General features: G+C 34.1%; 102 protein-coding genes and 1 riboswitch (2 of these 103 only partly in view). Of the genes, 51 read left to right on the top strand and 51 right to left on the bottom strand.

The genetic code is table 11. From position 1 onward, the window contains the following. Positions 1–446, bottom strand: partial view of a fructose-6-phosphate aldolase gene (gene fsa, locus AC3WRL_RS12285; protein WP_214824074.1) — the 5' portion only. 208 nt of this gene lie to the left of the window's left edge; only the first 446 of its 654 coding nucleotides appear in the window; its start codon is at positions 444–446; its stop codon lies off the left edge, out of view. A gap of 154 nt (positions 447–600) precedes the next feature. Here fsa and AC3WRL_RS12280 point away from each other — a divergent pair, with 154 nt between their 5' ends. Further along, on the top strand, positions 601–1,089 hold the full coding sequence (locus tag AC3WRL_RS12280) for a YdeI/OmpD-associated family protein (RefSeq protein ID WP_214824077.1): 489 nt from the start codon (positions 601–603) through the stop codon (positions 1,087–1,089). 62 nt (positions 1,090–1,151) lie between these two features. Here AC3WRL_RS12280 and AC3WRL_RS12275 read toward each other — a convergent pair whose 3' ends face one another. Further along, positions 1,152–1,721, bottom strand: coding sequence for a tetratricopeptide repeat protein (locus tag AC3WRL_RS12275; protein ID WP_492330388.1), 570 nt, complete (start codon positions 1,719–1,721; stop codon positions 1,152–1,154). Positions 1,722–1,916: 195 nt separating this feature from the next. Between AC3WRL_RS12275 and pepE the strand changes: the two genes are divergently transcribed. From pepE to AC3WRL_RS12260, 3 genes are all read left to right on the top strand, one after another. Further along, positions 1,917–2,612 carry a dipeptidase PepE gene (gene pepE / locus AC3WRL_RS12270; RefSeq protein WP_261512470.1) on the top strand — a complete coding sequence of 232 codons (696 nt, stop codon included), beginning with the start codon at positions 1,917–1,919 and terminating at the stop codon, positions 2,610–2,612. Between the two features lie 112 nt (positions 2,613–2,724). Then, the gene (gene dacB, locus AC3WRL_RS12265; protein ID WP_492330387.1) at positions 2,725–4,098 is read left to right on the top strand and encodes a D-alanyl-D-alanine carboxypeptidase/D-alanyl-D-alanine endopeptidase; all 1,374 of its coding nucleotides are present in this window, start codon (positions 2,725–2,727) and stop codon (positions 4,096–4,098) included. Between the two features lie 7 nt (positions 4,099–4,105). Then, the gene (locus AC3WRL_RS12260; protein WP_214824100.1) at positions 4,106–5,275 is read left to right on the top strand and encodes a sensor histidine kinase; all 1,170 of its coding nucleotides are present in this window, start codon (positions 4,106–4,108) and stop codon (positions 5,273–5,275) included. An 81-nt stretch (positions 5,276–5,356) separates the two neighbouring features. On the opposite strand, the gene AC3WRL_RS12255 is transcribed toward AC3WRL_RS12260, so the two are convergent. From AC3WRL_RS12255 to AC3WRL_RS12235, 5 genes are all read right to left on the bottom strand, one after another. Continuing rightward, entirely contained in the window at positions 5,357–7,213 is a 1,857-nt protein-coding gene (locus tag AC3WRL_RS12255) for a M61 family metallopeptidase (protein ID WP_214824103.1), read from the bottom strand. Positions 7,214–7,369: 156 nt separating this feature from the next. Continuing rightward, on the bottom strand, positions 7,370–9,001 hold the full coding sequence (locus tag AC3WRL_RS12250; protein ID WP_214824107.1) for a M1 family metallopeptidase: 1,632 nt from the start codon (positions 8,999–9,001) through the stop codon (positions 7,370–7,372). A 158-nt stretch (positions 9,002–9,159) separates the two neighbouring features. Continuing rightward, positions 9,160–12,114 carry a reprolysin-like metallopeptidase gene (locus AC3WRL_RS12245; RefSeq protein WP_492330386.1) on the bottom strand — a complete coding sequence of 985 codons (2,955 nt, stop codon included), beginning with the start codon at positions 12,112–12,114 and terminating at the stop codon, positions 9,160–9,162. A gap of 261 nt (positions 12,115–12,375) precedes the next feature. Then, positions 12,376–13,203 carry a twin-arginine translocase subunit TatC gene (gene tatC / locus AC3WRL_RS12240; protein ID WP_214824112.1) on the bottom strand — a complete coding sequence of 276 codons (828 nt, stop codon included), beginning with the start codon at positions 13,201–13,203 and terminating at the stop codon, positions 12,376–12,378. 105 nt (positions 13,204–13,308) lie between these two features. Further along, entirely contained in the window at positions 13,309–14,268 is a 960-nt protein-coding gene (locus AC3WRL_RS12235; protein ID WP_214824114.1) for a KpsF/GutQ family sugar-phosphate isomerase, read from the bottom strand. 161 nt (positions 14,269–14,429) lie between these two features. On the opposite strand from AC3WRL_RS12235, the gene recQ reads away from it, so the two are divergent. The 8 genes from recQ to AC3WRL_RS12195 all read left to right on the top strand — a co-directional run bounded on the left by recQ (position 14,430) and on the right by AC3WRL_RS12195 (position 23,628). Further along, positions 14,430–16,634, top strand: coding sequence for a DNA helicase RecQ (gene recQ / locus AC3WRL_RS12230; RefSeq protein ID WP_492330385.1), 2,205 nt, complete (start codon positions 14,430–14,432; stop codon positions 16,632–16,634). Between the two features lie 52 nt (positions 16,635–16,686). Beyond that, positions 16,687–17,769 (top strand): glycosyltransferase, encoded by a 1,083-nt coding sequence (locus AC3WRL_RS12225; protein WP_261512465.1) that lies wholly within the window; start codon positions 16,687–16,689, stop codon positions 17,767–17,769. Between the two features lie 10 nt (positions 17,770–17,779). Continuing rightward, positions 17,780–18,889, top strand: a complete 1,110-nt coding sequence (locus tag AC3WRL_RS12220) for a helix-turn-helix domain-containing protein (RefSeq protein ID WP_492330384.1) — start codon at positions 17,780–17,782, stop codon at positions 18,887–18,889. A 64-nt stretch (positions 18,890–18,953) separates the two neighbouring features. Beyond that, positions 18,954–19,625, top strand: coding sequence for a hypothetical protein (locus AC3WRL_RS12215; protein ID WP_492330383.1), 672 nt, complete (start codon positions 18,954–18,956; stop codon positions 19,623–19,625). A 35-nt stretch (positions 19,626–19,660) separates the two neighbouring features. Continuing rightward, complete coding sequence (locus AC3WRL_RS12210) at positions 19,661–20,011, top strand: hypothetical protein (protein WP_492330382.1); 351 nt, start codon at positions 19,661–19,663, stop codon at positions 20,009–20,011. Positions 20,012–20,133: 122 nt separating this feature from the next. Then, on the top strand, positions 20,134–21,537 hold the full coding sequence (lpdA, locus tag AC3WRL_RS12205) for a dihydrolipoyl dehydrogenase (RefSeq protein ID WP_214824126.1): 1,404 nt from the start codon (positions 20,134–20,136) through the stop codon (positions 21,535–21,537). A gap of 113 nt (positions 21,538–21,650) precedes the next feature. Then, positions 21,651–22,511 (top strand): proline and serine-rich protein 1 family protein, encoded by an 861-nt coding sequence (locus tag AC3WRL_RS12200; RefSeq protein ID WP_492330381.1) that lies wholly within the window; start codon positions 21,651–21,653, stop codon positions 22,509–22,511. Between the two features lie 292 nt (positions 22,512–22,803). Continuing rightward, entirely contained in the window at positions 22,804–23,628 is an 825-nt protein-coding gene (locus tag AC3WRL_RS12195) for a CvfB family protein (protein ID WP_214824132.1), read from the top strand. A gap of 37 nt (positions 23,629–23,665) precedes the next feature. Here AC3WRL_RS12195 and AC3WRL_RS12190 read toward each other — a convergent pair whose 3' ends face one another. Next, positions 23,666–27,694 carry a DUF7948 domain-containing protein gene (locus AC3WRL_RS12190; RefSeq protein WP_492330380.1) on the bottom strand — a complete coding sequence of 1,343 codons (4,029 nt, stop codon included), beginning with the start codon at positions 27,692–27,694 and terminating at the stop codon, positions 23,666–23,668. A gap of 181 nt (positions 27,695–27,875) precedes the next feature. On the opposite strand from AC3WRL_RS12190, the gene AC3WRL_RS12185 reads away from it, so the two are divergent. The 4 genes from AC3WRL_RS12185 (at position 27,876) to AC3WRL_RS12170 (ending at position 34,177) form a co-directional block, all read left to right on the top strand. Further along, complete coding sequence (locus AC3WRL_RS12185; protein WP_214824138.1) at positions 27,876–28,469, top strand: TetR/AcrR family transcriptional regulator; 594 nt, start codon at positions 27,876–27,878, stop codon at positions 28,467–28,469. A gap of 96 nt (positions 28,470–28,565) precedes the next feature. After that, positions 28,566–29,918, top strand: a complete 1,353-nt coding sequence (locus tag AC3WRL_RS12180) for a TolC family protein (RefSeq protein WP_214824140.1) — start codon at positions 28,566–28,568, stop codon at positions 29,916–29,918. A 5-nt stretch (positions 29,919–29,923) separates the two neighbouring features. Next, positions 29,924–30,985 (top strand): efflux RND transporter periplasmic adaptor subunit, encoded by a 1,062-nt coding sequence (locus AC3WRL_RS12175; RefSeq protein WP_214824143.1) that lies wholly within the window; start codon positions 29,924–29,926, stop codon positions 30,983–30,985. A gap of 6 nt (positions 30,986–30,991) precedes the next feature. Next, entirely contained in the window at positions 30,992–34,177 is a 3,186-nt protein-coding gene (locus AC3WRL_RS12170; protein WP_214824146.1) for an efflux RND transporter permease subunit, read from the top strand. A 316-nt stretch (positions 34,178–34,493) separates the two neighbouring features. On the opposite strand, the gene AC3WRL_RS12165 is transcribed toward AC3WRL_RS12170, so the two are convergent. Continuing rightward, on the bottom strand, positions 34,494–34,940 hold the full coding sequence (locus AC3WRL_RS12165) for a KTSC domain-containing protein (RefSeq protein WP_214824148.1): 447 nt from the start codon (positions 34,938–34,940) through the stop codon (positions 34,494–34,496). A 288-nt stretch (positions 34,941–35,228) separates the two neighbouring features. On the opposite strand from AC3WRL_RS12165, the gene AC3WRL_RS12160 reads away from it, so the two are divergent. Continuing rightward, a complete protein-coding gene (locus AC3WRL_RS12160) occupies positions 35,229–35,603 on the top strand; it encodes a helix-turn-helix transcriptional regulator (RefSeq protein ID WP_492330379.1) in 375 nt (124 codons plus the stop codon). Between the two features lie 130 nt (positions 35,604–35,733). On the opposite strand, the gene AC3WRL_RS12155 is transcribed toward AC3WRL_RS12160, so the two are convergent. From AC3WRL_RS12155 to metE, 4 genes are all read right to left on the bottom strand, one after another. Further along, positions 35,734–36,543: a hypothetical protein gene (locus AC3WRL_RS12155; protein WP_492330378.1), complete on the bottom strand. Its 810-nt coding sequence runs from the start codon at positions 36,541–36,543 to the stop codon at positions 35,734–35,736. A gap of 12 nt (positions 36,544–36,555) precedes the next feature. Next, positions 36,556–37,554, bottom strand: coding sequence for a kinase (locus tag AC3WRL_RS12150; RefSeq protein ID WP_492330377.1), 999 nt, complete (start codon positions 37,552–37,554; stop codon positions 36,556–36,558). A gap of 303 nt (positions 37,555–37,857) precedes the next feature. Beyond that, positions 37,858–38,610, bottom strand: a complete 753-nt coding sequence (locus AC3WRL_RS12145; protein WP_261512456.1) for a nuclear transport factor 2 family protein — start codon at positions 38,608–38,610, stop codon at positions 37,858–37,860. A gap of 106 nt (positions 38,611–38,716) precedes the next feature. Next, a complete protein-coding gene (metE, locus tag AC3WRL_RS12140; protein WP_492330376.1) occupies positions 38,717–41,026 on the bottom strand; it encodes a 5-methyltetrahydropteroyltriglutamate--homocysteine S-methyltransferase in 2,310 nt (769 codons plus the stop codon). 412 nt (positions 41,027–41,438) lie between these two features. After that, positions 41,439–41,623, bottom strand: a riboswitch (cobalamin riboswitch). A 154-nt stretch (positions 41,624–41,777) separates the two neighbouring features. On the opposite strand from metE, the gene AC3WRL_RS12135 reads away from it, so the two are divergent. Beyond that, positions 41,778–42,239 (top strand): Lrp/AsnC family transcriptional regulator, encoded by a 462-nt coding sequence (locus AC3WRL_RS12135; RefSeq protein ID WP_214824167.1) that lies wholly within the window; start codon positions 41,778–41,780, stop codon positions 42,237–42,239. 18 nt (positions 42,240–42,257) lie between these two features. Here the strand turns inward: AC3WRL_RS12135 and AC3WRL_RS12130 are convergent, their stop codons facing one another. The 11 genes from AC3WRL_RS12130 to AC3WRL_RS12080 all read right to left on the bottom strand — a co-directional run bounded on the left by AC3WRL_RS12130 (position 42,258) and on the right by AC3WRL_RS12080 (position 51,215). Then, positions 42,258–42,788: a Crp/Fnr family transcriptional regulator gene (locus AC3WRL_RS12130; protein WP_492330375.1), complete on the bottom strand. Its 531-nt coding sequence runs from the start codon at positions 42,786–42,788 to the stop codon at positions 42,258–42,260. A gap of 14 nt (positions 42,789–42,802) precedes the next feature. Continuing rightward, positions 42,803–43,183, bottom strand: a complete 381-nt coding sequence (locus tag AC3WRL_RS12125) for a VOC family protein (RefSeq protein ID WP_492330374.1) — start codon at positions 43,181–43,183, stop codon at positions 42,803–42,805. A gap of 481 nt (positions 43,184–43,664) precedes the next feature. Further along, on the bottom strand, positions 43,665–44,246 hold the full coding sequence (locus tag AC3WRL_RS12120; protein WP_492330373.1) for a hypothetical protein: 582 nt from the start codon (positions 44,244–44,246) through the stop codon (positions 43,665–43,667). Positions 44,247–44,384: 138 nt separating this feature from the next. Further along, entirely contained in the window at positions 44,385–44,966 is a 582-nt protein-coding gene (gene nudK / locus AC3WRL_RS12115) for a GDP-mannose pyrophosphatase NudK (RefSeq protein ID WP_492330372.1), read from the bottom strand. Continuing rightward, complete coding sequence (locus AC3WRL_RS12110; protein WP_492330371.1) at positions 44,956–45,312, bottom strand: DUF4406 domain-containing protein; 357 nt, start codon at positions 45,310–45,312, stop codon at positions 44,956–44,958. Before AC3WRL_RS12110 ends, nudK begins: the two co-directional genes overlap by 11 nt. Positions 45,313–45,380: 68 nt before the next feature. After that, positions 45,381–45,950 carry a Crp/Fnr family transcriptional regulator gene (locus AC3WRL_RS12105; protein ID WP_492330370.1) on the bottom strand — a complete coding sequence of 190 codons (570 nt, stop codon included), beginning with the start codon at positions 45,948–45,950 and terminating at the stop codon, positions 45,381–45,383. Between the two features lie 146 nt (positions 45,951–46,096). Next, complete coding sequence (locus AC3WRL_RS12100) at positions 46,097–48,352, bottom strand: ATP-binding cassette domain-containing protein (RefSeq protein WP_214824183.1); 2,256 nt, start codon at positions 48,350–48,352, stop codon at positions 46,097–46,099. Positions 48,353–48,433: 81 nt separating this feature from the next. Beyond that, positions 48,434–49,339 carry a TIGR01777 family oxidoreductase gene (locus AC3WRL_RS12095; RefSeq protein WP_492330369.1) on the bottom strand — a complete coding sequence of 302 codons (906 nt, stop codon included), beginning with the start codon at positions 49,337–49,339 and terminating at the stop codon, positions 48,434–48,436. 23 nt (positions 49,340–49,362) lie between these two features. Continuing rightward, positions 49,363–49,707, bottom strand: coding sequence for a hypothetical protein (locus tag AC3WRL_RS12090; RefSeq protein WP_214824188.1), 345 nt, complete (start codon positions 49,705–49,707; stop codon positions 49,363–49,365). Between the two features lie 4 nt (positions 49,708–49,711). Then, positions 49,712–50,308, bottom strand: coding sequence for an HPP family protein (locus AC3WRL_RS12085; protein WP_214824190.1), 597 nt, complete (start codon positions 50,306–50,308; stop codon positions 49,712–49,714). Positions 50,309–50,318: 10 nt separating this feature from the next. Beyond that, on the bottom strand, positions 50,319–51,215 hold the full coding sequence (locus tag AC3WRL_RS12080) for an arginase family protein (protein ID WP_492330368.1): 897 nt from the start codon (positions 51,213–51,215) through the stop codon (positions 50,319–50,321). 170 nt (positions 51,216–51,385) lie between these two features. Between AC3WRL_RS12080 and AC3WRL_RS12075 the strand changes: the two genes are divergently transcribed. The 3 genes from AC3WRL_RS12075 (at position 51,386) to hisS (ending at position 53,728) form a co-directional block, all read left to right on the top strand. Continuing rightward, positions 51,386–51,724, top strand: a complete 339-nt coding sequence (locus AC3WRL_RS12075) for a single-stranded DNA-binding protein (RefSeq protein WP_214824194.1) — start codon at positions 51,386–51,388, stop codon at positions 51,722–51,724. A 16-nt stretch (positions 51,725–51,740) separates the two neighbouring features. After that, positions 51,741–52,196 carry an HRDC domain-containing protein gene (locus AC3WRL_RS12070; RefSeq protein ID WP_492330367.1) on the top strand — a complete coding sequence of 152 codons (456 nt, stop codon included), beginning with the start codon at positions 51,741–51,743 and terminating at the stop codon, positions 52,194–52,196. 164 nt (positions 52,197–52,360) lie between these two features. Next, positions 52,361–53,728 (top strand): histidine--tRNA ligase, encoded by a 1,368-nt coding sequence (gene hisS, locus AC3WRL_RS12065; RefSeq protein WP_214824196.1) that lies wholly within the window; start codon positions 52,361–52,363, stop codon positions 53,726–53,728. 48 nt (positions 53,729–53,776) lie between these two features. Here the strand turns inward: hisS and AC3WRL_RS12060 are convergent, their stop codons facing one another. Continuing rightward, the gene (locus AC3WRL_RS12060; RefSeq protein WP_492330366.1) at positions 53,777–54,718 is read right to left on the bottom strand and encodes a ketopantoate reductase family protein; all 942 of its coding nucleotides are present in this window, start codon (positions 54,716–54,718) and stop codon (positions 53,777–53,779) included. A 157-nt stretch (positions 54,719–54,875) separates the two neighbouring features. On the opposite strand from AC3WRL_RS12060, the gene AC3WRL_RS12055 reads away from it, so the two are divergent. Together AC3WRL_RS12055 and AC3WRL_RS12050 are read left to right on the top strand one after the other, a co-directional pair. Continuing rightward, positions 54,876–55,538 carry a GNAT family N-acetyltransferase gene (locus AC3WRL_RS12055; protein WP_492330365.1) on the top strand — a complete coding sequence of 221 codons (663 nt, stop codon included), beginning with the start codon at positions 54,876–54,878 and terminating at the stop codon, positions 55,536–55,538. Between the two features lie 59 nt (positions 55,539–55,597). Beyond that, a complete protein-coding gene (locus AC3WRL_RS12050) occupies positions 55,598–56,395 on the top strand; it encodes a class I SAM-dependent methyltransferase (RefSeq protein WP_492330364.1) in 798 nt (265 codons plus the stop codon). A 49-nt stretch (positions 56,396–56,444) separates the two neighbouring features. Here AC3WRL_RS12050 and AC3WRL_RS12045 read toward each other — a convergent pair whose 3' ends face one another. The 3 genes from AC3WRL_RS12045 to AC3WRL_RS12035 form a co-directional block, all read right to left on the bottom strand. After that, entirely contained in the window at positions 56,445–56,681 is a 237-nt protein-coding gene (locus AC3WRL_RS12045) for a YtxH domain-containing protein (protein ID WP_214824208.1), read from the bottom strand. 96 nt (positions 56,682–56,777) lie between these two features. Beyond that, positions 56,778–57,620, bottom strand: a complete 843-nt coding sequence (locus tag AC3WRL_RS12040; protein WP_492330363.1) for an isoaspartyl peptidase/L-asparaginase — start codon at positions 57,618–57,620, stop codon at positions 56,778–56,780. 104 nt (positions 57,621–57,724) lie between these two features. After that, entirely contained in the window at positions 57,725–58,612 is an 888-nt protein-coding gene (locus tag AC3WRL_RS12035; RefSeq protein WP_214826164.1) for a cyanophycinase, read from the bottom strand. A gap of 202 nt (positions 58,613–58,814) precedes the next feature. On the opposite strand from AC3WRL_RS12035, the gene cphA reads away from it, so the two are divergent. After that, positions 58,815–61,442 (top strand): cyanophycin synthetase, encoded by a 2,628-nt coding sequence (cphA, locus tag AC3WRL_RS12030; protein ID WP_214824215.1) that lies wholly within the window; start codon positions 58,815–58,817, stop codon positions 61,440–61,442. A gap of 45 nt (positions 61,443–61,487) precedes the next feature. On the opposite strand, the gene AC3WRL_RS12025 is transcribed toward cphA, so the two are convergent. The 9 genes from AC3WRL_RS12025 to AC3WRL_RS11985 form a co-directional block, all read right to left on the bottom strand. Beyond that, complete coding sequence (locus AC3WRL_RS12025) at positions 61,488–61,946, bottom strand: hypothetical protein (protein WP_492330362.1); 459 nt, start codon at positions 61,944–61,946, stop codon at positions 61,488–61,490. 22 nt (positions 61,947–61,968) lie between these two features. Further along, positions 61,969–63,153 (bottom strand): hypothetical protein, encoded by a 1,185-nt coding sequence (locus AC3WRL_RS12020; protein ID WP_492330361.1) that lies wholly within the window; start codon positions 63,151–63,153, stop codon positions 61,969–61,971. Between the two features lie 73 nt (positions 63,154–63,226). Then, positions 63,227–64,060: a type 1 glutamine amidotransferase gene (locus AC3WRL_RS12015; RefSeq protein ID WP_261512437.1), complete on the bottom strand. Its 834-nt coding sequence runs from the start codon at positions 64,058–64,060 to the stop codon at positions 63,227–63,229. Between the two features lie 31 nt (positions 64,061–64,091). After that, positions 64,092–65,210: a carboxylate-amine ligase gene (locus tag AC3WRL_RS12010; protein WP_214824227.1), complete on the bottom strand. Its 1,119-nt coding sequence runs from the start codon at positions 65,208–65,210 to the stop codon at positions 64,092–64,094. Between the two features lie 33 nt (positions 65,211–65,243). Continuing rightward, on the bottom strand, positions 65,244–66,197 hold the full coding sequence (locus tag AC3WRL_RS12005; protein WP_261512436.1) for an ATP-grasp domain-containing protein: 954 nt from the start codon (positions 66,195–66,197) through the stop codon (positions 65,244–65,246). 50 nt (positions 66,198–66,247) lie between these two features. Beyond that, on the bottom strand, positions 66,248–66,961 hold the full coding sequence (locus AC3WRL_RS12000; RefSeq protein ID WP_214824234.1) for an alpha/beta hydrolase-fold protein: 714 nt from the start codon (positions 66,959–66,961) through the stop codon (positions 66,248–66,250). 32 nt (positions 66,962–66,993) lie between these two features. After that, on the bottom strand, positions 66,994–68,205 hold the full coding sequence (locus tag AC3WRL_RS11995; RefSeq protein ID WP_492330360.1) for an ATP-grasp domain-containing protein: 1,212 nt from the start codon (positions 68,203–68,205) through the stop codon (positions 66,994–66,996). Positions 68,206–68,345: 140 nt separating this feature from the next. After that, a complete protein-coding gene (locus AC3WRL_RS11990) occupies positions 68,346–69,761 on the bottom strand; it encodes a leucyl aminopeptidase family protein (RefSeq protein WP_214824239.1) in 1,416 nt (471 codons plus the stop codon). A 5-nt stretch (positions 69,762–69,766) separates the two neighbouring features. Continuing rightward, on the bottom strand, positions 69,767–70,888 hold the full coding sequence (locus AC3WRL_RS11985) for an alpha/beta hydrolase-fold protein (protein ID WP_492330359.1): 1,122 nt from the start codon (positions 70,886–70,888) through the stop codon (positions 69,767–69,769). 214 nt (positions 70,889–71,102) lie between these two features. Here AC3WRL_RS11985 and glgB point away from each other — a divergent pair, with 214 nt between their 5' ends. The 8 genes from glgB (at position 71,103) to apaG (ending at position 82,092) form a co-directional block, all read left to right on the top strand. Then, on the top strand, positions 71,103–73,052 hold the full coding sequence (gene glgB / locus AC3WRL_RS11980; protein WP_492330358.1) for a 1,4-alpha-glucan branching protein GlgB: 1,950 nt from the start codon (positions 71,103–71,105) through the stop codon (positions 73,050–73,052). Between the two features lies 1 nt (position 73,053). Next, positions 73,054–74,460 carry a glycogen synthase gene (locus tag AC3WRL_RS11975; protein WP_261512430.1) on the top strand — a complete coding sequence of 469 codons (1,407 nt, stop codon included), beginning with the start codon at positions 73,054–73,056 and terminating at the stop codon, positions 74,458–74,460. A 37-nt stretch (positions 74,461–74,497) separates the two neighbouring features. Then, entirely contained in the window at positions 74,498–74,992 is a 495-nt protein-coding gene (locus AC3WRL_RS11970; RefSeq protein ID WP_492330357.1) for an FEKKY domain-containing protein, read from the top strand. 15 nt (positions 74,993–75,007) lie between these two features. Then, positions 75,008–76,276: a glucose-1-phosphate adenylyltransferase gene (locus tag AC3WRL_RS11965; RefSeq protein WP_214824250.1), complete on the top strand. Its 1,269-nt coding sequence runs from the start codon at positions 75,008–75,010 to the stop codon at positions 76,274–76,276. Positions 76,277–76,345: 69 nt separating this feature from the next. After that, entirely contained in the window at positions 76,346–77,386 is a 1,041-nt protein-coding gene (locus AC3WRL_RS11960; protein ID WP_492330356.1) for an SRPBCC domain-containing protein, read from the top strand. A gap of 123 nt (positions 77,387–77,509) precedes the next feature. After that, positions 77,510–80,326: a 2-oxoglutarate dehydrogenase E1 component gene (locus AC3WRL_RS11955; RefSeq protein ID WP_492330355.1), complete on the top strand. Its 2,817-nt coding sequence runs from the start codon at positions 77,510–77,512 to the stop codon at positions 80,324–80,326. 36 nt (positions 80,327–80,362) lie between these two features. Then, entirely contained in the window at positions 80,363–81,622 is a 1,260-nt protein-coding gene (gene odhB, locus AC3WRL_RS11950; protein ID WP_214824259.1) for a 2-oxoglutarate dehydrogenase complex dihydrolipoyllysine-residue succinyltransferase, read from the top strand. Between the two features lie 83 nt (positions 81,623–81,705). Then, positions 81,706–82,092 (top strand): Co2+/Mg2+ efflux protein ApaG, encoded by a 387-nt coding sequence (gene apaG, locus AC3WRL_RS11945; RefSeq protein WP_251040435.1) that lies wholly within the window; start codon positions 81,706–81,708, stop codon positions 82,090–82,092. Here apaG and AC3WRL_RS11940 read toward each other — a convergent pair. The 3 genes from AC3WRL_RS11940 to AC3WRL_RS11930 form a co-directional block, all read right to left on the bottom strand. Then, entirely contained in the window at positions 82,089–82,643 is a 555-nt protein-coding gene (locus AC3WRL_RS11940; RefSeq protein WP_261512424.1) for a 3'-5' exonuclease, read from the bottom strand. The genes apaG and AC3WRL_RS11940 overlap by 4 nt on opposite strands. 68 nt (positions 82,644–82,711) lie before the next feature. Further along, a complete protein-coding gene (locus AC3WRL_RS11935; RefSeq protein WP_492330354.1) occupies positions 82,712–83,680 on the bottom strand; it encodes a glycosyltransferase family 2 protein in 969 nt (322 codons plus the stop codon). A 5-nt stretch (positions 83,681–83,685) separates the two neighbouring features. After that, a complete protein-coding gene (locus tag AC3WRL_RS11930; RefSeq protein ID WP_214824277.1) occupies positions 83,686–84,570 on the bottom strand; it encodes a lysophospholipid acyltransferase family protein in 885 nt (294 codons plus the stop codon). A gap of 79 nt (positions 84,571–84,649) precedes the next feature. Between AC3WRL_RS11930 and AC3WRL_RS11925 the strand changes: the two genes are divergently transcribed. Then, positions 84,650–85,222 (top strand): thioredoxin family protein, encoded by a 573-nt coding sequence (locus AC3WRL_RS11925; protein WP_261512423.1) that lies wholly within the window; start codon positions 84,650–84,652, stop codon positions 85,220–85,222. A gap of 33 nt (positions 85,223–85,255) precedes the next feature. Here AC3WRL_RS11925 and AC3WRL_RS11920 read toward each other — a convergent pair whose 3' ends face one another. The 4 genes from AC3WRL_RS11920 to AC3WRL_RS11905 all read right to left on the bottom strand — a co-directional run bounded on the left by AC3WRL_RS11920 (position 85,256) and on the right by AC3WRL_RS11905 (position 90,804). After that, positions 85,256–86,617 (bottom strand): aldehyde dehydrogenase, encoded by a 1,362-nt coding sequence (locus tag AC3WRL_RS11920; RefSeq protein ID WP_492330353.1) that lies wholly within the window; start codon positions 86,615–86,617, stop codon positions 85,256–85,258. Positions 86,618–86,660: 43 nt separating this feature from the next. Continuing rightward, positions 86,661–88,223 carry an MFS transporter gene (locus AC3WRL_RS11915; RefSeq protein ID WP_492330352.1) on the bottom strand — a complete coding sequence of 521 codons (1,563 nt, stop codon included), beginning with the start codon at positions 88,221–88,223 and terminating at the stop codon, positions 86,661–86,663. A 191-nt stretch (positions 88,224–88,414) separates the two neighbouring features. Further along, positions 88,415–89,461, bottom strand: a complete 1,047-nt coding sequence (locus tag AC3WRL_RS11910) for an HlyD family secretion protein (RefSeq protein ID WP_214824289.1) — start codon at positions 89,459–89,461, stop codon at positions 88,415–88,417. 5 nt (positions 89,462–89,466) lie between these two features. Continuing rightward, complete coding sequence (locus AC3WRL_RS11905) at positions 89,467–90,804, bottom strand: TolC family protein (protein ID WP_492330351.1); 1,338 nt, start codon at positions 90,802–90,804, stop codon at positions 89,467–89,469. 137 nt (positions 90,805–90,941) lie between these two features. Here AC3WRL_RS11905 and AC3WRL_RS11900 point away from each other — a divergent pair, with 137 nt between their 5' ends. Next, on the top strand, positions 90,942–91,754 hold the full coding sequence (locus tag AC3WRL_RS11900) for a helix-turn-helix domain-containing protein (RefSeq protein ID WP_492330350.1): 813 nt from the start codon (positions 90,942–90,944) through the stop codon (positions 91,752–91,754). Positions 91,755–91,856: 102 nt separating this feature from the next. Here the strand turns inward: AC3WRL_RS11900 and rplI are convergent, their stop codons facing one another. The 6 genes from rplI to AC3WRL_RS11870 all read right to left on the bottom strand — a co-directional run bounded on the left by rplI (position 91,857) and on the right by AC3WRL_RS11870 (position 97,500). Beyond that, complete coding sequence (rplI, locus tag AC3WRL_RS11895) at positions 91,857–92,375, bottom strand: 50S ribosomal protein L9 (RefSeq protein WP_214824294.1); 519 nt, start codon at positions 92,373–92,375, stop codon at positions 91,857–91,859. 136 nt (positions 92,376–92,511) lie between these two features. Beyond that, complete coding sequence (gene rpsR, locus AC3WRL_RS11890) at positions 92,512–92,814, bottom strand: 30S ribosomal protein S18 (RefSeq protein WP_007844708.1); 303 nt, start codon at positions 92,812–92,814, stop codon at positions 92,512–92,514. 30 nt (positions 92,815–92,844) lie between these two features. Beyond that, a complete protein-coding gene (rpsF, locus tag AC3WRL_RS11885; RefSeq protein ID WP_172278518.1) occupies positions 92,845–93,186 on the bottom strand; it encodes a 30S ribosomal protein S6 in 342 nt (113 codons plus the stop codon). 143 nt (positions 93,187–93,329) lie between these two features. Continuing rightward, positions 93,330–94,685 (bottom strand): chloride channel protein, encoded by a 1,356-nt coding sequence (locus AC3WRL_RS11880; RefSeq protein ID WP_492330349.1) that lies wholly within the window; start codon positions 94,683–94,685, stop codon positions 93,330–93,332. 616 nt (positions 94,686–95,301) lie between these two features. Continuing rightward, on the bottom strand, positions 95,302–96,609 hold the full coding sequence (locus tag AC3WRL_RS11875) for a dihydrolipoamide acetyltransferase family protein (RefSeq protein WP_214824301.1): 1,308 nt from the start codon (positions 96,607–96,609) through the stop codon (positions 95,302–95,304). Positions 96,610–96,672: 63 nt separating this feature from the next. Next, on the bottom strand, positions 96,673–97,500 hold the full coding sequence (locus AC3WRL_RS11870; RefSeq protein WP_214824303.1) for an SAM hydrolase/SAM-dependent halogenase family protein: 828 nt from the start codon (positions 97,498–97,500) through the stop codon (positions 96,673–96,675). A 380-nt stretch (positions 97,501–97,880) separates the two neighbouring features. Between AC3WRL_RS11870 and AC3WRL_RS11865 the strand changes: the two genes are divergently transcribed. The 4 genes from AC3WRL_RS11865 (at position 97,881) to AC3WRL_RS11850 (ending at position 101,130) form a co-directional block, all read left to right on the top strand. Further along, a complete protein-coding gene (locus AC3WRL_RS11865; protein WP_214824307.1) occupies positions 97,881–98,837 on the top strand; it encodes a PhoH family protein in 957 nt (318 codons plus the stop codon). Positions 98,838–99,019: 182 nt separating this feature from the next. After that, a complete protein-coding gene (locus AC3WRL_RS11860; RefSeq protein ID WP_214824309.1) occupies positions 99,020–99,517 on the top strand; it encodes a hypothetical protein in 498 nt (165 codons plus the stop codon). 211 nt (positions 99,518–99,728) lie between these two features. Then, positions 99,729–100,385 (top strand): outer membrane protein, encoded by a 657-nt coding sequence (locus tag AC3WRL_RS11855; protein ID WP_214824312.1) that lies wholly within the window; start codon positions 99,729–99,731, stop codon positions 100,383–100,385. Positions 100,386–100,473: 88 nt separating this feature from the next. Next, complete coding sequence (locus tag AC3WRL_RS11850; protein ID WP_214824315.1) at positions 100,474–101,130, top strand: porin family protein; 657 nt, start codon at positions 100,474–100,476, stop codon at positions 101,128–101,130. Between the two features lie 57 nt (positions 101,131–101,187). Here the strand turns inward: AC3WRL_RS11850 and ffh are convergent, their stop codons facing one another. Next, positions 101,188–102,549, bottom strand: coding sequence for a signal recognition particle protein (gene ffh, locus AC3WRL_RS11845; RefSeq protein ID WP_214824318.1), 1,362 nt, complete (start codon positions 102,547–102,549; stop codon positions 101,188–101,190). A 460-nt stretch (positions 102,550–103,009) separates the two neighbouring features. On the opposite strand from ffh, the gene atpB reads away from it, so the two are divergent. From atpB to AC3WRL_RS11780, 13 genes are all read left to right on the top strand, one after another. Continuing rightward, positions 103,010–104,137, top strand: coding sequence for a F0F1 ATP synthase subunit A (atpB, locus tag AC3WRL_RS11840; protein WP_214824320.1), 1,128 nt, complete (start codon positions 103,010–103,012; stop codon positions 104,135–104,137). 47 nt (positions 104,138–104,184) lie between these two features. After that, entirely contained in the window at positions 104,185–104,403 is a 219-nt protein-coding gene (locus tag AC3WRL_RS11835) for an ATP synthase F0 subunit C (protein WP_007844726.1), read from the top strand. Between the two features lie 103 nt (positions 104,404–104,506). Continuing rightward, positions 104,507–105,001 carry a F0F1 ATP synthase subunit B gene (locus AC3WRL_RS11830; RefSeq protein WP_214824322.1) on the top strand — a complete coding sequence of 165 codons (495 nt, stop codon included), beginning with the start codon at positions 104,507–104,509 and terminating at the stop codon, positions 104,999–105,001. 2 nt (positions 105,002–105,003) lie between these two features. Further along, positions 105,004–105,543 (top strand): ATP synthase F1 subunit delta, encoded by a 540-nt coding sequence (atpH, locus tag AC3WRL_RS11825; RefSeq protein ID WP_214824325.1) that lies wholly within the window; start codon positions 105,004–105,006, stop codon positions 105,541–105,543. Between the two features lie 18 nt (positions 105,544–105,561). Continuing rightward, the gene (gene atpA / locus AC3WRL_RS11820; protein WP_214824326.1) at positions 105,562–107,139 is read left to right on the top strand and encodes a F0F1 ATP synthase subunit alpha; all 1,578 of its coding nucleotides are present in this window, start codon (positions 105,562–105,564) and stop codon (positions 107,137–107,139) included. A 66-nt stretch (positions 107,140–107,205) separates the two neighbouring features. Continuing rightward, positions 107,206–108,069 (top strand): ATP synthase F1 subunit gamma, encoded by an 864-nt coding sequence (atpG, locus tag AC3WRL_RS11815; protein WP_214824328.1) that lies wholly within the window; start codon positions 107,206–107,208, stop codon positions 108,067–108,069. Between the two features lie 97 nt (positions 108,070–108,166). Beyond that, positions 108,167–109,657, top strand: coding sequence for a carboxylesterase/lipase family protein (locus AC3WRL_RS11810; protein WP_492330348.1), 1,491 nt, complete (start codon positions 108,167–108,169; stop codon positions 109,655–109,657). Between the two features lie 248 nt (positions 109,658–109,905). Next, positions 109,906–111,264 carry a hemolysin family protein gene (locus AC3WRL_RS11805; protein WP_214824333.1) on the top strand — a complete coding sequence of 453 codons (1,359 nt, stop codon included), beginning with the start codon at positions 109,906–109,908 and terminating at the stop codon, positions 111,262–111,264. A gap of 11 nt (positions 111,265–111,275) precedes the next feature. After that, positions 111,276–111,581 (top strand): ATP-dependent Clp protease adaptor ClpS, encoded by a 306-nt coding sequence (locus AC3WRL_RS11800; RefSeq protein WP_214824335.1) that lies wholly within the window; start codon positions 111,276–111,278, stop codon positions 111,579–111,581. 135 nt (positions 111,582–111,716) lie between these two features. Continuing rightward, complete coding sequence (locus AC3WRL_RS11795; protein ID WP_261512408.1) at positions 111,717–113,558, top strand: T9SS type A sorting domain-containing protein; 1,842 nt, start codon at positions 111,717–111,719, stop codon at positions 113,556–113,558. Positions 113,559–113,682: 124 nt separating this feature from the next. Further along, positions 113,683–114,297 carry a uridine kinase gene (gene udk, locus AC3WRL_RS11790; protein ID WP_072406162.1) on the top strand — a complete coding sequence of 205 codons (615 nt, stop codon included), beginning with the start codon at positions 113,683–113,685 and terminating at the stop codon, positions 114,295–114,297. Between the two features lies 1 nt (position 114,298). Then, positions 114,299–114,652, top strand: a complete 354-nt coding sequence (locus AC3WRL_RS11785; RefSeq protein WP_214824346.1) for an FtsB family cell division protein — start codon at positions 114,299–114,301, stop codon at positions 114,650–114,652. Between the two features lie 40 nt (positions 114,653–114,692). Beyond that, on the top strand, positions 114,693–115,343 hold the 5' portion of the coding sequence (locus AC3WRL_RS11780; protein WP_214824348.1) for a methylmalonyl-CoA mutase family protein. Its footprint extends 513 nt past the window's final position; only the first 651 of its 1,164 coding nucleotides appear in the window; the start codon lies at positions 114,693–114,695; the stop codon falls past the right edge of the window.

The raw sequence follows: 115,343 nt of genomic DNA, 5'->3' as shown, positions 1-115,343 counted from the left end.
TGAATAAGATTTAATCCGTCAGTTGAAATATCATCTAATCTTCCTAAGAAAGGAGAAACATACGAAGCCCCTGCTTTCGCTGCCAAAAGAGCTTGTCCTGCAGAGAAAATTAAAGTACAGTTTGTTCTGATTCCTTTATCTGAAAAATATTTTAACGCCTTGATACCATCTTTGATCATTGGGATTTTTACCACAATGTTTGGGTGGATTGCTGCCAATTCATCACCTTCTTTTATCATTTCTTCATAAGTAGTAGAAAGTACTTCTGCAGAAATATCACCATCTACGATCTCGCAAATTGCTTTATAATGGTTTCTGATAGCTTCAGCTCCCTGAATTCCTTCTTTTGCCATTAACGAAGGATTTGTGGTTACACCATCTAAAATCCCAAGGTCTTTTGCTTCTTTAATTTGCTCTAAATTAGCAGTGTCAATAAAAAATTTCATTTTGTTAAATAGATTTATTTATGCAAAGATAATGAATACTTTGTGAGTGGAAAATTAATGGGGAGATACTTGCTGTTTTGTTAGAAGTTGAAAATTAAAGTTATCATTTGTGAAAGAATATAAATAAGAAACAATTTTTTTAAATTTGTTATCCATGAAAAATAATCTGTTTACAGCCCAGCTTGAAATTATCGGGATCAATCCTTTTATTTTTGTTCCAGAAGAGGTTTTAAAAATAATCTTTGAAGCTTCGGAAAGAAATAAAAGTCCAATACCGGTTAAAGGAACTGTGAATGGTGTAGAGTACAAACAGAATTTGATGAAGTATTTAGGGGAATGGAGGTTGTACATTAATCTTATTATGCTGAAAAATTCACCAAAGAGAATTGGAGAAATGTTGGAAGTTTCAATAGAATATGATAGTTCAGACAGAAGTATAAGCATTCATCCGAAACTGGATCAGGCAATTAAAGAAGATCCTGTTACGCTCCGTAACTTTGAAAATTTAATTCCTTCAAGAAGGTTAGAATTGATCAAGTACATCAACAATCTGAAAACTGAAGAAAGTATCCAGCGTAATATTGAAAAAATCATCAGGCATTTAAAAGGGGAAACTGATTTTTTCGGAAAGACAATTAATTAGAAATAAACTATTACAGTAAAGATTAAAAAAAATCCGGGAAATTTTTCCCGGATTTTTTTTAACTATGAATTTAAAGTTTTGCTAAGTTTTACAGCATCCTGATTGCTAGGATCATACTGTATCGATTTAGCGATATGTTCTTTTGCTTTTGCAGGATCACTTTTCTGTTCTGTAAAGGCCAGATAAAAATAGGCGTAAGCTAAGTTCTTCTTATTTTGTTCCACTTCCTCTGGTTTTACAGTAGCGATATACTTTTCATAAGCAATTTTTGCATTGGCATCATCTTTAGCCGCTTGATATGCATAAGCCTGACTATAATAAGATGGAGCCCAGTCTGGTAATAATACAGATATTTTTTTCCAGGTAGCAACTGCGTTGGTCCAGTCTGACGCTTCTTGATATGCTGTAGCCAATTTTCCTAGTGATTCTGTATCCTTTGGATTGGCCTCGATTTGTTTTTTAAGGGCATCTATAGTAGTCGGATTTGACTGAGTTGCAGCAGTAGTAGCTGCTGTATCAGCTGTATTATTTGTACTGTCCGTTTTAGTAGTTTGTGCATTTAAAAAACTGGCACTTCCTACAAATAATAAACCTAAAAATAGATTTTTGATATTAATTTTAATCATTTTCATAATCTTATATTTTAAAATTCTATAGTCTAAAGTTCAATAATAATTCCACAAAGGCTCAAATTTTAGAAGCTTTAAGTTTTTTTAGAAAATATTAACGGATAAGTGTTTTTTTTTAGCTTAATTTTTGATTCGTTGATGTTTGAGTTTATCTTTGTAGTTCAACTATTTTTTTTACAAACCATATAATTTCCTTCTATGAATATCATATTAGCCTCAACATCCACAATTTTCGGCGGAGAATATTTAGAATACTTAAGAGAAGAATTAATACAGTTATATAAAGGAATTGACGAGATCATTTTTGTTCCTTTTGCCAGACCAGGTGGGATTTCCCATAACGATTATACGGCAAAAGCCCGTTCTTTCTTTGATACAATCAATATAAAAGTGAAGGGTCTTCATGAATTTGAAGATAAAGTTGAAGCTTTAAATAACGCCAAAGGATATTTTACAGGCGGCGGAAATACATTTTTATTGGTTAAAACTTTACATGAAGAAAATGTGATGAAAGTTTTAAAAAATAATGTAGAAAGTGGAAAACCTTATTTAGGATGCAGTGCCGGAAGTAACATAGGAGGACAAAATATGAAAACTACGAATGATATGCCGATCGTATATCCACCAAGTTTCGATTGTATGGGACTGGTTCCTTTTAATTTAAATCCACATTATTTAGATCCAAACCCTGAATTAAAACATAATGGAGAAACAAGAGAAACAAGAATTCTTGAATTTTTAACCCAGAATGATTTAAAAGTAGTTGGACTTCGTGAAGGAAACTGGATCAGAAGAATAGGCGAGAAAATTACTGTTGAAGGAAGTGAGTTGACCCGAATTTTCGAAAAAGGAAAAGAACCTTATGAAATTGAGACCGGAAGTTCATTAATTTAATTCAAACAATCTTTTTTATATTTGAATAAAGAATTGAATACTTAACATTTGTTTATCGTATAATAGATTTATGCAAATGATGGATAGATCAATTTTATTAAACTAAAATTCAATGAAAAAAACACTTGCTGTTCTTATATTTTCTACACAAATAGTTTTTGCTCAAGATATTACTCAAAAATTAGATGATGCTACGAAAGATTTGATGAACTCTTCGGGAGGGATTGCATCCAGTTTATCTTTTTATGTAGCAGATGATAAGGGAAATTTAATTTATGAATATCAAGGTAATAAAGGACTTTCTACAGCATCTACACAGAAAATATTTACAGCAGGAGCAGCATTGGAAACGTTAGGGAAAGATTATACTTTCAAAACGACATCAAGCTACTCAGGTGCTATCTCAGGAAGTACCTTAAATGGAAATCTTTTTATTGCTTCCAATGGAGATCCGACCTTGGGAAGCTGGAGGTATGAAGCTTATAAGCCCGAAAGTTTTAAGAAAAAACTCATTGAAGCTATTAAAACATTGGGGGTAGCAAAGATTTCTGGAGATTTAATTATTGATGATTCTTATTTTGATCATCAGACTATTCCCGGCGGCTGGCCCTGGGATGATCTTGGAAACTATTATGGAGCTGGAGTATGGGGAGTGAATTGGCGAGAAAATCAATTTGACATCAATATAAACGGAACTGAATTTAAAAGCTTTTCTTATCCTTTAGAAGGGGTACAATGGCTGAATGATCTGAAAGCTGGTGGAAGTTCCGACCAGAGTCTTATTTTTACTGCGCCACGCTCTAATGTGGCTCTGATTAATGGAACCTTACCAAGCGGTAAAACAGTAACGGTATCAGGAGCTACTCCTAATCCACCATTGCAGCTAGGGGTGGAGGTGAAACAGTGGCTTAAAGAATCAGGAATTGATTTTTCGGGAAAAGTAATTACCAATTCGCAACTTGAAATGGAAGGAAAACAACCTCTTGAAACTCCAAAGAAAAATATAATCCTTACATATCAATCACCGACATTAGATAAAATTATTTATTGGTTTTTAAGAAAAAGTATTAACCTTTATGGTGAAACGTTAATTAAAACTTTAGGAAAAGAGAAAAAAGGAAATTCAAGTTTTAAAAGTGGAGTAGCTTACCTTAAAGAATTTTGGAAATCGAATGGTATCAATCCGAATATGATCAATTTTGCGGACGGAAGTGGCCTTTCTCCACAGAATTATGTTTCAGCAAAAGCAGAAGTACAGGCTTTATTATATGCTAAAAAACAATCTTGGTTTGAATCTTATTATGATGGTTTTCCTACTCAGGAGAATGGGATGAAAATGAAAAGTGGTACTATGAGGGATACAAAATCTTTTGCAGGGTATCAAACGGCTAAAGATGGAAAAAAATACGTATTTTCTATAATTATTAATAACTATCAGGGAAGTGGAAATGCAGAATTGCAAAAAATTCTGAATATTCTAAAATAAAGGAGTAATGAAAAATCGTCCGTTTTTATCGAGGATCAATAACTGGTTTGTATTTACATTACTTACGGTAATCGTTATTGCCTTGATCGTCTCTTCGAATATTCTCATTAAAAACTTAAGAGAGAAAGAGGCAGAAAGGATAAAAGTTTTCGCTACTGCCATAAAAATTTTACAGGATAACAAGCAGAAAAGCTCAGAAACACAAGAACTATTATTTGCGATCTTAACTGAGAATGATCAGATCCCATCGATTTTAACGGATGAAAATAAAGAACCTTTTATATTTGAAGGAAGTTCACGGAATATTGCGAAAGAAATTCTTGCAAACCCACAGGAACTAAGAAAACTGATCGCAAAAATGGAAAATAATTATGCACCATTTGAAATTGAAGTGGCCAATGGTGATAAGCAGTTTGTTTTCTATGATAACTCATCACTGCTTAATAACCTAAGGTACTATCCTTATTTTCTGGGTTTGTTCATACTCTCTTATCTGTTATTTTCATTCTGGTTCCTAAGAACGATTAAAAAGACCGACGAAGGATATGTCTGGGCCGGATTAGCAAAGGAAACAGCCCACCAGATAGGAACACCTCTTTCATCCATGATTGGATGGATGGAAATCATGAAATTGGAAAGTCCGGAATCTGAAGGGATTTATGAGATCGAAAAAGATATAGAAAGATTGAGAACCATCTCCGAGAGATTTTCGAAAATTGGATCTGTACCGGAGCTGAATGATATGAATTTTAATCAGATGATTCAGGAAAATTATGAATATTTAAAATCACGGATCTCTAAGAAGATCAGTTTTACCTTACAGTTGCCAACATATGTTATTTTGGTTCCCCACAATAAGATTCTGATGAGCTGGGTGATTGAAAATTTAGTTAAAAATGCGGTAGATGCAATGAAAGGGGAAGGTTCATTACAGATGTCTGTTTTTGAAAGAAATAAAAATATTCTGGTGGAAGTAAAAGATAGTGGAAGCGGAATGACAAAAAATCAGGCGAGAAATGCTTTTAAACCCGGTTATTCTACAAAGAAACGGGGGTGGGGATTGGGATTGTCGCTGGCAAAAAGAGTGGTACAGGAATACCATAATGGAGATATCAAAATCTCACAAACAGAAGTTGGAAAAGGAACTACTTTTAGGATAACCATTAAGAAAGCTTAATTAACTTATATTTAGTCTTACTATACTTGAATAAAACAAAAAAGCGGGGATTAGTCCCCGCTTTCTGTTATTGTTATTTTGTTATTTCTTACCAGTTAACCACTGATCCTGCAGTTTTTGTTCCGCTGGTGTTGGGCTAGCTTTAAACTGAAGTGATTCTTTTGTCAGTTTATCTAAAATTGCTTTTCCCTTAAGATCTATTTTATCAGTCTTGTCACCATTTTTTCTTAAGACAGTTACAGTAACATTTTGTCCGTCTTTAATTGTTTTGGTATAACTGATGAAAGCAGGTATGTTTTTAACATCAATCGTTTTTCCGTCTATTGCAAATACTTCATCCGTGATTTTAAAACCTATACTTTTTGCAAAAGGAGATAATGGAGAATTCTCATCAAAAATAAAAGTATTATTTTTTTCATTAAATCCTGTTTGATTTGGATCTTTGATCATCCAGAAAATAGGAGGTGTTTCCTGTTTAGTGACTTCAACACCAACCTGACTTAAATATTCTGCATAAGGAGTTGGTTGGCTGCCGGCAATATATTTGTTGTAGAAATCTTTGATCTGTGGATATCCGGTAACAGTGACTAACTCATCGATCAGTTTGTCATCTTTAAATGGCTTGTTTTCTCCAAATCTCTGAGATAGCTTTCTGATCATATCACGATATCCCATTTCACCATTCGACAACTTCCTCAATTCAATATCCATACACATTGCAAGCAATGCTCCTTTTTCATACACATTTCGGTATTGATCTTTATATGGTTCTACAAGTACATTTTTACTCATTACTGTAAAAGGCATCGTATCATTGAAGCTTTTTGAATTGCTTATTTTCTCGCCCATTCTCTTCAGGAATTCATCTTTATTGATCAATCCTTCCTGAATCTGGAATAAATTAGCAAAATATTCTGTTCCACCTTCATACATCCAAAGATGCTGAGACATTTTAGGATCTGCATAATTAAAATAATGAATTTCTTCAGAATGTGTTTTCAGTGGATTTACTGTGTGAAAAAACTCGTGAGAAACAACATCTGTAATCGTTTGGTCAATCGCTTCTTTCGGCATTAATTCAGGTAATACAACACTTGTAGACTCATGGTGCTCCAGTGCTCCGAAACCTTTGATGTGTGGTCCGTCTGAACCAGAAAGGTAAAGCATAATTGCATACTTTTTATTGGTATTCATATCACCCAAAAACTTCTTCTGAGCAACAACCATCTTTTCAAGATTTTCTTTAAAATCTGCAGCTTTATATTTTCCTGTTGGTGAATATACTCCTAAAACCAAATCCATACCTCCTGCATTGAAAGTAATATAATCAGGTTTTGTATACATTAATGGAGAATCTGTTACTTTAGCATAATTAGCCAGGGTAAAAGTATCTGTAGCCTCTGATTTATCCTGATCTACCAATGCTGTGGTTCCATAAAAATCATTTGGTTTCTGAATCACCAGCTGATAAGGTACATCCTGCATATCATCGATATACCCAATGAATCCATGAGTATTGATCAGGTATATTTTTCCTTCCTCGATATCTGTTCCTGAAGGCGAAAATACTGCTTTATGTTTTTCAGTATTACCTTCATCATCGAAACTATCGTTTACCAGATACGTTATCTTCGTTAAAAACTGTGCATTTTTAAGAGCATACGAATTGTCATCCACTTTAGTAAAAGCCAATTCTTTTCCTTTGTTGTCTAAGAATTTAATGCCTTCTATAAATCTGCCATAATCATCCACAGAATACGTTCCGGGAACTGTTTTTGGAAAATGGAATTTTACATTACCGGATTTCATTTTAGGGAACTCCATGGTAACGGCCACTTTATCGTCTTTCACATTGACTAAGTCAATATTGGTTTTAATAGACTGGGCATTGGCCAGAACTGCGGCTAGAATACCTAAGCTAAGTGCTATTTTTTTCATTGATTAGAATTTATAGTTAAGTAGTTGCTCTAAAAATGATTTTGTTACAGATTGAAGTCAAATAACGTATTAAACTTTTCTTAAGTTTTATTCACATAAAGTGACTAAAAAATAAAAATACTGAATTTATGATTTAATAATCTTGAATTTTTACTTCTATTGCACCTTCTTATAGTTGATATAATAATTCTTATTAAACTCTATTGGGGTACCTTTTTTCAACTTTACCGTCTGCCATTCTTGGGTTGGAGTTATCGTTTGATCTCCATCTATTCTGATAGGAAGTTTAATATTCTTAACGACGTTCGTATATCTGAATTTTAACGTTTCTCCTTGCTGAGAATATTCAAGTGTAGGAATTTTAATTGTTCTTAAGTATTGATTAAAGATACTTGAAAAATCAATACCCGATTTAGAATTAATATAATTTTCAATTTGTTGAGTAGTTACAGTCTGATGATAGAATTCTTTATTTAAACCTCTTAAGATCTGTCTGAATTTGTCATCGTTATTGATTATCTGTCTGATGGTGTGGATCATATTCGCTCCTTTAGGATACATATCTCCACTGCCTTCATTGCGAACTCCATATTTACCAATAATCGGAACATCGTTACTTACAATATTTCGAATTCCGATTGCATAAATATCCGCAGATTTTTTATCCAGGTATTTTTCGGTGAAAAGAACCTCAGAATAGTTGGTGAAGCTTTCATGGATCCACATATCAGCCTGGTCTTTTGCTGTAATATTATTGGCAAACCATTCATGTCCGCTTTCATGAATAATAATAAAATCCCATTTCAGTCCAACCCCAGTTCCGGATAAGTCTTTTCCCAGATACCCATTCATATATTTATTTCCGTAAGCAACACTACTTTGATGTTCCATTCCCAGGTAAGGGGAGTCAACCAGTTTATAAGAATCTTCATAGAAAGGATATGGGCCAAACCAATACTCAAAGGCTGAAAGCATTGGCTTTACCTGTTGGAATTGTTTTTTTGCTTTATCTAAATTGTAATCCAATACCCAATAATCCAGATCCAGTTTTCCTTTTTCACCATTAAAAGTATCTTTAAAGTTTACATATTTTCCAATGTTTGGAATGATAGAGTAGGCATTAATAGGATTTTTAACCTCCCAGGTGTATGTGGTTTTATCGCCTTCTGTTTTTTTATCAATTAATTTTCCATTCCCCACACCTACAAGATCTTTAGGTGTAATAATTTTCATGATCATTCCATTGTCAGGTTCATCACTCCAGATATCTTTGGTAGGAAGCCATATTGAAGCTCCGATTCCTTCATCAGCAACACTCATCCATGGATTTCCATTTTCATCTTTGGTAAAAACCCAGCCTCCATCCCAAGGTGCCTTTTTAGCAATGACAGGATTTCCGGAATAGGTAACATCGATGGTATATTTTTCTCCTTTTTTAAAATTCTTATTGGTCGTAATAAAAATAAAATCACCATCCTGTTTGAATTCACTAATAGGAAGACTTCCTTCTATTTTATCAGCTTTCATAGGTTTTTGGAGATCAATTTGAAAGATGGGGTTAGTTACGTCCTTGATGATCTCAAAACTGATTTTATTTGTTCCCTTGATGCTTTTCTGGTCGAAATCGGGTTCTACCGAAAGCTCATACTTCTTAACATCCCAAAAGTTTCTGAACTTAGTGTTAGACCCTTTTAAAGTATCTTGTTTTGTAAAGGTTTCAGGTTTCTCGAAGAACTGACCAAAAGCCAGGCCTGATGCAAATAAAAGTGTATATGATAGTTTTTTCATTTTTAAACTTTATTAATAATCTTTTCAAAAATAGAAAATTAAATTAACAGCAAAATTGTGAAAAAGCAAAAATATAAATAATGGAAAGAAATTGTCCGTATTAAAAGCATAAAAAAGCCCGGCTGCATTGCCGGGCTTAACCTAAAGAATTTTATTTTTTACTTTTTAATAAATTTCAAATTGGAAGTTGTGTTTTTGTCTTCTATTGAAATGACATAAGCTCCTGCAGTCAGTTTTGATACCGAGATTTTATTATCTGTGATCTGGCCAGTCATTACAATCTGTCCAGTCATATTAATGATGGTATATTTGGCTTTTGCGGAAACTTTAGTTACGTTTAATAGGTCGCTTGTCGGATTAGGATAAAGCTGAATGGAATCATTGTCCTTTGTTATGTTGTTGGTATTAAGCGTATTATCCTGTATTCTGATTGGGTAATCCTCAATCTCTCCGTAAGGTGGACTGATACATGCATCTAGTGGCTGCTCGTCACTCATCATCACTCTCATTATAGTATCTTTTCCTATATAGGCATTTGCAGGTACTGAGAAGGTTCCGGAAACAGGGGTTGTTTCATCAGGAGCACTGGTGAAAATTATTTCATAATCGGAAAAGATTCCATCTCTATTGAAATCTATCCAAGCGGTTACTCCATCGCTAAATTGAACTTCCGGCCATTGCTTTGCTATGCTAATTGCATTACCAGATGATCCTTTTGTAAGGGTAATTAGTTTTGTAGGATCTGTAGTATAGTCTGTATAAGGTGATGGACCACTGTCATTTGAAATAGCAGACATTCCATTAGGGGTTACTGTAACATTGGATATGAATTCAAATCTAGGAAATGAAGAAACTATACAAGGAGAAATTGTAAGAGTTGTGAAGTTAATAGATGTAGAATAGTTCCCGATAGTGGATCCACATATATTGGCTATCTGAACTTCATATTGGGTATCTTCATCTAATCCGGAAGCATAATAAGAGTTTGTTGCTACAGGAGTTGTTGTCCATGTGGCAGTTCCTGTTTTTCTATACATTAGTGAATAGGTAGCTCCTTGCAGGGCAGGCCAGTTTATGCTGGCAGAAGATTTTGTAATCCCGGAAATAGAAACTCCTGTTGGAGCTATTGAAGAACAGGCTTCTGAGGCTGATACAGTAGCATTGCCTATGGCATAAAATATATTATCGACAGCACTTACCCTTATTTTTAAACTTGAACCTGTGGCAAGCGAAGCGAATGAATAGGGCTCTGCTCCATCATTAGGGGTCGATGGGGTAATAACTGTCCAAGTATTTCCATTATCTGTAGTATAGTCTATTTTAACGTTTGATACATTATAGATGCTGTTATTAGTATCTACAACATCCCAGGTAATAGCTCCGGGTATATCATTGTACACTGTAGATGAGGTTACTTTAAATGGCCCATCATTCCCAACAACTATTTTGGCTAGAGCACTTTGTGTCTGCTGTTGAGTAACAGCTGGATTATTGTCTCTTACAGTTACCTTAAAGTTCATTTCTCTGGTTACATCGGATACGGTTTCCCAATCCTGAGTGTTGGTAAGGGTTCCATTAAGAACACTTGAAAACTTTGGAAAATATCGTGTTGGGGAATCTGTAGGAAGTAATGATCTGAAATTGGCTCCATCAGTTCGGGTAGGACTTACCTGATCAAGCGTAGTTGATGCAAGATCATATTGCTCCCATGTATAGGTCATCGGGTCATTTTCTGTATCTATTGCAGAGGCTGTCAATACGAAGGCGGTTCCTTTGGGAATTGTTTTATTAGTAAATGCTTGTATTGTCGGTGGAGTGTTTGTAATAGAGGTTACAGAGCCGCAATTTTGAGAGTTTGTATATGCCTGTACCTGTTCAATGTTTCTGATGTGAAAATAAGGATCTGAATTCATCTGTACATTAGCGGTGGTAATTCCTGCATATCCCATAATCGTTGACCCTGATCCGGGCTCCATTTGAGAGCCATGTAGCTTAGTAGACATTGTGTGTTCAGCACCAAACTGATGGCCTAATTCATGGGCAACGAAGTCTATATCAAAGGTATCGCCGTATGGTTGATCAACTGTGCTAGGTGAGGTGATCCCTGCTCCTTTTGAAGTTTTATCATCATTATTGGCAGGGTTTCTACATACATTTCCGATATCACCAGCAAGTCCTCCGCCACCTCTGTGTCCAAAGAAGTGTCCAACATCATAAGCGCTGTTACCTATGGTAGAGGTAAGGGTTTGTTGGAGCTCTAAATTCCATTCCTCAGGATAGTTCCACCTGCTATCTTGTACATCCCATATAACATCTGAATAAGGATCGGTAGCAGGATCCGTAAATATCAGCTGTGGGAGATCCTGAACAATCATATGGACGCCAAAGTCCTTTTCAAAAATACCATTTACCCGGTTCATGGTTGTATTGATGCGGGCTGCAGCACCAGGAACACCTCCTGCGAGTTGGGTATATTCACCATTTACAGAGATCGCTAATCTGTACGTTCTGTATTTCTGGTCATTACTTTTAGCCAAATTTCCTATATTATTGCCATTTCTTTTTGATCGCAATAACTTTTTCATCTGCTTTTTTGATTGCTCAGATTCGGATGTTTTACATTCAAAAGGACTCCCGTCCGATGTTTTATTAGATTTAAAGAATACTCCGTATACATCTTTTTCTTTATTGATGGGTTCTATAAATTCATATTGCCCTGTTTTGGTATCAAAAAGCATCGACTGGAAATCATTGGGAGCAGTACTGAATCTAATCTGCTTACTGGGATTATCCAATCCAACACCTGAATAGGCTCCAAGCTCATATCTGTCAGCCATTGATTTTTCAACTGAAGGGGAACTGTAAACAGAGAATCTTTCAATCCTGCCGTTTGTTGTAGGTAAAGAAATAACTACAGGAGTAGCTCCTTTTCCAGCTTCTGGTGCATTTTTCAAAAGCTCTCTCAGGGAATTGAGATCAACTTTATAAGAATAGATTACCTTTACTTCTTTCCTTATTGGAGTGATCTTTTGGGAAATAGGCTCCCAACGCTGTGCATGTAAACTCGTTAGGCTGGTAGCTAACGCAAATGCGAAAATAAATTTCTTGTTCATCGTGTTTATAATTAAATTGATTTAATTTATGTTTTTGTTGCAAAAATAAACATTTAATTATAAGAATATTTGTTTTTCTGCTTATTTTATGATTTTTGTTTGTTTATATGAGTGTTTTTTTTATAATAATGATAATTTGTTTATTATTTGTTTTAATGCTGTTGTTTTAAAGAAAAAAATAATTTGAGTATTTAATGTTTACAGGAAAAAGAGCCGATTCTCAATGATGAAAACCGGCTCTTTTTATTATAAATTAATTATTTATTTCTGAACGACAGGAAGATTTCCGTCACGCTTCTGAACTTTTTTGTAGGTGTAAGAACACATTACAATACTGAATTCATACAATAAAAGCAACGGTAATGCTGCCATGATCATGCTTAAAACATCTGCAGGAGTTATAATAGCAGCGACTACCATAATAAGAACAATGGCATGTCTGCGGTAAGTCCGCATGAATTTTGGATTTAAAATTCCTATGCTTGTAAGGAAGTAAATCAGAATTGGAAAAAGGAAAACAACACCCATACCCAGAACTACCTGTAAAAACAAAGTGGTATAATCACTTAAATCGTAAAGGGGGATAATGATATCTGAAATCTTAAAGATCACCCCAAAGTTAACCGCAAAAGGAAGGATTAAAAAATATCCGGATAAAACTCCTGACATAAATAAAATCCAAACTGCATTGATAATGAAAATTGAGTTTTTCCTTTCATTAGGATGTAAAGCAGGACCTATAAAACGCCATAATTCCCATACAATATATGGAAATGCCAAAACAATCCCGCCAAAAATAGAAACAGCCATCATTACATTGAACTGTTGGTAAAGTCTTTGTACACGAACAGGAAATTCTTTAGGTAGATGAATACTATCACTTCCTAATATTATTCTTGAAAAATGATTGACAATTCTAAAAGTAGGGAAGTCATTTCTTGTAGGTCCAAAAAAGATATGGTCCATGATCCAATTGATATTAAAACCAATAATAAAAGCGGCGATTATAATAGCAATAATTGAGCGGACAAGATGACCTCTTAATTCTCCAATATGTCCCAGAAAGGACATTTCTTTACCTTCACTCACAGAATATGTATTTAAGCTTCAAATTTATGAAATATTTATAGAATCTGGTTTTTAATTTATCAGGGCTTAAGTCTGGCCTTTAAATAAAACTCCAAATATCTGAGTTTAGTTAATTCCTTCGTCCAGCAGTTTATGCAGATCTATAATTCCGAAATACTTACCATTCTCAGTAACGATAAGTTGTCCGATGTTATTTTCTTTCAGAACTTTCATAGCTTCTTTAGCTAAAACATTTTTTTCGATTGTTTTTGGATGAGCAGACATGATATCTTTAGCCAAAACCTTGGAAACGTCTTCACCTTTCAGAAGCATTCTTCTTAAATCCCCATCTGTGATCACGCCGATAATTTCTTCGTCGTTGGTAACTACAGTGATTCCGTGGCTTGATGCACTGATTGAAATAATAACATCTCTTACAGGAGCATCTTCTGTAACCTGAGGTTTTTGTGAAGAAAGAAACTGTTCAACTCTTGAGGTTAAATTTTTCCCTAAGCTTCCACCAGGATGGAATTTTGCAAAATCATTTTCTTTGAAATCATTAAGTTCCATCAAGCAGATTGCCAAAGCATCTCCAAGAGCCATTTGAATGGTAGTGGAACTTGTGGGAGCGAGTTTATTGGGACAAGCTTCCAAATCAACATGGGTATCAAGAATAATATCAGAAAATTCTGCCAGTTTACTTTTTTTATTACCAGTCATTCCAATTAATGCAGAAGAATAATCTTTTAGAAACGGAACGAGATTGGTAATTTCCGGAGAGTTTCCAGAATTTGAGATACATAAAACAACATCTTGTTTTTGAATTACTCCCAGGTCTCCATGAATGGCTTCTGAGGCGTGTAAAAACTGAGAAGGAGTTCCTGTAGAATTTAATGTGGCCACAATTTTATTTCCAACGTGAGCAGATTTTCCAATTCCTACAACGATTAATTTTCCTTTCGCAGAATGAATAACCTCTACTGCTTTTACAAATTGATCATCTATTCTGTTCTTTAATTTTTCAAGTTCTGAAATTTCTATTTCTAATGTACTTTTTGCTATTGAAATGATATTATCTCTTTCCATTTTTACCTTTACAGTTTGTATACAAAATTCTTCCGATATAAATTTATACTTTAAAAAGAATATTTAATATAAATTTTATTTTTTATAAATTCGTTCGCTTTTATTATAAGCAAAAATTTTATAACTTTGGATTAGATGCAAATTTAGCAATAGAAAATTAGATGAGCGCAAAAAAAGCCAATTTATCAGGCGAATTGAAAAAGTATTTCGGGTTTTCTACTTTTAAAGGTCAACAAGAACAAATCATAGAAAACCTGTTAGAGGGGAAGGATATATTTGTTTTAATGCCGACAGGAGGAGGTAAGTCATTATGTTACCAACTTCCGGCACTTATTTCCGAAGGGACGGCAATAGTAGTTTCTCCCTTAATAGCTTTAATGAAAAATCAGGTAGATGCCGTAAATGGTCTTTCATCTGATGATGGAGTAGCCCATGTTTTAAATTCATCATTAAATAAAACACAGACTAAACAGGTCTTTGATGATATTAAAAGTGGTAAAACAAAATTACTCTATGTTGCTCCGGAATCATTAATTAAAGAAGATTATCTCGATTTCCTTAAGGAAGTTAAAATTTCTTTCTTTGCTATTGATGAGGCACACTGTATTTCAGAATGGGGGCATGATTTCAGGCCTGAATACAGAAATTTAAAAACAATTATTGATAAAATCGCAGATGTTCCTGTGATCGCACTTACCGCAACGGCAACCCCAAAAGTTCAGGATGACATCCAGAAAACCTTGGGAATGATCAATGCATTGGTATTTAAAGAAAGTTTTAACAGGGCCAATTTGTTCTATGAGGTTCGCCCGAAGGTTAATGTAGATCGGGAAATCGTTAAATTTATTAATCAGCATAAAGGTAAATCAGGGATTATATACTGTTTGAGCCGAAGAAAGGTAGAAGAGTTTGCCCAGTTATTACAGGTGAATGGGATCAATGCACTACCTTATCATGCCGGTTTGGATCAAAAGGTAAGAGTAGCAAATCAGGATAAATTCCTTATGGAAGATGCTGATGTTATCGTTGCTACCATTGCTTTTGGAATGGGTATTGATAAACCGGATGTCCGTTTTGTGATCCATTATGATTTTCCAAAATCCTTGGAAAGCTATTATCAGGAAACAGGACGTGCCGGAAGAGATGGCGGAGAAGGATATTGTTTAGCTTTTTATGATCCTAAGGATATTGAAAAGCTTGAGAAATTCCTGGCTCAGAAGCCTGTTTCTGAAAGAGAGATCGGGTTGCAGCTTTTAAATGAAGTAGTAGGTTATGCTGAAACTTCTATGAGCAGAAGACAGTATATTCTATATTATTTTGGGGAAATTTTCGATCCTGTTACCGGTGAGGGAGCTAAAATGTGTGATAATGCATCGAATCCACCAAAATTAAAAGATGCCACGAAAGATTTGGAAAAGGTTCTGGAGCTGATCAAAGAAACCGGAGAAAAATTTAAATCTAAAGATCTGATCTCTGTTATCGTAGGAAAAGAAAATGCGGTGACAAAGTCCTATAAATTAGAACAAACTTCTTATTTCGGTTTCGGAAAGGAGGAAAAAGATAATTACTGGAAAACAATTCTAAGACAGGCGACTGTTCAAAACTTTTTACAAAAGGATATTGAAACTTATGGTGTTTTAAAGATTTCTGAAAAAGGGCTACAGGTTTTGGATAATAAATTAGAACATGCCTTTTTAATCGCCGAAGACCGTGAATTTGATCTGTCACAAACAAAAGCAGAGAGCGATCAGGTTCAAATGGAAGCGGGAGGTACTATGGATAAGAATTTATTTGGACTTCTAAAAGAACTAAGAAAAAAGGTAGCTAAAAAATACGGAATTCCGCCTTACACGGTATTCATGGATCCTAGTTTGGAAGACATGACGATTCAATATCCGATCACGTTGGAAGAAATAGCTAAAATTTATGGAGTAGGTGAAGGAAAGGCAAAAAAATATGGTAAGGAATTCGCAGATTTTATAAAAACTTACGTCGAAGATAATAATATTGAGCGTACTCAGGATATGGTTTTGAAGCAGGTTGCTAATAAATCCAGCCATAAAGTATTTATCATTCAGAGTACAGATAAAAAAATTGATCTTGAGGATATTGCAAGAGCCAAGAATTTAACGATGAATGAATTGTTAAAAGAAATGGAAAGTATCGTTTATCAAGGGACAAAGCTGAATATCGATTATTATGTTGAAGATAATTTTGATGAAGATATTGTAGATGGTTTCATGGAATTCATGAATGACTCTGAGAGTGACAGTATGAAAGTACTTTTGGATGAATTCGGAGATGAGCTTTCTGATGAAGAGGTAAGAATGCTAAGGATAAAATTCATTAGTGACGTCGCTAATTAAATTTAAAAATATGAACCTTATCCGATATCATGGGTAAGGTTCTTTTATTATAATGAAAAAAATTTCTGTTATATTTATTCTGCCGGACTTAGAAACCGGAGGCGCAGAAAGGATTATTACCACTATTGCAAATCATCTTTCAAGGGATCGTTTTGAACCTAAGATTTTGCTTTTGCGTAAACAGGGTGGATACCTTGAATTCCTCAAAAAAGATGTTGAAATCATTGATATCAATACGGAAAGAATCAGACATTCATTAAAACCTATTCTTTCGGAAATCTATCGAAGAAAACCTGATATTGTATTTTCTGGATTTGGAGAAGTCAATGCCTATTTATCTTTATTTATAAAGCTTTTTCCAAGGACTAAATTTATCGCCAGGGAAACCAATGTGGTGAGTGAGCATGTTACCCGTAAAGAGATCAGGTTTTTCTATAAATTTTATAATAACTATCAGCAGATCATTGCGCAAAGTGATGATATGATGAAGGATCTGACGAAGAATTTCAATATACAGACTCATAAGATCGTAAAAATAAATAACCCTGTAGATTTTGATTTTATTGATCAGAAGCTATCTATTTCTAAAAAACCGGAATGTTTCAAATACAATTATAAGAATGTTGTAGCGATTGGAAATTTATCTTCCAGAAAAGGATTTGATAATCTGTTGAAAGTTTTTTCAAGATTAAAAAACGAAAATATTTTACTCCATATTTTAGGTGACGGTAAAGATCGGGAGATCTTGCATCAGATGAAAGATTTTCTGGGACTAAAACATGTTTTCTTTCATGGAAGGCAGGAAAATCCATATCAATATTTAAAATATGCAGATCTCTTTATACTTTCATCGAGATATGAAGGTTTTCCCAATGTATTATTGGAAGCCGGAGCCTGTGGAACTTACGCTTTAGCTAATAATTGTCCCGGAGGAATTAATGAGATCATCCAGCATCAGGTTAATGGCGAAGTTTCTGATATTGATAATCATGAAGATTTTTCTCAAAAGATCATGAGTATTTTACATAAAACGTACGATAAAGACGCTATTAAAAATTCTATTAAATCAAGGTTTTCAAAGAATATTATCCTGGATAAATATGAGAAAGTGCTGTTAGACCTTATGAACAGGTAATTTAATAGTTATGATCATTGAAGGGGTTTCTTTTTCAGGAATAGCAGTGGCGCTTTTATGTATACTTCTTCTTTTTTCAAAAAAACGGAAAAGGCATGATGATCATTATTTGATCTTATGGTTACTAGTCTGCATAACCAATCTGAGTTATTATGCATTTTCCAATTTCCTTCCTGCAAGTTTACAGAGTTTTGGGTTTACACTGCCCGTACTCAGTGTAGCTATGCTCTATCTGTATGTGATTTCGATGACTTTTAATATCCAATTTAGGTTCACATACATTCTGAAACATGCCCTGTTTTTCATAGTTTATAATTTTGTTTTCATAATGGTTTCCATCTTTTATGAAAAAATTGTATTCATTGATGGCATCCCTTATTTTAGTGCCCGGGGAAACAACCTGCTTATTAATGCACTGACTTTGCCGATGGCAGTTGCTCCGATACTATATATAATCTTCAGTTTTTTAGCATTGAAAAAATACCAAAAGCTCCTTCCTGAATATTATTCAACTTTAGAGAAGATTAATTTAAACTGGATGCAATACATCATTCTTTCTCTTATTATTCTTTTTTTCATCGTTATCGGGATTATATCATTTGGGACAAAATTAAATGCAATTCCTATCAGTCATATTTTTAAAATAGTGGGTGCAGTACAGGCAATCTATATATCCTGTATTGTGTTTTTCAGTTTAAGACAAAGCATTGTTATCAATCAGAATATTTCTTTCACTAATGAGAATAAGGAAAAGACTGCTTTGCCCGATGATAAACTCGTTGGACTATCCCAAAATGTACTCGCCTACATGGCTGATGAAAAACCATATCTTAATGAAGAACTCAGCCTTTCCGTTTTATCCGCTTCATTGGGTTTATCAACAAATCAGCTTTCACAAATCATCAATCAGACATTGGATACTAATTTTTATAAGTTTGTCAATGCGTATCGGGTAGAAGAAGTAAAATGTAGGCTGAAGAATCGTGAATATAACCGATATTCTATTCTGGGTATTGCTTATGAATGTGGTTTTAATTCAAAATCAACTTTCAATAAAATATTTAAAGAAGAAACAGGTATGACACCTTCTGAATATAAGAGATTTTCCCAAACGAATTAGGTCCTGATCTATAGAATAAGACGAATAAGATAGGTGTTTTAATGATTTTTGCATTCAAAAATATATGGACGCAAATTTTCATTTAACCAATATTATCATTCATGTTATAAGCGGGACTATTGCGCTTTCTATCGGTTTTCTTATTCTGCTTAAAAAGAAAGGAACACTATTTCATAAAAAAGCAGGTGTTTTGTTTGTATTCTTTATGGTTTTGATCATTATTACAGGTATTTTAGGAGTTGTAGTTTTCAAGCGTAATTTATTTTTACTAGTGATCACAGTTTTGGCGGGTTACAATACGTATTCGGGAGTAAGAATTGTGAAAATAAAGACCAATACTTTATACCTACAGGATGTGTTAGTAATGATACTGGCAATGGTCATCACATTATTTTTTTTATATTATTTGAAATCTCTTGGTTTTTATTGGAGTCCTGTTGTTATTTATTCAACAGTAGGATATTTATTTCTGGTTATTTTCTATGATGTAGTAAGATACTCGATTCCTAAATTCAAATATGGTAACCTTTGGATGTATGAACATTCCTGTAAGATGATCAGTGCATTAAGTGGATTATTATCAGCTTTTATAGGTACAGTTTTACCAGATTACAAACCTTATAGTCAGATACTCCCTTCCATGTTGATGACATTTGTGATGGTACTTTTTATCATACAGATTTACCGGAAAAATAAGAGACAGCATTTGCAAAAATCTCCTGTCGATTTTAAATAAATTACTATATTGCTTTCCAGTCTAAGATTAAATCTATGAATCCGGTCTCAAAAATCAACTGTGCATGCGAAAAACCACCTTTTAATTATAAAGATTATGATAGTTATGAATTGGGAACGGACCATACCAATGGAAGATATGGTGAAATAACGATTGAAACATGCAGAAGCTGTAAAAGAAAATGGGTTAAATATTTTGTTGAATATGAATCTTTTTCCAGATCAGGAAGGTGGTACCGAGGAATTATTAATGATAAAAATATTGAAAAAATTACTCCTGAAAATGCCATAGATTATATTGAAAACATGGAATGGTATCTTTATGGTGGGTCTTATTTTTCGCATACAGGAGCAATAGGAAAAGGGAAAGTATATGTTGATTTATAACTTTCAGAAAATGGATAACGGGTGGTATTTTAAAATTGATAAATCTCACTTTGGTGCTTGGTAATTTATCATTAAATTTGTGAGACTTAAGATAGATAATAATAACAAATTCATAAAATAACATGAGTCAATTCGATGTTACCGTAATAGGTTCTGGTCCTGGTGGTTATGTTGCTGCTATTCGTGCTGCACAATTAGGCTTCAAAACAGCAATTATTGAAAAATATTCAACTTTAGGCGGAACTTGTCTTAACGTTGGATGTATTCCTTCAAAAGCACTTTTAGATAGTTCTGAACATTTCGAAAATGCAAAGCATAATTTTGCGAGCCACGGAATCATTATCAATGAGCCGCAGGCAGATATTGCAAGAATGATAGAGCGTAAAAACGAAGTTGTAGATCAGACAACTAAGGGAATCCAGTTTTTGATGGACAAAAATAAAATCACTGTTTTTGAAGGATTGGGAAGTTTTGAATCTGCTACTCAGATCAAAGTAACTAAAAACGATGGTTCTTCTGAAACGATTGAATCAAAATATACAATCATTGCAACAGGTTCTAAGCCGTCTTCACTTCCTTTCATTACGCTTGATAAAGAAAGAGTGATCACTTCTACAGAAGCGTTGGCCCTTAAAGAAATCCCTAAGCATTTAGTAGTAATCGGAGGGGGTGTAATCGGTCTTGAATTAGGTTCCGTATATTTAAGATTAGGAGCTCAGGTAACAGTAGTTGAGTTTATGGACAAGATCATTCCTGGAATGGACGGTGCATTAAGTAAAGAATTGACAAAAGTTCTTAAGAAACAAGGAATGAAGTTTATGCTTTCTACGGCTGTTTCTGCAGTGGAGAGAAATGGAGATACTGTAAAAGTTACCGCTAAAGATAAAAAAGGAGAAGAAGTAGTTGTAGAAGGAGATTATTGTTTAGTTTCTGTAGGAAGAAAGCCTTATACAGAAGGTCTTGGCCTTGAAAAAGCAGGTGTTGAGCTTGATGAAAGAGGAAGAGTAAAAACAAACGATCACTTACAAACTAACGTTTCTAATATCTACGCGATCGGAGATGTGATCAAAGGAGCGATGCTTGCTCATAAAGCGAGTGAGGAAGGTACTTTGGTTGCTGAAATATTAGCAGGTCAAAAGCCACATATCAACTATAACTTAATTCCTGGTGTTGTTTATACATGGCCTGAAGTTGCTGGTGTTGGTAAAACTGAAGAGCAACTGAAAGAAGAAGGTGTTGCTATTAAAGTTGGTTCATTCCCAATGAGAGCTTTAGGAAGAAGCCGTGCAAGTGGTGATGTTGATGGGTTGGTTAAAATCATCGCTGATGAAAAAACGGACGAGATTTTAGGAATGCATATCATCGGAGCCAGAGCAGCTGACTTAATTGCAGAAGGCGTAATTGCAATGGAATTCCGTGCAAGTGCTGAAGATGTTGCAAGAAGTTCTCATGCTCACCCAACATATGCAGAAGCTATTAAAGAAGCTGCATTGGATGCTACAGGTAAGAGACCTATTCATATCTAATATTTTATTGAAAGATTAAAAATTTCAAGATTTAAATAAAAAAAGAGAAACCTATTTTAGGTTTCTCTTTTTTTTGGCATAGAAATAGAGATGCACATTATAAAGTAAAATAAATGAAAAAAATATTTATTGGTTTAGTATTGTTTGCCGGAATTTATTCTTTTGCTCAGGAAGCTGGAAAAGCAGGTGAACTCTTAAAAAATGAAGCTTCAAAGACAGAAATGCAATCTGCAAGAACACAAGGTTTCGATAATAAAAACAGCAACAAAAATAATTCAGGTTTTAGGAATCAGAATAATCAAAATAATGGTTTCAGGACTCCAAATTATCAATGGAATCAAAACTACGGTTATGCCGAAGTTTTTCTAAGAATTCCAGAATTGGGTTACTTTACCGTTGAATTAGGAGATCAGGCAATTTCTAATGGTTCGGGTAAGTATCGTTTTTTTGATTTGCAGTCTGGTAGAATGCCAATATCCATTTATGATAATGGTTTTCTAATTTATAAAACCACTTTAATGCTTCGGAATAATAACAGATTGGTATTGGATTTTTTTACGAATGAAGGATTGTATCTATTGGATTCATATCCTGTCAAGAGCCAGTCTTATGGTTTTAATGATTGGAATGATGTATGGAATGATCCTTATGGGAATCAATCAGGAAATTGGAATCAGTCAGGAAATGCGATGGATGATCGTACTTTTAGTCAGTTTTTTGAAATGTTGCAAGACAATGAGAAATTTGATGATGGAAAAATTCGTATGATCAATCAGCAAATGCGTAATTCAATGTTTTCTTCTCGGCAAATAAGAGACCTGGTAAAGTCTTTAAGTTTTGATAAAAATAAATTGGCGCTGGCTAAATCTATGTATCGTAATTGTGCAGATAAAAACAAATATTTTTTGGTTTATGATGCCTTTGATTTCGATAGCAGCAAACGGGAATTGATGGAATTTGTAACAAAATCATGATAAAAGGAAGGGAAGCGTAGTGCTTCTCTTTTTTATTGTATCAATCTCATTTTCTCATAAAATTTAGATGATTTTACCGGAGCCATATTAAACTGTACTCCAAAAGTAATTCCTTTAAAATTTTTTTTCTTTATCAATTTTTAAATCATAAAAACCTGTATTGAGATGCTTGAAATTAAAGAGTGATAGCTTATTCTTGGTTCTATAGAATATGGATTTATCTACCTTCAATGATTATTTATTAATGATTAATTTTATATTTCCGTACCTTTGCAGACTAATTCAATCATTAATGCAACTCGGAAGAACTCAGACTTTAAAAATTTCAGAAAAAAATAATTCAGGATGGATCTTAAGTGATGAATCTGGTGAAAAAGCTTTTTTGCCTAAGGTGTTCACTCAGGAAGATAAAGAAATTGATGATGAGGTTGAGGTTTTTGTTTATCAGGATGATGGTAAATTAAAAGCAACAACCGAAATTCCATTGGCTGAAGTGGGAGAGTTTGCTGTAATGAGCTGTGTAGAAAGTCTTCCTAGTGGAGCTTTTATGGATTGGGGAATTATTAAAGATTTATTTATTCCTTACAAACAGCAAAAATCCAAGATCATTGAAGCAAAGAGATATCTTGTATATCTTTATGTAGATGAAGATATGGACCTGATTACAGGGACCACAAAATTCAAAAGAAATCCTCAATATGAAAATCTGCCATTCCAAAAAGGCGATAAAGTAGATTTGATCATGATGAATGAAAGCGAAATAGGCTGGAATGTGATCATCAATAAAAAATATATCGGATTGATTTATGCTTCTGATGTTTTCAAAAAACTGTATCCATTATCTGAAGAAACAGGGTATATTAAAACAATCCGTGAAGATGGTAAGATAGATGTTTCTTTACAGCCTGAAGGATTTGAAAACGTTGATGAGTTTAAACAAAAGATCCTTAACAAGCTTGAAGAAAATTATGGACTTCTTCATTTATCAGACAAGTCCTCTCCTGAAGAGATCAAAGATGAGATCCAGATGAGTAAAAAGAACTTCAAGAAAGCGATTGGAGGACTCTATAAAGATAAAATTATCGATATTTTAGAAGATAAAATTAGATTATTATAAAAACAAAACGAGCAGAAATTTCTGCTCGTTTTTTATTTTAGTCTCTGTTTTTAATGAGTAACCATCCATTATATATCCTTCCGTCTGATACTTTTATTAGGTACCAATAATTTCCTGTTGATAATGGAGTTGAATTGTATTTTCCATCCCACTCAAAGGGTTTTTTATTAATGATGTCTTTAAATACCGGGATGCCTTTTCTGTCATAGACTCCTATTTCAGTTCCAGTATAATTTTCCAGACCTTTTATTCTCCATTTGTCGTTGAAGCCATCACCATTAGGCGTGATCATGTTCGGAATATTAAAAATAGAAAAGTTTTTTTGTCCAATGATACATCCTGATTTCGTTCTTACATAAACAATGTATTCTCCCATACTCAGATTGGTAAATACATTAGAATCCTGCCAGTTGATATTATCTAACGAATATTCATAGTTTCCGGTTGCTGAAAGAAGTATTGTTGCGGAATTATTGGTAATGGTTACAGAAACAATCTCTGCCAGAATAGAGTAGCTGACTTGTGTACTGGCAATGTTTTCACAACCGAAACTATTAGTCACTTTCACTGAATAATTTCCTGGAGTTGAAACCACAATCGTTTGTGTAGTCGCTCCCGTATTCCAAAGGTACGATGTGAATCCGGCTCCTGCATCTAAAGTTATAGTCTTACCCTGACAAAAATCAAGCTGATCCGGAAAGTTGATCTTCGGTTTTGGATTTAATGTTAAACTCAATCTTACCACGGTGAAACATCCATCAGCGGTAGATACTTTTACATGAATAACGGTGGAACCGATGCTCATTATATAACTGGATGGGTTTGGAATAATATTTCCAGTACTGTCCGTATAAACAAAAGTATAATTGTTTGGATTAGCAATGATATTGGCTTCATATGAATGAAGATTAATACTCATTGTAGCTCCTGTTGTGTCATTGCATATCGCAGCTGTGAGATCCTGAGCAGGAACATTATTCACCGATAAAGTAACTGCAATAGCTTGTTTCTCAGATTCACATCCATTTATAGTTTGTGTTACAAAATAAGTTTGTCCGTGAATTAATGTTGTACTAAGTGGTAGAATGTTTCCTGCTCCATCATAAAATACCAGGGAAGTTCCTGTAACTACTAGATTTGTCAAGGTTGGATTTATTGAGGCACAAAAATCCTGAGCTGTATTGGCTGTTGGTTTAGGAGTCGTATTTACGGTTACCTGAATGGCTGTTTTATTACTTTCACATCCATTAATGGTTTGTGATGCATAATAGGTCTGCCCGGTTACAAGTGGAGTTGTTGGAGGCAAAATGTTTCCTGTTACATCATACCATTTGATATTTTGACCTGTAATTTGGAGGTCAGAAACTTTGGGCTGATTTGTTGCACAAAATATTTGTGTTGGATTTGTTGTTACAGGAAGAGCTGGGGAACTGATAATTACATTCTGATTTTGTATTGCCGTATTCCCATGACCATCATTATAGGCCCAATGAACGACATATGTTCCAGGAATCGAATAAGAAAGTGGGTCCGTAGTTGTAGCATTGATAACTCCAGCGCAATTATCTGTTGCGGCAGGAAAATTAGAAATTGTTGTATGACAATCTCCTGTGATATCTGGTAAGTTTGCAATATTGGGAATTGGTGCTATATTATCTCCAACTACTACATTTACAGTAAAAGTTCCATCGCAACCTAGTGAACCAGAAATATGGCAGGTGTACGTTCCCGAATTGGCTACTGTAGCATTTGGAATTGTTGGGTTTTGCAGATTAGAAGTAAATCCATTTGGTCCTGTCCAATTGAATGTTGTTCCGCCGGTTGCATTTAATTGGATGGATGAATTGATACAAACCGGAGAGTTTGATGTAGCAGAAATTCCAACACTACAATCATAAAATTTAGCAAAATTATTATTTGTTTGAGTAGCTCCAAGGGTATAAATATTATTACTTTTGGCATAAATAGAATTAATTTCACCATAAAAATAAGATCCCCATATTTGATTACCTACTGTACTAAATTTGGTGAAAAATCCCCCATTATAACCCCCATTGTTTGTTGGCAAAAATCCATTTGGAGTTGCTATTTGAATATTATTGAATGTGCGGCCACAAAATAATATATTATTGGTGTCATCTATAGAAAGGCCGTATGCTTGATCATCATCTACGGCGTTACCTGTTGTTGCACCAAAATAAGTTCCCCATATTTGATTTCCAGTAGGATTGAACTTTGTCAAATAGATATCATTACCAACATATCCATTGTATTGAGTCTGGTGGGTTCCTGGAGTTGAAATTTTTTCATGTGCCGTGGTTTCACCCAGCAGAATTACATTATTGTCCTTATCTATTTTTAAATCACTTACGGATGTTACTCCTTCATCTGAATTGCTTTGAATGCCATATCCATCTCTTCCACCATAGTAAGTTGACCACAAAAATTGAAAATTGCTGTCAAGCTTTGCCAGATAAGTATTGGCTTCACCAATTATAGTTTGTTGATGGGTGCCAGCTGTAGCCTGTCCACTCGTATTATAATTTCTATAAACAGTTCCCGCTAAATAGATATTGTTTGCATTATCACGATCAATCTTTTTTATACCATCTCTTAAATTAAAATAAGATCCATAAATTTGCTGGCCTGCAAGAGAAAATTTAGCAATAAATGAAATTCCATTATATACATTAGAATTGGTTGGAACTGCAGCGTTAGGGGTTGTGATTCCATTATTTCCTACCGCAAAACCTCCCAATATTAAATTCTCACTAGAGTCAAGCACAAGTGAATTTATAGTATCTGCATTATCCCCTCCGAAATAAGTGCCCCATATTTTAGTCCCACTATCATTGAATTTTATAATAAATGCATCCTCGTTTTCAGCATAATAGATGGGATTTACATATGATGAATGTTCCTTATGAGCTCCTGGTGTCGTTATTGTATTTGTACCATTCGTCGAGTCTCTTGCATGTCCAACTGCATATATTTCATTATTGCTATTAATAGCGATATCTTTTAATAAATTTGTTTCATCACCACTATAATCAAAATGATGATTTCCTAAAAATACTCCCCAAATTTTATTTCCTAATGGATCAAATTTTGAAATATATCCATAGTTTTGAGAATTAGAATCCATTACATTATATGTATTAGTAGCAACATTATACCTTGCAATGGTTGTGAAACTTGAATAAACTTCTTGATTTGCGTTTGCTAATACGCGGCAGTATGAACTATCGTGCCAAACCCAATTTGGTGAATTTTTAATCCATAGGGGTGTTGGAACAGGGTCAATTATTAATGTTTTATTGTATAGATCTTGTTTTCCTTCAAATCCATAAGTGTTATTTTTGATTTGGATGAATTTTATATGAGTATCTTGTTTTTTATCACCATCTACCAACCATGAAAGAGGAATATTCTCCTGCATATCACCAAAGCGGAGTTTCATATTTATTTTCCCTTTGTCCAACGAAGTTTTACAACCATAAAACTTCATTTTAATATCAGATATTTTGCCACCTGGTCTTACAATAAAATTATATTCTATTGGTTTTAAAGTATCTTTTGGTTTAAAAAATACCAGATCTATATTATTGTATATATTTTTATAGGTAATTTTTTTAAATCTATAAACTTTCAGAACTCCATTGGGTTTGTTGGGGATATTATAGAAATTTTCGTAATCAGAAGATTGCTCATCAGAAATAAGTTCAACATTAGAATTGGAACCAATTAAATCAATATCTATTCTGTGGTATTTATATTTTAATTTATCCAGTTTTTCATCAGATAGATTTTGTTTTTTTTCTTTGGAGGGGGCTTCTTTTAGTTTTTCAACCTGATAGACATCATATGAAAATCCATTTTTCTTTAATTGTACATTGAGACCATTTGATATAAAAAGATATTTTACATCAGCATTTTCTTTTCCATTCTGATCAATGATCTGGCCTTTGTTTTCGTAAAAATAATAGGGGGTGTCATTTGTGGGTTTAGTTTGAGAAAACAAAAAAGTGCAACATAAAACAGAGAAAAGAAATAAAATTTTCCGCATCGATTATTAATTTTCGGCAAATATATAAAAACACCTCACTTTATCGGGATTAAGAATCATTAATCTCTAACTGTTTGTTTTAAAACATGATGTAAATCATAATAATTGTTTAATTATTTTGTTTAACAATTTTGTCAAAAAAAAATTTTGATTTACATTTGCACAAATTTGTTTAACAAAAATGTCAAACCAAGCAAAAAAAGACCAAACACAAGAATTGATCAAAGAAACCGCGAAGAATTTATTCTTTGTGAAAGGGAAATTTGATGCTACTACGCAAGAGATTGCAGATGAAGCCGGGGTAAACAGAACGCTTATTAATTACTATTTCCGTTCCAGAGATAATCTGATGCAGATCGTTTTTAATGAAGCGCAGAAGGTAGAACAGGAGAAATCTAAGATTATTCAGAACTCTTCTTTACCATTTAAAGAAAAGATGAGCCAGTTTATAGAAGGCAGTTTGGCTACAAGCTTACAATATCCTTATCTGGAAACATATATTGTTTCACAGATCAATAAAGGAAACTGCCACCAGAAAGATATTGAAGAGGAGGATTTGAAAAAGATGTATGAAGATATTGAAAAGGAAATGGAATTGGGAAATATTGAAAGAATGAAACCCATTCAGTTTATATTAAATATGGTTTCCCTTTTAGTTTTTCCAAGTGCCATACGACCTCTTTTAATGGAGAATCTAATGATAAGTGATAAAGAATTTGATAAGATTATATCAGAGCGAAAAGAGATCATACTTAACATGTTATTTAAAAATTAGTTAAAAACTTAAAGTATTTTTAAATATGATACGTCCTTTAGGAATAAAGTATTTTGAGAACAACATTCTATTAAAAAATAAACGAAGTAATAAATTATGAAAAGAAAACGTATAACTGCAATCAAGCTAAAAATTGGGATAGCTGCAGCATTTATGATTTTCGGCTATTCATCAGTGTCTGCCCAACAGCAGGTTTCTTTACAGGAAGCTATCAAGCAGGCGCTCCAAAATAAAGCAGAAGCCAAAAAAGCTGCTTTACAGATCAAAAAAGCTGAATACAAAATTGATGAAGCTAGAGCAGGGGCATTACCTCAAGTTACTGGTACTGCTGCCTTAACCTATAATCCTATTATTCAGCAGTCGTTGCTGGAATTTGGTGGACAAAGGATAACAGCTCAGTTGGGACAGCCTTGGAGCACCAATGCAGGAATAAATGTTCAGCAGGCTCTATTTGATCAAAGAGTTTTTACTGGTCTTAAAGCTGCAAAATCAACAAGAGAGTTTTACATCCTGAATGCTCAATTGACCAATGAACAGATCATTGAAAATGTAGCGACGGCTTATTATCAGGTTTTTGTACAGGAAGAAAACCTTAAAACGGTAGAAGTAAGTTATTCAAACACCGAAAGGGTAAGAAATGTGATCAAAAGCTTATTGGATAATGGATTGGCCAAATCTATTGATCTCGACCGTACAAATGTACAGCTGACTAATATTGGATCAAACAGACAGCAACTGATCAATTCCGTAGAACTTTCAAAAAACGCTTTGAAGTTTTATATGGGAGTTCCTATTGATACCAAAATCGAACTTGAAGAAAAAACGATTGAACCAAGACCTGAGCTTATTATGAGCAATGTGAATCTGGACGATCGTTTAGAGCTGAAAGTAAAGAACAAAAACAGAGAACTTCTTGTGTTTAATAAGAAAGCGACGGAAGCTTATCTTTATCCTACTGTAAGTCTTCAGGCAAACTATGCGTGGGCTGCAACAGGAAAGAAATTTCCTCTTACCAATGGTCTGAGTAATGGTGTACTTTGGAGTGATTATTCTGCAATAGGATTGAATATAAATGTTCCGATCTTCACAGGTGGTGCTACAAAAGCTAAGATCCAACAGGCGGAAATTGATATTCAGGATTTAGATCAGGATATTCAGAATACCCAGTTAAGTTTAAGTTTGGATTATAAAAATGCAATTTCCAATATGGAGAATTCAATCATTAATATCCAGAGCATGAAAGATAATGTAGGCCTTGCAGAAAGAGTACAGAAAAATACTCAATCCAATTACCAGAACGGTTTGGCTACGCTTACAGAAGTTTTGGATTCTGAAAATGCTTTAACAGAAGCGAAACAGAATTATTCAAATGCATTGTTAGATTATAAGCAGGCTGAGATCAAATTAATTAAAGCTAAAGGAGAATTAAACACACTACAAAACCCATAACTAAAATGAAAAAAACTTTAATATATATCATCGTAGCAGCCGTACTTATAGGTTTAGCGGCATATAAGATTGCAGGAAACAAGGAAAAACAGACGCAGGAAGTTAAAGAAGTTGCAAAACAGGTTGACAAGATCAATGTGAATGTTGTTACTGTAAAAAGAGAAAATATAGATACAGATTATTCTGCTAACGGTACTTTTTTACCAAAGCAGGAAATGAATCAGGCTTCTGAAATTGCCGGACGTATCGTGAGTGTTTTGGTAAAAGAAGGTTCAAGAGTTTCTGCTGGTCAGACTTTAGCAACTATTAAAAGAGATGCTATCGAAGTTGATGTAACACAGGCTCAGAACAACTTACAAAATGCCATTATAGATAACCAACGTTATGAAAATGCATACAAGACTGGTGGTGTTACCAAGCAACAATTGGATAACTCAAGATTACAGTTAAAAAATATGCAGGCTGCCGTAAAAGCCCAGGGAGTAAGAGTAAATGATACAAGCATCCGTGCAGGTATCAGCGGTACCGTAAACAAAAAAATGGTTGAACCGGGAAGTGTTGTTGCAATAGGAAATTCAATGTTTGAAATTGTTAATATCAACAGCTTAAAACTTTCTGTATTAGTGGACGAAAGCCAGATTGGAAGAATTCAATTGGGTCAGGAGGTTCCAATTAACGTAAATGTTTTACCAGAAGGTTCTTTCAGTGGAAGAATTACATTTATTGCTCCTAAGAGTGATGCTTCTTTAAATTTCCCGGTTGAAATTGAGATTCAAAATAACGGACAACTGAAAGCAGGTATGTATGCTACAGCGATATTTAAAACCAATCACGGAGCTGAAACTCAAAATATGTTAACTGTTCCTTCAGAAGCATTCGTAAATGGAGTAAGTTCAGGTCAGTTATTTGTTGTTCAAAACGGAACTGCCAAACTGATCAAAGTAACGATTGGAAAAGTATACGGAGATAAAGTACAGGTTTTATCTGGTCTTACTGATGGACAACAGGTAATTACCAGTGGACAGATCAACTTGGATAACGGGTCAAAAATCAATATTGTAAAGTAGTAGACCATGAAGTTAGCAGAAATATCGATTAAAAGACCATCGTTAGTTATTGTATTATTTACAATTCTGACATTGGGAGGTATCCTGAGTTATACACTCATGGGATACGAATTGATTCCGAAGTTCGAAACCAATATGGTAACGATTTCTACGACCTATCCTGGAGCTTCTCCTGCAGAGGTGGAAACTTCCGTTACCCGGAAGATTGAGGACGCCGTTGGATCTTTGGAAAACGTAAAAAAAGTAGAATCTTCTTCATACGAAAGTTTATCTGTAATCATGGTTCAGCTGAACGATGGAGCGGATGTAGATTATGCTTTGAATGATGCTCAGCGTAAGGTAAATGCAGTTCTTAAAGATCTTCCGGATGATGTAGATCCACCTTCACTGAACAAATTCTCCTTGGATGATTTACCAATTATCACGATGAGTATTTCATCTGATAAATTGAACAATAAAGAGCTTTATGACCTTTTAGATAAAAAAATAGAACCTATTTTCTCTCGTGTAAATGGTGTGGCACAAGTTGATCTTGTGGGTGGACAGGAAAGAGAAATTCAGGTAAACCTTGATGAGAAAAAGTTACAGGGGTATGGACTTTCCATTGCTGATGTACAACAGGCTATTCTTTCATCAAACTTAGATTTCCCTACAGGTAGTTTGAAAACGAGAACTTCAAAATCTACGATCAGATTATCAGGAAAATATAAGTCGACTCAGGAAATGAACAACCTTGTGGTTTCTAATAAAGATGGAGCTCAGGTTCGTTTATCTGATATTGCAACGGTTTTTGACTCTCAGAAAGATGTTGAAAAAGTAGCAAGATTCAATCAGTTTCCTACGATCTTAATGCAGGTTAAAAAACAATCGGATGCCAATGCGGTTGCCGTATCTGAAAGTGTTCAGAAAACGATTGCAACAGTAGAAGCAGCCTATAAAGTTCAGGGAATAAAAGTAAAAGTAGTAAATGATACTACAGACTTTACCCTTGAATCTGCCAACCACGTAATTTTCGACTTATTCTTAGCGATTATTCTTGTGGCAGTGGTGATGTTATTATTCCTTCACAGTATCAGAAATGCCTTCATTGTAATGGTTTCCATTCCGGCTTCATTAATTGCTGCTTTCATTGGAATGAACCTGATGGGGTATACTTTGAACTTGATGAGTTTACTTGGACTTTCCCTTGTGGTAGGTATCCTTGTGGATGATGCGATCGTGGTACTGGAAAACATTTACCGTCACATGGAGATGGGTAAAAGTAAGATCAGGGCTGCATATGACGGAGCTTCGGAAATTGGATTTACCGTTGCGGCGATTACATTGGTAATTGTGGTGGTATTCCTTCCGATTGCGATGAGTTCAGGTCTGGTAGCAAATATCCTGGGGCAGTTTTGCGTCACGGTAGTTATTGCCACCCTATTATCATTGTTAGCTTCATTTACGATCATTCCTTGGTTATCATCAAGATTTGGTAAACTGGAACATTTAACAGGTAAAAACTGGTTCGAGAAATTCATCCTTTGGTTTGAAGGGTTGATTGATAAATTCACACACTGGATCACTGGAATTCTTGAATGGTGTCTGAAATCAACATTAAGAAGAATATCAACAGTGGTGATCACTTTTATTATTCTGATCTCTTCATTCATGTTGGTAGCATTTGGTTTTATCGGTGGTGAATTCTTCCCTCCAATTGACCGTGGTCAGTTCTTGGTTCAAATGGAATTGTCAAAAGATGCAACGGTTGAAAAGACCAACCAGTTAACATTAGATGTTGAGAAATATTTAAGAAACGATAAAGATGTCGTGGATCTGATTACAACCGTAGGTCAGCAGTCAACAGGTTTTGGTGGAGCTCAGGCTACAACCTACCAATCTGAAGTTCAGGTAAACCTTACCGATAAATCTGAGCGTGCTGAAAGTACCAACATTAAAGCGGCTAAAGTAAAAAGAGCTTTAGAAGAGAAATTTACAGGAGTTGAATTTAAAACTGCGCCAATTGGTATCCTGGGAGCTGAAAATGCACCGATCGAAATGGTAGTAACAGCTCCGGATAATGCTACAGCAGTAAAAGAGGCTACAAGAATTCTAGAACTATTGAAAAAAGTTCCTGGAGCGGTGGATGCTGAATTATCAACAGATACCGGTAACCCTGAAGTACAGGTGAACATCGACAGAGATAAAATGGCTTCTTTAGGCTTGAATCTTCAAAGTGTAGGACAAACAATGCAGACTGCATTTAACGGAAATACAGATGGGAAATTCAGAGCCGGAGAATACGAATATGATATTAATATCCGTTTCGGAGATGCCAACAGACAGTCTATCGATGACGTTAAAAACCTGATGTTTACAAATCCTAAAGGAGAACAGGTTCGTTTGAGCCAGTTTGCAGAAGTAAAAATGGGTTCTGGACCAAGCTTACTTGAACGTAGAGATAAATCTCCTTCCGTAAAAGTAAGAGCAAAAGCAGTAGGTAGACCAGTGGGTGACGTTGCCAATGAATGGGCAGACCAATTCATGAAGAGCGATAAAAAACCGATCGGGGTAGATTACATCTGGAGTGGTGATATGGAAAACCAGCAGGAAGGTTTCGGTACGTTAGGTATTGCTTTATTAGCGGCTATCGTATTGGTTTACCTGGTAATGGTTTCATTGTATGACAGTTTCGTTTATCCGTTTGTGGTATTGTTCTCAATTCCATTGGCGATGATCGGGGTAATGGTAATCCTTGCCTTAACTGCGAATTCACTGAACATCTTTACGATGCTAGGGATGATCATGTTGATTGGTCTGGTAGCAAAGAATGCGATCTTGATTGTCGACTTTACGAATGCCAGAAAAGCAGCCGGATCAAATACACACGATGCATTGGTTCAGGCTAACCATGCCCGTCTTCGTCCGATCCTTATGACAACAATCGCGATGATCTTCGGGATGTTGCCAATTGCATTGGCTAGTGGAGCAGGAGCTGAATTTAATAAAGGTCTGGCATGGGTAGTTATCGGTGGTTTGACATCGTCTCTATTCCTTACCTTGATTATCGTACCGGTAGTATATTCTTTATTTGATTCAATTCTTCGTAGAATGGGTCAACATAAGAAAACTGACTACGATGCTGAAATGAAAGCTGATTATGTACATAAAGAACTAAGTGAAGACGGATACACTCCGAAACATTTAGATTAATATAACAACCTTAATTAACCTAGAAACCGTATCAATTTTTGATACGGTTTTTTGTTTGGATTCTTTATTGAATAGTTTTATGACTTGAGGTATAAGTTTAGATTCCTACGGAATGACAAAGTGGGTCGAAATCTAGATAAAAATCTGCGTCATCTGCTCAATCTGCTAAAGAAAAAGTCAATCAATAGGAGCAGGTTTTAACCCGCTTATCAATAAGCATAAACAATTTAGCCAAAACTTAAAGATCTCATTTTTTCCATAACAAAAAAGGCTTCCAGAACAAACTGAAAGCCTTCATTATCTTTTACAGAAAAGATTAATCTGCCATTACTTCACCAGACTTTCTATAAATAAAACTTCCATAGATGTGTCTTCTTGCAAAACGGCTTGGTGAATCAGCATTAACCATTTTAATATAGGTATTTCTTGGAACCCCAATATATTCATACATTTTGCCATTCAAATGCTGAACTTTTAAAATCTGTTTTTCAAAATAGAAATCCTGAATGATAGATTTTGTGATCGTTTCCGTATATTCTTCTTTATATTTTTCCTGCGTTTCCGGGTTGATACTCACCAAAAAATGGTAAGCTTCGATCACAGATTTGCTTTTTTCTTCTGCTTCCAGTTTCCCGGCTTCGTCATTGATGAATTTATCAGGATGTGAATCTTTCATCGTATTTCTATAAATCGTCTTTAACTCTTTTAAAGTAACTGTTTTATCAACCCCAAGAAGCTTTCTGTGTTCACCAACTCTTTTCATAACTAAATATTTACTGATTTTTAAGGTTCTATCTAATCGCTATCTTCGTCAGCATTTATTTGTGTAATACTGATAGTGAAGAGGTCATCATATGAATCCTTATTTCGGGGTGCAAAATTAGGCAATTAAAATTTAAAAAGCATAACTTGTTCAATATTAATTTATTTGATCTCCTTTTGTACTATAAAATGATAAAATACAATTGGGAATAAATTGTTTTTAAATATGACTTATAGGCATTTAAGGAAACAAAGTCTTATTTTTTTTATATTTGTAAAAAAGCAGATTATGCAAAAAGAAAAATTACGTGTTCTAAGGAAGAAAAAAGGATATACTCAACAGCAAATTGCTGATGTAATTGCTACCGATGTATCCAATTACTGTAGAAAGGAAGGCGGAGATGTGAAAATAATACATGAGGAATGGGATAAGATTGCTAATTTTCTTGAAGTGCCGGTTGAGGAGATTTATGAGGAAGATGAAGGTAAAGTCATTATCGAAAATCCGGTATTTAATGATAGCCCGGGGTCTTCTGTTAATGGAAATGTTTTTGGTAATCATACAGTAAATATTACTAATGATTTAGCTGTAGAAATTATTAAAAATCTGCAAGAGTATATTAATCTGTTAAAAGAAGAAGTTAAGGGGTTAAAGGGTGAATAATATGGGTAAAAGGTATAATATTAAAAATGTATTCTATCGGAATGTCTTTTTAATATTTTTTCTATATAAATAGAATGATTAAGTATTTTCGAATAGGAAATATGTTAATACTTTTGTTTATTTTTAAAAGTTAAATTTTATTATCATAAAAATTTATAGTATCGGTTATAAAAATTTCAGCATTCATAAGTCCGGATAAATTGTGCTTAGGTAAGGTAATTTCTATTATCTGATTTTTATATTCTAATGCATAATCTATTGTCTCTAAAATATTTTTAAGAACATTCATTTTAACAAAACCTATGTTAGTAAAGAAAATTTCTTTCAAATTCTCTTGTTCTTTTTTCCCCAAAGACATATTATTTATTATATATTTTAAGGCTTGCACTGAATTATAAGAATTTTGAGCAAAATCTTCTATATTATTTTTATTGGGTCCATATATACTAAGGTTATGAAGTATTATAGCTTTGATTCTTTGAATTTTTTGACTTTCATCTCCATTAGCTATGAATGTGAATCTTTTAGTTTCTCGATACAGGAATAATAATGCATCATTTCCTAAATATGTATGGTTAGAATATTCTATTTTAAACTCTACGATACTTCTTTCAAATCTGTCCAGTTGGTTATAGACTAAATTGGTGGCTCTATTTATAAGGAATTCATTTCTGGTATTAACCATCTCATCCCTTTGAAGTTGCATCTCAATTTTTTGATTATCTAAATCTTGTTTTTGCATTAATAATGTTATTATTACACCAGCTAAAGCAATACCTGAAAAAATGGTATTTAAAATACCAAAAGAATCTCCAACAGCTCCTCTGTCTTGCCAAGAAGTAAAAAATAATTTCATTACAAATGGATAGGCGATTGACAGAAGTATCATTACTAAAGATACATAGAAGAAAAGTTTTGTATAATTACGGTTATTATTCATCTTGATAATTTATTAGCTTTTTATTACACCTCTCTTTTCTGCTAAAGCCAAATATTTCATTCCACTTTGATCAAAAATATTTTCAGGATATTCTATTTTTAACGCAGAGTATATAGCATTTGCAAAACCAGGTAAAGAACTTAAAAATGCTCCAAAAGTAGAGCCTGTTTCTAGACCGGAACTTGCTGCTCCCAAACCGCAAACTGTTCCAAATATAATCTCTCCCCATCTATTCTCATTCATTTTTCTTGATAATTCATCCTTTCTAATTAAAAGTTGATTAACTTCTTCATGAAAAAGGCGAGAAGATATATCAATAGATGGATTTAAAACAATTAACTCAACCTTATTTCTAAAAGCTTTTAATAAATCATTATTCTTTTGCTTAAACTGAAGCACTTGATCTAAATTTATATTTCTAGGATAAGGAATTAAATCTTCTAAAATTCGTTCACGTTTATTAAGTTCCACTTTATTATGAAAAGGTTGGATATATCTTTTTCTAATAATATCTGTTACTGGTAATCTATTTGTTTTTATACTTATAATATTCGCAAGGAATTTCATTAATTCATCGGCCGTTCTTTTTTCAACAAAATACCAATTTGCATAACCTTTTTTCGCTAATCCAAGCTCTTCTAAATTATAAAAAACTTCATGATCAAACTTATTTAGATGTAATTTTACCATTTGCAATTTCTCTGAAATTTTATTTTTACGGCTAGCTATTTTAAAATATTTTCTTGTTTTTTTTAATAGATCTTTATTATTTTCAATCAGCTTAATAAAAGGCTTTGTACTTTCCCGAGGGTTATCGATTGTATTCATGGGGTTTATCGGTGTTACTAACTGTTGATTTACAAGTTCCCACATAAAAAAATCATATTTATTACGATTATAATAATATTCATCGGGAACAATCGAACCAATATTGTCATAGTAAAGTAATGTTCGTAAAGTCCAATCATTTTGAGGCAGATTAATGTATGGATAGTATAAAATGTTATTCATAGTTTAAAATTAGTTTTTACTAAAATAGAATAATTTTTTGATTAAATAAGATCTAAAAAAAGCAGGAACTTTCGCCCCTGCCTCAATTAAAAAAAAATAAAATAATAATAATAATGATAATGATAATGATAATGATAATGAGTTCGTTCTATTATACTTTCTCTGTCGCATAAGCTGCAGCTACCTCTTTCGAAGTTTCATTCTATAGCGATAACATTAATAATGTAATTAATAAGTGTATTAGTTTTTAATACCAAAGCCATTCTCAAGAGAATGGCTTTGAACTACAAAAAAAGGAATCATTTAAAACTTTCCATTGTTATTTTTCCAATTTTCTTTTGATGGAATTTCTTCTATGGTATCCCAATGTTCGATAATTTTTCCGTTTTCGATACGGAATAAATCGTAGAAAGAAGTGTGTTTTCCTGCAAAATAACCTTCGCTTGTTGTGAGCACAAAATTACCTTCACCCAATACTAAGTGAATGGTGTCATATTGCATGGTAATGCCTTGAGAAGCCATATGATCCATGGCCTTTCCCAATCCCGATAGGCCATCGCCTATTTGCGGGTTGTGCTGGGTATAGTTTTCACCATCAATGTAACTGTTTAATCTTTCCATTTTCCCCTGTACTAAAATATCTTCTACAAAGCCTCTTGCTAATGTTTTGTTAGCTTCTGTTTTGTCTAAATCCTTAATCGTCGTTGCACCATCTGTCATAGTGTGTCCACTTGGGTTTGGACCAGATGTTTCCTGAAGATTATCCCAGTGTTCTACAGCCTTTCCATCTTCGAAACGGAAGATATCGAAGCCTGTTTTTGGACCAAAAAAGTTGTAATCTACATGGCAGAAAGCATAATCACCGTCTTGAAAAGCTCTTATGATATTTACCTTTGTTGTATCTATCGGAAGCTGAGAAAATAAGGTGGCTAAGCCTGCTGGCCCTTCAGCAATATTCAGATTGTGTTGCACATACTTCGCCTCATTGATGTGATCAAGATGTACCCGAGTTTCAATAGCATTTAAAAGTGCTATTGCTTTTTGTTTGTTTTCCATTTTTTTTGTGTTTTTTAATTAAGGAGCTTAAGATACGAAAGATGGAGCTAATAAAAAAGCAGGAGCTTTCACTCCTGCCTCAATAAAAAAATAATAATCAGCTCTATTAAACTTTCTCAGTCGCATAAGCTGCAGCGACCTCTTTCGAAGCTGCTACCATCGCGATCAATGCTTTTTCAGTTTCATCCCAATGACGGGTCTTTAATCCACAGTCTGGATTTACCCAAAGTTGTTCTGCTGGGATTACGGCTTGTGCTTTTTTTAGTAATGCTACCATCTCCTCTTTCGATGGAACTCTTGGAGAGTGAATGTCATAAACTCCCGGACCGATCTCGTTAGGGTATTTAAAATCTGCAAAAGCATTCAGTAATTCCATTTGGCTTCTTGAGCATTCTATTGTGATTACATCAGCATCCATATCAGCGATATTGTGGATGATGTCATTAAATTCAGAATAACACATATGCGTATGGATTTGCGTAGCATCTTCAACACCACTTGCAGAAATTCTAAAAGCTTCTACAGCCCAGTGCAGGTAATTCTGCCATTCGGCTTTTCGTAAAGGAAGACCTTCTCTGATGGCAGGTTCATCGATCTGGATAATTCTGATTCCTGCTTTTTCAAGATCGTTTACTTCGTCACGGATTGCCAAAGCAATCTGCTTACAGGTTGTAGAACGAGGCTGATCATCGCGTACAAAAGACCACTGAAGGATCGTTACAGGACCTGTCAACATTCCTTTAACCCATTTTTGCGTTAAAGATTGAGCGTATTGTGACCAATAAACGGTCATCGGTTGTGGTCTGTGAACATCTCCATAAATGACAGGTGGTTTTACACAACGGCTTCCATAACTCTGAACCCATCCATTTTGAGTAAACGCAAATCCTGCCAGTTGTTCACCAAAATATTCCACCATATCGTTACGCTCAAATTCTCCATGAACCAACACATCAATTCCTATTTCTTCCTGCCAGTTGATGGTTCTTTGGGTTTCTTCTTTAAGCAATTGATCATACTTCTGAGCCGTCAGATCTCCTTTTTTGAATTGGGCTCTCCAGCTTCTTACTTCTTTTGTTTGTGGGAAAGATCCGATCGTTGTCGTTGGGAATAAAGGAAGCTCTAATGCATTTTGTTGCGCTTCTTTTCTTACATTAAACGGACTGTTTCTCTGTGCATCATTCTCTGTTGTTACCGCAACGCGGTTTTTAACATCTTGATTATGAATTAAGGTTGAAACTTTACGGTTTTCAATGGCTTGTTTATTTTCAGCCAACTCCTGTAGTGTGCTATAATCTGGATTTTCTGAGGCTAATTTTTTCAAAGTAACAATTTCAGAAACCTTCTGTTTGGCAAAAGCCATCCATTGCTTGATTTCAGGAGATAATATCTTTTCGTTTTTCTCCAGGTCAAGATCGAAAGGAGAATGGAGTAGTGAGCATGAAGGAGCAATGAAAACTCTTTCAGAACCTAATGCGGTTATGGCTTTCTTGATAAAAGCCAGAGACTGGTTGAAATCATTTTTCCAGATATTTCTTCCGTCAACAACTCCCAATGACAGAATCAACGTTTCAGGAATGGCAGTAAGAACTTCATCCAACTGTTCCGGAGCGCGTACCAGGTCGATGTGTAAAGCATCAATTGGTAGAGTAGTCGCTAGTGAAAGATTATCTTTTAATCCATCAAAATAGGTGGTAACGATGAATTTAAGATTCGGGAATTGTTCTGTGATCTGAGTATAAACAGATTGGTAAACTTCTTTTGCTTTTTGATCAAGATCTAAAGCTAGAAACGGTTCATCAAACTGGATCCATTCAGCACCATTATTTTCTAACTCTTTTAAAATTTCAGTATAAACAGGAAGCAAGTTCTGAACCAGATCTAGTTTGTCAAAGCCATCTTCTTTTTCCTTTCCTAATAGTAAATACGTAACCAATCCAATGATAACAGGTTTTGCACTGATCCCTGCTTCTTTAGCTTCAATAAATTCATTGACGATCTTATTGGAGAATAATCTGAATTGTTGATCTTTCTGAAATTCAGGAACGATATAATGGTAATTGGTGTCAAACCATTTTGTCATTTCCATCGCCGTAATATCTAAACCTTCTTTCTGATGACCTCTTGCCATCGCAAAATACAGATCAATCTCATTTGAAGTAATGTCCTGATAACGGGCAGGAATAGCACCAACTGACAGGGTCATATCCAATACCTGATCGTAGAATGAAAAATCATTCGATGGAATAAGATCGATTCCGGCATCCTGTTGTAATTTCCAGTTTTGTTTTCTGATGGTTTTTCCAACCTCTAAAAGTTCCTGTAATGTTGTTTTGCCCGACCAATATTGCTCGCAGGCTTTTTTGAGTTCTCTGTTGCTACCAATTCGCGGGTAACCTAGGATGTGTGTTTGCATTTTCTTTTAAACTTTTAATTAAATTTTAGTTTTTAAAAGTTCTTTTAGAATGCTTCGTAATACGATCGGGAAAGAGTTTTCAGCAATAGAGAAGATACAATATGGACGTAGTTTTCCCATTTGGGATAGAGGTTGGGGAGTAACTTTTTAGACTTTTATTTTTAACGCAAAGTTCATCTATAATTCTCCATATTTAAGAAGGCAAAGGAGAAATCAATTTCATTGATTTTGAAGAAGCATGCGTTTTATCCATAAGCTTCATCAGCGACAGCGTCGCATCTCTTTGCTCCTTAAAACTAAGGAATCTTTATAATAAATCTTTGCGTTTAAACTCAAATAAATTCCAAATTTAAACAACTCAATACGTTCAAAAGTATCATCTGTATGACCAAAAGCTTCAAACCGCGAAAGCATTGTCAATTCGGAAAAGGCAGGTCTCCTGACTTGTAACAGTTTTGTCATCCTTCCCGCTTCTGGCAGTGGATCTGCAAGGACAAAAACCTTTGGTGTGTTACTTACAGTTGCGCGACAGTTCGTGATTTTCACACGATTCCCTATTAATTTACGTTAAGTAAAACCTTTTCCGTTTGATGAAGTATGTTAAAGAACAAAATAGGGTGTAAAGGTATTGAATAAAGTGATTTTATTGGTATTGTTTTAAATATTAGGAATAAAATTTTGTTTTAATTTAATTTTAAAGTTATTTATTCTGTAAATTTGAAAAAATCAATCGAAAAAAGAATATTATCCTGTGGAAAGACTCGACGATAAGGATCTTCAACTATTAAGAATCCTGCAAAAGAATGCTAAACTGACGGTTAAAGAATTGGCCAAAGAAATAAACCTTTCTCCATCACCAGTTTTTGAACGGGTAAAAAGACTGGAACAGGAAGGCTATATCAAACATTACGCTGCGGTTTTGGAAGCTGAAAAACTGAATCGTGGTTTTACCGTTTTCTGTCAGGTGAAATTAAAGATCCACGATCGGTCGGTAGGAAATGAATTTGTGAAAGAAATTGTACAAATTGAAGAAGTAGCAGAATGCTACAATATTTCAGGAGATTTCGATTTCCTGCTTAAAGTTCAGGTAAGGGATATGAAACATTACCAGGATTTTGTATTCAACAAATTAGGATCTGTAGATTCCATAGGAAGTACCCACAGTACTTTTGTGATGGCTGAGGTAAAGAACAATCATGGAGTTACAATATAAACAATCAGAGCTTCAATATTACTTTTTTGCTCTTATCCTACTCAACGAAACAGACGTTATCCCCAGATAGGATGCAATATAATATTGCGGAACGCGGCGGAAAATTTCCGGTGCTTGTTTAAGTAATTCGGCATATCTTTCTTCGGCACTGTCCTTTATCCGCGAAATAAAAAGTTTCTGATATTTAAGCAGACGCTCTTGCAAATAACTGTAATAGAATTCTTTAATATGCGGATTAAGCTCCATCTTTTGCCTGAACTCTTCAATAGAAGTACTGTAAACAACAGAAGGCTCTATCATTTCGATATTATAAATACTTGGTGAATTGTAAAATAAACTTTCCCATGATGAGATAAGGTTACCTTCAAATAAAAACTGGAAAGTAATTTCCTTACCATCATTATTAAGCCAGCCTCTGGCTACTCCTTTTTCAAGATAGTAGAATTTACGGGCCATTTTACCTTCTTCCGTTAATAAAGTTTTAGGAGCAAGTTCCTCCTTATCAAAACCATTTAGTATTTCGTCTAAAACATTTTTATCCAGGGACATACTTATGACGGGATTTAAATATAATTACTTACTTCAATAAGGTTCATATCAGGATCTCTAAAATATATTGATCTTATTTTGCCCATCGCACCTGTTCTCTCAACGATACCTTCAATAATCTCAATGTTTTTATGTCGTAATTCCTTTAAAACCTCATGGATATCTGTTGAAGCAATAAAACATAGATCTGCAGAACCGGGAGTTGGATGTTCTGCTTTGGGCTCAAACTCTTTTCCTTTTTGGTGAAGATTGATCTTTTGGTTTCCGAAAGTCAACGCTTTTCTGCTATCCCCGAAGGTTACGACTTGGAAGCCGAGAATATGGGTATAGAACCCGATTGTTTTATCGATATTGGCTACGGTTAAAACGATGTGATCGATGTTTTTGATTTCCATTGTTTTTGTTTTTTTTAAACACTAATGACACTATTTATGTAGTATGTATTTGTGAATATTAGTGTTACATATTAGTGATATTTGTGTTTAATATTTTAGATCTTTATAAGATTATTTTAACCTGTAACTCTAAATCTTCAAACTTAATTAATATGATCTTGAATCATTGGATTTTTGAATTTTACGCTTTAGTAATAAATAAATTAAAGCAGTTACTAAGAAAATAACTGATTGGATAATAATGACAGTTATTTCTGACTCAGGTTCAGCAAATCTAATCATAAAGCTAAAAACTGAAATGGGAAATGTTATGATTAGACCATAAATTGAATATTGAGTAAAAAATATATCTGAAGGATAGCAACCCAAAACTGAAACAAATGCAATTATCTGATAAATTAAAAATAGTAAGAAAAATACATTAAGTTGTTTGATGCTTGATATTTTTAAATTCATTTAGGATCGAAATTTTTTTTAATATTTAATCCAACCTCTGCTGCTGCAAATACGTCAAAGTAGAATTTTTAATAAATTCTTCCATCGTGGTTTCTTTACTCGCATTTTTATTGGTCAACTCAAACAGATACTGAATTAAGTTACCCAGTTTATTGTCCTTACAGGTAATTCTAAACCTCTTGGCTTTGGGATTTGAACCTAGAAAAGTGAGTTCAGTTGTATTGCTTAATTTCACATTGTTGACATCAAAACCGGCACGTGGATTTTTTTGAAGACGTAGAAATCTTTTTTGGGTTTTATCCGTGCTTTCTTCTATGAATTTTTCCATTTGATAATCCGTTAGAAGCTGTGGATAAATTAATCCCTGTTGTAATATTAAACTGGTTACCTTATCAGATTTATCATATAGGATCGTTTTGTCATCAAACTGAATCTGAGTGTCCTTTACAACAATCTTTCCTTCAAATCTTGGATAGGTTTTCTTCTTGTATTCATTTTTGAATTGCTCAGTAATAGCCTTTTCTTTGCTGCTTGAGGTTTCTTTTTTCTGACCAAAAGTAGCTATTGATAATGATAACAAGAGGATAAATGAAAATTGCCGTCTCATATTTTTTTGATTTTTAAAATGTATTTCCCCTTCCTTTTTTAAGAAATTCTTAAGATGAAAATACGGAAATGAAAATACATATTTTTATTTTAAAATTAGTTTTTATGGATTTTAGTTTTTTTAGCAGCAAATATGATGCTATAGAATATTTTTAACGCGTAAATGCTGAAGAAGCATGATTGTTTTTGCATCTTTAATCTCACCAGTATCGATCATTTTCAAGGTTTCATTAAAAGAAAGTTCTAAAACTTGAATATCTTCACCCTCTTCCTCAAGCCCACCACCAGCTGAAGTTTTCATTTCTTTAGAATATTCTGCAATAAAAAAATAAAGGATCTCAGTGACGGAGCCAGGTGACATATAAGATTCAAAAATCTTTTCTACTTTGGAGATCTGATAGCCGGTTTCTTCTTCTGTTTCTCTTTTAATACAGTCTTCAGGATTGTCATTATCCAATAATCCGGCACAGGCTTCGATAAGCATACCTGTAGTATTCCCATTAATAAAAGTAGGCAATCGAAATTGCCTTGTTAAAATAACGGTTTTTGAATTTTTATTGTAAAGTAAAATAGTAGCACCATTTCCTCTGTCATAAGCTTCTCTGCTTTGAGTTTCTATGGTTCCGTTACTTTTTAATTTTTCATAAGTAACTTTATTTAAAGTGTACCAATTATCGGATAAAATTTCTGTCTTTGTAATTTTTACGTTATTATTCTGCATGTGGAATATCTTCAATATTATAGTAAACTTTCAAACCTCTTTCTTTAGCAATTCTTACATCTTCATCTGCACCTTTTGAAGCACCCTCCAAACGTAATATGGCATCACATTTTTCCAGAATACGATGGGCAACAGGGTATTGTATCTCCTGCCATGCTTCATCACCTAACTGTTTGGAACCCGCGAGATGGATTACTGGCAGAGCCACCCATTCTCCAATCATGGGAATATGACCTTTTCTGAAAATAGGTAATGCAGCTGATTCAAGGTTATTTAAATTCTGTTGTATGAGTTGAGGGTCGTCATTGGTGCCACTGCGATAGGGTCCGGCAATAAGTATGAGCATAATATTTTCTATTTTGAACAAAATAACAGAACTTAAAATGTAAAAAAAATAAGATAGTTTAAGAGTCGTTATTTTTTGTGTTTATTTGTTTTTATTGTACTTAAGAATTCGGGTGTGATCCCCAGATAGGATGCAATTTGCTTTTGTGTAATCCTTTCTGCTGCCAATGGATATTTTTGAAGAAAAGCATAATACCGCTCTTCGGCTGTCAGTGAAAGATTTTCAATAATTCTAAGCTGCTCTCTTGTGTATGCATTTTGCATCATGATCCTGAAAAATCTTTCAAACTTTGGAATTTTCAGGTACAGATTATCTAAATCATCTTTTTTTAACTGTAGAACAACACTGTCTTCTAATGCTTCAATATTCAGCATTGCGGGGTGGTGATTAATAAAGCAGTACATATCTGTAATCCACCAATCTGGCATAGCAACCATAATAGTAGATTCTTTCCCTGAAACATCCATGTAAAAAGCTCTTAAAAGCCCTGATTGAACAAAGTAGATCTCTTTACAGAGTTGCTGTTGCTTTAGAACTAATTCTTTTTTTTGAACTGTTCTTTCTTTGAAGTAGGTAACTTCCTCATTATTAAGCGAAATGTGTTTGGTTATATTCTTTAAAATTAAACTGTCATTCATGGGTACCCGATGGTCACTATTTCTTTACATACAAACGCTAAATTAATGTTTCTTTTTCAAGAACCTTTCATTATTCCTTTGAATTCAGGGAAATTAAAGGGATATCTGTAGAACATCAAGGGTGTAAAGCAGTTATGATTAGTGATTTATTTACCGTTCAAATGTTTTTTCAAATATTTCGAAGTTTCAGAATGATGATCTTTCAGTAAATTTTCTACGGTTCCTTCAAATACAACTTTACCGCCCAATTTTCCTGCTCCAGGACCAATATCGATGATCCAGTCGGCTTGTGCAATAATATCCAGATTGTGCTCAATAATAATCAGCGTGTTACCGGTTTTTATTAATTCCTCGAAGAATGAAAGTAGCTTTTCATTATCAATGGGGTGAAGTCCGGTGCTGGGTTCATCGAGAACGATAACCTTCGCTGTATGATTCAATTCTTTAGTAAGTTTTAAACGTTGCCTTTCACCTCCGGAAAAGCTGTCGAGCCGTTGTCCCAGAGTTAAATAATCTAATCCCAGTTTGATCAGTAAGCTGAGTTCATGTTCGAATTCTGGTTTTGGAAAAAAGTGCAATGCATCCAACACAGTCATTTCCATGATTTCAGCGATATTTTTTTTGTGATAATGATATTGTAAAACTTCTGGTTTATAGCCTGAACCCTGACATACCTCGCAAGGCTGTTCAATATCATCCATAAACGCAAGATCTATTTTTTCAACACCTAAACCTTTGCAGTTTGGACAGGCGCCTTCTCCATTACGACTAAAAAGTTTATCAGATACCTTATTGGCCTGTGAAAAAAGTTTCCTCACCGTATTTGATAAATTTAAATAGGTCAATAAATTGGAACGGCTGCTCGCTGTAAAAACGGACTGATCTATGATGGTTACTTCAGGATAGAAGAGGGGTAGAATTTTATTAATTAAAGTACTTTTCCCTGAACCTGCAACACCCGTTACCACGGTCATAATTCCTGTTGGAATCTTTATGCTGATATCTTTTACATTAAAAAGGCTGCCATTTTTTATTTCAATAGATCCTTTTGCTGAACGTGGATTTTTATTAAAATTTCGTTTTTTGCTAAAGTAACTTCCTGTTTTACCTTTAGCATTTTTTAAATTTTTAAAAGTCCCCTGGTACATAATTTCACCCCCATTTTTCCCTGATTCAGGTCCCATATCAATAATGAGATCAGCTATTTTAATAAGATCGGGATCATGTTCAACGATTAAAACTGTATTTCCTTTATCTCTGATTTTTTTGATGATGTCTACAATATGGTCGATATCTTTAGGATGTAGTCCTATACTCGGTTCATCAAAAATATATAATAAATCAACCAAACTGTTTCCTAATTGCTTTACCATCTTTATCCGTTGAGATTCACCTCCGGAAAGGGTATCCGTTTGTCTGTCCAGAGTGAGATACTGTAAACCGATGTCAATTAGATTTTGCAGTTTTTTTTCGAGTTCCTGAAAAATCGAAGAATAAGTTTTGGATGGGATGTCTTGCAGAAAAGCGAAAAGATCATCAACAGATAATGCTGTGCAGTCTGCAATGTTTAGCCCTTCAATTTTACAGGACAAGATTTTAGCGTTTAATCTTTGGCCTTTACATAGCGGACAATTCTTTGTAATAATAACTTTTTTTAAAGTCTCTTTTCTGGTAACATTTTCTTGAGAGTCTTTTTTTAAGAATGAATTTTCAATTCGTGGAATGACTCCTTTATATTTCACTGTTTTACCCCATTCTTTGGAAGGCTTTTTAGGCGTGTGTTCTTCTGCATGCAACAATAGTTCCCATTCTTCTTTTGTAAAATCCTTTAGCTTTTTATCATTATCAAAATAACCGGAATGAATATAACGGGTTAATCGCCATCCACCAGGCTGAAAAGTAGGGAATTGGATGGCACCTTCGTTCAAAGATTTATTTTTATCGAATAGCGTTTCGGTGTTTACGGTCTGAACATATCCCAACCCTTCACATTCCGGACACATCCCTTGAGGATTATTAAAGGAAAATACATTAGAATACCCTACAAAAGGTTGACCTATTCTCGAGAAAAGTAATCGGAGAGAGGCGTAAATATCTGTTGCTGTTCCTACCGTTGAACGGGCATTTCCACCCAGTCTCTTTTGATTGATGATAAAAGGAACATTGAGGTTTTCAATTTTATCAACATTGGGAACTCCAAAATGTTGCAAGCGGTTTCTGATAAAACTATTTTGTGTTTCATTGATCTGCCGCTGGGCTTCAGCTCCAATAGTTTCAAAAACCAGAGAAGACTTTCCAGATCCTGAAACACCCGTAAAAACGGTGATTTTGTTTTTTGGAATTTGTAATGAAATGTTTTTAAGATTATTCTGTCGTGCTTTGGTTACAATGATGTCTTTCATAATTTAATATTTACAGATGAAATCAAGTACTTCAATATTGAACAGATACTTTCTTAAGAGGTATCTTTCTGAAAATGGATATTACTTTTTCAGTAAATCTTCCAGTGCTTTTTTTAAATCTGGAAACTGGAATTGAAATCCTGCATCCTGAATTTTTTGAGAATTAACCCGTGAGCCTTCCAAAAACGCTACAGACAATTCTCCAAATATAAGTTTTAATATAAAAGCAGGAACATTGGGCATAAATAAGGGCTTATGCAGGACTTCCGCTATTTTTTTTGTAAAATTTTCGTTTGTTGTATGTTGCGAAGAAGCTGAATTATATGCTCCCCGCATGTGTGGGTTTTTTAATGCAAATTCATAAATCCCACTCATGTCTTTTAAATGAATCCATGGCATATACTGTTGACCGCTTCCTAATGGTGAACCGATCCAGAACTTAATAGGAACAGCCATCTTTTTTAAAGCTCCTTCCTTTTCAGAAAGGACAATAGAAGTTCTTATTTTTACGACTCTTTCTGCAGCATTTTCTTTAAGGAATTCATCAGCTGCCTCCTCCCACAGAATAACCACCTTTCCAAGAAAATCATTGGCTTTTTCATCTTCTTCGGAATAGATCTTTTGTGAGGTCTTGGCTCCGTAAATTCCAATAGCAGAAGCCGAAATGAAAGACTTTAGTTTGATGTTTTTCTTTTTTAAAGTTTCCAGGATCAGCTTTGCAGAATCAACACGACTGGAAATTATTTCTTTCTTCCTTTCTTCTGTCCATTGTTTTTCAGAAATATTAGCTCCTGCAAGATGAATAATATGGCTCACATTTTCAAATGCAGATTCATCGATTGTTCCTTTATTAATATTCCATTCGTATTCGTTGCTTTTTTCTTTTTTTCGCGTTAAAAATCGAACCGTATATTCCTTATCAATATTTTTCGATAGTTCACGGGCGACCATTCCATTAGCTCCGGTAATTAAAACAACTTCTTTCATAGTATTAATTTAGATTGGTGTACTTATGCTTGATTTTTTACGATCAAAACAAAATCGTCTTCTAAAAGTTTGTAACCGTAGTCATAAATAAATTTATATTCAGAACCATTTTTATAAACCTTTAGGTTGGTGAAGTAATCAAAATCAAAACCTAAGCCATCCAGTTTCGATCTGGCGATTTTAGTTTTACCATCAATATTGATTTCCGTTAGAATGCGGTAATTTTTACGGAGTTTATTATTGATATTCCGCATCAGATTATTAGAATCTTTGTTCTGTTTATTGTTGTAGGCATTTCGACAGGCATCATTACAGAACTTTTTATCAGACCTGCCAAGTATTTTTTCGCCACATTCAAGACAATCCATACTTTTATTTTTTCATTTTATGTTCGTGTTTTTTTCTTAATAACTTTTTTAACCTGTTATGATTAGGATAGCTTCTGTTGGGAGTAATATTGTTAAAGAATAAAGCCACAAGCAATAGGATGATACATCCTGATAGAACAGGAGATAGCGCATACCAGTATCCCAATTCAGGAATTTTACCAGAGGACGTAACGGCAATCAATGCTGTAGCACCACCCGGAGGATGTAATGTCTTGGTGTATTGCATCAAAACAATTGAAAATGCAACAGCTAAAGGTGCAGAAAGCCAAACAATATCAGGAACGATCTTATATATCGTAACACCTACCAATGCTGAAAGAACATGTCCGCCGATTAAATTTCTGGGCTGTGCCAGTGGACTTTGAATGGCTCCATAGATCAAAACACTGGATGCTCCAAATGAACCAATAAGAAAAATGTTTTCCTGTTCCAAAAGATAATGGGATTGTATAAATGCAATAATCCCAATTCCGAAAAATGCACCTAAAAAAGACCAGAAATGCTCTTTGTAATCAACAAGTGTTTCTTTATAAATTACGTATTTTGAAACCCTGAATGTTCTTTTTATTTTCTGCTTCATATTTTCTGCTTTAATTTTTTATCATTTGCGTTAAATTCTCAATAAAAGCCCTTGTATAAAGGCCTTCCTTGTCATAGTCAGGGTCTAATATAGTGATTTCAATTCCAAAACACTTATTATTTTTCATCAATGGAATTAAAATTTCTTTGAGATTATCATAGTCAATTCCATCTTCCATTCTACTGTCTACAGCTGGCATAATTTCATCTTTTAAAACATCCACATCAAAATGGATAAAGAAGCCATCTAAATTCTTTTCCTGAATCATTTTTAAGAAATCTTCAGTTGTTTTTGTGAAACCGTTTTTTCTTAAGTTTTCAAGATCATAATAATGTACATCAGAATTGATAATCTGATCAACATATTCTTCGTCATCCATTTCTGCATTTCCGACACAGAAAATGTTCTCTTCTAAAAAATAAGGTTTTAGATCTTCAATATTCGTTAATTTTTCATGTCCCATTCCTGAAACAATAGCCAGATCCATTCCTGCAACACCCCCGCTCGGAGAGAGTTGTGGTGGAATAAAATCGGTATGACCATCGAGGTAGAACAATCCAAAATTTCCAAGCTTTTTTAGTGCAACGGCAGCTCCGATCAGAATACTGCAGTCACCTCCAATCATGATATTGAATATATCTTTATTAAAATTATTGAGAATAAGTTCGGATTGCCTTTTTGCATATTCAATGATCTGATCAGGATTTTTAACCTGTGTTTCTTCATCAAAATACATAGCATACTCCGGAGCTTCTAACCTGAACGTATTTCTGGGACTAAGTTTATCGTGAAAGCCAAATTTTCGAAGCCAGTCAGGAAGTTTTCTAACACCTGGCTCTATCTCGTGTTCTTTTTTGGTGAGACCCAAATTGAATGGAAACTCAAAAATATTGATCTCTCTTTTCATAGACTGAATGTTTATTCAAAGATAAGGATTATCCGTTTGTAAACGACTACAAACGAGTTTAAATAGTTTGTAACCGACTGCAATGTTTCGGGATGACAATCTTTGCAACAGAGATTTGAGAAAGCAGTGAACGTCTCGGATCTAATTATTAATCTTTAAAATATATAGTTATGTCACTAAGAAACAAAGTAACATTAATTGGTTACACAGGAAAAGAAGTCGAAATGGTAAACTTCGATAGCGGAAATGTAAAGGCAAGTGTGTCTTTAGCAACGACTGATCATTACACCAATGCAAAAGGGGAGAAGGTAGAAGAAACCCAATGGCATAATTTAATTGCCTTTGGAAAAGTGGCTGAAATCCTTCAGAAGTATGTTCCTAAGGGAAAGGAAATTGCAATCGAAGGAAAACTGACATACAGATCCTATGATGATAAAGATGGTGTAAAACGATACATTACAGAGATCAGAATTGATGAAATTCTCTTGTTAGGAGGAGGTAATAAATAATATAATAAAAACACAAATGATGAAGGTAAAAGTTTTTAAAATAAGATTGCCTGAAGAATATCTGTACAAAGATCAACAGGCATTAGATGATTTTCTTGGAAATCATGACGTTATCAAGTCGGAAACAGCTTTTGTACATGATGAAAATTATTGGTCGGTTGTTTTGTATTTTGAAGAATCGAAAGCTGTTTTATCCGCTGTTAAAGAACCGAAAATTGTAAAATATGCAGCCGAAAGTGATGTGTTGAATCCAGATGAAGAAAAGATATTAGATGCATTAAAACTGTGGAGATCTGAGAAAGCCAGAGAACAAAATCTCCCGATCTATTTTATAGCCAGTAATAAGGAGTTGGTATCAGTAGCTAAATATAAACCTGCCAAAAAAGCTGAGCTATTGGATATTAAGGGTTTTGGAAAACACAAGATAGAAAACTATGGTGAAGAAATTTTAGAAATCCTGGAAAGTATTTGATTTTTCGATTGATTGTTGAACACAAATGATGAAGTAACGTGGAAGAAGCTGGAGAAAATTATTTTCTTCAGCTTCTGTGATGTATTGTCTTATAGTAAAAGTCTTTTCATTTTCTTATTTTTGCATGACTTATCAATTATTACACATCATTTATCAATTATAAAATGAAGCCAAGCTTAGCAAAAGGAACGAGAGATTTTACCGCACAGGAAGTTTCAAGAAGAAAATATATTATCAATATTTTACAGAATAATTTTGAATTATTTGGATTCCAACCATTGGAAACACCAAGTTTTGAAAATCTTTCGACATTGACGGGAAAATATGGAGAAGAAGGAGACCGTTTGATCTTTAAAATCTTAAATTCCAGCATCAATGAAGCTAAAGAGGAGAAGAAGGCCCAAATGCTCAATGATTTTCAAAGAGCATTAGATAAACCATTCAGTTCAGATAGTCTTACTGATAAAGCGCTTCGTTATGACCTTACAGTGCCTTTCGCAAGATTTGTAGCAATGAACCATGGACAGTTAACTTTCCCTTACAAACGTTATCAGATTCAACCGGTTTGGAGAGCAGACCGTCCGCAGAAAGGAAGATTCAGAGAATTTTATCAGTGTGATGCTGATGTAGTAGGAAGCGAAAGCCTTTTACAGGAAGTAGATTTAATTCAGTTATACTTAAAATCATTTGCAGACCTAAAAGTTTCTGTAACCATTCACGTTAACAATAGAAAAATCCTTTCTGGATTAGCTGAATACGCAGGAATTACGGATAAATTAATTGATTTTACAGTAGCTCTTGATAAATTAGATAAAATAGGAAAAGAAGGCGTTGTAAAAGAGTTATTAGAAAGAGAAATTTCCCAGGACTCTATTGATAAATTAGATTTCTTATTTTCTCAATCTGACGATGCTTTGGAGAATCTGCTTCAGCTTAAAGAAAAATTCGTTGGAAATGAAATAGGATTAAAAGGAGTAGAAGAATTAGAGTTTGTTCTTACGCAGTCTATAAGCCTTGGAGTAGATATTCAGAATCTTGTTTTTGATATTACCTTAGCAAGAGGACTGGATTATTATACAGGTGCTATTTTTGAAGTTAAGGCTGATGAAGCACAGATGGGTTCTATCGGTGGTGGTGGAAGATATGATAATCTTACCGCAGTTTTTGGAGTAAAAAATATTCCGGGTATTGGTATTTCCTTTGGATTAGATAGAATTTATCTGGTCATGGAAGAATTAGGTCTTTTCCCTGCAGAAGCTACATCAAAAGTAGAGTATTTATTTGCCAATTTTGGTGGTGAAGAAACCTTGGAAGCTTTAAAACTGATTATACAGTTAAGAGAAAAAGGTATTTCTGCAGAATTATATCCTGAAAGTGCAAAAATAAATAAACAGTTCACTTATGCAGAAAAGAAAGGCATTAAGAACCTTGTATTTTTAGGTGAAGAAGAAATTAAAAACAGAACAGTAACCTTTAAAAACCTTGAAGCTGGAGAACAGAAAACAGTTTCTCTGGAGGAGTTTTTAGGATAATTACATAGAAAAAAAGAGTCTTCTTAATGGCATAAGAAGACTCTTTTTTTATTTTCCTTTCACTTTTATTTCATCATATATTTTCTGAGTAAATGGAACTTTTATTCCCAACTCATTTCCATATCTGATAATAGCACCGGCAAATAATTCCAGCTCACTATTTTCTTTCCCGGAATTAATATCCAATTGTAGAGAAGTTGGAGTTTCAGGGGGAAATGTAGAGGCTTTTTCGAAAGTTTTGTCAATGATATTTTCTTCGAGAGAAATCCCCTTTTGATGAGCAATTAGTTCTATTTCTTTCATTATTTCCGTCGCCTCATTTTTTTGTACAGGATCTGTGCAAACCATGCCTATAGATGAATTGTGCTTGGCCGTCACCAATCCAAAACTTGCTATAAAAATAAATTTTGTCCAGATATCGACTAATGGATTGTCTTTAAAATCAAAATCAATTCGACTTTCTTTCATTACATCGATCACCCAATTAATATCTTTAGAAGGGTTTTCTGGATCTTTGCCGAAGATCATTTTTCCTGTTTTTCCTTTATGTTCTACAACGCCTTTTTCTTTGATATGAGAAGCTACATAAATACATGAAGGTAAAATAACATGATCAGGAATGATTTTTCTTATTCTGTCATAGATATCTGCACCATTCATCATAGGTAACAGGATTGTGTCTTCATTGATGACTTCTTTTAATTCAGTGCAAACCCTTTCTAGATCATACTCTTTAACACAAATCAAAATAAGATCAGGCTGACCTACATCACTAATGTTTTCATAAACCGCATTAGGATGTGTTTTATCGTTACGATGTTCAGCAGAAATAAGTGTTAATCCCTGTTCTTTTACTTTTTGGTAGGTTTCACCTCTTGCAATAAATGATGTGATATATTGATGAAAAGTTTCATTGTTTTGACTGATCTTAAAACCAAAATAACCACCTACACCACCAAGACCTATTACTACAATATGCTTCTTATTCATGAAATTATTTTTATTTATTTTAAAACTTGTTTTTTTAGTATTACACTATGTTAAAGATGGTGATTTATTTTTATATTCGAAATGCATTTAAAGCATAATTATTGAGAAAAACGATCACTCAAAACAATATTTATATCAGAATTTTATTCACCTTATTATGAAAAACAAAGCTTCTATTGACATTATAGAAAAATGGCTGCAAGGATGGTCATTATCCAGACAACTTCCTCAGCCTGTCAAGTACAAATCTGGATTTACAGTAGATGTTAACACTCCTATGCAGAAAAAGCGATATGTATTTTCTGAGCCCAATGATGACTTTCTCCAATTGGCAGAATTAGTTGATGAGCCTTGGGTTTTCCTGAAAGTATCTTCAGCTTTCGAAACATTTAAAGATAAAATACCTTCCAAATGGCAAATGCAGGGCGATCAATATATGATGTCATGTTTTCATCCAATGACTGTTTTACATTATGATCTTCCCGCAGACTATCGACTTGAATATGATCAGTATAATTCCACCTACGTGATTAAGATTATTACTAAAGATGGGGGAGAACAAGCAGCAATAGGCAGGGTAGCTATTGTTGATGATTTGGCTGTTTATGATCAGATCATTACTGATCAAAACCATAGAAGAAAGGGTCTTGCTTCTTTTTTAATGAAAGAATTAGAGAAAATTGCACTATCAAAAGGAGCATATAATAACTTTTTGGTGGCAACAGTGGAAGGTAAATCTTTGTACGAATCTTTAGGCTGGGAACTATATAGCCTATATACTTCAATTGTTATTCCTTCCCAAGAGTATCAGGATGAATAATTACTGAATTATGAGTAATATTGTATTAAGCAAAAATTAATACCACTCACTAATTAATCATGGAAAATTACTTAGAAATAAACAAAAACTCATGGAATGCTAAAGTAGAACCTCATCTGAAATCAGATTTTTATTTTGTTGATGAATTTTTAAAAGGAAGAAGTTCTCTTAATTCTATTGAATTAGATCTTTTAGAAGATGTTAAAGGAAAAAGTATTCTACATCTACAGTGTCATTTTGGCCAGGATTCCATATCTCTTTCCAGATTAGGCGCAAAGGTTATTGGAATAGATCTATCTGATAAGGCTATTAATACAGCCAAAGATCTGGCTAAGCAATCTGGAACAGATACCGAATTTATATGCTCAGATGTTTATGATCTTCCTAATGTTTTAGATGAAAAATTTGATATTGTATTTACCAGCTATGGAACGATAGGGTGGCTTCCAGATTTAGATAAGTGGGCTCACGTAGTCAGTCACTTTTTGAAGCCGAATGGGAAATTTGTAATGGTAGAATTTCATCCTATAGTCTGGATGTTTGATGATGATTTCAAAGAAGTAACCTATAATTACTTTAATGAAAAACCCATTATTGAAACTTATGAAGGGACTTATGCTGATCCTTCAGCATCTATCGTTCAGGAGTATGTAATGTGGAATCATTCATTGGCCGAAGTTATGCAGAATTTAATTAAAAATAAATTGGAGATAAATGATTTCAGAGAATTTGATTGGTCACCTTATCCGTGTTTTAGACATGTTGAAGAATTTGAAAAAGGAAAGTGGCGGATATCAAAGTTTGGAAATAAAATTCCAATCGTATTTGCTTTAATGGCACAAAAAAAGTCATCGTAATATACTACTACGATGACTTTTCTATATATGAATGTTAAAAAAACTTGTCTTAACTTAAAGAATCCTCAGCTTTTGTTTTCGCTTCGTCCACTTTATTCTGAACTTGAGAAGCTACATCACTTGCTTTAGTCTTAATATCATTTCCCCACTTGTTAAGGTTGTCCTTAGCAGTGTTGATTTTATCTTTTACAGCTTGTTGTTCTTCTGGAGTTGATTTTTTATATTTCCAGTAAGCTAAAGCACCTAAACCTAATAAAGCTAATAATCCGTTTGTCTTATTTCCCATGATTTCTATTTTTTTTAATTAATATTAAAATTTGTTGCTTAGTATCATGTAAATTGCGTGCCAAAAAACTGAAAGTAATGATAAAATAATGTTAAATTAATTGAAGATTTCAAAATTTTGACCATCATAACTTGCGAAGACCATGGTAGGATAAGAATCTTGGTGATAGATATTTCCATTTTTATCAATAGCAATCGCACCTGCAAATCCGTCAATCGTTTTTAATTCTTCAAAAGTTTTCTGAAAGGCATTTTCTAAAGTCATTCCATCTGTAACCCTTGTTACAATTTTTGTTGCCGTAGCATTGCTTACGATATCTTCTCCAACACCTGTACAACTTACAGCGCATACTGAATTGGCATAATTGCCGGCAACAGTTGCTGAATCGGAAATTCTTCCTGGAATTTCAAAACCTTTTCCCCCTGTTGAGGTGGCAACAGCCAGTTTACCATTCTGATCGATCGCAACACAGCCAACAGTTCCTTTTCCTCCATTATTAAGTTTAGCTTCGTATTCTTTTCTCCTTTGGGGAATTTCTATTGAAAAATTTTCAAAACCGTGCTCTGAAGCATATTTTTTAGCACCTCTTCCTCCTAATACACGATCATCTTCTTTCATTAAATCTTTAGCCACAAAAATAGGATTCTTTACATCCTGAATATTGATGACACCACTTAATTTCTGAGTTTCACCATCCATGATAGCAGCGCTCATACGGATTATCCCATCACTTTGAATCTGAGAGCCTATTCCGGCATTAAAAAGTTCATCGTCTTCTAAAAGAGAAACGGCATAAGCCACAGTATCAAAGGCAGAATGAGTCTGTAAAAACTCAAAAGCCTTTTGGGCTATATTTTTTAATGAATTTTGTTTGGCAACTTTTACTTCATGGCTTTGATCGCTTTCAGAGAAAAATCCACCGTGGATAATTATTTTCATATATATTTTGTTGATAAGGAATATTTATACTGGATTAAGTCAACAACAAAGATGCTTACAAATTTAATTAAACTTGTAAATCTCTGTTTTCTACTTTTTACTAATTATTTGTCTTGTGGAATTGGATTAAACTGTGAGTTCTCTATAGTCAGGGTCTTTGTAGTAAGATCATAATGATCATTCATCGACATTACATGCACCGTTAAGTTATCGATAGAGATCGGTTCTCCCAAATTGATATTGGTAAGGTTGGTATCTTTGATAAATCTACCATCTACGATAATAACAAGCCCAGAACCTACCGCCGTCATTACATCATTATGTATGAAAAGGCCTGTATCTTCTCCCAAACCAATTCCCAATGTTCTTGGATTATTGACAACAGCCTGAAAAAGTCTTCCGATTCTTCCTCTTTGTACAAAGTGGGTATCAATAATTACATTATCAATAAGTCCTAAACCTTGTGTCGTTTTTATTTCTCCTTTTAATAAAGCTTCAGAACTACTTCCTTGGTAAATCATGTTTTCAGAAGCTGCAGCAGCTCCCGCAGAAGTTCCGGAATAAATGAAATCCTGTTCCTGATATTTTAATAAAATAGTATCGTGGAATCTTGTTCCACCAAGAATAGAGGTAAGCCTAAGCTGGTCTCCACCCGTAAACATAACAACATCAGCTGCATTAGCTCTCGCTACCATAGCATCAGAATTGGCTTCTTCACGGTTGTGGATATCAAGAATGTTAACATTTTTTGCACCTAAAAACTCAAAAGCCTTCTTATATTCGGTTCCTACAATTTGTGGGATTTGTGAAGCAGTAGTCACTACTTCTATAATAGAGTTTTCTTTTAGCTTAGATTCATTAATGATCTTTCTTAAAATACCTCTTTCAAAAAAATTAAGGTTCTTTTCTATATTCTGATCATAATCGGTTTCTGCAAAACTTCCTTTATTTACAGCGCCTCCGATAACAATTAATTTTCCAACGGGTTTCATCATAGTATGCAAATTTAAAAAATTATTAATATTTGACGAAATATCAAATACATATAAATTGATTTTTAGGTTTTTAAGATTGTTAATGATAACTAATTTTTTTTTAAGAAATCTTTAAATGGCCTATGGTTTTGTTTATGCTTTTACATTATCTTTGATTTTAGAAGATGTTATTATTAATCAAGAAAAATGCAAATTGACTATGAAAATTGAGAAGATACAGGCCTTACGTGGTCCAAATATTTGGAGTATCAGAAGAAAGAAGCTGATACAGATGAGGTTGGATCTTGAAGAGATGGAGAATTTTCCTACCAATAAAATAGATGGATTCAGGGAGCGGATAGAAAAAATGATGCCGTCCTTAATTACCCATCGATGTTCGGAAGGAGTACATGGTGGTTTTTTTCATAGAGTAGAAACAGGAACCTGGATGGGACATGTAATAGAGCATATTGCTCTGGAAATCCAAACCTTAGCAGGTATGGATACAGGTTTCGGAAGAACCCGGGAAACTAAATCTCCGGGAATTTACAATGTTGTTTTTGATTATATTGAAGAGAATGCCGGGATTTATGCTGCCGAAGAAGCCGTGAAAATTGCCGAAGCTTTAATTGAAGGCAAAGAATATGATATCAACGAATGTATTCATACACTAAAAGAAATCAGGGAACGTGTTCGTTTAGGTCCATCTACAGGAAGTATTGTAGAGGAAGCCGTTTCAAGAAAGATCCCTTGGATTAGATTAGGAACTAATTCTTTAGTTCAACTGGGATATGGTGTTAATCAGCAAAGATTTCAGGCAACGATTACTGGAAAGACGAGCTCAATTGCGGTAGATATTGCATGTAATAAGGAACTGACAAAGAAAATGCTCCATGATGCAGCTATCCCGGTTCCGATTGGAGATTTGGTGATTGATGAAGAGGGTTTAGATAGGGTCATTAAAAAGATAGGGTATCCCGTTGTTCTTAAGCCTTTAGATGGAAACCATGGAAAGGGATCTTCTATTAATGTTAATGATTGGGAGAGTGCCAAAGTCGGTTTAGAACATGCTCAAAAATATTCTAAGAAGACGATTGTAGAAAAATATATCACCGGATATGATTTCAGGGTTCTTGTTATAGATAATAAAATGGTTGCTGCAGCAAGAAGGGTTCCAGCCCATGTTGTTGGTGACGGAGAATTGAATATTGAAAAGCTTATTGAAAAAGAAAATAAAGATCCTAGAAGAGGATATGGACATGAAAATGTATTAACGGAAATACAAATTGATAAAGATACTTTAGAGCTTTTGGAAAAACTCCATTATACATTGGAGACTGTTCCTCAAAAAGGAGAAATCGTATTTCTAAAATCTACAGCGAACCTTTCAACAGGGGGAACTTCGATTGATGTAACGGATATGGTACATCCCGAAAACATTACAATGGCCGAAAGAATCTCTAAAATCATTGGTTTAGATGTTTGTGGTATTGATATAATGGCCGAAAATTTAACGCAGCCTCTTAAAGAAAGTGGTGGAGCGATTATTGAGGTCAATGCTGCTCCTGGATTCAGAATGCACCTGGCACCAAGTGAGGGTCTTCCAAGAAATGTTGCAGCTCCGGTTGTAGATATGCTTTATCCTCAAGGGAAACCATTTACCATTCCTATTATTGCGGTGACTGGAACCAATGGTAAAACAACAACAACAAGATTGATCTCCCATATTGTTAAGAATAATGGTTATAGAGTAGGCTTTACTACATCTGATGGTATTTATATTCAGAACACAATGCTTACGAAAGGAGATACAACAGGTCCACTTTCAGCTGAATTTGTTTTAAAAGATCCAACTGTAGAGTTTGCAGTGTTAGAAACTGCCAGAGGTGGTATTCTGCGTTCTGGCCTAGGATTTTCCCAATGTGATATTGGAGTACTGACAAATATTAAGGAAGATCACCTGGGAATGAATGACATTCATAACTTAAAAGATCTTACTAAAGTAAAGAGAGTAGTTCTTGATAGCGTAAAGAAAAATGGTTGGAGTGTCATGAATGCTGATGATGAATATTCCATGCGAATCGTTAATGACTTAGACAGTAATATTGCAATTTTCAGTCTGGATGAAAATAATCCATACATTAAAAAATTCGCTAAAGAAGGCAAAATTACCTGTGTCTATGAGGAAGGGTTTGTAACTATAAAAAAAGGTGACTGGAAGATAAGAATTGGAAGAGCAAAAGACTTTCCAATTACTATGGAAGGGAAAGCTAAATTTATGATCGCTAATGTTTTAGCAGCGAGTTTAGCCTGTTATCTATATGGTTTTGGAATAGAGGATATTTCAAATTCTCTAAGAACTTTTATTCCGAGTGCACAGCTTACTCCAGGAAGATTAAATATTTTTAAGTTTAAAAACTTTAAGGTGTTGATCGACTTTGCACATAACCCTGATGGATATGAAGCAATAGAGGATTATCTTAAAAATGTTGAATCTACAAAGAAGATCGGAATTATTTCGGGAGTTGGAGATAGGAGAGATGAAGATATCAAACTATGTGGAAAGATTGCCGGAAGGATGTTTGACTATATTATTATAAGAAATGAAAAACATCTTCGCGGAAGGAAAGAAGAAGAAATTAACGGATTAATTATAGATGGAATTCATGAAGCAGGCAGAGATGTAAGCTATGAGATCATTCCCAAGGAAATTGAAGCATTAAAACATGCTATGGGAATGGCTGAAGAAGGGACGTTTATTACCGCTTTAAGCGATGTAATTTCAAATGCCATAGAATTGGTTCAGGAATATCAAGCCAAGGAATTTTTGGAAGATGATAAAATTTAATCTAATCTAATAATAAAAAAACCTCCGAAATTTCGGAGGTTTTTTTTATACATTAAGCCAAGGCTTTCCAATTTTCTGCATTTTTATGAGATAAAAATATAAAGGAATTAATTCTAATCTAAGTGTAAAACTTATGTTTGGATTTACAAAAGGGATAATAACCATCATAATGATACAAACAGCAATACCTGTTATAGCATCAATGACAGCAGCTTTTGGAGCCCATTCCAGCTCAAACCAAAGTCCAAAAGCCACAATTCCTTTAAAAATTAAAAGAATACAAACAATAAACCCTGCAATGGTATAAGGATGGGTGGAGTCTATTCCATAAATAGACAATGAAACATTAGTTAGAAAAAAACCGGAAATTAATATTAAAGAAGCAACTGATCCACCAATTAAAAATAACCAGATGAAAATCTTAATCCAGACCGGTAACAGATCTCTTCTCCGTACGAAATTACTGTTTACATCAAACTCTTCAAAAGCTGATTCTTGCTCCATAATATATTAGTTTTAATAAATTTTATTCTTCTCCAAAGAAAACATTAGAGCTTCCAATCCATATGGCATCCTTTTTATTAAAGTCAACATTCACCATAGCAGCTTTTGTCATCCTTCCAAGATTTTCTAAGAGGATAGGGCGTTCATCATTTTCCCGCCAAATATACAATAAACGTATTTCAGCTTTCGAAAATTCTCCGTTGATATCTTCAAAGATTGGTTCGTACTGAACTTTCCTTTGTAAAATATAATTTTCCTTATCTTCAATAGTATTTATAATTTCTATTGTAGGATTCAAATTCACTCCACTTCCTGCAAATGAAAATAGGGGTTTTAAAACATAATTTTCAAGATTTTCATTTTCAGGGAATTCATATAGGAAATAGCTTTTGGGTACGAATTGATGTTTTAATAAAGGTAAAAGATATTTGGAGATTTTAAAGAACCAATTTGGATGGGTGATCCATTTTACATCTACTTCTTCACGGAAATCGAATTCGGTTTTAAGGTTAGGAATATGGTCTAATTCATCGAAAATAACACGATTGTAAATTCTTTTTATTTGAACTAACTTTTCATTATCCTCATAATACAACTTTTTACCGTCCTTTTTTATTTTGGTAAGACAAACTGTTTTTATTCCCAATAGTTTCTCTGTTAAAGCAAAATCAATCGCTGTTTTTTGCTTCTCAGGAAAAATTTCAAGAAGAATTACATTTTCAGGATTTTCATCACCAACAATTAATTCTCTTAAATAATCTGCGAACTGACCAGGAGACATTGGGTTTTTAATTTCAGAAAGAAAAGGATATACTTCACAAAATGTATTTTCAAAAGTTTTTTGAAAAGCATAAAGAGATGGAAATGCCTGCAGTTCTATCAGTTGTGGCTCTATTTCGCCATTTTCATTTTTGCAAACTCCAAAATCAATGGTGAAAAAATGAGGATGATCCGTATCGTTTGGAACTTTGCAGTTTTCAGGAACAGCCTTTTGTAGTATTTCAGGAGATAAAGCCTTTATCTGATCTATAATACTTTCGCTGGCACCAATAAGCTTACTTTCAAATTCCTTCGTAAGGAAAAAAGGACTCTCCGAAATTCTAAATCCCGGTAGAACACCACTCTTTTCTGCTATGATATTTTTAAGCTGTTCATACTTTTCCAGTGAAAAATCCTGATTGAATTGTTTTCGGTATTTTGGGATCATATTCTTTTTCTTTGTGATTTTAAAAAATCGAGCAATTTTGCTCGATTTATAGTGTTGTAATTGTTTATTATTTTTAAGCCACTGCTCCTGCTGCTTTCAAAATATTCTTTTTAGCAAACTGTAAAAATGTAGGAAGAATTTGTGCTCTTGTCAAAACTATTTTATCTTCATCATCAATCCTGTCCAAGGTCTCAAGGTACTTTTCCATTCCAAAGTTTTCAATCATAGCTTCTTTGTTTTTTTCATCTTTTAGATTTTCAATCATGCTTGCAGGATCTGCTTCTGGATGAAACTGTGTTCCAAAGATCTCTTCTGAGAAACGAATAGCCATAATGGCTCTCTCTAAATTAATATGAGGGCGGAATTTCTCAATAGCCACTATTTTCATTCCTAATTCTTCAAAACGTTCGTGATCAGGCTCAATAAACTGGTAAGCTCTTGAATCTACACCATAAAAAGGATTTAAAAGATTTTTGAATAAAAATTCCTTTTCACCATCTTCTGTTTTATGAATAGGCATTACCCCAAAAGAATAGGATTTTCTAGGGCAGATGTTTCCTAAATTCCAATGAATACTTGCTATTTGAAATGAATGACAGATTAAAAACACATACTTTTTATCTTCCTTATGATTATTATGATCATATACAGAATCTAAAAAATCCGCATATTTTGTTTCCCATTCCAGCCCTTCTCTATGAGGGTTTCCTGGCCCCCCTGAAGAAATAAAAATGTCAAAATCTTCTATATTTGGAATTTCATCTTCGTGTCTTACATTGAACACCTGAATGCTTACATTTTCTTCAGAATTCTTTTTAAAGGTTTCTGAGATTTCTTTAATATTTCTAAACCCTTGATTTACATGGTTGTTATTCATGTCCAACAACGCGATTCTAATATCTTTCATACATCATATTTTTGCAAAGTTACCAAAAATATCATGAAATGGTTTCGCCGTGGGTAATACCATATTCGGTTTCAGAAATCATATAATCTACTACTTTGGTAAGGTCACCTGTTTCCTTAAAAATTTGAAGTTGTCGGTCTGCTCCGGTTCCGTTTTCTAAAATTTTCCAGGCGTATTCAACTTCCTGGCGACAACCTAGATCATCTACCACATCATCAATGAACTCAAGAAGTTCTTTCAATAAATGGGGATAAGGTACAGATTCTTCTTTACCAAAGTCGATCAAATGAGCATCGATTCCACTTTTGGAAGCCCGCCATTTATTTTCATTTAATAATAATCTTCTATAGCTTCTGAAGCTTAGGTTTTGCTGATGAAGTTTATAAATCTTTGCTACTAAACTTTGCATGATTGCTGCCAAGCAAACGGTCTCGTCAATTCTTAATGGCATGTCACATATTCTAAACTCAATAGTAGGATAGAATGGATGTACACGAAGGTCCCACCAGATCTTTTTTGCATTATCAATAGTTCCTGTTTTTACTAAAAGATCTACATAACTGTCAAATTCAGCCAATGAATTGAAGTAACTAGGAATTCCAGTTCTTGGAAATTTTACAAAAATCTCCTGTCTGTAGGACTTAAAGCCTGTATTTCTTCCTATCCAAAAAGGTGAATTGGTGGACAATGCATAAACATGAGGAAGAAAATAACGCATTACATTTTGAATTCTTACCCCTTCTTCGCGATTGGGAATTCCAATATGAACATGCAACCCAAAAATAAGATTTTCACGTGCTACATCACCCATATCATCAACAATCTTTACGTAACGTTCTCCCTGAGTAATGGGATTGTCCGACCAGTGAGAAAAAGGATGTGTTCCTCCTCCTGATACACGAAGTCCCTGCTCATGGGCTATATTGATAAGGTGTCTTCTTAAGTTAGTAAGTTCTGTTCTTGCTTCCTGAATATTCTGACAAATGCCTGTTTCCATTTCAATCATGGATTCATGCATTTCGTGCTTTAAATTCTCACTTAAAACAGCTTTTCCACCTTCAATAATTTTAGAAACATGAGAAATTAGATCTCTGCTGTCAACATCAATAATTTGATATTCTTCTTCGATTCCTATAGTAAACTGATGCATTTCCTTGTGTTTTTTATATTCTCTCCCACTGAATTATTTTATTGAATCTTTTACAAAAGTTCCCCATGAAATGTTGGGTTTTCCAGGGACATATTCTTTAGCCTTTTCAATGGCAAATTTTGCAGCATGCTCTACAATCCAGGCGAAATTTTCTTCCCCAACAGAGTTTCTGTCTGCATCTGGTGCAGGATTACAGAAGTCGATGGCATACGGAATACCATCTTTTACAGCGAATTCTACCGTATTAAAATCATAGCCTAATGCCTCGTTCATTGTAATCGTATAATCATGAATGGTTGTTAATAGTTTTTCCAACTCTTCACCATCCGTCTGATGACTGGTAGCATATCTTAAATGAGGCTCATTTCTAGGTTCATAAGGCATAATATGAACATATTTCTTTCCTAAGCAATAAACTCTGTAATAATCATCGAAAATAATTTCTTCCTGAACCATCATAACAAGCTGTTCTGTTTCACCTAGTTTATTCCATAGATCTTCTGGATTTTCTACTCTGTAAACGTTTCTCCAGCCTCCGCCGTCGTGAGGTTTCATATAGGCAGGAAAACCTACATAATCAAAGATGTATTCCCAGTCGTGAGGGAATTTTAAATTTCTGAATGACGTTTCTGAAGTATTAGCCGGTCTTTCATGGGATGGTAATAAAACAGTTTTAGGAAGTGGAATTCCCAGTTTTGACATCAAAGCATTATTGAAAAACTTTTCATCTGCACTCCACCAGAATGGATTATTGATAACATACGTTCCATTCAATGCTGCATTTTTGAGATAAGCTCTGTAGAAAGGGACATCATGAGAAATTCTGTCTATAATAACAGCATAACCATAATCAACACCCTGTTCCAGCTTATCGATATGTACAGGTTCTGCTATAATTTCTCCACCTCCTAATTCATTGACCTTTTCAATAAATGCCCAAGGAAATGTGTTTTCCATACCGAATAGAATTCCCACCTTTTTTGCCATAATTGTTGTTTTTAGTGTTTTTATTAATAAGGGATTGTTTAAAATTTATTCTAAGAGAAAAATGCGCTGATAAATGTTGGAAAGACCATTCTCCAAAGAGGCCAGTCATGATTGATCCATTTTCTTTCATCATACCAGTAATCAATTCCTTTTGATTTTAAGATTTCTGCCATCTCCACATTTTTATCTTTACAGATGTCCTGATCAGAGGTACTCAATACAATATGCATGTGTTTGTATTTCCAGGCTTCATCGTTTTTTATAAATTCTCTGGGACAATTATAATATACCAGATCATCAGAATATCCATCCATAAAATTTCGAATGCTGAATGCTCCTGAAAGACAGAATAGATGTGATACAACGTCAGGGAATCTAAAGGCAAAGTTTGCAGCATGATAACCTCCAAAGCTTGCTCCCGCAATGGCAACCCTATGTGTTTTATGTAATTTCTGAATATAAGGAACGAACTCCTGAATTAGAAATTGTACATATCTTTCATAATTTTTTATTCTTTGTTGTGGAGATATGGAATCGTCATAAAAACTCCAGCTATCAATTGTCTGAACATTATAAAGCTTTACTTTTCCTTGTTCTACAAACCAATTGATACTTCCATTAAGATGAAAATCGTGATTCTGAGTATATAAACCCTGAGAAGTGGGAAACATAATAATAGGATGTCCGTAATGTCCGGTGACCTCCACTTTAATATTCATTCCCAATATATTTGAATAATAATCAGTATGTTCTATGTGTGGCATTTTAGAATAATTAATTTAAAATTGATGTATAATTAGCTCGTAGGCTTGCCTTTTGGAGGTAAAATGTTTAATAAACCTGTATTTATTTTCTCAGCAGCGGCGTCTAATCTTTCCTGTACAATATCAGCATTATCTGACTTATAAACAATTCCGACATGATAGTCTATGGGAAGGTATTTTACAATTTCTTCACATTCAAAATCACTATAATCAGGTTGTTGGGTTTTGATTAAAGCAATAATCAACCCGGCATAATGTTCTGTAGGTTTTGTAATATCATAACGCTTCGATCTTAGAAGAGCATCTTCAATTTTTGCCCATTCTCTCCAGATATTAATATTACTGGAAGCTTCTACAAGATCAGGAATATGGGCACCCCCAACTCTGGATGAAGTTTCTAAAAAATACCATTTCCCATCATCTTTACTTCGTATGAACTCTGTATGGGTCGCGCCATTAAGTAATCCAAAATTTAAAAGTACTTTGGCATTAACTTCTTCAAGAGATTTGAACTCATCGGAATCTTTTCCAAGTGTCTTAGTCCTGAAAACACCACCTTCATGAGAAACCTGCATTGGCGGAGCCAGATATTTTGATGCAGAAGTGAATACTATTTCTTTATTAAAGGTTAAACTGTCAACATGATAAACATCACCAGGTTTAAAGCTTTCCAATAAAAAGAGATGGCGTTCTTCACCTAGAGAATCTAAAGCCTTCCAAAGCTTATCTTTAGTCGTTATTTTTTTTATTCCTGAAGCTGAAGCCTCCGAACGTGGTTTCAAAACCCACGGAGCAGGTACTTTTTCAATAAATGTGTTAATTTCATCATTATTAAAAACTGGCGTGAATTCAGGAACATTAATGTCTGAATCTTTTGCTTTCTGCCTCATGGCCAGTTTATCTCTAAAATAACGATGTGTGGTTTGCCCCATCCCTGGAATGCGGAAAGTTTCTCTGATCAATGCTGCTTTTTCTACATCATAATCATCAAGTGCTACTACCGCATCAATTTTCCTGGTTTGCATAAGATGTGAGAATCCCTGAACCAAATGCTCCAGATTCCATACAGATGGTTTTAATTCAGGCATATAGTACACCTCATCAATAGCGTGCCAAGGCCAGTTCTTTTCTTTAATGTTTTCGGATGTAATCAAGATTATTTTATTACCGAGCCGCTTCATTTCGTCCATGAAATCATAGCCCTTGTAATAGCACGAAATACATACTATAGTTTTCTCCTCCATACAGTGTTTTTGAAGTTTTAATAAATTATCAAAAATAAAAGCAAAATTTTATTGATTAATTAATATCAATAGTTGATCATTGCTGAGATTTTGAAAATCCTAAATCAATTATACAGAGAAATTTTGTAATAAACTAATTTTTAATGATAATTTTCGATTAAATCGGCCAGCAATTGCACTCCAAAGCCTGTTGACGCTTTTTCTTTAGCATATCCAACGCTTCCGAAAGCCACTCCGGCAATATCTAAATGAGCCCATTTCGAATGACCTTCAATAAATTGTTCCAGGAACTTTGCGGCAACAATACAATCACCAATAGGTTTCATGGAAATGTTTTTTAAATCCGCTACATCAGATTGGATATCATCTTTCCAAATATCCCATAAAGGGAGATTCCATAGCCTCTGGTTCGTTCTATCACCGGTTTTTATTAATGTATTTTTTAATTCTTCATTATTTGAAAATAAAGCACCACAAGTATCACCAAACATTCTTACAGAACTTCCTGTTAATGTTGCCAGATCAATAAGAAGGTCTGTTTTATAGTTTTTTGAAAGATAAGAAAGCGAATCAGCAAGAATCATTCTTCCCTCTGCATCTGTATTTAATACTTCAATTGTTTTTCCATTGTAAGCTGTAATTACGTCACTCGGAAGAAAGGCTTTTTCAGAAATTGAATTGTCGGTGATTGGTAAAATAACAACAAGATTAATAGGAAGCTGCATTTCTGAAGCATAAATTAAAGCTCCTAAAACAGCAGTGGCTCCACCCATATCAGATTTCATATAATGCATGTTCTCATGATTCTTTAAAGAGATCCCTCCAGTATCAAAGACCACACATTTTCCCACTAAGCCAATAGTTTTAGCGTTTTTTACAGTTGTTTTGTATTCTAAAATGGTAAAGGCTGCATCATAAGCACTTCCTTGATTTACGGAAAGATAGGCTCCAAGACCTAATTCTTCGCATTTTTTCCTGTTGAAAACAGTATATTTTAGCTGATGTTTTTTAGCTAAGTTTTTAAGATAAAGACTTAAAATATCTGGATTTTTAAGATTTGCAGGTTTGTTTAACCACTCCTGACAGGCCGTTTGGCCATTAGCTAATGCTATTGCTTTTTGGGTGATTACATCAAGTTTTTTCTGACTTAGATTTTCAAAATGAATCTCGAATGCCGGATTCCAGAACGGATGATTTTTATCGAAAGGATAGTTGTATGTTCCTATTAATAATCCCTTTATAAATTCTTCGAACTGTTTTTGATCAACAAAATTTCCTAACACTAACGTGGAAACAGCTTTTAAACTTTTTTTCTGGGTTTGGGAGAATTTTACGGCAACCTGCTGGACTTCAAAATTCTGAATCGATTCTTTTCCTAAGCCGATAAAATAGATTATACTTTCTTCAGTGGTATTAACAAATACTTCGTTTTTCTTTCCAGTGAAAAAAGTGGAAATATTTTTATTGAAATTTTTGCTTGTTTTTGTCCATTCTTCCTCTGTGAATAATTGAAAGACCTGGCTGTAGCTTTTATTTTTTTTGTTGATTAATTTCATAATTTTTACTGTTTAATGCTTTTTTGTTGTGGGGTTACTTCTACAGGGTTTTCTATGTTATCATAAAATAGCCATTCAATAGCCCTTGGAAATTCCTGAGACCAATAGAATTCACTATGTGTACCTTCAGGGTTGATATTGGTTTTGAATTCAAAATCAAAGAAATTTTTTTTCTCCCATTTTCTTAAATATTCTTCAAAGACATGGATTCGTTTTACCATTTTGGCTCCTTCCTGTCCACCACCATATAAATAAATTTTTGTTTTAAAAGGCACTCTGAAATTCATCATTGGGAAATTATTATTTGGTTCTACCCAAAGCGATGGTGAGAAAATTAAGAGCTTAGAATATACTTCTGGATAAAGAAATCCACTGTAGATACTGATCAAGGCGCCTAAAGAACTACCACCGATTCCTGTATTTTCCCTGTCTTTTTTAGTCCGGTACTGTTCATCAACAAATGGTTTTAAAGTATCTGTGATAAATCGGATGTATTTTTTGCCCTCAGACCCGTGGGCAACATGATCATTATCAAATATATATTCTTTTATTCTTTCTTCACTTCCATGTTCAATTGCGATGATTATCACATCTCCACGGCCATATTCAGCAAGAATAGAGAGTTTTTTGTCGATTTCCCAGTTTCCATACTCACTTCCTTCATTGAAGAGATTTTGGGCATCCTGAAGATATAATACGGGATAGCTTTTATTCGAAATATAATAATCGTAAGGTAGTAGTGCCCACACTTTACGGTGTCTGTCAAGTTGTGGGATATAAAATTCTTCCGAAATGATTTCTACAATAGGGAAGAACTCATCTTTAAAAGGACCCCAGTTGAGTCTCCACTTTTCTACAGTATCTGAAACTTCACCTGATGCTTTTTTGACTTTACGATTTGGAGTAATATTTCCGTATTTATCAAGTTCCACATTCTCCCAGCCTCCTTTTGTAAACTTATATTCTATATCAGAAGGCAGTATCTCATCAGCAATATCAATATAATAGTTGTTGGGATCCGTAAGTTCAAGTTTGTATCGACTGTCTTTTGGATTCCAATTATTAAAATTCCCTGTTACATATACAGTTCTTTCATCACTCTCATCAGTGTAAAGTTTAAACTTCATCATGTGTCTTTAAAAAATAATACGGCTAAATTTATAAAAAAACTTTAGATATATCTAGTCTGAAATTTTAGATAAAAACAAATATATAAATCAGTAAATTTTATATATTTGATAGACACGCGGATGAAATAACTTATATAACAATTATTTGAATTATAGTTAATTGTTTCTAGCTGTATTTTTCGTAGTTTCAAAGAATGTAAATTAAACACTAATGAACTCTGTTAAAACATATACACTTTTTACGGATCATGATGTTTATCTTTTTAAAGAAGGTAAACACTATAAGCTCTATGATAAATTTGGAGCGCATTCCGTAGAAAAGGACGGAGTACAGGGAGTTTATTTTTCGGTTTGGGCACCGAATTCAAAAAAAGTTTCTGTGATTGGAAATTTTAACAAGTGGAACCATAAGGAACATATTTTATATCCTCGCTGGGATGGATCGGGCATTTGGGAAGGATTTATCGAAGGGCTCACCTGGGGAACTTTATATAAGTACGCTATAGAGACAACCTATGGGGAGATTCTGGAGAAAAGTGATCCTTATGCATTAAGCTGGGAGCAAAATTTGCAGGCTGCATCATTAATATCTACGACATGGTATGAATGGCAGGATAAGGATTGGATGAACAGCCGGTGGAAAGTGAACAGTTTAGACGCTCCAATCTCAGTATATGAGATGCATCTAGGTTCTTGGGTAAGAGAAGAAGATAATCCGGAAAAGTTTTTAAATTATCGGGACATAGCTAAAAAGCTAGTACCTTATCTCAAAGAAATGGGTTTTACTCATGTTGAATTTATGCCCATAATGGAATTTCCTTACGATCCGAGTTGGGGTTATCAGATTACGGGTTTTTATGCGGCAACATCCCGGTTTGGCTCTCCTCAGGATTTAATGTATCTGATTGATGAGCTTCATCAGAATGAGATAGGTGTTATTTTAGACTGGGTACCCTCTCATTTTCCCGGAGATGCTAACGGTTTGCATCGTTTTGACGGTTCTTTTTTATATGAACATGAAGATCCAAGGAAAGGGTTTCATCCTGACTGGAAATCTTATATTTTTAATTATGGAAGGAATGAAGTTAAGTCATTTTTAATTTCAAATGCCATGTTTTGGCTGGAAAGATATCATGCTGATGGATTGCGGGTGGATGCAGTGACTTCGATGCTTCATTTGGATTATTCCCGAAATGAAGGGGAATGGGAACCCAATAAATATGGTGGAAATGTAAATCTTGAAGCAAAATTATTTCTTCAGGAATTTAATACTGCTGTGTATAAAGAATTCGGAGATACTATTATAACCATTGCTGAAGAAAGCTCAGACTTTCCTTTACTTACAAAACCTGTACATGATGGGGGAGTTGGTTTTGGAATGAAATGGATGATGGGCTGGATGCATGATACATTGGATTATTTCAAACTAGATCCTATAAACAGAAAAAGCAATCATCATAAACTGACCTTTGCTTCTATGTATATGTATAATGAAAATTATATGATGCCTTTATCTCACGATGAAGTTGTACACGGAAAGGCGAGTCTTATTTATAAAATGCCGGGTGATGAATGGCAGAAGTTTGCTAATCTTCGTACATTGTTTGTGTATATGTATACACATCCGGGAGCAAAATTGCTTTTTATGGGTGATGAATTTGGACAAACCAGTGAATGGAATTTTAAACAGAGTTTGGATTGGCATTTACTACAATACCCTGTACACAAAGGATTGCAAACCCTGATAAAGGATCTTAATCATGTTTACAGATATGAATCTGCCTTTTATGAAAATCAATTTAATTCTAAAGGGTTTGAATGGGTAGAAGCAAATGATCAGGATAACTCTGTCTATATATATTTAAGAAAAGGAAAAAGGAGAGATGATATTTTCATGGTCGTTCTCAATCTTACACCACGTATTTTAGATTATAAGATTGGAGTAAATGAAGGAACGCACTGGGAAGTTATTTTTAATTCTGATGATGCAAGGTATCATGGTGGAGGGATTAATCCTGAAGTTCTGAAAGAAGAATATGAAGAATGGATGAGCAGGCCAAAATCAATAACTTTAAAATTACCCCCATTAGCAGGGTTAATTTTAAAACAGAGAAAAGATAAAAAGTATAAATTACATAGAATTAAATTACATAAAAAGTAAAATGATAGTTTATCATCTTAGCACGGAATGTTATCCGATAGCAAAAGTAGGAGGTCTGGCAGATGTTGTCGGGGCTTTACCAAAATATCAGAATAAAATAAAAGGGGTTGATGCCAAAGTTGTCATGCCTTGGTATAACAAATCTTTTGTGTATGATCATGAGTTTGACATAGTTTTTGATGGTTTCATTCATCAAGGCCCGAATATGCTTCAGGTTCAGGTAATGAAGGAGAAAACTGATGTTTTAGGTTTTGAACTTTATATGGTTAAAATTCCAGGACTTTTAGATCGTGATAATCCATATGGATATCAGGATGAGAGTTTTCAGTTTCTGGCTTTTCAACATGGTGTTTTACATTGGCTGAGTGCAATGGAAATTCGTCCTGACGTTTTACATTGTCATGATTATCATACGGGACTAGTTCCTTTTATGATTGAATACTGTGCTGAATTTAAGTTTTTAAAAGGAGTGAAAACCATTGGAACGATTCATAATGGAGAATATCAGGGAATGATGAGTTGGAGTATGGCACATTATATGCCATCTTTTGATAGTTATAAATGGGGGCTTTTAGACTGGAACGGGCTGATTAATCCTCTTGCGAGTATGATTAAATGTTCAAGCGCTTTTACTACTGTTTCAGAAGGTTATCTGGAAGAACTGTTTATAAGTTTCCGGGGACTTGAAAGTTTGGTTCGTGAAGAATTCCGAAAAGCTTATGGGATTATCAATGGTATTGATACAGAGGTTTGGGATCCTGAAACAGATCCCATGTTGGATTATAATTTTAGTGTTAAAAATGCTGTTGAGCAGAAAAAGAAAAGTAAGGCAAAACTTTGTAAAGAATATGGACTGAAACCAGAGCTTCCGTTGTTTGCCTTTATAGGAAGGTTTGCAACTGAAAAGGGAGCTGATCTGTTGCCAGATGTTGTTTCGAGAAGTATAAGACAGAGCTATGGCGCTTTAAATATTATGATCCTAGGCTCTGGTAATAAGTATATCGAAGGAAAACTGCAAGAATATGAGCACTTGTACAGTAATTTTGCTCTTGATCTTGGTTATAAAGAATACCTTTCTCATAAGATATATGCCTCGGCGGACTTTTTACTAATGCCATCAAGGGTGGAACCTTGTGGGTTGAATCAAATGTATTCTATGAGATATGGAACGGTTCCGATTGTAAGATATACAGGAGGACTAAAAGATACAGTACAAGATATTTCTACGGGTGGTGCCGGATTGAATTTTGTTTATCCGGGAGTGGATGATGTAATCCATGCGATGAACAGGGGAGTAAATATATATAATCAGAAAGGTGCCATGAAGAATCTTATTACTGCGAATATGCAATTCGATTTTGCATGGGAGAAGTCAGCGGAGAAATATGTAGCATTATATAATAAATAAAATGTTTAGAGCAAGCTTTTTTCTTTTAATACTATGTATGATTTTATCTTGTAAAAAGGAAGAAACAAATAATAAATATTTTACTATTTTAGGCTATGGCCTTCCCAATATGTTAAATATCGAGGGAAGAAATGGAATAGCTGAAAAATGGAAAATTAAATATGTTGATGTAGCAGGTTGTGAGGTTGACCAAAAGCTGATGGATAGTGTTAATACTGAAAATAAAAAAACATTTGCCGAACTGGAAAATAGATATGGTAAAGACTGGAAGGTAAGGTATGATAAAAATGTTGAGGATTTTATGATCAATAAAGTAGATGTGATGGGTATCTTAATTACCAATAAATTATTTAGAAGTAAGCTTAGAGATTATAATATAGAAATTGATAATGTAGATAAAGAGGTAAAAGAATTGAATGATCAGGGTTTGTATGAAGTTGTTGTTGTTAATAATAATCTAAAATATGAGAATAAAGAGTGTTTTAGAGTGAAAGTAGATATTAAGAAAAGAACAGTAAACCTAATAAATTAAAACGCAAGATATTTTATGAATCGCAATGTTATTTCCATTGTTTTGGGAGGAGGTAGAGGGACGAGACTTTTTCCATTAACCTATTCAAGGTCAAAACCAGCTGTCCCAATTGCCGGAAAATACAGATTAGTGGATATTCCCATTTCCAATTGCTTGAATTCGGGATTGAATAAGATTTTGGTTTTAACACAGTTTAATTCCGCTTCTTTAAATTCTCATATTAAGAATTCTTTCCATTTTGATATCTTCAGCAAAGGCTTTGTAGATATTCTGGCTGCAGAACAGAATGTTGAAAATGAAAGTTGGTATCAGGGAACAGCAGATGCTGTGCGTCAGTCTATGAAGCATCTTGAAAAATATGATTATGATTATATTTTAATTCTTTCAGGGGATCAGCTTTATCAGATGGATTTCAGGCAAATGTTGGATTATCATATCGAAAAAGGAGGTGATGTTACTATTGCTACAATTCCAGTAAATGCTAAAGATGCAACAGGTTTTGGTATTTTAAAATCAGATGAAGAAGGGAATATTACTTCTTTTACTGAAAAACCGGGATTTGATATTTTAGGGGATTGGAAATCTGAAGTTTCAGAAAAGAATAAACATGAAGGAAAGGAGTATCTGGCATCAATGGGAATCTATATATTTACAAAGAGTATTCTTAAAAAGATGTTTGAAGATGGAGCAGGAGATGATTTTGGAAAAGATATCATTCCAAATTCAATCGGAAAATATACAACTCTGAGCTATCAATATGAAGGCTATTGGACAGATATAGGAACAATTGAGTCATTTTATGAAGCGAACTTGGATCTATGTCAGGATTTCCCACAATTTAATTTATTTTCTTCATCACCTATTTACACGAGGGCGAGAATGCTTCCACCATCTAAAATTAATGGTTCTTATGTAAGTAAGGCTGTTTTCGGGGATGGATGTATTATCATGGCTGATAAAATTGAAAACTCAGTAATTGGAAACAGAACAAGGATAGATAAAGGAAGCACGATTGTAAATTCTTATGTAATGGGTTCTGATTTCTATCAAAATACCACAGAAATTGTAATCAATGACCGGGAAGGCCGTCCTAATATGGGAATTGGAAAATACTGCTATATAGAGAAAGCAATTTTAGATAAAAACTGCTATATCGGAGATAATGTAAGGATAATAGGTGGGAAACATCTTCACGATGGGGATTATGAAACCCATTCCGTACAAGATGGAATTGTAGTAGTGAAGAAGGGGGCTGTTTTGCTTCCTGGGACACATATTGGATAATTTTTATAAACATACAACTAGAGTGATCAATATATTGGTCACTTTTTTTATTTGTCTTACTTTTGTGCGATGCGTTTTTTTAAAATAATTAGTGTAATTGTTGTTTTGCTGGTAGGTGCTTATGCGCTTTCTATGTACTATTTTGTGGAGGACAGTAAAAACTTTAAGATAGAAAAGGAAATAGATTATCCCGTGGATAAGGTGTTTCATCAATTCAATAATTTACAGAATTTCACCAGGTGGAATAATTTTTTCACAAACTCTCAATCTATTGACATTGATTATTATACTCCATATGAAGGAATGGGAAGTGCTATCAGCTATGTCGATCCTAAAAATGATAGAGATGGGGAGATGTTTATCAGATATGAAAATCCTAATCAAACTTTAAGATATCAGCTTTTCGAAGATAAAAATGAAAATCCAACTCTTGTAGATGTGAAATTCAAACCTGTTTCAGCTGAAAAAACGAAAATTACCTGGTACGTTCATACGCCTAAATTATCAGTTTTAAGAAGAGTTGAAAACTTCTGGACTGAAGATCGGTTTGCTGAGAATATTGATAAAAGTATGGCCAGTCTGAAAAATGTTTTAGGAAATAAAGTTGAAAAAGATAATCAAATGGCTGCAATTAAATATGACAGTCTGATGGTTGAAAATGAAGAAGAGAAACTATTATTGGGAATTAATGTAAGTACTTCCAATAAAAAAGATGCATTGTATAAAAACATAGTTATGAATTATAATAAAGTTTATAATTATGTAAGTATGGATTTGGGTAAAAAAGAAGATGAATTTGGATTTCCGATTTTACTTACCGATGCAGATAATTACAAGGATAAGGAAGTTTCTTATTTCCTGGGAATTCCCTTATCCAAAAAAATGGGAATTACAGATAATAACTTTAGTTTCAGATCTGTAAGTCCTACTCAAAATTATATCATTTACTACAAAGGATCTTATGCAGGAAGAGTAAAAGCTATTCAGCAATTAATCCAAAAAGCAAAGAAAGATGAAATGCGTTTTGGTGATATTCGTCAGGTTTTTATCGAACGCCCAATAGAGGATCAGGATGTAAACGTGAAGCTTTCCCTATCCGTCTACAAGTAAATTATTGAAAATTATGTCTTTTATGGTTTTTTTAAGAATCTGAGACTGTCCTAAGTCGGTTTTTTTTATTAAATTTGAGGATTAATTATACAAACAAATTTAAATAATAGATAAACTGTAATAATGGACAGATTTTCATTCCTAAACGCAGCTCATTCTCAGTTAATTGAGGATTTATACCAACAGTACTTAAAATTTCCGGATTCTTTAGAGCCATCATGGAAAGCCTTCTTTCAAGGCTTCGATTTTGCCTTGGAGAACTACGGTGATGAAGAAAACATCCAATATATTCAAGCTCCAGCGAATGCTGCCCCGGCAGCACAGCAAATATCTCAGGCGGTATCAAACGGAGAAGTTCCTGAGCACATCAAGAAAGAATTTAAGGTAGTAAACCTTATTGAAGCTTACAGAACAAGAGGTCATTTGTTTACAAAAACAAACCCGGTAAGAGAAAGAAGACATTACACACCTACTTTAGACATTGAAAATTTCGGTCTGAGCAAGGAGGATTTAAATACGAAATTTAACTGTGCTGTTGAAACAGGGATGAAAGAACCTGCAACACTACAGGATATTATCAAGCATCTGGAAAGAATTTATTGTGATTCTATAGGTGTTGAATATACTTACATCAACAACGTTGAAGAGAAAGATTTCATCAAAAAATGGTTACAGGTAAACGAAAACCATCCAAGTCTTTCAGCTAATGAAAAAACTGAGATTTTATTGAAGTTGAATCAGGCTGTAGCTTTTGAAAACTATCTTCATACAAAATTTGTTGGTCAGAAGAGATTCTCTCTGGAAGGAGGTGAAACATTGATTCCGGCTTTGGACCAATTGATCTCAAGATCTTCTCAGTTAGGAGTTGATGAGGTTGTTTTAGGAATGGCTCACAGAGGAAGATTAAATGTATTATCCAATATTTTTGGAAAATCTTACAAACAGATTTTCTCTGAATTCGAAGGAAAAGAATTTGAAGAAGATGTATTCTCTGGTGATGTTAAATATCACTTAGGATCTTCTAAAAAAATCAAAACAGCTTCAGGAGAAGAGGTTTCTATTAATTTAACTCCTAATCCATCACACTTAGAAACAGTGGCCGCCTTAGTAGAAGGGATCTGCCGTGCTAAAGTAGATGATAGATATGAGGGAGATTATTCTAAAATTTTACCAATTGTTATCCATGGAGATGGAGCTGTTGCAGGACAAGGAATTGTCTATGAAGTAGCACAGATGATGACTCTGGAAGGATATAAAACAGGTGGTACTGTACATATCGTTGTGAATAACCAGGTTTCATTTACAACAAACTATGCTGATGCAAGATCATCTACTTATTGTACAGATATTGCAAAAGTTACTGAATCTCCGGTAATGCACGTGAATGCTGACGATGCTGAAGCAGTAGTACATGCTATTCATTTTGCTGCTGATTTCAGAGCAAAGTTTGGAAAAGACGTTTATATCGATTTATTAGGGTACAGAAAATATGGTCATAACGAAGGAGATGAGCCAAGATTTACGCAGCCTAATTTGTATAAATTGATTTCTAAGCACCCTAATCCAAGAGAAATCTATAAAGATAAATTAATCCAGGACAGTATCGTTTCTAATGATATCCTTAAGAAAATGGAAACTGATTTCAAAGAACTTTTAGATAAGGACTTTGATGCTTCTAAGGAGATCGAGAAAAACGCAATGGATATCTTTATGTCTGATGACTGGACGAACTATCCAATTGCAAAAAGAGGAGCTATGCAGTCTCCTGTTGATACAAAATATGATTTAGCGAAGCTGAAAGAATTGGCTATTAAAATGTCTACGCTTCCAGCTGATAAGAAATTTATAAGTAAAATTACAAGACTTTTCGAAAACCGTGTTAAAGCGATTGAAGGAAACTCTTTAGACTGGGCTTTAGGAGAGTGGTTAGCATATGCAACACTACTTACTGAAGGTCATAATATCAGAATCTCAGGAGAAGATGTAGAAAGAGGAACTTTCTCTCATAGACATGCAGTAGTAAAAACTGAAGACACTGAAGAAGAATATGTACCATTAAAGCAGGTTTCTGAAAACAGATTTGATATTTACAACTCTCACTTATCAGAATACGGAGTTTTAGGTTTTGACTACGGATATGCAATGGTTTCTCCAAATACGCTAACGGTTTGGGAAGCACAGTTTGGAGATTTCGTAAACGGAGCTCAGATTATTGTTGACCAATATTTGGCAGCAGCAGAAGAGAAATGGAAAGTTCAAAATGGTTTGGTAATGTTATTGCCTCACGGTTCTGAAGGACAGGGTGCAGAACACTCTTCAGCAAGATTGGAGAGATTCTTAACACTTTGTGCAAATGAAAACATGGTGGTGGCTAATATCACTTCGCCAGCTAACTATTTCCACTTACTAAGAAGACAATTAAAATGGACTTACAGAAAGCCATTAATTGTAATGAGTCCTAAGTCATTATTGAGACATCCTAAAGTAGTTTCTCCACTAGAAGATTTTGCAAACGGAGCTTTCCAACCTATCTTGGATGATCCTACTGCAGATCCTAAAAAAGTAGAAAAAGTAGTTCTTTGTTCTGGTAAATTCTATTTCGAATTGCTAGCTAAGAAAGAAGAACTTAATGCTGAAAACATCGCTTTAGTGAGATTTGAGCAAATATATCCATTACAAACTGATGCTATTGAACAAATTTTCAGTAAGTACGAAAATAGAAAAGAATTAGTCTGGGCTCAGGAAGAACCTGAAAATATGGGGGCTTGGTCTTACATCTTAAGAAACTTCAGAGATACAGGAATTCAGGTAATTGCTCCTGTTCCAAGTGGTGCTCCGGCTCCAGGAAGTCACAAGATGTTTGAGAAAAATCAAAATGCAGTGATCAACAGAGTTTTTAATACCAATGATGCACCAACAAAAAGACCTGTTACAGCTTAATTAAATAATAATCAATTAAAAAATAAAAAATACGATATGTCAGTTTTAGAAATGAAAGTTCCTTCACCGGGCGAATCAATAACAGAAGTTGAAATCGCGACTTGGCTTGTGAAAGATGGTGATTATGTAGAAAAAGATCAACCAATCGCTGAGGTAGACTCAGATAAAGCAACTCTAGAACTTCCTGCTGAGCAAAGTGGTATTATTACTTTAAAAGCAGAAGAAGGTGAAGTTGTACAAGTAGGTCAGGTAGTTTGTTTAATTGATGTAGATGCTGCTAAGCCGGAAGGTACAGCTGCTCCTGCTCCTGCTGCAGAAGCTCCGAAAAAAGAGGAAGCTCCTAAAGCTGCGCCAGTTCAGCAAGAAGCTCCAAAACCAGCTGCACAACCTGTAGCTGCTGCTCAAACGTATGCGACAGGAACTCCATCTCCGGCTGCTAAGAAAATCCTTGATGAAAAAGGAATAGATGCAGGTCAGGTTTCGGGATCTGGAAGAGACGGAAGAGTGACTAAAACTGATGCTGAATTAGCTGCTGTTCCTGCAATGGGAAGTGTATCTTCTACAAATGGATCAAGATCTACAACGACAACTAAACTTTCAGTTTTAAGAAGAAAAATTGCTTCAAGATTAGTTTCTGTGAAGAATGAAACAGCGATGTTAACTACCTTTAATGAGGTTGACATGTCTGAAATCTTCAGAATCAGAAAACAATATAAAGATGAATTCGCTCAAAAACATGGAATCGGACTTGGTTTTATGTCTTTCTTTACAAAAGCGGTAACAAGAGCATTGCAAATGTATCCTGATGTAAATGCATCTATCGATGGAGATTTCAAAATAAACTATGACTTCTGTGATATTTCAATTGCAGTATCTGGTCCTAAAGGATTAATGGTTCCTGTATTGAGAAATGCTGAAGATATGACTTTCAGAAGTATTGAAGCTAATATCAAAGATCTGGCTACTAAAGTAAGAGATGGTAAAATCAGTGTTGATGAAATGACTGGTGGTACATTTACTATTACAAACGGTGGTACTTTCGGATCTATGATGTCTACACCAATTATTAACCCTCCTCAATCTGCGATCTTAGGAATGCACAACATCATCCAAAGACCAGTTGCTGTAGATGGACAAGTAGTAATCCGTCCAATGATGTACGTTGCTATGTCTTATGACCACAGAATTATTGATGGAAAAGAATCTGTAGGATTCCTTGTAGCAGTAAAAGAAGGTATCGATAATCCTGTTGAAATATTAATGGGTGGTAACGAAAGAAAAGCATTAGAATTATAAATTTTAAGAAAATTATAATATAAGTTACAATCTCGCCTTAAAAAAGGCGAGATTTTTGTATTTATTTAATCAAATATAAAGTGATGTTCTCAAAAATAACTTCCAATATCAAAGTTTCAGTTGTTCCTGAATATGATAGTAAAAACAGTTACCCCTCTGAAAACCGTTATGTTTTTAAGTATAATATTACAATAGAAAATGATGGTGGTTTTCCTATAAAAGTTCTGAAAAGAAAGTGGTTGATCTTCGACGTAGGCTTTGGATATACAGAAATTATAGGAGATGGGGTCATAGGATTAACTCCTGAGATCTCTACAGGTGAAAATTTCGGTTATTTCTCTAATGTGATGTTACGTTCAGGAGTCGGAAATATGAGCGGAAAATACCTCGTTAAAAACATGGATACCCAGGAAAGCTTTGAAATAGATATTCCAAAATTTAATCTATTGTCAGAGGTCTTGAGTAATTAGAGCTGTTTAATCTTAGTTCTCAAGTAATCATGAATTTCTTCATTGCTGCTAAGAAATAGCTTTTCAAAAGCCAGTAAAGAGATTTTAGCACAGGCTTCTGCATCGTCTCCGGCTCTGTGGTGATTGAAACTGATCTGATGGTATTCAGACAGGTGTTTTAATCCATATTTAGGAAGGTAATTCCATGATTTTTTTGCCAGTTGAATACTGCATAAATAATTGAGCTTTGGTGTAAACATTCCGTAATGGTTAAGACACCCTCTTAATACTCCTGCATCAAAGCTTGCATTGTGAGCAATCATCAATGTGCCGTACATCATTTCTTCAACCTCATACCAGATCTCATCAAAAGTGGGTGAGTCCTTTACATCTTCAGGGACGATACCATGAACTGCTACATTAAATTTACTAAAATAAGGAAAGCTAGGTGGCTTTATGAGCCAGGTTTTAGTTTCCACAATTTGAGAATTTTGTACGATACAGACTCCAAGTTCACAAGCCGAGCTTCTATCATTAGTTGCAGTTTCGAAATCAATTGCACAAAAATCCATTTTGAAATATAAGTTGTGAGTTAAGAGCTATAAGTTATGAATTTAAATTTAATATGAATTATTCCTAATTAAAGAAAATGTTTGAAAATAAGCCATTTACTTTGATAAAATGTGCTTATTTGTCGGTTTTGACGTAATTTCCATGTTTGTGGAAGTTGTGCATAGAAACCAAAATGAGCTCTTACAACTGCCCAGAGATGAGGGAATCCATTTTTAAAACCAAAATAAATACCTGCAATACCATCTAAACAAAGTCGAAAGAAGATAAGCCAGATAAGCTGAGGGAAAGGTAGATTCTTGAGCATCATCGAAAGGTTATTTCTTATATTTAAATAAGTTTTCTGAGCGCTTTGTTTATTCAGAGTACCTCCTCCTACGTGATAAACTGTAGATTGACCTGTATAATATATTTTCTTTCCGGTATTAATTAACCTCCAGCATAGATCGATCTCTTCCTGATGAGCAAAGAACCTGTCATCGAAACCTTTTTGTTCCCAGAAATCTTTTGAACGGATAAAAAAGCAACATCCAGAAGCCCAGAAAATTTCTGTTTCATCGTTGTACTGGCCTTTGTCTTCCTCTACATCATCAAAGATCCTTCCCCTGCAGTAAGGATATCCAAGATTATCAATTAACCCACCTCCTGCACCGGCGAATTCAAAATATTTTTTGTTAGTGTAGGATAGAACTTTAGGTTGGATAGTCGAAATTTCTAAGTCTTTTTCAAATATATTCAAGACTGGATCTATCCAGTTTTCCGTTACTTCAACATCCGAATTGAGTAGGCAGTAATATTCAGCTTGAATATTCTTTAAACCTACATTGTATCCACCTGCAAAACCATAGTTTTTATCATTTTTAATGATTTTTACTATTGGGAATCGACTCTGCAAATACACTATTGAATCATCTGTAGAAAGGTTATCGATTACATAGATGTCTGCATTGGAAGAAAAACGAACAACGCTTGGTAGAAATTTTTCAAGCCAGTTTTTACCATTCCAGTTTAATATAACAACTGCTAATTTTTTTGACATCTAACCTATATTTTTTCTGAATCAAAGTTTTTAATAGAATCTTTATACTTCCATTTTCTATGTGACCAAAGATAATTATCAGGACGCTTATGTAGGGTGTTTTCTAATAATTTATGGAACTTTTTTACTACTTCATGTTCAGTGAATTTTTCTCCATCCGGGTAAATTCTATGATAATTAACCTGATAAAATCCACGTTTTACTTTTTTCACCTCACAATAGATGAAGGCCAGATCCATTCTTGTGGCTAGTTTATCATAACCAACAAAAACCGGTGTTTTCTGATCAAGAAATTCTAACCCATAATTTACATGTGAAACATGTGGAGTCTGATCAGCAACAAACATATAAATTGAGCTTCCATCATTTTTATTTCTGAAAATATTGAGAATAACTTCATTGGCTTCCAACGCTTCATTGCCAAATTTGTTTCGAACCTTTTTCATTTGTTTTTCCCAAAATTCACTGTTTACTTTCCGGTATACAGGATGGCAATGATCTTGGGGGACAATTTTTGCTAATGCATTTATCCACTCCCAGTTAAAGACATGCCCGGCTAATAAAATAATATTCTTTCCTTCATTCTTAATTTCATGAAATACATCCTGATTGATATGCTGCATTCTTACCCTAGATTCTGTTTCCGAAATACTAAAAGATTTTACAGTTTCTACCAGGTAATCAGAAAAATTGAGATAAAACTTTTTTCTGATATCTGCGATCTCTTTTTTTGATTTCTTAGGGAATGAGTTCGTTAAGTTTTGAGTGATCACCTTCTTTCTATATCCGACGATATAATAGTTCAAAAAGAAAATAATATCCGAAAAAATATATAATATTTTTAGCGGGAGCTTAGAGATCAGGTATAATATCTTGATGAGGAAATTCATAAAACATGCAAATTTAGTAATAATAAAAATATGGTTCTATTTTTGCTTGTAATAAGTATTATTTTTTTACTTTTATGTTATGAAAAAATTGTCAATAACAGCTTTCCTGATTGTAAGTACTTTTGTTTTTTCTCAGGAAACAAAAATAACTCCTGATGCCAAAAATTCAAGAGATAAGGCGTTGTTGGTAAAGACTGATCACGCAGAACTGGATGCTAAGAAAAAAGCAGCTGAGGAAAAAGCTAAACTACCTAAGCCTTATGACCCAAAAGCTGATGCACAAAAAGATATAGATAAACTTGTTGCACAGGCAAAAAAGGAGAATAAAAATATTATGATCCAGGCGGGTGGAAACTGGTGTATCTGGTGTTTGCGTTTTAATCAGTTTGTACAAACTACTCCTGAGTTGAAACAATTAGTAGATAAGAACTATTTATACTATCACCTTAATTTTTCTCCGGATAATAAAAATGAGAAAGTTTTTGCTCAATATGGGAATCCTGGAGATAAGTTTGGCTATCCGGTGTTTATTATTTTAGATAAAAATGGTAAAATGATTCATGTTCAACAGAGTGATGTTCTGGAGCAGGATAAAGGCTATAGCTTAGAAAAAGTGAAAGAGTTCTTTAATCAGTGGACTCCAAAATCATAAAATAAAACCGAGAATTTTCTCGGTTTTTTATTTTTATAAAAGCTTTTTAATCCAGCTTAGCTTTTTATCAGAATAGGGTGGATATTTTATATTGGGTTCACCCCAGGTTACTTTTTCCAATATTGATTTTTGATGTGAAAAGGTTTCAAAACCATACCGTCCATGGTAATTCCCAATACCTGAATTTCCAACTCCACCAAAAGGTAAATTGTCATTGCTTAAGTGCATCACTACATCATTTATACAACCTCCACCAAATGATATTTTTTGCGTGAAAGCCTCTTTCTCTTCTAAATTGTCAGTAAATAAATAGGCGGCAAGTGGTTTCTCCAGATCGGTAATACTAAGCAAAATTTGATTAAAATTGGTAAAAGAAATGACAGGTAAAATTGGTCCAAAAATCTCTTCCTGCATAACATTATCTTCCCAATTGACAGCGGTTAAAATAGTAGGTTCTATATAGAGATTTTCCTCATTGTAATTGCCGCCAAAATAAATTTTTTCTTTATTGATAAGCTGTATAAGACGCTGGAAATTTTTCTGGTTGATAATTCTTGTGTATTGATCGGAATTGGGTTCATACTTAAATTCTTTAATGTATTTTCTCAGCATTTCCAGAAACTGTTCCTGAACAGATTCCTCTACCAAAAGATAGTCGGGTGCTACACAGGTCTGCCCGGCATTTAGAAATTTTCCCCATACAATCCTTTTGGCCGCAACTTCCAGATTAGCATCTTTAGTAACTATAGCAGGTGATTTTCCTCCCAACTCTAAGGTTACTGGAGTTAAATGTTCCGCAGCCGCTTTATAGATAATTTTGCCAACCTTGGTACTTCCTGTAAAAAATATTTTATCGAATTTTAGACGTAAAAGGTCTGTTGTTTCATCAATTCCGCCTTTATAAACATAGATGTATTCTGAAGGAAAGTTTTCATTGATGATTTTAGACATTACATTCATTGTATTTCCGGCGATTTCACTGGGTTTTAAAATACAGCAGTTTCCTGCTGCCAAAGCTGCAACTAAAGGAGAAAGTGATAATTGATACGGATAGTTCCATGCCCCGATTACAAGAATACATCCCAGGGGTTCCTGATGAATTTTACTTTTTCCTATCTGATTAGCGAGGTTTGTGGAGACTTTTTTAGGTTTTGAAAGTGTTTTCAGATTTTTTAAATAATAATCAATGTCTTTTAAAACAAAAGAAATTTCTGTTGTAAAAGTGTCAAATCTTGATTTTCCAAAATCGCTCTCAATTGCACGATATAAAAGCTCTTCATTTTGAATAATAAGTTCTTTTAACTTTTCAAGATACATTTTTCTAAATTTTATATTTTTAGTTTTATGTGTTTTGAAAAATGTTTTTTGACCCGCTATTATTTCCTGAATTTTCATACCTCAAATTTTAGGAAACAATGCAAATTTATTGCCTAAAATATTACATGATATTTCTGATAGCAATTTTAACGGGGTGATATAATAATAGGAGCAAGGCTGTAATAAATGCCAGCCAGAATAATCCAGTGAATATTTCCATATTAGACAGTAAAATAGCCTGAGAGGTGATTTTAGCTTTAAATGCTCCTGCTGTCAGAGATAATGACTCATTGATTGGTAATTTAGAGATGTTAGTTCCAAAGATCTGATTCCATTGGGAATAAAAAACAGGATTTGTATCAGTTAGGTTATAACTTAAGCTGTCAGAGTGTTTTAAAGTTAAAAACAGCATTAAATTTTGCATCAAAGCATATCCTATAGCTGTTGTCCAGAATCGGGTAGTAGTCCCCATAGCAGTGCCATTAGCAACAAAATCTTCTGGAAGACCGGCTATTAAAAAAAAGACAAGCGGAGTAAATAATAAACCTTGAGCAATTCCCTGTAAAAATAAAGGTGGGCAAATAGTGGAGAGCGTAGTGTCAGGATAAAAAGTGTAGGTAAACCAAGCACAATCAATCGCTAACAAGAGAAATCCAGTGAAAAATACGATTCTTGAAGAAATGCCTTTCATCAGGCAGATTCCTGATAAAAATACACCTATAAGAGTTCCTGCAACATTCCAGTATTGAACATCAACAATATAATCCCAGGGCCATTTCCAAACAGTAGCCATGATGCTGTAGACATTATTTAATCCGGAACGTATCAGGTAAAAAACAAAAAATAAGATCATCCCGGCAATTACATTTTTAGAGTTTAATACTTCAAAATGGAAAATCGGCCTTTTAGAGTTTCTCTGTTTTAGGATAAATAGTCCTCCGGATATTAAAAAAGTGAACAAACATAAAATAATGGTCTCAGATTCAAACCACATCAATCGTTTTCCGTAGATAATGGCATAAGCTCCAGATTGCAGACAGGTCCATAGTAAAAACCAACTTGTAATATCTAGCTGGTATAAAGGTTTTTTAGGGAAAAATCTGTTTCTGTTAAACAAAGCGATACCAATGATCAAAACAAAAATGTGAAAGTAGACAATCATTAAAATCATGTGCTTGAAATCATAATCCTGGATACTTGATTTTAATAAAGAGGTGGTCACTGTTCCACCGGTCAGCATGATGGTATACATGAAAAGATAAGCGATCACTTTGGCATGTTTGGTTTTCAATTCTGCTATGATCAGGGGCAAAAATATAGCACCTTCCAGAAGTCCGAAAATTCCTTCCAGAAATCTGATAACAAGAATTACATGATAGTCGTTGGTTATTGATAAAATATAAAGGATAATTACAGAGATCGAAGACATCAGTAAAATATAATATTTAACGCTAAAGTAGGCCATGAATCGCTGTAAAACTAAAAGGGTAACCACAAATGTCCCGTACATCAAAATCAATAAGTATTGGATGTCATCCGGATCTACATCCATAAAAGAGGATGTGAAGGCACTATTAGAATGTAGAATAGATAATAACATCAGGTGGGGAAAAAGCGCCAGAATAAGAAGCGGCAATTTCAGCCATTGTGGTACCCATTTATAATAAACTGAATTATGTTGCATTTTTTATAGTATAAAAACGGAAAGGCAAAAGCGCATGAAATGTAAAAGTAAAAGGTAAAATGGTAAAAATGCTTAAAGAAAAAACTCGCAAATTCACGCTTTCGCAGTTTTACCTTTCCGTTAAATATTTATAGTTGTTTAGATGTTTGGCAGCAGGAACTAGATGAATAATTATTCTCAAATCCGCGGTTTTACAGTTTTCTGGCACTTACCAAAACATTCATTCCAGAAAGTAGTTTTTCATTGTCATGGTTATGATCAAGAATAATTTTCACAGGAAATCTCTGTTCTATTTTCACAAAATTTCCGGTAGCATTATCAGGCTTAACCAAAGAAAACTGAGAACCTGATGCAGGAGATATGGAGGATATTTTTCCTTTAAATTTAATATCAGGAAAAGCATCTGCCTCAATGACTACTTCTTGTTTTTGATCAATTAGTCCTAACTGAGTTTCTTTAAAATTGGCAATGATCCATTTTTCCTTACTTACGATTTGAACCAAAGCCTGTCCTTCTTTAATTAATTGCCCTTCCTGGATTGTTTTTTTGCCAACCCATCCATCATAAGGTGCTGTTACCACGGTGTACGATAGGAATAGTTTAGCATTATTAAGACTCGCTGAGCTTTGTTGAATCTGGCTTTTTGCTGGAGCAACTTTTGTTTCCTGTTCATTTGCACCGGCTCGTACGGCATTTTTTTGCTGTTCTAATGCCATGAGATTAGCTTTTGCCTGATCATAAGAAGCTTTTATATTCTCAAACTGTTGTTCAGTTGCTGCGTCTTCTGCTACCAGATTTTTATATCTTTTAAAATCCTGTTCAGTTCTCCAGATATCAATTTTCGCGGAAGCTATTTTAGCATCAATAATCTTGGTGTCACTTTCTTTAGTATTTACACCACTCTGGATGGTTGTAATATTTTCTGAATTAGCATGAAGATTGGCTTCAGCAATTTTTACCTGGTTGATGAATTCACGATTATCAATTATGATTAAAGTATCTCCTTTATGTACAAACTGATTTTCATTGAATCGTACGGTTTTAATAAAACCCGAAACCTTACTTGAAACAGGAGTGATGTATTGTTCAATCTGCGCATCATTTGTCGTAACATTTTTTCTTGAAAAAAGATAAAAACTTACCATTCCCGTAATTCCGCTTATGATGAGAATCCAGGCTAATAAAGTAATCGTTTTGTTGATCCTTTCTTCTTTTTTAGTCAATTGCTTCTTATTCATAATTTTTATAAGTTTCCGATGGTATATTGAAGTTGGTAATATTTTAATTGTCTGTTGATCTTCACCGAAATAAGATTAGATTGGGTTTCCAGATAAGTATTATCTGCATCAATAAGTTCTGTAATCAAGCTTAATTTGTTGGCATATTTTGTTTTGACTATACGATAGTTTTCTTTAGCCTGATTAATAGCTTCTTCCGCTATTTTTACTTTTTGATCGGTCTCTTCGAATTTTTTATAAGCTTCATAAACAGAATGTTTCAACCCCTCTTCCTTTTCTTCGATCTGTAATTTCGCCAGATCTATGTTTTCCTTTGCTTCCTGCATTTTGTATTTGTTCTTATATAGGCTTTCAATAGGATAGATGAGATTGACTCCAATCATGCCTAAACGATAAGCATATGGCTCTGGTGGAAAGAACATCATATTGGGATATTTAATGAAATATTCTCCTCCTGCCGTGATCTTTGGTAGATAATTTGCCTTTACGTTTTTTTGATCCAGTTCTTTTAAAGAAAGATTTTTCTTTGTAATTTCTATGTTTTCATTTTTAACCAATGCTGTTGCCGTTAATTCGTTGATATAAGGGATTTCCGCATGATCAGAAACAAGGTCATCAGTATTGGTATGTATTTCCTGATTGTCCGGAATAAAAAGAATTGTTTTTAATTGATGTTCGGCTATTTGGATATCATTATCAAGCTCTGTCCAGCTCATTTTGTGATTGGAAAGTTGCAGAGAAGTTCTCAATACTTCATTAAAAGTAACAACCCCGTTAGCCTTTAAAGCTTTTACCTGTTTGATGTTTACAGAATCTTCCTTCATTTTTTCATTAATAAGATCCTGTTGTTCCTTTAAATGATGGATTTGCAAAAAGGCAGTGATGATTTCCATTTTAAGTTCTCTTTCATCGAGCTGGGTTTTCAATGTTGAAATTTCAGTGTCAATAGATGCTTTTTTCTCTGTATTTTTAATTCTTCCACCCATATAAACGGGAATAGATGCTGAAAGGGTGAAATCATACATTCCATTGATGACATCATATTTAGTAGCTTTTCGAAACACACCATTTTCATGTTGAAAAAGGTTGGATACCTGATTGTAACTAGTGTGAAACTCAATATCCGGGAGTTTTTCCATTCTGAGATCTTTCTCTTTGGTTTCAGACATGGTTTGTTTAAGATGGCTGATCAGAATATTTTTATTATTCTTTAAGCCCAATTCTATAGCTTGTTGAAGACTGAGGTTTTGGTAATTGATCACTTGTGAGTGTAAGAAACTGCTTATCAGTAATAAGCACAACGCAATCCAGTGATATCTGCGCGTGCTAAATATCATTTTCATAAATTAATTAAAGGTTTTTTGCTAAATTGATTTTGATACTGCAAAGGTACGAGCTGTCTGCCTGGACACTATTTGTTAAAGCAGAAAAAGATTTGCTCATTTACGCCAAATAAAAATATTCTCATTACCTTTATCCTATGAATGATAGTCATTTTAAAGCGGTAGAAGAAGAGGATGCAGAATTTTATGTTTTTCACGTTCTTACTGGAAATATAAAAACAGATATTCATAATCACAGTTCTGCACAATTAGTGTATGCAGAAGGGGGTATTGTGCATATTTTTACGGAACTTAAACATTGGTATCTTCCGGCACGATGCTTTATGTGGATTCCTGCTGGAATTCCACATTATATTTTTACATCCAGTCCAAAAGTCGATTTATACAATTTTTATTTTAAAAAAGATAGCGAAGAAAATGGCTTCTTTGATGAAATCAATATCTATTCTGTCAGCCATTTACTTCGGGAGATGATTTTATATACAAAAGACTGGGATGGGAAAATCACAAAAAATGATGGTTCAAAATATTATTTCCTCAAAGCATTAAAAGGAATTTTACCGGAAAAAAGAGATAAGAAGTTGGCATTCCCGGTTCAGCATCCTTTTCCTAAAGATGAAATGTTATTGAGGGTAGCAAAATATATTCACGCCAATCTTGAAAAGAATCTTACCATTGAATCTACAGCCAAAGAATTTGGAATGAGTACCAGAACATTATCCAGAAAGTTTAAAGAGATTCTAGGGATGAATTATGTCCGTTTTTTACGTGCGTTACGAATTACCCGTTCATTGGAATTGATGCTTGAAGGAAAATATAATATGTACGAGATTGCAATGATGGTTGGGTATAACAGTCTGTCTTCTTTCAGTACTATCTTCAAGAAAGTAATAGGAATACCGCCCACAGAATATCAACAGAAGTTGAAAGGAGAAGGGGGTAGGAATTAGAAAAGGAAGGATTTAACGGTGATTAAAAGCTAGATAAAAATGAAAACAAAAAAACCACTTCAAAGGAAGTGGTTTATATATTTCGGGAAATCCCGTTTATTCTTAAGCTTCTTCTGATTCAGTTTCAGCTGCAGGTTTAGGAGCTTCTACTTTTTTAGGAGCAGCTACAACAGGAGCGTCAGAAACAACATCAAATTCGAAGTTGTATTCAACATTTCTGTGTAATCTGATGATAGCAGTTACTTTACCAGTTCTCTTGATTGTATTTCCAGGGATTTTGATGTATTTCTTTTCTACTTCAACACCAGCTTTAGCAAGAGCTGCAGAAAGGTCAGCATTGTTGATAGATCCGAATAATTTATCACCAGATCCAACTTTAGCAGGAATAGTGATAGAAGTTTTCTTCAATTGATCTACTACAGCGTTAGCAGCAGCAACTAATTTAGCTTCTTCTTCTTTTCTAGCTTCTAAAGTAGCTTCTAAAGTCGCTTTATTTTTTGGTGTAGCTAAAAGAGCAATTCCTTGAGGAAGTAAAAAGTTTCTAGCATAACCTGGTTTTACATTTACTGTATCAAACTCAAGTCCTAAGTTTTCTACGTCTTTTTTTAAGATAATTTCCATTGTTGTTGTCCGTTTTAGAGTTCCGAGTTCCGGGGTTTATATTCCGGGTTTCTCTTTCCTTCGTTAGAATTTATAAATTAATTCAGCAACAAAAGAAGAAGGCGAACCTTCTTCTCTTATTTATTTTTTTGTTGTCTTATTTTAATAAGTCAGCTACGTAAGGCATTAAAGCCAAATGTCTTGCTCTTTTGATAGCAGCAGAAACTTTTCTTTGGTATTTTAAAGAAGTTCCAGTGTATCTTCTTGGTAAAATTTTACCTTGTTCGTTTACGAACTGTAATAAGAAATCAGCATCTTTATAATCTACATGCTTAATTCCAAATTTTTTGAATCTACAATATTTCTTTTCAGATTTTGTATTGATATCAAGTGGAGTAAGGAATTTTACTTCTGATTCTCCTCCAGCTGAGGCTTGTTTAGCCATTTCATCTATTGCCATGTCTTGTCTTTTTTAATAATGGGTTAATAATTAAGCTTTAGCTACTTTTACTTTAGTTCTTCTTGTTACAGCATAGTCAATAGCATGCTTGTCAAGCTTCGTAGTAAGGTAACGGATTACTCTTTCGTCACGTTTGAAAGCTAATTCTAAATCAGCAACGATAGTACCTTCTCCTTTAAACTCGATTAAAGTGTAGAATCCGTTCTTTTTTAATTGAATCGGATAAGCTAATTTTTTTAATCCCCAGTTCTCTTTAGCAACGATTTCGCAGTTTTTCTCTTTTAAAAGAGTTTCAAATTTTTTTACTGCTTCCTCCACCTGTGCGTCAGATAGAACGGGAGTTAAAATGAAAACAGTTTCGTAATTGTTCATAATGTTAAATGAATTTGTTAATTATTTCGAGGTGCAAAATTAGTGAAAGTATTTTAAGTATGCAATAGATCGTGAATATTTGTTAGAACTGAATTAATAATTAAAAGTTATGAATTATCAATTATATTCCTTAAGCCTTCTTCTTATTTCTTCTTATTTCTTATTTCAGTTAAGAAATTTACTTTTAATACATCGTATAACGAGTGACGGCTAACTAAAATAGAAAGAATAGAGGAAACCATTCCTGCCAGCATTAAATGAAAAATCAATGAGTGCCTGTCGGTCATTTCAAGAACAATAATGGCCGAGGTAAAGGGAGCCCTTGTAATTCCGGTAAGAAAAGCGACCATTCCAGCTAGGATAACGACGTTTGTTTCATTTTGGGTGAGATGGATGACTCCGGAAATGACCGAGCCAATACTTGCACCAGCTGAAAGGGCAGGAGCGAAAATCCCACCGGCACCACCAGAAGTAAATGATAGAGCAGGCCCCAGCATTCTTAAGATGGGAACATACCAGTCTTCATGTTTATTTTTGGTGAAAAGGACCCGTTCCATGATCTCTTTCCCAGAACCTAAAATCTCTCGGTTAATGAAATAGGCAATGGATGCGATGATAAGTGCACAAGCTACAAGAAAAAATACGTTTGCTCCATCTGTTTTAAGGTTTTTCTTTTTCCAGTCATTCATTTTGAGCATCATAACAGAAAGCTGGCTTGCCAAAATACCTGATACACCTGCTACAAGAACAATGGGAAACATAACCATAAGAGAAACATCATGTGTTTTAGGATAACCCAGGTATAAATAGGAACCGGCTAAGGTTTGAGCGGTTAGGCCAGCAATGATCACAGCAGTAAAAAGAGCTGTTTTAAAGTAGTTGATGTGGGTCTTTGATAATTCTTCCACAGCAAATACAATTCCGCCAAGAGGAGTGTTAAAAGCGGCTGCGAGTCCGGCTGCTGCACCAGTCATTATCATATTCTTTTTGGATATTTTCGGCCACCATTCAGGAAGATATTCATTGACTTTCCTAAAGATAGAACCTGCAATTTGAATAGTAGGTCCTTCACGTCCAACTGCACCACCGCCAATTACTAATATAACTGAGGAAATAATTTTAAAAAAGATAATTTTAAGACTAAGCAGACTTCTTATTTTTGTGTGTTCCTTTGGATTGGCTAATTCTACAGCCGCCATTACCTGTGGAATTCCACTTCCTTTAGCATTGGGAGCAAATTCTTTAACAAGCCACCATGACAAGACAAAACAGATTGGAGCAATAATGAAGATCATCCATGAATGCCAATTAAAAATTATATTTAAAAGTCCTTCACCCCAGGCAAATATTTTAGCGTACATCACGGCAAAAAATCCTGTGATCACTGAGCCAACCCAAAATGGAATAGCCTGAAGCAGGTTGTACTTCAATTGTTCGTTTCGGATATTGTCAAAAGACTTCTTGAGACCTCTGCGGACGATGGTAAGAATGGAACGCATAAGACTAATTGGTAATGTTTAAAGAGGGTACGTTGATTTGAGAAGAGGAATGCCAGTGATTTTTTAACCTCGATACTGGCAAAGAAAAGCATTTGTTTTTATAATCTAATTTCATCATTTAAAGTTTGTTTTAAATGTAATACTAATTCGTTTAACTTCCAATAAGTAGAAGAATAGGTCCATAAATCTTTTAAATGATTATATTAGTTCTGAAATTAATAAAATAAAGATATGTTTGAAGTTTTTAAGAAAAATCCAAATGCATTAGCAATCTTGGTTTGCATATTTTTTGTTATTTCTCATATCTTATTTTTAATAATCAATGGATTTTTGACTAATGAGTTTTTTGATACTTATCACTATCTCGTCTTACTCAATCTGTTTGTTATTCTTTTGGGTGTCATTTTTTCAAAGGCTGGGATAACCAGGATATTACTTCTTGTTTTTTTCTTCTCTGTGTTGATTTTTCTGATTATTTACGGGGTATTTGCCGTTTGGGTAATTTCGTTGGCAGGTGCTAAGAATTAGACGTATAATGATTTTTACACGTAAAAAAACCTCCGATAAATCGAAGGTTAATATTTTATAATAAGCAATACGAATTATTGCCTATTACTTATACTTCTGTATTCAGATCCCAGTTTTGAAGGTAGTCATGAACATGTTTCAGGAACATTCCACCTAAAGAACCGTCTACCACTCTGTGGTCATAAGAGTGAGACATGAACATTAACTGACGAATAGCAATCACATCACCATCTTTAGTTTCTAATACTGCAGGTTTTTTAACAATTGCTCCAATTGCTAAAATAGCAACCTGAGGCTGAGGAATAATAGGAGTTCCCATTAAATTTCCAAAGCTTCCTACATTAGATATTGTATAAGTAGCTCCCTGAGTGTCTTCCGGTCTTAATTTCTTATTTCTTGCTCTGAAAGCTAAATCATTGATCGCTTTTGCCAAACCAGAAAGAGAAAGTTGATCTGCATTTTTAATTACAGGAACAATAAGGTTTCCATCAGGAAGTGCCGTAGCCATACCAATATTGATGTTTTTCTTTTTAATGATATTATCTCCATTTACAGAAACATTGATCATTGGATAGTCCTGGATTGCTTTTACAATTGCTTTAACAAAAATAGGCATGAAAGTAAGTTTTTCACCTTCGCGTTTTTCGAATAGATCCTTATGTTTATTTCTCCATTTTACAACGTTGGTAACGTCTGTTTCAATGAAAGAAGTAACATGCGGCGCAATATGTTTTGCTTTTACCATGTTCTCAGCAATGATTTTTCTCATTCTGTCCATTGGAATGATCTCATCACCTACTGAAACTGAGATTGGAGTAACAACAGGAGTTGTAGCAACTGGCTGTGGAGCTGAAATAGCTTGCTGAACTGGTGCTGCCTGAGGCTGGCTACCTCTATTACTTACATATGATAATATATCTTCTTTGGTAATTCTTCCTTCTAAACCACTTCCTTTAATGGATTTTAGTTCAGATTCTGAAATATTTTCTTGTTGTGCAATTGATTTTACAAGTGGAGATAAGTAAAGGTCTCCTGAAAATTCAACATTAGAATTCCCCGTTTTCAACGGTTCTTCAATTGTTTTTAAAACTTGTGTATCCGGAGCAGAAGCTGGAGTTTCAGTTTTAACTTCTTCAGCTGTATTTCCGCCTTCTCCTTCAATTTCTAAAATAGCAATGGCTTCACCAACTTTAGCAACTTCATCCTTTTGCTTTAAGATTTTTATAATTTTTCCCGAAACTGGTGTCGGAACGTCTGAATCTACCTTATCTGTTGCAATTTCTACTACGGAATCATCCTCCTTCACATGATCACCCTCATTGAATAACCAAGTGATAATTGTAGCTTCCATAACACCTTCTCCCATGGAAGGAAGCAATAATTTGTACTCTGCCATTTTTATTTTTTAGATTTTGACAAATATATAAAAAAAATCGGTTTTTTTACGGAATATATAATTTTACAGAAATTCTATGTAAATATTACCGCCAACATTTAATCCAAACAAACTTTTTGCACCATTTTTTTTGCTTCCTTTATAAATGGTAAGCTCCAACAGTTGACTGTCATTAAAAATAGCTGCTGACTGTCCGTGAAATTCAGTCTCCCTTTCCCAATCTGAAACAACCTCAGTGTGACTTGAAAATACTTTTGAAAGACTTAAATTCCTGAATTTGATCGTAAAGTTCTCATGTCCTTTACCTGCTGCTTCAAAAAAATCCTTGCTGATATTTGATATTATATTTCCGAAATTATCAATGTACATGACCTCGCCAATAATCATTTTTTCAGCCTCGTTATAGACCGGTTTTGGAAATAAAAGTTCTTTTACATTTTTTATTTTTCTACCGATCACTTCCGGAAGGCCCCCGTTAGCCAAATGTACTGCCGCCGGCACAAAAATATCTGTAGAAGTAAAATTAATAACATCATCAAACCTGTTATTTAAAGTAATCTCATAAATAGCCTCAGGTTTAATATCAAAAAATACAAGACTTAATAGGCCATTGTCGGCTGCTAAAAAGTAAGAACCATCTGCCTTGTATAAAATATTTCTTCGTGATTTGTGATAAAAGCTGTCTACAGATACGATATGAATGGTTCCTTTAGGAAAATGTTTATAAGCATTTCTTACGATATATGAAGTCTGTATAAGATTGTATGCCTGAATTTCGTGGGTAATATCAATAATGTTAACCTCAGGATTTAGAGAAAGAATCTTACCTTTCACAGCTGAAACCCTGTAATCTAAATTTCCGAAATCCGAAGTAAGCGTGATAATTGACATTTTTGTAGTTGTGGAATAATACTAGTCTTGCAAATTTATTTAAAATAAAGGAAAATCGGGTGTTTACAACTCATAAAAAATAATAAAAAGAGTAACTGCAAGGCGATTTGATTATATAGCTGCCATCTAAAACAGGGCTGATCTCTAAAATTAGATGAATCCCAGATACAATATGAAAACTGTTATTTTGATACTTGGAAATATAACGACAAACTTAAATTTGTATTTATTTTCAATAAATTTAGAATGAAAATGTATTTTATTTAATTAAGGGTTAAGCAATTGTGTCTTAAAGCCCTTGAGATGAAAATTGTTACTAACAAAATTAATACAAGTTTGAAAAAAAACTCTAAATTTAGATCTAATAAAAAAATGCTTACATGTTTGAATTAACATATGATTTGGAAGATATCGATGTGAAAATCTTCTATGGAGTTAATAACCAATATTTCAATTTATTAAAATCCAGCTTTCCAACCCTTAAAATTACTGGTAGAGATCATTATATCTTGGCAAAAGGAAATCAGGAAGCTTTAGATATATTTAGACAAAAACTTGATGATATTGTTAAATTTATTTCAAAAAATAATTCTATTGAACTTAAGGATGTTGAAAACCTTCTTAATATTAAGGACGAGAACGAAAAACATTTGATCTTTGATCAGGATATTATCGTAAAAGGAGTTAATGGTAAAGTAATAAAAGCTAAAACCACTAATCTTAAAAAACTTGTAAAAGAGACAGAGAAAAAAGATATGGTTTTTGCTATAGGACCTGCCGGGACTGGTAAAACATATACCAGTGTCGCTTTAGCAGCGAGGGCTTTAAGAGATAAAGAAGTTAAAAGAATTATTCTTACCAGACCCGCAGTAGAAGCAGGGGAGAGTTTAGGTTTTTTACCAGGAGATCTGAAAGAAAAGCTTGATCCATATTTACAGCCATTATATGATGCTCTTAGAGATATGATTCCTCATGAGAAACTGGAAGGTTTTATGGAGAAAAAAGTAATTGAAGTGGCTCCATTAGCTTTTATGAGAGGTAGAACGCTGGACGACGCCTTCGTTATTTTGGATGAAGCACAAAATACAACACATGCTCAAATGAAGATGTTTCTTACCAGAATGGGAATGAATGCTAAATTCATTATTACGGGAGATCCAACTCAGATAGATTTACCAAGAAACCAACAATCTGGACTAAAAGAAGCCATGCGAATTCTTCATGGAGTCAATGAAATAGGTTTTGTACATCTTACTGAAGAAGATGTGGTAAGACATCCAGTTGTGAGAAAAATTATTCTTGCTTACAATGAAGAGGATAAAAGGTTAAGAGATTAAAAGAATGATGGTTTTCCAAATAAAGAATAGTTCAGTCAATCGAAAAAGTCAAGAAAAAAGAAGCTTATAATATTATAATTTGAACCACTTATTAAGTAAGTGGTTTTTTTATCCGTGTTTTTACTGGTTTTGAAATTAAAAATAAATGTTAATTTTGCAGTATCAATCAAAACTATTTAAAAATGAAAAAACTATTATTATTGGGCGCTTTTGCGCTACTAGGGAGTGCTGTTCATGCACAAGAAGGTTTTAAACTAGGGGGGCATATTGGGATTCCTGTAGCTGATGCCAGTGATGTTTCATCATTTACTTTAGGTGTGGACGCATCTTATATGTGGAATATTGCAAAAGGTTTCGACCTGGGTGTTGCTTCTGGATACTCTCATTTCTTTGGGAAAGACAACTTTGATGATTTTGGATTTATTCCAGTGGCTGTTTCTGGAAAGTATAAGTTTTCAGGGGCTCCTATTTTTGTAGGATTAGATCTTGGATATGCAATTTCTTTAAAAGATGGTATCGATGGCGGATTTTATGCTCAGCCAAAATTTGGTTATCAAATGTCTAAAGGAGAATTGTATATAGGGTACCAAAGCATTAGTAACAGACGTGATTATGGCTGGTATAGAACAAGCTGGACTATAGGAGCTGTAAATATTGGTTACAATTTCTACCTTAGATAAATTTTAAGAAATATTAAGGTTTCTTAACTCCAATTGCATAATTGGAGTTTTTTTATTCAAAATATTGTGAAAAACTTAAAAGTCCCTCTCAGCTGCATTTTATTATTATAAAGCATTGATTTTTGTGAGTGATATTAATCATATTAACAAATTTTAATATTAAGGTACCCCGCTGTAAATTTGCTCTAAGAAAGTATTAAAATTTTTTAAAATGAAAAAATTATTATTAGCGAGTGCTATTGCACTTTTCGGTTTATCTAATGCTCAGATTGCAAAAGGAACTGCATATTTATCAGGATCTGTTGGTTATTCTCAAGAAGAAAGCGACAATGGTAACTACAAAAAAGAAAACTTCAATGTATTACCTACAGTTGGATATTTTGTTGGAACAAACTTAGCAGTTGGAGTTGGAGTTGGATACCAGACTGAAAAAACTACTCAAACAACGACTTTAGCATTGCCAGGTGCTGTAAATGTAACTGAAAGCATTGTTAAAAAACCAGCTTTTGTTGTTGCTCCTTTCGTAAGAAAATATTGGACTTTATCTGATAAATTATATATTTTCGGACAATTAGCAGTACCAATGCAGTTTGGGAAAACTGAAACTGAAAACAATTCAGTAACTACTTCAGGTTCTACTACAGTTACAAACTCAACTTCTACTGAAGCTAAATACACTAAAATTGGTGTTACTGTGAAGCCAGGTTTAGATTATTTCTTAAACAAAAACTGGTCTATCGAAGCTACAATCGGAGAGTTTGGTTACAGCAATTATAAGCCAAAAGACGGTGATGCTACTAACAACTATAACTTCGGATTGAACTTATCTTCCGTAACTTTCGGAGTTAAATATGTTTTTGCTAAGTAATTAACAAAGTACATTAAATATAAAAAGACTTAAGCTTGCTTAGGTCTTTTTGTTATAAATAAAACTAAAATTTTAAAATCAATCGAACATGAAAAAAATCTTATTAGCATCAGCATTGGCTTTTTTTGCGAGTATGAATGCGCAGACTAAATTTGGAGTAAAAGCTGGTTATGCTTTATCAAAATTAAATTCTAATGACAATGATATTGAATTTGAGGAGATTGAAGGAGGCTTAAAATCAAAATCTGGATTTTATATTGGAGCTTTAGTTGAGCATAAATTTAATAATAAATTTGCTGTTCAGGGAGAAGTACAATATGCAAATTTAGGAGGAAAGGCAAAAGTGTCACTGCCTGGTGGGGTTACAGTAACTGAAAATTTAAATTTTAATAGAATTGTAATTCCTGTATCAGCAAGATATTATGCAACTCCGGAATTAGGAATTTATGCAGGTCCTTATGTGAGTTTTAAAACCAATACGACGGCAAAAATTAAAGTAAGTGGAGCAATGGCCAACCCTCAGGGAATCAACGAGGGTGAAGAATATCTTGAAAGAGCTTTCAATGATAATTTAAAATCTACAGATTTTGGACTTTTCTTCGGTGCTGATTACAATGTATACAAAGGATTATTTGTAGATGCACGTTATAGTTTCGGACTTACAAATATGATCAAAAATCCTGTACAGGATGAAAAATTGAAGATGAATTTCTTCCAGATCGGATTGGGATATAAATTCAAATAAAATAAAAACTCTCAGAATTTCTGAGAGTTTTTTTATGTCTTATTATTTTTATATTCACTATTTCCCCATCATACCACCCATTCCCGGCATGTTTGGCATTTTGCTCATCATCTGCATCATCTGCTTTCCTTGAGGGCCTTGCATCATCTTCATCATTTTACCCATTTGATCAAATTGCTTCATCAATTGGTTTACATCCTCAATCTTTCTTCCCGCACCTCTGGCAATTCTTTGTTTTCTCTGTGTATTAATAATAGAAGGTCTTCTTCTTTCATCCGGAGTCATAGAGTAGATGATCGCCTCAATATGTTTGAATGCATCGTCGCTGATCTCAACATCTTTAATTGCCTTTCCAACTCCTGGAATCATCCCCATTAAATCTTTCATATTACCCATCTTCTTGATCTGGTTAATTTGCTTCAAGAAGTCATCAAAACCAAATTCATTTTTAGCAATTTTTTTATGAAGTTTTTTAGCTTCTTCTTCATCAAATTGCTCCTGAGCTCTTTCAACTAGGGAAACAACATCTCCCATTCCTAAGATTCTGTCAGCCATCCTTTCCGGGTAGAAAAGATCTAAAGCCTCCATTTTCTCTCCTGTAGAAATAAATTTGATTGGTTTTTCAACCACAGAACGGATCGTTAAAGCAGCACCCCCTCTTGTATCACCATCTAATTTGGTAAGGACAACACCATCAAAATTCAGAGCCTCATTAAATGCTTTTGCTGTATTTACGGCATCCTGACCGGTCATGGAGTCAACAACAAATAATGTTTCCTGAGGCTTGATGAAATAATGAACAGACTTGATCTCATTCATCATTTGCTCATCAATAGCCAAACGTCCTGCTGTATCCACGATTACAACATCGTGGCCGTTTGCTTTTGCAAAATTGATCGCATTTTCAGCAATTGTAGAAGGGTTTGTAGAACCTTCTTCTGTGAAAACAGGAACTCCGATCTGACCCCCTAAAACTTTAAGCTGATCGATCGCAGCCGGACGATAAACGTCACATGCTACCAATAAAGGTTTTTTATTCTTTTTAGTATTTAAATAATTAGCTAGTTTCCCGGAAAACGTAGTTTTACCAGAACCCTGAAGACCCGCAATAAGAATTACTGAAGGTTTCCCAGAAAGATTAATGCCTTCCTGAGATCCACCCATCAAGTCGACTAATTCGTCATGAACAATTTTAGTCATCAACTGCCCCGGGGTAAGAGAAGTAAGAACATTCTCTCCTAAAGCTTTATCCTGAACTCTTTTAGTAAGATCTTTTGCTACTTTATAATTAACATCTGCATCTACCAATGCTCTACGAATTTCTTTTACGGTTTCCGCGACATTGATTTCTGTAATTTTTCCACGTCCGGAAAGATTATGAAGCGCTTTGTCTAATTTATCCTGTAAACTATTAAACATATTGATTGTAAATTATAGTCTGCAAAAATAAGGAATTTTTAATAATATATATTATATAGAGGACAGAGATTTATTTTGCTTAATAAATTATAATTATATTTTTGCAAAATGAATATTTGGAATAGCCTCATTATTGTACTTTTAATAATAGTCCTTAACAGTATAGTCTACATACTGTTTAAAAGATATTTGTATGGTAAACCGGATGCAGGAATGAAATTTCTTGTGGTTAACCTTTCCAAAGATGTTGTATGGCTTATTATTTCTTTACTAATAATTGATAAAACAAAAGCCGATTTTTTGTTTATTGTGATTTGCTTTATCATCGCTTCTTTCCTTATATATTTATCTATAATAAAACTGATTAACAAATCTTGACTTTTTTGATGATAAAAATCAATTTTTAATATTGGTAAAGTTTAATAAAATCGATATATTTGCACACGATTAAAAAAGAGATATGAACAGAAAAATTTCTTCATTATTTTTCGCATTTTTATTTGTGTTTATTAGTGGTTTAGCTAATGCACAACATGAATCTGAAGGTGAGAAGGCAGCTGAAAAAGTAGAGCATACAGAAGCAGAAAAGGGCTTTAATGCTACCAAAATGATCATGGAACACATTGGTGATTCTAACGAATGGCATTTATGGACTACCAAAGATGATAATGGAGAAGAGCATCATGTTTCTGTTCCATTGCCAATAATTATTAAGGATAATGAAGGATGGCATACTTTCCTTTCAAGCAATATTGCTCATGGTCATGAACACGATGGGTATACATTAGAAGAAGGACAGGTTGTTTCTACTAAAGGAATTCAAAAAGCAACTTTGTTTGCTTTAATAAGTGGAAAACAAAAATCAAGCGATGTTTATTTCGATCTGTCAATTACAAAGAATGCCGCATCAATGTTCTTGTCAGTGATCTTTATGTTGGTTGTATTTATCAGCATGGCGAGAAATTATAAAAAATCTCAGCTTCCAAAAGGTTTTGGGAAAATAATGGAGCCTGTAATCGTATTTATCAGAGATGAAGTAGCGATACCAAATATTGGATCAGTGAAATATAAAAGATATATGCCTTACTTATTAACCGCATTTTTCTTTATCTGGTTTAATAACCTTTTTGGATTAGTTCCATTCTTTCCAGGTGGATCGAACCTTACAGGTAACATCGCAATTACTGCAGTTTTAGCTGTTATTACTTTATTAATTACTTTGTTCAGTGCTAATAAAGACTATTGGAAGCATATTTTTATGCCACCAGTTCCTCTATTATTGTACCCAATTATGGTTCCAATTGAAATCATCGGGATTTTTACAAAGCCTTTCGCTCTAATGATGCGACTTTTTGCTAACATTACTGCAGGTCACATTATGATCTTAGCGATTATATCTTTGATCTTTATTTTTAAATCTCCATTCTTAGGATTTGCATCTGTACCATTAGCATTATTCGTTTCTGTATTGGAACTATTAGTTGCTGCGTTACAAGCTTATATATTCACAGTATTGTCAGCATTGTTTATTGGTATCGCTGTTGCAGAGCACGAACACGAGCATGGACATGAAGAACACGCTCACTAAAAGAGCTTTTAATTTTAAAATAATTTTTAACTAAATATTTATTTATTATGGATTTATCAACTGGAGCAGGATTAATTTACGTAGGAATTGGTTTAGCAGTATTAGGAGTAGGTCTTGGTATTGGTAAAATCGGAGGTCACGCAATGGATGCTATCGCTAGACAACCAGAACAAGCTGGTAAGATTCAAGGAGCAATGCTTATTGCTGCTGGTCTTATTGAAGGTGCTGGTCTTATCGCGATCATCTTTGGTGCTTTCATCAAGTAATTATCCTCAAAGAAATATTCTTAGCAGTGAAGCGGTTGGCTGCTGCTAAGAATTTTAAAAAGATATCCATAAAATTATCACATTAAAAAAAGAATTTACAGATATGGGAATTATTGAACCTGGAATTGGACTTTTGTTTTGGATGACGCTTACTTTTGTTATCCTGTTGTTTCTTTTAGCAAAATTCGCTTGGAAACCAATTGTTAATGCAGTAAACGACAGAGAAACTTCTATTGTTGATGCATTAAATCAAGCTAAATTGGCTAAAAAAGAAATGGAAGATCTTAAAGCTGATAACGAAAGAATCATTCGTGAAGCTAAAATTGAAAGAGATGCTATCCTTAAAGAAGCAAGAGAAATTAAAGATAGAATTGTAGGAGAAGCTAAAGATGTTGCTAAATCTGAAGGCGATAAATTGATCGCAGCGGCTAAACAGACTATTGAAACTGAGAAAAATGCTGCTATGGCAGATATCAAAACTCAAATTGGTGCTTTATCTGTAAATATCGCTGAGTCTATCCTTAAACAAAAATTAGACAACAACGAAGCTCAAAACGAGTTGGTTCAAAATTATTTAAACAAATCTAATCTTAACTAATAATGCTTACATCTAAAGTAGCTAAAAGATATGCACAAGGTTTGCTGGATTTCACAAATGAATCCGGACAGACAGCTACTGTGTTTTCTGAAATGAAAGATGTAGTGAAGTTAATGTCTGAATCCGTGGATTTAAACAAATTCTTCCTTACCCCTTACATTGATGCTAAAAAGAAAACAGAAGTAGCAAATGAGATTTTTAAAGGTTTATCACTTTCTTCTCAGAATTTAATCAGATTGGTTATTAAACAAGGACGTGAAAATCAACTTAAGAATATCGCTCAGGAATTTATCAACAAAGTGGAAGATATCAATGGTGTATTAAGAATAACGCTTACTACGGCTACTGAGCTTTCAAAAGAGAATATAGATCAAATTTTGAAATCTACCAATTTGGTTAGTAATACTTCAAATTTCGATTTGAAAGTAAATGTGAATCCTAAAATTTTAGGAGGTTATATTTTAAGAGTGGGAGACCAGCAGATCGATGCATCTGTGAAAAACAAACTGAATCAGGTTAAAAAAGATTTTCAATTAAATTAAGATAAAAACAACCATACAATGGCAGAAATAAATCCGGCAGAAGTATCTGCGATCTTAAAACAGCAATTGGCCAACTTCGATACTCAATCAAACGTTGAGGAAGTAGGTACAGTTTTAACCATCGGTGATGGAATTGCTCGTGTATACGGGTTAGAAAACGTACAATACGGAGAGTTGGTTAAATTTTCTAGTGATGTAGAAGGTATTGTACTTAACCTTGAAGAAGACAACGTAGGTGTTGCTCTTTTGGGAGAAAGTAAATTAGTTAGAGAAGGAGATACAGTAAGAAGAACAAAAAGAATTTCTTCTATTAAAGTAGGAGAAGGAATGTTAGGAAGAGTAGTAGATACTCTTGGTAACCCTATCGATGGTAAAGGTCCTATTACTGGGGATTTATATGAAATGCCATTGGAAAGAAAAGCTCCTGGAGTTATCTTTAGACAACCGGTAACTGAACCGTTACAGACAGGTATCGTTGCTATCGACTCTATGATTCCTGTAGGAAGAGGACAAAGAGAGCTTATCATTGGTGACAGACAAACAGGTAAAACTACTGTTGCTATTGATACGATCATCAACCAAAAAGAATTTTTTGATGCAGGAAAGCCTGTATATTGTATATATGTTGCAATCGGACAGAAAGCTTCTACAGTAGCTCAAATCGTTAAAACGCTTTCTGATAAAGGAGCTTTAGAGTATACGGTTATTGTTGCAGCTAATGCATCAGATCCGGTTCCAATGCAGGTGTATTCTGCTATGGCAGGTGCTTCTATCGGAGAGTTCTTCAGAGACACTGGTAGACCAGCTCTTATTGTTTATGATGATTTATCTAAACAAGCTGTTGCTTACCGTGAGCTTTCTCTACTATTAAGAAGACCACCGGGACGTGAAGCTTACCCTGGAGACGTTTTCTATCTTCACTCAAGATTATTGGAAAGAGCTGCAAAAGTAATTGCTGATGATACTATCGCAAGCCAAATGAATGACTTACCTGAGTCTTTAAGACCTTTAGTAAAAGGTGGTGGTTCATTAACTGCACTTCCAATTATTGAAACTCAAGCTGGTGACGTTTCTGCATATATTCCTACTAACGTAATTTCGATTACAGATGGACAGATCTTCTTGGAATCTGATTTATTCAACTCCGGAGTTCGTCCTGCAATTAACGTAGGTATCTCTGTATCGAGAGTAGGAGGTAATGCACAGATCAAATCAATGAAAAAAGTTTCTGGTACATTAAAACTTGACCAGGCTCAATATAAAGAACTTGAAGCATTTGCTAAATTCGGTTCTGACCTTGATGCTTCTACTTTAGCAGTAATCTCTAAAGGAGAAAGAAACGTGGAACTTCTTAAGCAACCAGTTAACTCTCCACTTCCTGTAGATAGCCAGGTAGCTATGATATATGCAGGTACTGAGAACTTGTTGAGAAACGTTCCTATCAGAAAAGTAAAAGAATTCCAAATTGAATATATCGCTTTCCTAAGATCTAAGCACCCTGAAACTATGGCTGCTATTAAAGCTGGGAAAATCGATAATGAAATTACAGACGTTCTTAAGCAAGCTGCTAACGATTTAGCTTCAAAATATAATTAAAAAATTCAATGTTTAAGGTTTGAAGCAAGTCTTTGAACCTTAAACTTTATACATTGAAAACATAAAATGGCAAACTTAAAAGAAATACGAGGAAGAATCAGTTCAATTTCATCTACGATGCAGATTACACGTGCTATGAAAATGGTTTCTGCAGCGAAACTTAAAAAAGCGCAAGATGCAATCGTAATGTTAAGACCTTATTCTGAAAAATTACAAGAAATCATCCAGAATGTAAATTCTAGTTCAGATCCTGATCAGGTTTCTATTTATGCTCAGAAAAGAGAAGTTAAAAGAGTTCTTTTTATTGCTGTTACTTCAAATAGAGGTCTTGCGGGAGCTTTTAACTCATCTATTGTAAAAGAGCTTAATATTCAGTTTCAGAATAACGCTCAATATGAGATCGAAGTTCTTACAATTGGTAAAAAAGCATATGATGCTGTAAGAAGAAGCCGTACTGTATATTCAAATGAAAGCGCTGTTTTTGATAATTTGAACTTTGATGCTGTTTCCAACCTTACTGAAGGAGTAATGAATAGCTTCAAAGAAGGGAAGTTTGACGAAGTTTATTTAATTTATAATAAATTTGTTAATGCTGCAACTCAGGAAGTTACTAAAGAACAGCTTCTTCCGATTTTGATGCCCGAAACTACAGAACCTCAGGTAGAAACAGATTATATTTTTGAACCTAATAAAAATGAGATTTTGGATAATTTGATTCCAAAGTCAATTAAAACACAGGTTTTCAAAGCTGTTTTAGATTCAGTAGCATCTGAACATGGAGCGAGAATGACTGCAATGCATAAAGCAACAGATAATGCTCAATCTTTAAAGAATGATTTAGTAATCTTCTATAACAAAGCAAGACAGGCTGCTATTACAAACGAAATCTTGGAAATCGTTTCCGGAGCAGAAGCTTTGAAAAATTCTTAAAAAATTATTAAAATAACAAAAAAAAGCATCGATTTTATCGATGCTTTTTTTTGTTATTTGTATTATGTATATATTCGCGACGATATAAAACACAAATATGAATATCCCTACATTAGTTTCTACTCAGTATGGTAAAATACATGGTGCAGTAGAAAATGGTATTGCTGTATGGAAAGGAATACCTTACGCCCAAGCGCCTATTAATCAATTAAGATTTAAGGCTCCAAAACCACCGCAAAGTTGGAGCGGAATAAAAGATACAACTGCATTTAGTGCAATTGCACCACAAATTAGCCCCGAAGCACTCAAAGAGCAGACCAGTGAAGATTGTCTTTTCCTTAACATTTGGTCGCCTGCCGCTGATGATAGCAAACGGCCCGTACTTTTTTGGATACACGGGGGAGCTTTTGTAACAGGCTCAGGTTCTACACCAGCTTATAATGGCGCTAGTTTTGCGAAAATAGGAAATGTAGTTGTAGTAACCATTAATTATAGATTAGGTCCATTTGGCTTTTTGTACACTAAAGATTTAGTAGATAATGATCTCTTTGACTCTAATAATGGTTTACGGGATCAGTTAGCAGCACTTGAGTGGGTAAAAGAAAATATTGCTGCTTTTGGTGGGGATCCTGAAAATATTACCATTTTTGGCGAATCAGCAGGGGGAGCGAGTGTTGTTAATCAGCTAGGATCACCTTTGTCAAAAGGGTTATTTCATAAGGCCATTGCCCAGAGTCCTTGTTCATCTTGTATTTACACAGATACCAAAACGGCTACCCAATGGACAATCCGTTTTTTAAAAATCTTAGGACTCGGTCCATCAGAGCTTACTAAACTGATTCATATACCGGTTGATACTTTATTAAAAGCATCTACACAACTCATAGAAGAAATGACAGAACTTGTTCCGGGTAATATCGTATTTCAACCCATAGTTGGTGATGATATGCTACCTCTTCGTCCAGAGCAGTCTGTCGTGGAAGGTTTGGGAAGTCAGGTACCTTTAATAGTTGGCTCAAATGAAGATGAAGGGACTATGTTTGCTTTGTTGCCTGTGCCTAAAATTATGCCGGTTAATGATACACTGATAAATATTTATTTGGAGCAAAATTATCCCAATACAGCTTCTGAAATTAAAGAAGCTTATAGAGAAATCCCGGCAGATTTAAGACCCATTAAAATGGGAGGTGATGCAAGCATTTGGATGCCTGCTGTTACTATTGCAACAGCAATGTTGGATAGCAATCCTGTTTTTATGTACCGTTTTAGGTGGGCAAGCGATTATTTAAGAACATCAGGACTTTGTAGTTTTCATTCATTAGAAATTCCGTTTGCATTTGGTAATCTTCAATCAGACGATGTGGTAGAAACGTTGAAAGGTTCGGATGAAAAGGAAATACAAAATCTTTCGCAGACAATGCAACAAGCTTGGCTCAACTTTGCTCACACGGGCAATCCAAACAAAAGTGAGATAAATAATTGGCCTCTTTATAACAAGAAAACACGAGCTTCTTTAGTTTTTGACAAAGAAGTTGTAGTAGAAAATGATATAGAAGCTGAAGTACGTAAGGCTTGGGAAAATAATTAGACAATAATTTCCAGAATAAATAGCTTAAGTTATTTTTAAAGCTCGTAGGTATCTATATGAAATTTAGAAGGATATTTTACTTTTACTTTTTTTTGTAAAAATATCTAAGTAGTATTTCTGAAGCAGAGATCTGAAAATTCGCAAGAAATATTTTTAACAGAATATTAAAGCATCGAGTATATTGATGCTTTTTTTGTTACTTTTATTTTATATATCTTTGTAAAAATTAATTTTATATAATTTTCTAAATGGACTCGGACATAGTCAGGCTTTTGTTAGCCTTGTTTCTTGTATTACTTAATGGCTTTTTCGTAGCCGCAGAATTTTCAATTGTTAAAGTTCGTTACTCGCAAATTCAGATAAAAGCTGCAGAAGGTGATTCTATGGCTAAACAGGCAGAGCACATCATAAAACATCTTGATGAATATTTATCTGCAACACAATTAGGAATTACATTGGCTTCACTTGCCCTTGGTTGGGTGGGAGAAAGCGCATTGCATCATGTTATCGAAAATCTTTTTATATCAATTAATTTTGAATTGAGCCCAGCTTCTGTTACGTCAATATCGTTAATAATCAGTTTTGTTATCATTACGATTATGCATATTGTTTTTGGAGAGCTTATTCCAAAGTCAATTGCTATAAGGAAATCAGAGGCTACGACAATGGCAACTGCTGTTCCTTTAAGGGTTTTCTATACCATCTTTAAACCTTTTATTTGGTTAATGAATTCCATGTCTAATGGGGTTTTAAGATTAATGAAAATTCACCCTGCTTCAGAACAGGAGATTCACTCCACTGAAGAGCTTCAGCTTTTGGTAAAACAAAGTGCAGATAGTGGAGAAATTGAAGAGGAGAACTATGAGATCATTAAAAATGCGTTTGATTTTACAGATCATTCTGCGAAACAAATCATGGTTCCGAGGCAAAATATTACATCAATTGATTTTGAAGAAGATATCAGTGATATTATTAACAAAATTATGGATAGTGGTTATTCCAGAATTCCTGTATATATAGACTCTATTGATAATGTAATAGGTATTCTTTATACAAAAGAGATTATCCGGGAATTTGTTAAGAGAAAGGGAGAACTGAATCATGATGATTTAAAAATCTTGATGCGAGATGCATTCTTTGTGGTTGGAAGTAAAAAGATCTCTGATCTACTAAAGATTTTCCAACAGAAAAAGCAACATTTAGCTATTGTGATTGACGAATTTGGTGGTACCGAAGGTATTATCACACTAGAAGATATACTTGAAGAATTAGTGGGTGAGATTCAGGATGAAGAGGATGATGAAGATAAGGTGGTGGATAAAATTGGAGACAATATTTATTGGGTACAGGCTACGCAGCCTTTAGAAGAAATTAATGAATTTTTACCTAAGAAATTAGCGCCTTCAGAAGAAAGTGAATACAATACATTAGCAGGTTTTATCCTTCATGCTTTGGAAGATATTCCAGTTGAAAATCAGGAATTTGACCTTGAGAATTATCATTTTAAGATCTTAAAAATGAATAATAAGAGCGTTGAGCTTGTTGAATTGGTTTATGAAGGACCAAATATTTTAAATGATATCGCAGATAGATTAGGAGAAGTTTAAATAATTCTAAAATGATTTTTTATAACGGAATAAGGGATTACGAAAATCCAAAACGTCAGTATGAAGAAGAAGTTCTTGTGTTGGAAGAAACGGATGATGTTTACAAATTAATTTTACACAATGATGACATTCATACTTTTGATTATGTAATTGATAGTTTGGTGGAAATCTGCAAACATACCTTAGAGCAAGCTGAACAATGTACCATATTAATACATTATAAAGGTAAATGTACAGTAAAAACAGGCTCAATGGAAGTTTTGAAGCCGATGCACGAAAAATTAATTTCAAGAGAATTAACAAGTGAAATAGTATAATATAGCCCTGACATGATGTCGGGGCTTTTTTTGATCTATTTACAATTATTTAATATTTTATTAAGATATTTTAAAATAGAAGGTCTTATCTCAATAATCTTTGCTATTTTAGTAAAACAACTTAAAAAATATTATATGAGATTAAAAATTAATTCTTTACTCCTTGGGTGTGTACTGGCATCTTCCAGCCTATTAGCCCAAGAATCTTCTTTTGAAGCACCTGCGAAAAAATGGATTAGTGAAAATTCTAGGAATCTAGGAATTCAAAGTAGTCAACTGACACTAAACTTTGTGAAAAAAGGAACCTCTGGAGAAACATTGCGCTTTCAACAATATGTGAAAGATGTACCTGTTTTTCAATCTGAGATCCTGGTACACTTCAATAAGGAAGGTAAAATCACTTATACCTCCACTGAAAATTTAAAAAAGAATATTGAAGAAGTAAATACAGTTCCTTCGCTTAAAGCCTCTGAAGCGCTTCAAAAAGCCCATACTGTTTCAAAAACAAAAGGGAAAGTTACTTTTGAAGAAACTAAACTGTTTGTTTATGCCACAAAAAGTGGTGAAACAAAACTTGTCTACAGAGTACTTACAAATTCTCATGATAATCCCGGAAGCTGGGAAACAATAGTAGATGCACAAAATGGTAACATAATCAGTGTAGAGGATATTGCACTTTATCATCATGATAAAAATGAAATCAAAAAGCCCAGAAAAAAAAGCACAAATAAAGAAATAAATACAAAAAAAGCTTTTGTACCCGGCTCGGGTTATATTTTCAATCCTGATCCTCTCTCTAAAATGCAGGTTACTTATGGGGGACAGTATATAGATAATGATGATGCAACTAATGCTAGTTTGGATGCTGCAAGAACTCTGGTTACCATTCCCGAAGTAGATTTTGCTGGGGGAGTGTATAAATTAAAAGGTTCTTATGCAGAAATTAAAGAATTAGAAACACCGGCAACAGGGCTGTTTACTCAAGCAACAAATCAATTCCTGTTTAACAGAAATGAACAGGGTTTTGAGGCGGTAAACGCTTACTGGCATATAGATAATAGCTTAAGATACATTAATGAAACCTTGAATATCGTATGTAAACCATTAACTAACGAAGGGATATTGTGGTATGACCCACACGGAGTGGATGGTGATGATAATTCTTATTACAGTAATGGCAGATTGGTTTTTGGCGAAGGCTGTGTAGATGATGCTGAAGATGCCGATGTTATTTTACATGAGTTAGGTCATGGAGTACATGATTGGTTAACGAATGGAAATTTGTCTCAGGTTCAGGGATTGAGCGAGGGATGTGGAGACTATTGGGCTCAGTCGTATAGCAGAAGCCTTAATCAATGGCCTTCATCTGCTCCACAATATAATTGGATGTTCAGCTGGGATGGACATAATGAATGCTGGGCAGGAAGAATTACAAACTATACAGCTTTATATCCAGGGAGTGGAGCTATTCACATCAGAGGACAAATATGGGCTTCTGCTCTTATGAGGATTTATGATCAAATAGGAAGAGCGAAAACTGACCGGGCATTTTTGGAGGGAATATCTATGACAGGATCGAGCACTAATCAGCAACAGGCAGCAATTGCAGTGAGACAGGCGGCGATTGATATGCTTGGGCAATTTGGATTCACTTGTGGGGATATTGCTATTATGACACAGGAATTTACTGCTGCAGGATATGTTTTACCAGCTTACAGCTGTCAGCTGAGTGTTGATGATGTTTCTAAAAAAGAAATTATTGCTGTTTATCCCAATCCGGTACATGATGTATTGAACATTTCTTTAAAAATAACTAAAGAAGAAAAAGTGGAGATCTACAACATGGAAGGCCGAAAAGTTTTAGAAACCACCATTGGAAACGGTAAAAATAAAGTTGATGTTTCTAATCTTCAAACAGGTGACTACTTATTGAATATGAAAGGCATAAATTTATCTACTAAATTTATCAAAAAATAAAACTCTAATGAAAGCCGGCATTTTATGCCGGCTTTTTTTTATTCAAGAATTACAGAGGCATTACTTTACTTGCATTCAACTAAAATAGTATATTTGTACCCAACTATATAGAAACTCAAAAAGAATGCTTGTAATAGGAATTGCAGGAGGAACAGGATCCGGCAAAACTACAGTTGTTGATAAAATACTCCAACAGCTTGATATCGAAGGAATGAACATCCTTTCTCAGGATAATTATTATCATGATAACCATAATCTTACACTGACTGAAAGGGAAGCTTTAAATTATGACCACCCGAAGTCAATAGATTTTGAACTGATGTTAAAACATGTAAAAGCTTTAAAAAATAATGAACCTATTGAACAGCCGATTTACAGCTTTGTTACTCATTCCAGAACCGGAGATCATGTTACTGTAGAACCTAAAAATGTTTTGGTTGTGGAGGGAATTTTGGTACTTACTAATAAGGAGTTATTGAAAGAATTTGATTTGAAAGTTTTTGTTCATGCAGATTCAGATGAAAGACTAATTAGGAGGATTAGAAGAGATACTCAGGAAAGAGGAAGAGATTTAAGTGAAGTTTTACATCGCTATCAAACCACTTTGAAACCAATGCATCAGGAATTTATCGAGCCTTCAAAAAATGAAGCCGATCTTATTATCCCTAATATGAAACAAAATTCCGTAGCGATTGATTTTTTAACTACTGTTATAAAAAACTCGTTGAGAAAACACTAAAATGGCAAATAAATTAATTAAAGACATACAACCAAAATCAGAAGTATTAAAGCTTCTTCAAAAATACATTGTAAACAGGTATTTTATCACTATCTGTTTATTTTTGGTTTGGATGGTTTTTTTTGATAAAACTTCGTTCTTGGTAATTAATGAACTTAATGGTGAGATTAATAAATACCAGGAACAATTACAGTATTATAAAACCGAGTATGAAAAGAACGATACGTTTTATAAAAAACTGATGAACAATAAATCTGAAAAAGAAAAATACGCAAGAGAAAATTATTTTATGAAAAAACCAGATGAAGAGATCTTTATTCTGGTGGTAGACAGTACAAATATTCCTAAAAAATAGGATTCATAAATTATTCTCTTAACTCATAACTTTCAACTAAATGTCAAATATAAATACATTTCCCGACTGGGAAAATTTAGTAAAAAAGCAACTTAAAACAGAAGATATTTATACCATTCTGAAAAAAGAAAATTTAGAAGGAATTGTTGTAAAGCCTTTTTATAGTGCAGTACAAAAACCTTTAGTAAATCTGCCAAAAGTTGAAGAAAGTACACATTTAGTATCTAATTACCATGAAAGTTTAGAAGATGACGTTTTTGCTTTCCTTTTGGATCAGAATGTAGAAAACCTTGAGCAAAAAACAATTTTTGTTAATAATAAAGACCTTGCCGAACATATCAGTCCAAAAGATGAAGATCAGTATTTCTCATTAATCGATGTGTTCGATGAAAAAGAAGGGATAATTAATGAACAACTTGTCAAAGAATTACTTGCTAAAGACTTTAGAAGGAATATTTGCGTAGATATTTCTCTTCATCAAAATTCAGGAGCTGCGATCTTTCAGCAGTTAGGTATTGGTCTGGCAAAATCTAAAGAACTTGTTGAAGTCTTTGGAACTGAAATTTTAAACAAACTAATTTTCAGGATAGCAGTTGGAAGCAATTACTTCTTTGAAATGGCCAAAATAAGAGCTTTCAAATTGATTTTTAATCAACTTTCAAAAGAATATAATTTAGATCTGATTCCATAT

This window comes from Chryseobacterium sp. FW101-FHT12H09, assembly GCF_058790395.1.
Note: the sequence above shows the minus strand (reverse complement) of the source record. Positions and strands in the feature narration are given on the sequence as shown.

What these genes read in the sequence shown, in the direction of transcription:
- AC3WRL_RS12280 (WP_214824077.1), top strand. Translation starts at nt 601, where the DNA reads ATGAAAAATAATCTGTTTACAGCCCAGCTTGAAATTATCGGGATCAAT.
- AC3WRL_RS12275 (WP_492330388.1), bottom strand. Translation starts at nt 1,721, where the DNA reads ATGAAAATGATTAAAATTAATATCAAAAATCTATTTTTAGGTTTATTA.
- pepE (WP_261512470.1), top strand. Translation starts at nt 1,917, where the DNA reads ATGAATATCATATTAGCCTCAACATCCACAATTTTCGGCGGAGAATAT.
- dacB (WP_492330387.1), top strand. Translation starts at nt 2,725, where the DNA reads ATGAAAAAAACACTTGCTGTTCTTATATTTTCTACACAAATAGTTTTT.
- AC3WRL_RS12260 (WP_214824100.1), top strand. Translation starts at nt 4,106, where the DNA reads ATGAAAAATCGTCCGTTTTTATCGAGGATCAATAACTGGTTTGTATTT.
- AC3WRL_RS12255 (WP_214824103.1), bottom strand. Translation starts at nt 7,213, where the DNA reads ATGAAAAAAATAGCACTTAGCTTAGGTATTCTAGCCGCAGTTCTGGCC.
- AC3WRL_RS12250 (WP_214824107.1), bottom strand. Translation starts at nt 9,001, where the DNA reads ATGAAAAAACTATCATATACACTTTTATTTGCATCAGGCCTGGCTTTT.
- AC3WRL_RS12245 (WP_492330386.1), bottom strand. Translation starts at nt 12,114, where the DNA reads ATGAACAAGAAATTTATTTTCGCATTTGCGTTAGCTACCAGCCTAACG.
- AC3WRL_RS12235 (WP_214824114.1), bottom strand. Translation starts at nt 14,268, where the DNA reads ATGGAAAGAGATAATATCATTTCAATAGCAAAAAGTACATTAGAAATA.
- recQ (WP_492330385.1), top strand. Translation starts at nt 14,430, where the DNA reads ATGAGCGCAAAAAAAGCCAATTTATCAGGCGAATTGAAAAAGTATTTC.
- AC3WRL_RS12225 (WP_261512465.1), top strand. Translation starts at nt 16,687, where the DNA reads ATGAAAAAAATTTCTGTTATATTTATTCTGCCGGACTTAGAAACCGGA.
- AC3WRL_RS12220 (WP_492330384.1), top strand. Translation starts at nt 17,780, where the DNA reads ATGATCATTGAAGGGGTTTCTTTTTCAGGAATAGCAGTGGCGCTTTTA.
- AC3WRL_RS12215 (WP_492330383.1), top strand. Translation starts at nt 18,954, where the DNA reads ATGGACGCAAATTTTCATTTAACCAATATTATCATTCATGTTATAAGC.
- AC3WRL_RS12210 (WP_492330382.1), top strand. Translation starts at nt 19,661, where the DNA reads ATGAATCCGGTCTCAAAAATCAACTGTGCATGCGAAAAACCACCTTTT.
- lpdA (WP_214824126.1), top strand. Translation starts at nt 20,134, where the DNA reads ATGAGTCAATTCGATGTTACCGTAATAGGTTCTGGTCCTGGTGGTTAT.
- AC3WRL_RS12200 (WP_492330381.1), top strand. Translation starts at nt 21,651, where the DNA reads ATGAAAAAAATATTTATTGGTTTAGTATTGTTTGCCGGAATTTATTCT.
- AC3WRL_RS12195 (WP_214824132.1), top strand. Translation starts at nt 22,804, where the DNA reads ATGCAACTCGGAAGAACTCAGACTTTAAAAATTTCAGAAAAAAATAAT.
- AC3WRL_RS12190 (WP_492330380.1), bottom strand. Translation starts at nt 27,694, where the DNA reads ATGCGGAAAATTTTATTTCTTTTCTCTGTTTTATGTTGCACTTTTTTG.
- AC3WRL_RS12185 (WP_214824138.1), top strand. Translation starts at nt 27,876, where the DNA reads ATGTCAAACCAAGCAAAAAAAGACCAAACACAAGAATTGATCAAAGAA.
- AC3WRL_RS12180 (WP_214824140.1), top strand. Translation starts at nt 28,566, where the DNA reads ATGAAAAGAAAACGTATAACTGCAATCAAGCTAAAAATTGGGATAGCT.
- AC3WRL_RS12175 (WP_214824143.1), top strand. Translation starts at nt 29,924, where the DNA reads ATGAAAAAAACTTTAATATATATCATCGTAGCAGCCGTACTTATAGGT.
- AC3WRL_RS12170 (WP_214824146.1), top strand. Translation starts at nt 30,992, where the DNA reads ATGAAGTTAGCAGAAATATCGATTAAAAGACCATCGTTAGTTATTGTA.
- AC3WRL_RS12165 (WP_214824148.1), bottom strand. Translation starts at nt 34,940, where the DNA reads ATGAAAAGAGTTGGTGAACACAGAAAGCTTCTTGGGGTTGATAAAACA.
- AC3WRL_RS12160 (WP_492330379.1), top strand. Translation starts at nt 35,229, where the DNA reads ATGCAAAAAGAAAAATTACGTGTTCTAAGGAAGAAAAAAGGATATACT.
- AC3WRL_RS12155 (WP_492330378.1), bottom strand. Translation starts at nt 36,543, where the DNA reads ATGAATAATAACCGTAATTATACAAAACTTTTCTTCTATGTATCTTTA.
- AC3WRL_RS12150 (WP_492330377.1), bottom strand. Translation starts at nt 37,554, where the DNA reads ATGAATAACATTTTATACTATCCATACATTAATCTGCCTCAAAATGAT.
- AC3WRL_RS12145 (WP_261512456.1), bottom strand. Translation starts at nt 38,610, where the DNA reads ATGGAAAACAAACAAAAAGCAATAGCACTTTTAAATGCTATTGAAACT.
- metE (WP_492330376.1), bottom strand. Translation starts at nt 41,026, where the DNA reads ATGCAAACACACATCCTAGGTTACCCGCGAATTGGTAGCAACAGAGAA.
- AC3WRL_RS12130 (WP_492330375.1), bottom strand. Translation starts at nt 42,788, where the DNA reads ATGTCCCTGGATAAAAATGTTTTAGACGAAATACTAAATGGTTTTGAT.
- AC3WRL_RS12125 (WP_492330374.1), bottom strand. Translation starts at nt 43,183, where the DNA reads ATGGAAATCAAAAACATCGATCACATCGTTTTAACCGTAGCCAATATC.
- AC3WRL_RS12120 (WP_492330373.1), bottom strand. Translation starts at nt 44,246, where the DNA reads ATGAGACGGCAATTTTCATTTATCCTCTTGTTATCATTATCAATAGCT.
- nudK (WP_492330372.1), bottom strand. Translation starts at nt 44,966, where the DNA reads ATGCAGAATAATAACGTAAAAATTACAAAGACAGAAATTTTATCCGAT.
- AC3WRL_RS12110 (WP_492330371.1), bottom strand. Translation starts at nt 45,312, where the DNA reads ATGCTCATACTTATTGCCGGACCCTATCGCAGTGGCACCAATGACGAC.
- AC3WRL_RS12105 (WP_492330370.1), bottom strand. Translation starts at nt 45,950, where the DNA reads ATGAATGACAGTTTAATTTTAAAGAATATAACCAAACACATTTCGCTT.
- AC3WRL_RS12100 (WP_214824183.1), bottom strand. Translation starts at nt 48,352, where the DNA reads ATGAAAGACATCATTGTAACCAAAGCACGACAGAATAATCTTAAAAAC.
- AC3WRL_RS12095 (WP_492330369.1), bottom strand. Translation starts at nt 49,339, where the DNA reads ATGAAAGAAGTTGTTTTAATTACCGGAGCTAATGGAATGGTCGCCCGT.
- AC3WRL_RS12090 (WP_214824188.1), bottom strand. Translation starts at nt 49,707, where the DNA reads ATGGATTGTCTTGAATGTGGCGAAAAAATACTTGGCAGGTCTGATAAA.
- AC3WRL_RS12085 (WP_214824190.1), bottom strand. Translation starts at nt 50,308, where the DNA reads ATGAAGCAGAAAATAAAAAGAACATTCAGGGTTTCAAAATACGTAATT.
- AC3WRL_RS12080 (WP_492330368.1), bottom strand. Translation starts at nt 51,215, where the DNA reads ATGAAAAGAGAGATCAATATTTTTGAGTTTCCATTCAATTTGGGTCTC.
- AC3WRL_RS12075 (WP_214824194.1), top strand. Translation starts at nt 51,386, where the DNA reads ATGTCACTAAGAAACAAAGTAACATTAATTGGTTACACAGGAAAAGAA.
- AC3WRL_RS12070 (WP_492330367.1), top strand. Translation starts at nt 51,741, where the DNA reads ATGATGAAGGTAAAAGTTTTTAAAATAAGATTGCCTGAAGAATATCTG.
- hisS (WP_214824196.1), top strand. Translation starts at nt 52,361, where the DNA reads ATGAAGCCAAGCTTAGCAAAAGGAACGAGAGATTTTACCGCACAGGAA.
- AC3WRL_RS12060 (WP_492330366.1), bottom strand. Translation starts at nt 54,718, where the DNA reads ATGAATAAGAAGCATATTGTAGTAATAGGTCTTGGTGGTGTAGGTGGT.
- AC3WRL_RS12055 (WP_492330365.1), top strand. Translation starts at nt 54,876, where the DNA reads ATGAAAAACAAAGCTTCTATTGACATTATAGAAAAATGGCTGCAAGGA.
- AC3WRL_RS12050 (WP_492330364.1), top strand. Translation starts at nt 55,598, where the DNA reads ATGGAAAATTACTTAGAAATAAACAAAAACTCATGGAATGCTAAAGTA.
- AC3WRL_RS12045 (WP_214824208.1), bottom strand. Translation starts at nt 56,681, where the DNA reads ATGGGAAATAAGACAAACGGATTATTAGCTTTATTAGGTTTAGGTGCT.
- AC3WRL_RS12040 (WP_492330363.1), bottom strand. Translation starts at nt 57,620, where the DNA reads ATGAAAATAATTATCCACGGTGGATTTTTCTCTGAAAGCGATCAAAGC.
- AC3WRL_RS12035 (WP_214826164.1), bottom strand. Translation starts at nt 58,612, where the DNA reads ATGAAACCCGTTGGAAAATTAATTGTTATCGGAGGCGCTGTAAATAAA.
- cphA (WP_214824215.1), top strand. Translation starts at nt 58,815, where the DNA reads ATGAAAATTGAGAAGATACAGGCCTTACGTGGTCCAAATATTTGGAGT.
- AC3WRL_RS12025 (WP_492330362.1), bottom strand. Translation starts at nt 61,946, where the DNA reads ATGGAGCAAGAATCAGCTTTTGAAGAGTTTGATGTAAACAGTAATTTC.
- AC3WRL_RS12020 (WP_492330361.1), bottom strand. Translation starts at nt 63,153, where the DNA reads ATGATCCCAAAATACCGAAAACAATTCAATCAGGATTTTTCACTGGAA.
- AC3WRL_RS12015 (WP_261512437.1), bottom strand. Translation starts at nt 64,060, where the DNA reads ATGAAAGATATTAGAATCGCGTTGTTGGACATGAATAACAACCATGTA.
- AC3WRL_RS12010 (WP_214824227.1), bottom strand. Translation starts at nt 65,210, where the DNA reads ATGCATCAGTTTACTATAGGAATCGAAGAAGAATATCAAATTATTGAT.
- AC3WRL_RS12005 (WP_261512436.1), bottom strand. Translation starts at nt 66,197, where the DNA reads ATGGCAAAAAAGGTGGGAATTCTATTCGGTATGGAAAACACATTTCCT.
- AC3WRL_RS12000 (WP_214824234.1), bottom strand. Translation starts at nt 66,961, where the DNA reads ATGCCACACATAGAACATACTGATTATTATTCAAATATATTGGGAATG.
- AC3WRL_RS11995 (WP_492330360.1), bottom strand. Translation starts at nt 68,205, where the DNA reads ATGGAGGAGAAAACTATAGTATGTATTTCGTGCTATTACAAGGGCTAT.
- AC3WRL_RS11990 (WP_214824239.1), bottom strand. Translation starts at nt 69,761, where the DNA reads ATGAAATTAATCAACAAAAAAAATAAAAGCTACAGCCAGGTCTTTCAA.
- AC3WRL_RS11985 (WP_492330359.1), bottom strand. Translation starts at nt 70,888, where the DNA reads ATGAAGTTTAAACTTTACACTGATGAGAGTGATGAAAGAACTGTATAT.
- glgB (WP_492330358.1), top strand. Translation starts at nt 71,103, where the DNA reads ATGAACTCTGTTAAAACATATACACTTTTTACGGATCATGATGTTTAT.
- AC3WRL_RS11975 (WP_261512430.1), top strand. Translation starts at nt 73,054, where the DNA reads ATGATAGTTTATCATCTTAGCACGGAATGTTATCCGATAGCAAAAGTA.
- AC3WRL_RS11970 (WP_492330357.1), top strand. Translation starts at nt 74,498, where the DNA reads ATGATTTTATCTTGTAAAAAGGAAGAAACAAATAATAAATATTTTACT.
- AC3WRL_RS11965 (WP_214824250.1), top strand. Translation starts at nt 75,008, where the DNA reads ATGAATCGCAATGTTATTTCCATTGTTTTGGGAGGAGGTAGAGGGACG.
- AC3WRL_RS11960 (WP_492330356.1), top strand. Translation starts at nt 76,346, where the DNA reads ATGCGTTTTTTTAAAATAATTAGTGTAATTGTTGTTTTGCTGGTAGGT.
- AC3WRL_RS11955 (WP_492330355.1), top strand. Translation starts at nt 77,510, where the DNA reads ATGGACAGATTTTCATTCCTAAACGCAGCTCATTCTCAGTTAATTGAG.
- odhB (WP_214824259.1), top strand. Translation starts at nt 80,363, where the DNA reads ATGTCAGTTTTAGAAATGAAAGTTCCTTCACCGGGCGAATCAATAACA.
- apaG (WP_251040435.1), top strand. Translation starts at nt 81,706, where the DNA reads ATGTTCTCAAAAATAACTTCCAATATCAAAGTTTCAGTTGTTCCTGAA.
- AC3WRL_RS11940 (WP_261512424.1), bottom strand. Translation starts at nt 82,643, where the DNA reads ATGGATTTTTGTGCAATTGATTTCGAAACTGCAACTAATGATAGAAGC.
- AC3WRL_RS11935 (WP_492330354.1), bottom strand. Translation starts at nt 83,680, where the DNA reads ATGTCAAAAAAATTAGCAGTTGTTATATTAAACTGGAATGGTAAAAAC.
- AC3WRL_RS11930 (WP_214824277.1), bottom strand. Translation starts at nt 84,570, where the DNA reads ATGAATTTCCTCATCAAGATATTATACCTGATCTCTAAGCTCCCGCTA.
- AC3WRL_RS11925 (WP_261512423.1), top strand. Translation starts at nt 84,650, where the DNA reads ATGAAAAAATTGTCAATAACAGCTTTCCTGATTGTAAGTACTTTTGTT.
- AC3WRL_RS11920 (WP_492330353.1), bottom strand. Translation starts at nt 86,617, where the DNA reads ATGAAAATTCAGGAAATAATAGCGGGTCAAAAAACATTTTTCAAAACA.
- AC3WRL_RS11915 (WP_492330352.1), bottom strand. Translation starts at nt 88,223, where the DNA reads ATGCAACATAATTCAGTTTATTATAAATGGGTACCACAATGGCTGAAA.
- AC3WRL_RS11910 (WP_214824289.1), bottom strand. Translation starts at nt 89,461, where the DNA reads ATGAATAAGAAGCAATTGACTAAAAAAGAAGAAAGGATCAACAAAACG.
- AC3WRL_RS11905 (WP_492330351.1), bottom strand. Translation starts at nt 90,804, where the DNA reads ATGAAAATGATATTTAGCACGCGCAGATATCACTGGATTGCGTTGTGC.
- AC3WRL_RS11900 (WP_492330350.1), top strand. Translation starts at nt 90,942, where the DNA reads ATGAATGATAGTCATTTTAAAGCGGTAGAAGAAGAGGATGCAGAATTT.
- rplI (WP_214824294.1), bottom strand. Translation starts at nt 92,375, where the DNA reads ATGGAAATTATCTTAAAAAAAGACGTAGAAAACTTAGGACTTGAGTTT.
- rpsR (WP_007844708.1), bottom strand. Translation starts at nt 92,814, where the DNA reads ATGGCAATAGATGAAATGGCTAAACAAGCCTCAGCTGGAGGAGAATCA.
- rpsF (WP_172278518.1), bottom strand. Translation starts at nt 93,186, where the DNA reads ATGAACAATTACGAAACTGTTTTCATTTTAACTCCCGTTCTATCTGAC.
- AC3WRL_RS11880 (WP_492330349.1), bottom strand. Translation starts at nt 94,685, where the DNA reads ATGCGTTCCATTCTTACCATCGTCCGCAGAGGTCTCAAGAAGTCTTTT.
- AC3WRL_RS11875 (WP_214824301.1), bottom strand. Translation starts at nt 96,609, where the DNA reads ATGGCAGAGTACAAATTATTGCTTCCTTCCATGGGAGAAGGTGTTATG.
- AC3WRL_RS11870 (WP_214824303.1), bottom strand. Translation starts at nt 97,500, where the DNA reads ATGTCAATTATCACGCTTACTTCGGATTTCGGAAATTTAGATTACAGG.
- AC3WRL_RS11865 (WP_214824307.1), top strand. Translation starts at nt 97,881, where the DNA reads ATGTTTGAATTAACATATGATTTGGAAGATATCGATGTGAAAATCTTC.
- AC3WRL_RS11860 (WP_214824309.1), top strand. Translation starts at nt 99,020, where the DNA reads ATGAAAAAACTATTATTATTGGGCGCTTTTGCGCTACTAGGGAGTGCT.
- AC3WRL_RS11855 (WP_214824312.1), top strand. Translation starts at nt 99,729, where the DNA reads ATGAAAAAATTATTATTAGCGAGTGCTATTGCACTTTTCGGTTTATCT.
- AC3WRL_RS11850 (WP_214824315.1), top strand. Translation starts at nt 100,474, where the DNA reads ATGAAAAAAATCTTATTAGCATCAGCATTGGCTTTTTTTGCGAGTATG.
- ffh (WP_214824318.1), bottom strand. Translation starts at nt 102,549, where the DNA reads ATGTTTAATAGTTTACAGGATAAATTAGACAAAGCGCTTCATAATCTT.
- atpB (WP_214824320.1), top strand. Translation starts at nt 103,010, where the DNA reads ATGAACAGAAAAATTTCTTCATTATTTTTCGCATTTTTATTTGTGTTT.
- AC3WRL_RS11835 (WP_007844726.1), top strand. Translation starts at nt 104,185, where the DNA reads ATGGATTTATCAACTGGAGCAGGATTAATTTACGTAGGAATTGGTTTA.
- AC3WRL_RS11830 (WP_214824322.1), top strand. Translation starts at nt 104,507, where the DNA reads ATGGGAATTATTGAACCTGGAATTGGACTTTTGTTTTGGATGACGCTT.
- atpH (WP_214824325.1), top strand. Translation starts at nt 105,004, where the DNA reads ATGCTTACATCTAAAGTAGCTAAAAGATATGCACAAGGTTTGCTGGAT.
- atpA (WP_214824326.1), top strand. Translation starts at nt 105,562, where the DNA reads ATGGCAGAAATAAATCCGGCAGAAGTATCTGCGATCTTAAAACAGCAA.
- atpG (WP_214824328.1), top strand. Translation starts at nt 107,206, where the DNA reads ATGGCAAACTTAAAAGAAATACGAGGAAGAATCAGTTCAATTTCATCT.
- AC3WRL_RS11810 (WP_492330348.1), top strand. Translation starts at nt 108,167, where the DNA reads ATGAATATCCCTACATTAGTTTCTACTCAGTATGGTAAAATACATGGT.
- AC3WRL_RS11805 (WP_214824333.1), top strand. Translation starts at nt 109,906, where the DNA reads ATGGACTCGGACATAGTCAGGCTTTTGTTAGCCTTGTTTCTTGTATTA.
- AC3WRL_RS11800 (WP_214824335.1), top strand. Translation starts at nt 111,276, where the DNA reads ATGATTTTTTATAACGGAATAAGGGATTACGAAAATCCAAAACGTCAG.
- AC3WRL_RS11795 (WP_261512408.1), top strand. Translation starts at nt 111,717, where the DNA reads ATGAGATTAAAAATTAATTCTTTACTCCTTGGGTGTGTACTGGCATCT.
- udk (WP_072406162.1), top strand. Translation starts at nt 113,683, where the DNA reads ATGCTTGTAATAGGAATTGCAGGAGGAACAGGATCCGGCAAAACTACA.
- AC3WRL_RS11785 (WP_214824346.1), top strand. Translation starts at nt 114,299, where the DNA reads ATGGCAAATAAATTAATTAAAGACATACAACCAAAATCAGAAGTATTA.